The 113,317-nt window shown below is 72.1% G+C and carries 99 protein-coding genes, 3 pseudogenes and 2 riboswitches (2 of these 104 cut by a window edge); of the genes and pseudogenes, 44 read left to right on the top strand and 58 right to left on the bottom strand.

What is annotated here, in order from left to right:
* The 3 genes from ACQPZK_RS10215 to ACQPZK_RS10205 all read right to left on the bottom strand — a co-directional run.
* Positions 1–1,143 carry the 5' portion of a sensor histidine kinase gene (locus tag ACQPZK_RS10215; protein ID WP_433538059.1) on the bottom strand. It extends 300 nt beyond the left edge of the window, so the window shows 1,143 of its 1,443 coding nt (coding positions 1–1,143); it begins with the start codon at positions 1,141–1,143; its stop codon lies beyond the left edge, outside the window.
* 9 nt (positions 1,144–1,152) lie between these two features.
* The gene (locus ACQPZK_RS10210) at positions 1,153–1,809 is read right to left on the bottom strand and encodes a response regulator transcription factor (RefSeq protein ID WP_355050323.1); all 657 of its coding nucleotides are present in this window, start codon (positions 1,807–1,809) and stop codon (positions 1,153–1,155) included.
* 82 nt (positions 1,810–1,891) lie between these two features.
* Positions 1,892–2,203, bottom strand: coding sequence for a hypothetical protein (locus ACQPZK_RS10205; protein ID WP_425892776.1), 312 nt, complete (start codon positions 2,201–2,203; stop codon positions 1,892–1,894).
* 96 nt (positions 2,204–2,299) lie between these two features.
* On the opposite strand from ACQPZK_RS10205, the gene ACQPZK_RS10200 reads away from it, so the two are divergent.
* On the top strand, positions 2,300–2,638 hold the full coding sequence (locus ACQPZK_RS10200; RefSeq protein ID WP_433538058.1) for a DUF952 domain-containing protein: 339 nt from the start codon (positions 2,300–2,302) through the stop codon (positions 2,636–2,638).
* Between the two features lie 75 nt (positions 2,639–2,713).
* Here ACQPZK_RS10200 and ACQPZK_RS10195 read toward each other — a convergent pair whose 3' ends face one another.
* From ACQPZK_RS10195 to ACQPZK_RS10185, 3 genes are all read right to left on the bottom strand, one after another.
* A complete protein-coding gene (locus tag ACQPZK_RS10195) occupies positions 2,714–4,471 on the bottom strand; it encodes a CDP-glycerol glycerophosphotransferase family protein (RefSeq protein WP_433538057.1) in 1,758 nt (585 codons plus the stop codon).
* A 268-nt stretch (positions 4,472–4,739) separates the two neighbouring features.
* Positions 4,740–6,851 (bottom strand): DUF6077 domain-containing protein, encoded by a 2,112-nt coding sequence (locus ACQPZK_RS10190; protein ID WP_433538056.1) that lies wholly within the window; start codon positions 6,849–6,851, stop codon positions 4,740–4,742.
* 134 nt (positions 6,852–6,985) lie between these two features.
* Positions 6,986–7,585: a TetR/AcrR family transcriptional regulator gene (locus ACQPZK_RS10185; protein ID WP_433539163.1), complete on the bottom strand. Its 600-nt coding sequence runs from the start codon at positions 7,583–7,585 to the stop codon at positions 6,986–6,988.
* Between the two features lie 217 nt (positions 7,586–7,802).
* Here ACQPZK_RS10185 and ACQPZK_RS10180 point away from each other — a divergent pair, with 217 nt between their 5' ends.
* The 4 genes from ACQPZK_RS10180 (at position 7,803) to ACQPZK_RS10165 (ending at position 12,877) form a co-directional block, all read left to right on the top strand.
* Positions 7,803–8,696: an ABC transporter permease gene (locus ACQPZK_RS10180; RefSeq protein WP_433538055.1), complete on the top strand. Its 894-nt coding sequence runs from the start codon at positions 7,803–7,805 to the stop codon at positions 8,694–8,696.
* Between the two features lie 4 nt (positions 8,697–8,700).
* A complete protein-coding gene (locus ACQPZK_RS10175) occupies positions 8,701–9,510 on the top strand; it encodes an ABC transporter ATP-binding protein (RefSeq protein WP_422740642.1) in 810 nt (269 codons plus the stop codon).
* Between the two features lie 145 nt (positions 9,511–9,655).
* Positions 9,656–11,164, top strand: a complete 1,509-nt coding sequence (locus ACQPZK_RS10170) for a D-ribitol-5-phosphate cytidylyltransferase (RefSeq protein WP_433538054.1) — start codon at positions 9,656–9,658, stop codon at positions 11,162–11,164.
* Between the two features lie 42 nt (positions 11,165–11,206).
* The gene (locus ACQPZK_RS10165; RefSeq protein ID WP_433538053.1) at positions 11,207–12,877 is read left to right on the top strand and encodes a CDP-glycerol glycerophosphotransferase family protein; all 1,671 of its coding nucleotides are present in this window, start codon (positions 11,207–11,209) and stop codon (positions 12,875–12,877) included.
* A gap of 4 nt (positions 12,878–12,881) precedes the next feature.
* Here the strand turns inward: ACQPZK_RS10165 and ACQPZK_RS10160 are convergent, their stop codons facing one another.
* The 5 genes from ACQPZK_RS10160 to ACQPZK_RS10140 form a co-directional block, all read right to left on the bottom strand.
* Positions 12,882–13,628, bottom strand: a complete 747-nt coding sequence (locus ACQPZK_RS10160; RefSeq protein ID WP_433538052.1) for an alpha/beta fold hydrolase — start codon at positions 13,626–13,628, stop codon at positions 12,882–12,884.
* Positions 13,629–13,762: 134 nt separating this feature from the next.
* Complete coding sequence (locus ACQPZK_RS10155; RefSeq protein WP_433538051.1) at positions 13,763–14,611, bottom strand: C39 family peptidase; 849 nt, start codon at positions 14,609–14,611, stop codon at positions 13,763–13,765.
* Between the two features lie 232 nt (positions 14,612–14,843).
* A riboswitch (cyclic di-AMP (ydaO/yuaA leader) is annotated at positions 14,844–14,984 on the bottom strand.
* Between the two features lie 285 nt (positions 14,985–15,269).
* A complete protein-coding gene (locus tag ACQPZK_RS10150) occupies positions 15,270–16,037 on the bottom strand; it encodes a hypothetical protein (RefSeq protein WP_433538050.1) in 768 nt (255 codons plus the stop codon).
* A gap of 177 nt (positions 16,038–16,214) precedes the next feature.
* Positions 16,215–16,820, bottom strand: a complete 606-nt coding sequence (locus ACQPZK_RS10145; protein ID WP_433538049.1) for a hypothetical protein — start codon at positions 16,818–16,820, stop codon at positions 16,215–16,217.
* A gap of 201 nt (positions 16,821–17,021) precedes the next feature.
* The gene (locus tag ACQPZK_RS10140; protein ID WP_433538048.1) at positions 17,022–18,218 is read right to left on the bottom strand and encodes an acyltransferase family protein; all 1,197 of its coding nucleotides are present in this window, start codon (positions 18,216–18,218) and stop codon (positions 17,022–17,024) included.
* Between the two features lie 247 nt (positions 18,219–18,465).
* Here ACQPZK_RS10140 and ACQPZK_RS10135 point away from each other — a divergent pair, with 247 nt between their 5' ends.
* Positions 18,466–19,629: a glycosyltransferase family 2 protein gene (locus ACQPZK_RS10135; RefSeq protein WP_433538047.1), complete on the top strand. Its 1,164-nt coding sequence runs from the start codon at positions 18,466–18,468 to the stop codon at positions 19,627–19,629.
* 105 nt (positions 19,630–19,734) lie between these two features.
* Positions 19,735–20,787: a pseudaminic acid synthase gene (gene pseI, locus ACQPZK_RS10130; protein WP_433538046.1), complete on the top strand. Its 1,053-nt coding sequence runs from the start codon at positions 19,735–19,737 to the stop codon at positions 20,785–20,787.
* Positions 20,788–21,152: 365 nt separating this feature from the next.
* Here the strand turns inward: pseI and ACQPZK_RS10125 are convergent, their stop codons facing one another.
* Genes ACQPZK_RS10125 through ACQPZK_RS10110 form a run of 4 tightly spaced genes read right to left on the bottom strand, consistent with a single transcriptional unit; the run spans position 21,153 to position 23,910 of the window.
* Positions 21,153–21,659, bottom strand: coding sequence for a hypothetical protein (locus ACQPZK_RS10125; RefSeq protein ID WP_433538045.1), 507 nt, complete (start codon positions 21,657–21,659; stop codon positions 21,153–21,155).
* Positions 21,643–22,398: an SDR family NAD(P)-dependent oxidoreductase gene (locus tag ACQPZK_RS10120; protein WP_433538044.1), complete on the bottom strand. Its 756-nt coding sequence runs from the start codon at positions 22,396–22,398 to the stop codon at positions 21,643–21,645. Before ACQPZK_RS10120 ends, ACQPZK_RS10125 begins: the two co-directional genes overlap by 17 nt.
* Positions 22,391–23,662 carry an AMP-binding protein gene (locus ACQPZK_RS10115; protein WP_433538043.1) on the bottom strand — a complete coding sequence of 424 codons (1,272 nt, stop codon included), beginning with the start codon at positions 23,660–23,662 and terminating at the stop codon, positions 22,391–22,393. Before ACQPZK_RS10115 ends, ACQPZK_RS10120 begins: the two co-directional genes overlap by 8 nt.
* On the bottom strand, positions 23,659–23,910 hold the full coding sequence (locus ACQPZK_RS10110) for a phosphopantetheine-binding protein (protein WP_433538042.1): 252 nt from the start codon (positions 23,908–23,910) through the stop codon (positions 23,659–23,661). Before ACQPZK_RS10110 ends, ACQPZK_RS10115 begins: the two co-directional genes overlap by 4 nt.
* A gap of 136 nt (positions 23,911–24,046) precedes the next feature.
* Between ACQPZK_RS10110 and ACQPZK_RS10105 the strand changes: the two genes are divergently transcribed.
* Positions 24,047–24,520 carry a GNAT family N-acetyltransferase gene (locus ACQPZK_RS10105; protein WP_433538041.1) on the top strand — a complete coding sequence of 158 codons (474 nt, stop codon included), beginning with the start codon at positions 24,047–24,049 and terminating at the stop codon, positions 24,518–24,520.
* Positions 24,521–24,619: 99 nt separating this feature from the next.
* On the opposite strand, the gene ACQPZK_RS10100 is transcribed toward ACQPZK_RS10105, so the two are convergent.
* On the bottom strand, positions 24,620–26,353 hold the full coding sequence (locus ACQPZK_RS10100; RefSeq protein WP_433538040.1) for a hypothetical protein: 1,734 nt from the start codon (positions 26,351–26,353) through the stop codon (positions 24,620–24,622).
* 353 nt (positions 26,354–26,706) lie between these two features.
* On the opposite strand from ACQPZK_RS10100, the gene pseB reads away from it, so the two are divergent.
* The 7 genes from pseB to ACQPZK_RS10065 all read left to right on the top strand — a co-directional run bounded on the left by pseB (position 26,707) and on the right by ACQPZK_RS10065 (position 34,284).
* On the top strand, positions 26,707–27,690 hold the full coding sequence (gene pseB / locus ACQPZK_RS10095) for a UDP-N-acetylglucosamine 4,6-dehydratase (inverting) (RefSeq protein WP_433538039.1): 984 nt from the start codon (positions 26,707–26,709) through the stop codon (positions 27,688–27,690).
* Complete coding sequence (locus tag ACQPZK_RS10090; protein WP_433538038.1) at positions 27,687–28,844, top strand: DegT/DnrJ/EryC1/StrS family aminotransferase; 1,158 nt, start codon at positions 27,687–27,689, stop codon at positions 28,842–28,844. The genes pseB and ACQPZK_RS10090 overlap by 4 nt, the downstream gene beginning before the upstream one ends.
* 10 nt (positions 28,845–28,854) lie before the next feature.
* The gene (locus ACQPZK_RS10085; RefSeq protein ID WP_433538037.1) at positions 28,855–29,703 is read left to right on the top strand and encodes a hypothetical protein; all 849 of its coding nucleotides are present in this window, start codon (positions 28,855–28,857) and stop codon (positions 29,701–29,703) included.
* A complete protein-coding gene (locus ACQPZK_RS10080) occupies positions 29,693–31,531 on the top strand; it encodes a class I SAM-dependent methyltransferase (RefSeq protein WP_433538036.1) in 1,839 nt (612 codons plus the stop codon). Before ACQPZK_RS10085 ends, ACQPZK_RS10080 begins: the two co-directional genes overlap by 11 nt.
* 191 nt (positions 31,532–31,722) lie before the next feature.
* Positions 31,723–32,421 carry a cytidylyltransferase domain-containing protein gene (locus tag ACQPZK_RS10075; RefSeq protein WP_433539162.1) on the top strand — a complete coding sequence of 233 codons (699 nt, stop codon included), beginning with the start codon at positions 31,723–31,725 and terminating at the stop codon, positions 32,419–32,421.
* The gene (locus ACQPZK_RS10070) at positions 32,418–33,476 is read left to right on the top strand and encodes a PseG/SpsG family protein (protein WP_433539161.1); all 1,059 of its coding nucleotides are present in this window, start codon (positions 32,418–32,420) and stop codon (positions 33,474–33,476) included. The genes ACQPZK_RS10075 and ACQPZK_RS10070 overlap by 4 nt, the downstream gene beginning before the upstream one ends.
* A 175-nt stretch (positions 33,477–33,651) precedes the next feature.
* Complete coding sequence (locus tag ACQPZK_RS10065) at positions 33,652–34,284, top strand: alpha-ketoglutarate-dependent dioxygenase AlkB (protein WP_433538035.1); 633 nt, start codon at positions 33,652–33,654, stop codon at positions 34,282–34,284.
* A 162-nt stretch (positions 34,285–34,446) separates the two neighbouring features.
* On the opposite strand, the pseudogene ACQPZK_RS10060 reads toward ACQPZK_RS10065, so the two are convergent.
* The 5 genes and pseudogenes from ACQPZK_RS10060 to ACQPZK_RS10040 all read right to left on the bottom strand — a co-directional run.
* Positions 34,447–36,687 (bottom strand): annotated as a pseudogene (locus ACQPZK_RS10060) (DNA gyrase/topoisomerase IV subunit A); the annotation flags it as partial.
* Positions 36,688–36,702: 15 nt separating this feature from the next.
* Positions 36,703–37,989: pseudogene (locus tag ACQPZK_RS10055) on the bottom strand (LAGLIDADG family homing endonuclease); the annotation flags it as partial.
* Positions 37,981–38,235: pseudogene (locus ACQPZK_RS10050) on the bottom strand (DNA gyrase subunit A); the annotation flags it as partial. The pseudogenes ACQPZK_RS10050 and ACQPZK_RS10055, both read right to left, overlap by 9 nt.
* A 32-nt stretch (positions 38,236–38,267) precedes the next feature.
* Positions 38,268–40,325, bottom strand: a complete 2,058-nt coding sequence (locus ACQPZK_RS10045) for a DNA gyrase/topoisomerase IV subunit B (protein WP_433538034.1) — start codon at positions 40,323–40,325, stop codon at positions 38,268–38,270.
* A 219-nt stretch (positions 40,326–40,544) separates the two neighbouring features.
* Positions 40,545–42,632: a hypothetical protein gene (locus tag ACQPZK_RS10040; RefSeq protein WP_433538033.1), complete on the bottom strand. Its 2,088-nt coding sequence runs from the start codon at positions 42,630–42,632 to the stop codon at positions 40,545–40,547.
* 310 nt (positions 42,633–42,942) lie between these two features.
* On the opposite strand from ACQPZK_RS10040, the gene ACQPZK_RS10035 reads away from it, so the two are divergent.
* Positions 42,943–43,623 (top strand): hypothetical protein, encoded by a 681-nt coding sequence (locus tag ACQPZK_RS10035; protein ID WP_433538032.1) that lies wholly within the window; start codon positions 42,943–42,945, stop codon positions 43,621–43,623.
* Between the two features lie 171 nt (positions 43,624–43,794).
* A complete protein-coding gene (locus ACQPZK_RS10030; RefSeq protein ID WP_433538031.1) occupies positions 43,795–45,051 on the top strand; it encodes a hypothetical protein in 1,257 nt (418 codons plus the stop codon).
* 53 nt (positions 45,052–45,104) lie between these two features.
* Here ACQPZK_RS10030 and ACQPZK_RS10025 read toward each other — a convergent pair whose 3' ends face one another.
* Entirely contained in the window at positions 45,105–45,275 is a 171-nt protein-coding gene (locus ACQPZK_RS10025; RefSeq protein WP_433538030.1) for a hypothetical protein, read from the bottom strand.
* Positions 45,276–45,460: 185 nt separating this feature from the next.
* Here ACQPZK_RS10025 and ACQPZK_RS10020 point away from each other — a divergent pair, with 185 nt between their 5' ends.
* Together ACQPZK_RS10020 and ACQPZK_RS10015 are read left to right on the top strand one after the other, a co-directional pair.
* The gene (locus ACQPZK_RS10020; protein WP_425728098.1) at positions 45,461–46,090 is read left to right on the top strand and encodes a hypothetical protein; all 630 of its coding nucleotides are present in this window, start codon (positions 45,461–45,463) and stop codon (positions 46,088–46,090) included.
* Between the two features lie 187 nt (positions 46,091–46,277).
* Positions 46,278–46,643: a hypothetical protein gene (locus ACQPZK_RS10015; RefSeq protein WP_433538029.1), complete on the top strand. Its 366-nt coding sequence runs from the start codon at positions 46,278–46,280 to the stop codon at positions 46,641–46,643.
* 48 nt (positions 46,644–46,691) lie between these two features.
* Here ACQPZK_RS10015 and ACQPZK_RS10010 read toward each other — a convergent pair whose 3' ends face one another.
* Positions 46,692–47,639 (bottom strand): DUF72 domain-containing protein, encoded by a 948-nt coding sequence (locus ACQPZK_RS10010; protein WP_433538028.1) that lies wholly within the window; start codon positions 47,637–47,639, stop codon positions 46,692–46,694.
* Between the two features lie 133 nt (positions 47,640–47,772).
* On the opposite strand from ACQPZK_RS10010, the gene ACQPZK_RS10005 reads away from it, so the two are divergent.
* Together ACQPZK_RS10005 and ACQPZK_RS10000 are read left to right on the top strand one after the other, a co-directional pair.
* Positions 47,773–48,276 (top strand): DinB family protein, encoded by a 504-nt coding sequence (locus tag ACQPZK_RS10005; protein ID WP_433538027.1) that lies wholly within the window; start codon positions 47,773–47,775, stop codon positions 48,274–48,276.
* Positions 48,277–48,379: 103 nt separating this feature from the next.
* Positions 48,380–48,658: a hypothetical protein gene (locus tag ACQPZK_RS10000; RefSeq protein ID WP_433538026.1), complete on the top strand. Its 279-nt coding sequence runs from the start codon at positions 48,380–48,382 to the stop codon at positions 48,656–48,658.
* Here the strand turns inward: ACQPZK_RS10000 and ACQPZK_RS09995 are convergent.
* The 3 genes from ACQPZK_RS09995 to ACQPZK_RS09985 all read right to left on the bottom strand — a co-directional run bounded on the left by ACQPZK_RS09995 (position 48,627) and on the right by ACQPZK_RS09985 (position 51,708).
* Positions 48,627–50,699 (bottom strand): amylo-alpha-1,6-glucosidase, encoded by a 2,073-nt coding sequence (locus tag ACQPZK_RS09995; RefSeq protein ID WP_433538025.1) that lies wholly within the window; start codon positions 50,697–50,699, stop codon positions 48,627–48,629. The genes ACQPZK_RS10000 and ACQPZK_RS09995 overlap by 32 nt on opposite strands.
* Positions 50,696–51,121, bottom strand: a complete 426-nt coding sequence (locus ACQPZK_RS09990; protein WP_433538024.1) for an SCP2 sterol-binding domain-containing protein — start codon at positions 51,119–51,121, stop codon at positions 50,696–50,698. Before ACQPZK_RS09990 ends, ACQPZK_RS09995 begins: the two co-directional genes overlap by 4 nt.
* A gap of 77 nt (positions 51,122–51,198) precedes the next feature.
* Positions 51,199–51,708, bottom strand: a complete 510-nt coding sequence (locus tag ACQPZK_RS09985; RefSeq protein ID WP_433538023.1) for a mycothiol transferase — start codon at positions 51,706–51,708, stop codon at positions 51,199–51,201.
* A 78-nt stretch (positions 51,709–51,786) separates the two neighbouring features.
* On the opposite strand from ACQPZK_RS09985, the gene ACQPZK_RS09980 reads away from it, so the two are divergent.
* Positions 51,787–52,302 (top strand): 2'-5' RNA ligase family protein, encoded by a 516-nt coding sequence (locus ACQPZK_RS09980; protein WP_433538022.1) that lies wholly within the window; start codon positions 51,787–51,789, stop codon positions 52,300–52,302.
* A gap of 201 nt (positions 52,303–52,503) precedes the next feature.
* Entirely contained in the window at positions 52,504–52,689 is a 186-nt protein-coding gene (locus ACQPZK_RS09975; RefSeq protein WP_433538021.1) for a hypothetical protein, read from the top strand.
* A 7-nt stretch (positions 52,690–52,696) separates the two neighbouring features.
* Here ACQPZK_RS09975 and corA read toward each other — a convergent pair whose 3' ends face one another.
* Positions 52,697–53,827, bottom strand: a complete 1,131-nt coding sequence (corA, locus tag ACQPZK_RS09970; protein WP_433538020.1) for a magnesium/cobalt transporter CorA — start codon at positions 53,825–53,827, stop codon at positions 52,697–52,699.
* Positions 53,828–53,898: 71 nt separating this feature from the next.
* On the opposite strand from corA, the gene ACQPZK_RS09965 reads away from it, so the two are divergent.
* From ACQPZK_RS09965 to ACQPZK_RS09950, 4 genes are all read left to right on the top strand, one after another.
* Positions 53,899–55,968: an amino acid transporter gene (locus ACQPZK_RS09965; protein WP_433538019.1), complete on the top strand. Its 2,070-nt coding sequence runs from the start codon at positions 53,899–53,901 to the stop codon at positions 55,966–55,968.
* An 86-nt stretch (positions 55,969–56,054) separates the two neighbouring features.
* Positions 56,055–56,166, top strand: a riboswitch (SAM riboswitch).
* 343 nt (positions 56,167–56,509) lie between these two features.
* Positions 56,510–57,313, top strand: coding sequence for an ABC transporter substrate-binding protein (locus ACQPZK_RS09960; protein ID WP_433538018.1), 804 nt, complete (start codon positions 56,510–56,512; stop codon positions 57,311–57,313).
* A gap of 39 nt (positions 57,314–57,352) precedes the next feature.
* Complete coding sequence (locus tag ACQPZK_RS09955) at positions 57,353–58,123, top strand: amino acid ABC transporter permease (protein ID WP_433538017.1); 771 nt, start codon at positions 57,353–57,355, stop codon at positions 58,121–58,123.
* A complete protein-coding gene (locus ACQPZK_RS09950) occupies positions 58,120–58,863 on the top strand; it encodes an amino acid ABC transporter ATP-binding protein (RefSeq protein WP_433538016.1) in 744 nt (247 codons plus the stop codon). Before ACQPZK_RS09955 ends, ACQPZK_RS09950 begins: the two co-directional genes overlap by 4 nt.
* A 10-nt stretch (positions 58,864–58,873) precedes the next feature.
* On the opposite strand, the gene ACQPZK_RS09945 is transcribed toward ACQPZK_RS09950, so the two are convergent.
* Entirely contained in the window at positions 58,874–60,169 is a 1,296-nt protein-coding gene (locus tag ACQPZK_RS09945) for a hypothetical protein (protein ID WP_433538015.1), read from the bottom strand.
* A gap of 137 nt (positions 60,170–60,306) precedes the next feature.
* Positions 60,307–61,881, bottom strand: coding sequence for a Na+/H+ antiporter (locus ACQPZK_RS09940; protein ID WP_433538014.1), 1,575 nt, complete (start codon positions 61,879–61,881; stop codon positions 60,307–60,309).
* A gap of 497 nt (positions 61,882–62,378) precedes the next feature.
* Between ACQPZK_RS09940 and ACQPZK_RS09935 the strand changes: the two genes are divergently transcribed.
* Both ACQPZK_RS09935 and ACQPZK_RS09930 read left to right on the top strand, forming a co-directional pair.
* Positions 62,379–62,828: a hypothetical protein gene (locus ACQPZK_RS09935; RefSeq protein WP_433538013.1), complete on the top strand. Its 450-nt coding sequence runs from the start codon at positions 62,379–62,381 to the stop codon at positions 62,826–62,828.
* Entirely contained in the window at positions 62,825–63,211 is a 387-nt protein-coding gene (locus tag ACQPZK_RS09930) for a hypothetical protein (protein WP_433538012.1), read from the top strand. Before ACQPZK_RS09935 ends, ACQPZK_RS09930 begins: the two co-directional genes overlap by 4 nt.
* 12 nt (positions 63,212–63,223) lie before the next feature.
* Here the strand turns inward: ACQPZK_RS09930 and ACQPZK_RS09925 are convergent, their stop codons facing one another.
* From ACQPZK_RS09925 to ACQPZK_RS09915, 3 genes are all read right to left on the bottom strand, one after another.
* The gene (locus tag ACQPZK_RS09925; protein WP_433538011.1) at positions 63,224–65,386 is read right to left on the bottom strand and encodes a hypothetical protein; all 2,163 of its coding nucleotides are present in this window, start codon (positions 65,384–65,386) and stop codon (positions 63,224–63,226) included.
* Between the two features lie 16 nt (positions 65,387–65,402).
* Entirely contained in the window at positions 65,403–66,605 is a 1,203-nt protein-coding gene (locus ACQPZK_RS09920) for a low temperature requirement protein A (protein ID WP_433538010.1), read from the bottom strand.
* Between the two features lie 88 nt (positions 66,606–66,693).
* A complete protein-coding gene (locus ACQPZK_RS09915; RefSeq protein WP_433538009.1) occupies positions 66,694–67,617 on the bottom strand; it encodes an SDR family NAD(P)-dependent oxidoreductase in 924 nt (307 codons plus the stop codon).
* Positions 67,618–67,748: 131 nt separating this feature from the next.
* Between ACQPZK_RS09915 and ACQPZK_RS09910 the strand changes: the two genes are divergently transcribed.
* On the top strand, positions 67,749–68,582 hold the full coding sequence (locus ACQPZK_RS09910) for a helix-turn-helix domain-containing protein (protein ID WP_433538008.1): 834 nt from the start codon (positions 67,749–67,751) through the stop codon (positions 68,580–68,582).
* A gap of 15 nt (positions 68,583–68,597) precedes the next feature.
* Here ACQPZK_RS09910 and ACQPZK_RS09905 read toward each other — a convergent pair whose 3' ends face one another.
* The 3 genes from ACQPZK_RS09905 to ACQPZK_RS09895 form a co-directional block, all read right to left on the bottom strand.
* A complete protein-coding gene (locus ACQPZK_RS09905; protein ID WP_433538007.1) occupies positions 68,598–69,365 on the bottom strand; it encodes a TetR/AcrR family transcriptional regulator in 768 nt (255 codons plus the stop codon).
* Positions 69,366–69,462: 97 nt separating this feature from the next.
* A complete protein-coding gene (locus tag ACQPZK_RS09900; protein WP_433538006.1) occupies positions 69,463–71,097 on the bottom strand; it encodes an MFS transporter in 1,635 nt (544 codons plus the stop codon).
* Entirely contained in the window at positions 71,091–71,786 is a 696-nt protein-coding gene (locus ACQPZK_RS09895) for an SDR family NAD(P)-dependent oxidoreductase (protein WP_433538005.1), read from the bottom strand. Before ACQPZK_RS09895 ends, ACQPZK_RS09900 begins: the two co-directional genes overlap by 7 nt.
* Positions 71,787–71,948: 162 nt before the next feature.
* On the opposite strand from ACQPZK_RS09895, the gene ACQPZK_RS09890 reads away from it, so the two are divergent.
* The 3 genes from ACQPZK_RS09890 (at position 71,949) to ACQPZK_RS09880 (ending at position 75,053) form a co-directional block, all read left to right on the top strand.
* A complete protein-coding gene (locus tag ACQPZK_RS09890) occupies positions 71,949–73,238 on the top strand; it encodes a histidine kinase (RefSeq protein WP_433538004.1) in 1,290 nt (429 codons plus the stop codon).
* A complete protein-coding gene (locus tag ACQPZK_RS09885; protein WP_433538003.1) occupies positions 73,226–73,891 on the top strand; it encodes a response regulator transcription factor in 666 nt (221 codons plus the stop codon). Before ACQPZK_RS09890 ends, ACQPZK_RS09885 begins: the two co-directional genes overlap by 13 nt.
* A 100-nt stretch (positions 73,892–73,991) precedes the next feature.
* Positions 73,992–75,053 (top strand): Gfo/Idh/MocA family protein, encoded by a 1,062-nt coding sequence (locus ACQPZK_RS09880; protein WP_433538002.1) that lies wholly within the window; start codon positions 73,992–73,994, stop codon positions 75,051–75,053.
* A 55-nt stretch (positions 75,054–75,108) separates the two neighbouring features.
* Here the strand turns inward: ACQPZK_RS09880 and ACQPZK_RS09875 are convergent, their stop codons facing one another.
* The 6 genes from ACQPZK_RS09875 to ACQPZK_RS09850 form a co-directional block, all read right to left on the bottom strand.
* Positions 75,109–75,699: a hypothetical protein gene (locus ACQPZK_RS09875; RefSeq protein WP_433538001.1), complete on the bottom strand. Its 591-nt coding sequence runs from the start codon at positions 75,697–75,699 to the stop codon at positions 75,109–75,111.
* A gap of 140 nt (positions 75,700–75,839) precedes the next feature.
* Entirely contained in the window at positions 75,840–76,361 is a 522-nt protein-coding gene (locus ACQPZK_RS09870) for a SigE family RNA polymerase sigma factor (protein WP_433538000.1), read from the bottom strand.
* Between the two features lie 198 nt (positions 76,362–76,559).
* Positions 76,560–77,885 carry a trypsin-like serine protease gene (locus ACQPZK_RS09865; RefSeq protein ID WP_433537999.1) on the bottom strand — a complete coding sequence of 442 codons (1,326 nt, stop codon included), beginning with the start codon at positions 77,883–77,885 and terminating at the stop codon, positions 76,560–76,562.
* A gap of 362 nt (positions 77,886–78,247) precedes the next feature.
* Positions 78,248–78,406 (bottom strand): hypothetical protein, encoded by a 159-nt coding sequence (locus ACQPZK_RS09860; RefSeq protein ID WP_433537998.1) that lies wholly within the window; start codon positions 78,404–78,406, stop codon positions 78,248–78,250.
* Between the two features lie 289 nt (positions 78,407–78,695).
* Entirely contained in the window at positions 78,696–78,917 is a 222-nt protein-coding gene (locus tag ACQPZK_RS09855; RefSeq protein WP_355050387.1) for a hypothetical protein, read from the bottom strand.
* 158 nt (positions 78,918–79,075) lie between these two features.
* Positions 79,076–80,146: a hypothetical protein gene (locus ACQPZK_RS09850; RefSeq protein ID WP_433537997.1), complete on the bottom strand. Its 1,071-nt coding sequence runs from the start codon at positions 80,144–80,146 to the stop codon at positions 79,076–79,078.
* 4 nt (positions 80,147–80,150) lie between these two features.
* Between ACQPZK_RS09850 and ACQPZK_RS09845 the strand changes: the two genes are divergently transcribed.
* On the top strand, positions 80,151–81,137 hold the full coding sequence (locus ACQPZK_RS09845; RefSeq protein WP_433537996.1) for a hypothetical protein: 987 nt from the start codon (positions 80,151–80,153) through the stop codon (positions 81,135–81,137).
* An 11-nt stretch (positions 81,138–81,148) separates the two neighbouring features.
* Here the strand turns inward: ACQPZK_RS09845 and ACQPZK_RS09840 are convergent, their stop codons facing one another.
* Together ACQPZK_RS09840 and ACQPZK_RS09835 are read right to left on the bottom strand one after the other, a co-directional pair.
* A complete protein-coding gene (locus ACQPZK_RS09840) occupies positions 81,149–83,815 on the bottom strand; it encodes a LuxR C-terminal-related transcriptional regulator (RefSeq protein WP_433537995.1) in 2,667 nt (888 codons plus the stop codon).
* An 86-nt stretch (positions 83,816–83,901) separates the two neighbouring features.
* The gene (locus ACQPZK_RS09835; protein ID WP_433537994.1) at positions 83,902–84,987 is read right to left on the bottom strand and encodes an NYN domain-containing protein; all 1,086 of its coding nucleotides are present in this window, start codon (positions 84,985–84,987) and stop codon (positions 83,902–83,904) included.
* Positions 84,988–85,205: 218 nt separating this feature from the next.
* Here ACQPZK_RS09835 and ACQPZK_RS09830 point away from each other — a divergent pair, with 218 nt between their 5' ends.
* Positions 85,206–87,245, top strand: coding sequence for a glycosyl hydrolase family 28-related protein (locus tag ACQPZK_RS09830; RefSeq protein ID WP_433537993.1), 2,040 nt, complete (start codon positions 85,206–85,208; stop codon positions 87,243–87,245).
* Between the two features lie 41 nt (positions 87,246–87,286).
* On the opposite strand, the gene ACQPZK_RS09825 is transcribed toward ACQPZK_RS09830, so the two are convergent.
* From ACQPZK_RS09825 to ACQPZK_RS09810, 4 genes are all read right to left on the bottom strand, one after another.
* Positions 87,287–87,919 (bottom strand): CG0192-related protein, encoded by a 633-nt coding sequence (locus tag ACQPZK_RS09825; protein ID WP_433537992.1) that lies wholly within the window; start codon positions 87,917–87,919, stop codon positions 87,287–87,289.
* 15 nt (positions 87,920–87,934) lie between these two features.
* Positions 87,935–89,026, bottom strand: coding sequence for an SRPBCC domain-containing protein (locus tag ACQPZK_RS09820; protein WP_433537991.1), 1,092 nt, complete (start codon positions 89,024–89,026; stop codon positions 87,935–87,937).
* 48 nt (positions 89,027–89,074) lie between these two features.
* Entirely contained in the window at positions 89,075–90,121 is a 1,047-nt protein-coding gene (locus ACQPZK_RS09815; RefSeq protein WP_433537990.1) for a nitronate monooxygenase, read from the bottom strand.
* Between the two features lie 257 nt (positions 90,122–90,378).
* Positions 90,379–91,494 (bottom strand): hypothetical protein, encoded by a 1,116-nt coding sequence (locus tag ACQPZK_RS09810; RefSeq protein WP_433537989.1) that lies wholly within the window; start codon positions 91,492–91,494, stop codon positions 90,379–90,381.
* 218 nt (positions 91,495–91,712) lie between these two features.
* Here ACQPZK_RS09810 and ACQPZK_RS09805 point away from each other — a divergent pair, with 218 nt between their 5' ends.
* Positions 91,713–91,985 (top strand): hypothetical protein, encoded by a 273-nt coding sequence (locus tag ACQPZK_RS09805; RefSeq protein WP_433537988.1) that lies wholly within the window; start codon positions 91,713–91,715, stop codon positions 91,983–91,985.
* A 9-nt stretch (positions 91,986–91,994) separates the two neighbouring features.
* Here ACQPZK_RS09805 and ACQPZK_RS09800 read toward each other — a convergent pair whose 3' ends face one another.
* Positions 91,995–93,263: an Nramp family divalent metal transporter gene (locus tag ACQPZK_RS09800; protein ID WP_433537987.1), complete on the bottom strand. Its 1,269-nt coding sequence runs from the start codon at positions 93,261–93,263 to the stop codon at positions 91,995–91,997.
* A 181-nt stretch (positions 93,264–93,444) separates the two neighbouring features.
* Between ACQPZK_RS09800 and ACQPZK_RS09795 the strand changes: the two genes are divergently transcribed.
* Genes ACQPZK_RS09795 through ACQPZK_RS09785 form a run of 3 tightly spaced genes read left to right on the top strand, consistent with a single transcriptional unit; the run spans position 93,445 to position 95,749 of the window.
* The gene (locus ACQPZK_RS09795) at positions 93,445–93,852 is read left to right on the top strand and encodes a GntR family transcriptional regulator (protein WP_433537986.1); all 408 of its coding nucleotides are present in this window, start codon (positions 93,445–93,447) and stop codon (positions 93,850–93,852) included.
* Between the two features lie 20 nt (positions 93,853–93,872).
* On the top strand, positions 93,873–94,763 hold the full coding sequence (locus ACQPZK_RS09790; RefSeq protein ID WP_433537985.1) for an ABC transporter ATP-binding protein: 891 nt from the start codon (positions 93,873–93,875) through the stop codon (positions 94,761–94,763).
* On the top strand, positions 94,760–95,749 hold the full coding sequence (locus ACQPZK_RS09785) for an ABC transporter permease (protein WP_433537984.1): 990 nt from the start codon (positions 94,760–94,762) through the stop codon (positions 95,747–95,749). Before ACQPZK_RS09790 ends, ACQPZK_RS09785 begins: the two co-directional genes overlap by 4 nt.
* Before the next feature lie 48 nt (positions 95,750–95,797).
* Here the strand turns inward: ACQPZK_RS09785 and ACQPZK_RS09780 are convergent, their stop codons facing one another.
* The gene (locus ACQPZK_RS09780) at positions 95,798–96,883 is read right to left on the bottom strand and encodes a DNA glycosylase AlkZ-like family protein (protein WP_433537983.1); all 1,086 of its coding nucleotides are present in this window, start codon (positions 96,881–96,883) and stop codon (positions 95,798–95,800) included.
* 159 nt (positions 96,884–97,042) lie between these two features.
* Here ACQPZK_RS09780 and ACQPZK_RS09775 point away from each other — a divergent pair, with 159 nt between their 5' ends.
* Positions 97,043–98,653 (top strand): hypothetical protein, encoded by a 1,611-nt coding sequence (locus ACQPZK_RS09775; RefSeq protein WP_433537982.1) that lies wholly within the window; start codon positions 97,043–97,045, stop codon positions 98,651–98,653.
* A gap of 53 nt (positions 98,654–98,706) precedes the next feature.
* Here the strand turns inward: ACQPZK_RS09775 and ACQPZK_RS09770 are convergent, their stop codons facing one another.
* Both ACQPZK_RS09770 and ACQPZK_RS09765 read right to left on the bottom strand, forming a co-directional pair.
* Positions 98,707–99,534, bottom strand: a complete 828-nt coding sequence (locus tag ACQPZK_RS09770) for an ABC transporter permease (protein WP_433537981.1) — start codon at positions 99,532–99,534, stop codon at positions 98,707–98,709.
* Positions 99,531–100,496 (bottom strand): ATP-binding cassette domain-containing protein, encoded by a 966-nt coding sequence (locus ACQPZK_RS09765; RefSeq protein WP_433537980.1) that lies wholly within the window; start codon positions 100,494–100,496, stop codon positions 99,531–99,533. Before ACQPZK_RS09765 ends, ACQPZK_RS09770 begins: the two co-directional genes overlap by 4 nt.
* Before the next feature lie 90 nt (positions 100,497–100,586).
* Between ACQPZK_RS09765 and ACQPZK_RS09760 the strand changes: the two genes are divergently transcribed.
* Positions 100,587–100,925: a hypothetical protein gene (locus tag ACQPZK_RS09760; protein WP_433537979.1), complete on the top strand. Its 339-nt coding sequence runs from the start codon at positions 100,587–100,589 to the stop codon at positions 100,923–100,925.
* Here ACQPZK_RS09760 and ACQPZK_RS09755 read toward each other — a convergent pair.
* The 6 genes from ACQPZK_RS09755 to ACQPZK_RS09730 all read right to left on the bottom strand — a co-directional run bounded on the left by ACQPZK_RS09755 (position 100,922) and on the right by ACQPZK_RS09730 (position 108,172).
* Entirely contained in the window at positions 100,922–102,184 is a 1,263-nt protein-coding gene (locus ACQPZK_RS09755; protein WP_433537978.1) for an ROK family transcriptional regulator, read from the bottom strand. The genes ACQPZK_RS09760 and ACQPZK_RS09755 overlap by 4 nt on opposite strands.
* 113 nt (positions 102,185–102,297) lie before the next feature.
* On the bottom strand, positions 102,298–103,404 hold the full coding sequence (locus tag ACQPZK_RS09750) for a substrate-binding domain-containing protein (RefSeq protein ID WP_433537977.1): 1,107 nt from the start codon (positions 103,402–103,404) through the stop codon (positions 102,298–102,300).
* A gap of 51 nt (positions 103,405–103,455) precedes the next feature.
* On the bottom strand, positions 103,456–104,754 hold the full coding sequence (gene mmsB, locus ACQPZK_RS09745; RefSeq protein WP_433537976.1) for a multiple monosaccharide ABC transporter permease: 1,299 nt from the start codon (positions 104,752–104,754) through the stop codon (positions 103,456–103,458).
* Complete coding sequence (gene mmsA / locus ACQPZK_RS09740) at positions 104,751–106,298, bottom strand: multiple monosaccharide ABC transporter ATP-binding protein (RefSeq protein ID WP_433537975.1); 1,548 nt, start codon at positions 106,296–106,298, stop codon at positions 104,751–104,753. Before mmsA ends, mmsB begins: the two co-directional genes overlap by 4 nt.
* 51 nt (positions 106,299–106,349) lie before the next feature.
* Positions 106,350–106,631, bottom strand: a complete 282-nt coding sequence (locus tag ACQPZK_RS09735; RefSeq protein ID WP_433537974.1) for a hypothetical protein — start codon at positions 106,629–106,631, stop codon at positions 106,350–106,352.
* A 362-nt stretch (positions 106,632–106,993) separates the two neighbouring features.
* Complete coding sequence (locus tag ACQPZK_RS09730) at positions 106,994–108,172, bottom strand: glutathione-independent formaldehyde dehydrogenase (RefSeq protein ID WP_433537973.1); 1,179 nt, start codon at positions 108,170–108,172, stop codon at positions 106,994–106,996.
* A gap of 157 nt (positions 108,173–108,329) precedes the next feature.
* Here ACQPZK_RS09730 and ACQPZK_RS09725 point away from each other — a divergent pair, with 157 nt between their 5' ends.
* Together ACQPZK_RS09725 and ACQPZK_RS09720 are read left to right on the top strand one after the other, a co-directional pair.
* Positions 108,330–110,009 (top strand): ATP-binding cassette domain-containing protein, encoded by a 1,680-nt coding sequence (locus ACQPZK_RS09725; protein WP_433537972.1) that lies wholly within the window; start codon positions 108,330–108,332, stop codon positions 110,007–110,009.
* The gene (locus tag ACQPZK_RS09720; RefSeq protein WP_433537971.1) at positions 109,999–111,456 is read left to right on the top strand and encodes an aminotransferase class V-fold PLP-dependent enzyme; all 1,458 of its coding nucleotides are present in this window, start codon (positions 109,999–110,001) and stop codon (positions 111,454–111,456) included. Before ACQPZK_RS09725 ends, ACQPZK_RS09720 begins: the two co-directional genes overlap by 11 nt.
* On the opposite strand, the gene ACQPZK_RS09715 is transcribed toward ACQPZK_RS09720, so the two are convergent.
* Positions 111,445–111,867 carry a hypothetical protein gene (locus ACQPZK_RS09715; RefSeq protein ID WP_433537970.1) on the bottom strand — a complete coding sequence of 141 codons (423 nt, stop codon included), beginning with the start codon at positions 111,865–111,867 and terminating at the stop codon, positions 111,445–111,447. The genes ACQPZK_RS09720 and ACQPZK_RS09715 overlap by 12 nt on opposite strands.
* 302 nt (positions 111,868–112,169) lie before the next feature.
* Between ACQPZK_RS09715 and ACQPZK_RS09710 the strand changes: the two genes are divergently transcribed.
* Positions 112,170–113,317: the 5' portion of a family 16 glycosylhydrolase gene (locus tag ACQPZK_RS09710; protein ID WP_433537969.1), read on the top strand. 109 nt of this gene lie beyond the right edge of the window; 1,148 of the gene's 1,257 nt are visible here — the first part of the coding sequence; it begins with the start codon at positions 112,170–112,172; the stop codon falls past the right edge of the window.

Here is a 113,317-nt window from a genome sequence, read left to right as displayed (position 1 = left end):
CCCGTCGTCGCGGCGGGCCACCGTCACCGTCACCGCCCCGCCGGCCCCGCTGAACTTCACCGCGTTGTCGATCAGGGCGTCCAGTGCCTGGTCGACGGCGGTCGGCACGGTCCGCGCGTACGCGGGTGCGTCGCTCGTGGCCAGGCGGAGCGCGACCGACCGGTGCCGGGCCAACGGCGCCCACGCGGCCACCCGGGAGGCCGCGACGGCGGCGGCGTCCACGGTGACCCGCTCGTTCTCCTCGCGTTCGGCCCGGGCCAGGGTGAGCAGCGCGTCGAGCACCAGCGCCAACCGGTCGGTCTCCTCCAACGCCAGCCGGTGCTCGGAGCGCCCGTCCGCGTCGCTGAGGCTGGGGCCCAGCTCCTCCACCCGCAGCCGCAGCGCCGTGAGTGGATTACGCAACTGGTGGCTGGCGTGCGCGACGAACGCGCGCTGCCGGTCCATCACGTCGGAGACCACGTCGGCCATGTGGTTGAAGCTGGTCGCAAGGCGGCGCAGCTCCGGCGGACCGAGTCGGTGCTGCACACGGGCGCGCCGGTCGCCCTCGGCGATCTCGTGGGTGACCGCGTCCAGCTCGGTGACCGGCCGCAGCACCCAGCCGGCCAGGCCGAACGCCGTGAGCACGCAGGCCAGCACCACGAGCAGACCGGCCAGGGTCAGCAGCAGCCACCAGATGGCCACGGCCCGACGGATCTCGCCGGCCGGCGTCGCGATCACCACCGCGCCGAGGACCTCACCGCCGTCGTTGATGGGCACCGCCACCACCACCGGCCCGGCGGACCACGGCCAGATCGACTCGGGCGCGCTGGACTGCTGCCCGGACAGCGCGACGTCCAGGACCGTGGCGGTCCCCGTGGACCGCCAGCTCGCCGAGTCGACCACGATGCCCCGGTCCCGGTCGACGACCGCAGCGCCGATCCCGTACAGCTCGTCGTAGCTGCGCAGCTCCGCGCCGATCGGGCCGGGCTCGCCGCCCCGCAGCGCCGGACCGGCCAGCGAGGCGAACCGGGTGGCGTCGGCGAGCCGGTCGGCGCGTACCCGCTCGGTCTCCCGGCTGGCCAGGGTCACGGCGAGAGGGCTCTCCAGCGCGACGAGGACGAGCACCATCAGCAGCAGGTAACTGATCACCAGTCGGCGGCGCACGGCGTCTCCTCACGCATCGCGCAGCCGGTAGCCGACCCCACGGACGGTCTCCACCAGCCGCGCGTCACCCAGCTTGCCGCGCAACGACCCGACGTGCACCTCGACGGTGTGCGGATCGCCCCAGGTGGTGCCCCAGGCGTCGAGCAGGATGCGGTCGCGGGGCACCGCCACCCCCGGCTGGCGGGCGAGCGACAGCAGCACGTCGAACTCCTTGCGGGTCAGCGTCACCGCACGCCCCGCCACCGTCACAGTGCGGGCGGCCACGTCGATGCGCACCGCACCCGCCTCGATCAGGTGCCGCTCGGGGGCGGCGTTCGCGGCCCGGCGCAGCACCGCCTCGATGCGGGCCTGCAACTCCACCATCGAGAACGGTTTGACCACGTAGTCGTCCGCGCCCAGGCGCAGCCCGAGGACCCGGTCCCGCTCCTCGCCCCGCGCGGTCACCGCGATGATGCCGAGCTGACTACTGCGCCGGCGCAGCTCCCGGCACACCTCGGTGCCGTCGCCGTCGGGCAGGGTCAGATCGAGCAGCACCAGGTCGCAGGGGGCGGCGGAGAGCGCCGCGGCGACGGTGGCGGCGTGCTCGACCTGGTAGCCACGACGGGTCAGAGCGGAAGAGAGCGCGGCTGCCACCCGGCGGTCGTCCTCCACCAGCAGGATCCGCACCGTGCCCCCATCCGTCGCAGCCGTCCTGCGAAATGGTGGCAGAAGCGCGCCGCGAGCGGGAGGGCCACCTCCCGGTCAGGCTCTACAGACCGAACGTGTCGTCGGCGACCGCGTCCCGCACGCCGTCGGCGAAGCCCCGGAAACCGGGGTCGTCGTGCCGGGCGGGCACGCTGGTGACGTTGACGCCGCTGGCCTGGGTGACGGCGTCGACCAGGGGCGGAAAGTCGATCTCGGCGTCGTCGAAGGCGTCGTCGTCCGCCTCGGCCAGGTTGATCACGTGCTGCACGTCGTCGGACGGGGTGTCCGGGTCCTCGGCCCACTCGCCGCCGGCCCGGTAGCACTCGTCGTACAGCCCGCGCTGGGTGTCGGTCCAGTCGTCGTCGTAGCTCGCCATCGTCCATCCCTTTCCGGCCGGTCCACCTGAGCATGCCGGGCGGTGACCGCCATCGGCGGCGGTACGGCCGAAACGCGGGCGACGTAGTCTGCGGAGGTGATCTACAAGCTGTTGCCGACCGTGGAGTGGGACGACGCCCAGGTCGCCGGTGCCGTCGCCGGCTCGGCCCTGGACCGCCAGGACGGTTTCATCCACCTCTCCGCCGCCGACCAGGTGGTGGAGACCGCCCGCCGGCACTTCTCCGGCGTCACCGGCCTCACCCTGCTGGGCGTGGACGAGGACCGGCTGGCCGACGCCCTGCGCTGGGAGCCGTCGCGCGGCGGACAGCTGTTCCCCCACCTGTACGGGCCGCTGCCGCTGAGCGCGGTGGTGACGGCACGGGCCTTGCCGGCGGACACCCCGGTCGCCGACGCGGTCGCCGCCCTTCTCGACTGAGGCCGCCGTACCACTCCCGCCGACACGACCGCGCCCGGTCCGACAGGTGTCGGGCCGGGCGCGGGACGTGTCAGGTCAGCGGCAGAGCCGGGTGATCTCCTCGGCGAACCGGTCCATCGGGTTGGCCTCCGCCGGCCCCAACAGGTAGGTCTTCAGGTCTCGGCGCGCCTCGGTCATCGGGTCGTCGCCGGCCCGGGTCACCGCCACGATCTTCTCCAGCTCACCGCAGTCGGCGGAGAGCAGGTACGCGGCCCGCGCGGTCGGGTACTCCCGGCGGAACTCGTCCTCCGGCAGGCCGGACGGGTTGGCCACCACGTACGGCCGCTGACTCTGCACGAAGTCCGAGACCACACTGGACACGTCGCTGATCAGCAGGTCGGTCTGGTTGAAGCAGTCGAACAGCCCGGGCGTGCGGCCGGTCACCACGAGGTGCCCGGTGCCGTCCAGGGAAGCCGCGTCGGGGTCTCCGCCGGCGGCCCGGATCGCCTCGACGATCCGGTCGTGCACCGCCTTGGCCGCCTTGGACCGCGACCCGGTGAGCGGGTGCGGCTTGTAGATCAGACGCACCCCGGGGTTGTTCGCCAGCAGGCCCTTGACGATCCGCTCACCCATCAGCACCAGCGAGGTGTGGTACGGGTCGTCGTCCAGCCAACCCTCCCAGGTGGGCGCGTAGAGGACGGTGAACGGGCGGTCCACCGACTCGGCCCCGAAGGTGTGCACGCCGGCCAACTGCGGCCGACCGATCTCCACGATGTCCGAGTCGAGCACGCCCACCCCGGCACGGGCGTACCGCTCCCGACCCGCCAGGCCCGCCACCCAGACCTCGTCGTACACCTTGCTGTAGGGGTTGACGCTGGCCTGCTTGTCGCTGTCGCCGTGCCCCACGAAGACGTGCTTCATGCCGGGCTCGCGCAGCATGTGGATGTTCGCGCCGACGTTCGCGGCGTAGAGGGCCGCGCGGACGCTGCCGAGTTCGAGGTTCATGAAGTCCACCCCGGCCGGTACGCAGATCACCGGCAGTCGGGTGTCGGCCAGCTCGGCGAACGCCTCCCGGCTGCGCATCAGCACCACCCCGCGCTGGTTCAGCGCCTCGGTCGGGGCGAGCCACATGTTGGCCTGGTAGACGTCCTTGGCGGGACCGGCGAAGTAGAGCGCCACCTCGGGCCGGTACGAGTCGAGCCAGCGCTGCACGGCCGGCATCAGCGGCCCCTGGCCGGAGCCCCGACCGCGCAGCCACGTCAGGGCGATGATCGCGCCCACCACCCCGGTCGCCGCGACCGTCGCCGCGGCGGCGACGAAGTACGGCGTCGGCTCGTGCCGCACGGCGGCGACCACCGCGGCCGGGACGAGCAGCAGGTTGAGCAGGGGCATCCGGTCCCCCGCGACGGCCGCGGCCCAGGCCGGCGGGCGGGGAGCCGAGCGCAGGGGGCCCAGCTCGATGTTGCGGACCAGGGCGGACTGCGGGTTACGACGGTCGATCATGGTGGAGAGCGCGCCCGCGAAGACCGAGACGACCCACACCGCCGCCGGCAGGATCAGCAGGAGGCTCAACTCGACGCCGTCGAGCTCGACCTGGGCGGCGACCAGCAGCACGGCCGAGAGGTCACGGGTCAACTGCCGGTACGAGAAGTTCAGACCGACCTTCTCCAGCAGCACCTGCGACGGCGGGGACCAGCGGGCGGTGGCGAACTCGCCGACCACCGCCGCCAGTCCGGCGACGGCGAACACGCCGATCCAACCGAAGGCGCCTGCGACGAGCATGACCAGGTAGGCCAGCACCAGCAGCGCGCTGCGGGCGGCCACTCCGATGCGTCCTGTCAACGTGCCGAACAACGAGTTCGCTCCCTACGATTTCCGTGGTGGACGCATGCCCGTGGTGCGTCGGTGACACTCCCCGTAGCGCATGACCTACCGCGCGCCCGGAGCGGCAGGCCACGGATGTGGTGGTCCAGACCCCGTGCGGCGGGCGGTAGTGATGACTGCGACCTTAACGCGAACACCCCCAGCGGTGTCGCTCGGGTATCGCGCGCACATTTCGGTCACCTCGCCGAACGGCCGGCGCCACACCGTTGCGGCGCCGGCCGGTTCAGGGGCGACCTGCTCAGCCGATCCGCCGGAAACACGTCATCGCTCCGGGCTTGCGACGCTTCGCGAACTCCTGGTAGCCGAGCTGCGGCGCCAGGTCACGGGCGTACTGGTTTCCGTTGTAGACGCAGATGGTGCCCACGTCCAGTCGGTCCAGCGCCGGTGCCAGCTCGGCCGGCGTCGCGGTGGTGGCGCCGTCGGCGAAGCCCGCGAGCAGCAGCCGGTCCTTGGCGAACTGGGAGTTCAGGTCGTACTCGACGAGGTAGAAGTCGCGCGGTAGGACGACCCGAACCTGGCTGGTGACGACCAACGAGGTGCGCATGATGGTCTTCGGGGCCAGCAGCAGACCCGACGGCCGGTCCAATCCCTTGATCCAGAAAGCGATCGACTGACGCTGCTGCGGCAGCTTCCAGGTGGGCCGCTCGTGCACGTCGACCCAACTCTTGGCGGACCACATCGGAGTGGCGAAGAGCGCGAACGAGGCGACCAGCAACACCGCGATCCCCCCGGACGCCGCACGACGCAGCACCGGCGTGGGGGCCGGCACGCGAACCGTGCAGAGCAGCCCGATCAGGGTCGGCAGGGCGAGCAGCCACGGCACCCGCCACAGCACGACCGAGATGCCGCTGAGCGCGCTCAACGTCTCCAGTACGCCGGGAACGAACAGCACGCTCAGCGCCAGGGTCGCGCCGGCGGTGAGCAGCGCGGGCGTACGTCGACGGGCCAGCAGCGGGCCGCACCAGAGCGCCAGGCCGGAGATCACCCCGACCACACCGAACAACAGGGTCCGCTTGTAGGTGTACGCCGCGTCGAAGAAGGCGTCGTCCGCGCCGTCGGCGGCCAGCGCGCCGAGCAGGAGGCGGGACACCACGAGGGAGCCGATCGGGTACGTGAGAGCGGCCACCGCCGCCACCAGGGCGGGCTTCCAGCGCCCGACCAGCAGCATGGCGAAGCCGGCGGCGCCGACCAGCATCGGCAGGATGATCGCGGCGGTGGTGGTGAGGCCGATGGCGGTGATGGAGAGCGCCACGATGAGCAGCAGGCTCCGCCGGGTGCGCCGGTCGAACCACTCGGTCAGGTAGAGCCACATCAGCGGGATGACGGCCGAGACGAACATGCCCTTGCCCTCGTAGAGCCGGGGCAGGTGGAACGTGCCCAGCGCGGCGTCCCCGCCGGCGACCAGGTACAGGTAGGCGACGGCGACCGTGAAGGCGAGCACCGGCCGCCGGGGCGCCCAACGCTGGGTCAGCCGCCAGAGGGCGAGCACCGCCACCACCGCCATGATCGGCAGCATCACGTACCAGGTGGCCGAGGCGCCGTGGATCCCGAGCACGTTGCCGAGCGCGCCGTCGAACACCTCGATCGAGGGGATCGGGGGTTGCGAACCCATCGCCGGCAGGACGTTCTCGGAGAACAGGAAGTCGTTGAGCGGAATGAGGTCCCGCTCGGCGATCCAGACCGACTTCCCGACGTAGTAGACGTCGTCCGGGGTGTTCCGGGCGAGGAAGAACGAGGAGATCCCGACCAGCACCGAGATGGCCAACGCGTACGCCGACTGCCCCGCCGTGGGCATCGGCGCGATCGAGGTGGGCGTCGGGCCGTCCAGCCAGACCCGACGCAGCAGCAGGATCCCACCGGTCGCCGCGAGCAGGCCCGCGACCGCCGGGATCCACCACGAGACGGCGGCGCCGGTGCCGACCACTCCGGCGCTGACCGCGGCCACCGCGGCGGCGACGAGCACGCCGATCAGCAGCCGCCGGTCCAGGGCAGGCCGCGTTCCGGTCGGCTCGACCGGCTCGGACGGCGCGCTCTCCTCGCGCAGGGCCGCGGAGCGGCGTCGGGCACGCAGCATCGCCACCACGGCGAGCACGACGCAGGCGACCAGCCAGATCCGGAAGGTCACCGACGGACGCAGATCCGCCAGGAAGGCCGCGTGGTAGAGGACGGTGAAGAGCGCGAACGCGACCACGGCCCCGTCGGTGAGCAGCGTCGGGGCGGCGGCCACCAGCGCGCGTACCCGGGCGGCGGGGCTACGGTCGGGGCCCTGACCCGACCGGGACGCCGGCTCGGGGCGCGGCGTCGGGTCCGGGTCAGTGGGCGCGACGGCGATGCTGTCGACGTTGGCCACGGGCGTCCTTCTCGTCAGGCGGATCTGGGGGCGAAGAGTGGATGTCGGCTCGGTGACGGCCGGTTGTCAAGGGGGCAGCCTAGCGGAGGCGAGCGGCCCGCCAGGTCCCCGTCGTGGGTGGTGTCGCGGCCCGGTCAGCCGGACACCGGCGTCGCCCGCGGCAGGGGTACGACGCCGGTCGCGCCGAGTCCGGCGGCCACGGATTCGACCAGGTTGTCCAGGTAGCTGTCGGTGAGCGGCAGGCGGGCGATGGCGAGCCGCCAGTAGAGCGGGCCGACGATCAGGTCGACGGCCGCGTCCGGGTCGGTGTCGCCGGGCAGCTCGCCGCGCTGCACGGCGCGGGCGACCAGGCGACCGCCGATCTCCTGCTGGCGGGCGCGCAGCACCTGTCGCAGGGTCTCGTCGATGGTCGGGTTGCGGGCCGCCTCGGCCAGCAGGTCGGGGATGATCTGCGACGCCAGGGGGTGGCGCAGCGCGTGCGCCACGGCCTGGAACAGCAGCGCGAGGTCCCCGCGCAGGGTGCCGGTGTCCAGCACCGGCAGCTTGCCCTGTGCGGCGGCGGCGACGATCTCCACCACCAGGTCGAGCTTCGAGCTCCACCGGCGGTAGACCGCCGTCTTGCTGACGCCGGCTCGTCGGGCCACCGCCTCGATGGAGAGCCGGCCGTAGCCGACCGCCGCCAGCTCCTGCATCAGGGCACGCCGGATGGCCGTGGTGATCTCGTCGCGCAGCACCGCCGCGCCGGCCGGCACGCGCCTCTTCTCGGTCGTCACCGAGGACTCTTCTCGCAGGTCACGCCCGCTAGAGTAGCGCAACGACGGTACGGTTGCGTCCCGACGTGTTTCGGACTACTGTCCACGCAGCGACGAGGCGGCGTCCCGCGCACAGTTCCCACTAGGATTCCATCGTCGCGAGCAACCCGTCTGCACGAAAGATCGGAGTGCCATTTCCATGGCCACCACCGCGCTGGTCGACCCTGACACGGGCCTGACCCAGGCGCAGCTGGCCGCTCGGCACGGGCTACGGGTCGCCGGTGAGCGACCCACCCTCGTCGAGTACAGCCGCCGACTCTGGGCCTACCGGCACTTCATCGCCGCGTACGCCAACGCCAAGCTGGTCGCGTCCTACAGCAACGCCAAGCTGGGCCAGCTCTGGCAGGTGCTCACCCCGCTGACCAACGCCGCGGTCTACTACCTGATCTTCGGGGTGGTGCTGGATCAGAAGAGCATCCCGAACTTCATCGCGTACCTGACCACCGGGTTGTTCATCTTCAACTTCACCCAGAGCGCGGTCCTGGCCGGCACCCAGTCGATCAGCAGCAACCTCGGGCTGATCCGGGCACTGCACTTCCCCCGGGCCAGCCTGCCGCTGTCCACCACCGTGACCCAGTTCCAGCAGCTTCTCGCGTCGATGGTGGTGCTGGTCGGCATCGTGCTGGTCACCGGCGAGCCGATCACCTGGGACTGGCTGTTGCTGGTGCCGGCGCTGCTCCTGCAGGCGGTCTTCAACGCCGGCGTGGTGCTGCTCGTCGCCCGGCTGGGTTCCAAGGCCAGCGACCTCAAGCAGGTCATGCCGTTCGTCATGCGCACCTGGATGTACGGCTCCGGCGTCCTCTACAGCGTCAGCCTCTTCGAGCGGCTGCCCGGCTGGGCGACGACGCTGGTCCAGTTCAACCCGCTGCTGGTCTACATCGAGTTGGCCCGGTACGCGCTGCTCGAGCAGGCGCCACTGCTCAACGAGTCGCTGACCCAGCTCTGGCTGGTCGCCGCCGGTTGGGCGCTGGTGGCCGGCATCGGTGGCTACATCTACTTCTGGCGCGGCGAACAGGAGTACGGCCGTGGTTGATTCCCTGCCGGCCGCCGACGAGGCGACCGTCTCCCTGCCCGTGCTGACGCCCGAGCGGATCCCCACCGTCGTGGTGGACGACGCGCACATCATCTACCGGGTCCACCAGGGCGCCACCGGTGGCACCACGCCCGTGGCGGCGCTGCGCCGGCTGGTCAAGCGCACCAACGCGCCGAACGTGCGGGAGGTGCACGCCGTCAAGGGCGTGTCGTTCACCGCGTACCGGGGCGAGGCGATCGGGCTGATCGGCAGCAACGGCTCGGGCAAGTCCACGATCCTGCGGGCCATCGCCGGCCTGCTGCCGGTCAACCGGGGCGCGATCCACACCCAGGGGCAGCCGTCGCTGCTCGGTGTGAACGCGGCGCTGCTCAACGACCTCTCCGGCGAGCGCAACGTCGTGCTGGGGTGCCTCGCGATGGGCATGCACCCCGACGAGGTCGCCAAGCAGGCCGCGGGGATCATCGACTTCTCCGGGATCAACGAGCGGGGTGACTTCGCCAGCCTGCCGATGCGCACGTACTCGTCGGGCATGGCCGCCCGGCTGCGGTTCTCCATCGCCGCCGCCAAGAAGCACGACGTGCTGCTCATCGACGAGGCGCTCGCCACCGGCGACAAGGGCTTCCGCAAGCGCAGCGAGCAGCGCGTCCGCGAGCTGCGCGAGGGCGCCGGCACGGTGTTCCTGGTCAGCCACCAGCTCTCCTCCGTGCGCGACACCTGCGAACGGACGATCTGGCTGGAATCGGGCCTCATTCGGATGGACGGCCCGACCGACGAGGTCATCCGCGCGTACGAGGCGTACGCGAACAGCAAGTAGAGTGCCGGCCAACCCCCGGCATCGACACGGCAACCAGGACCGCGTCGCCCGCGTTGGGGCGGCGCGGTCCGCGCGTTAAGGTTCATTCCGTCGCCGCTCGGGCGGAACTTTCCGTTAACGCAAACCTGAGAGTGAGGATCCGGCAATGACGCAGGACCAGACCACTGGCCCGGACGCCGCAACGGAGACCCCCGCACCGTGGCGGCCCTCGCGGACAGTGGCCGTGGTGCTGGCCGGCGGCACCGGGACCCGGCTGGGCCTCGGCATCCCCAAGCAGCTCCTCAAGATCGCCGGTAAGCCGATCATCGAGCACACCCTGGCGGTCTTCGAGGCCGCTCCGGAGATCGACGAGATCATCGTGCTGATGGCGACCGGCCACGTCGACGACGCCCGGCAGATCGTCGAGAAGGCCGGCCTGCGCAAGGTCACCAAGGTGATCGAGGGCGGCGACACCCGCAACGCGACCACCCGGATCGCGCTCGACGCCGTCGGGCCGGCCGACTGCAACATCCTCTTCCACGACGCCGTCCGCCCGCTGCTCAGCGGCCGGATCGTCCGTGAGTGCGTGAACGCGCTGTGGACCTACGACGCCGTCGACGTCGCCATCCCCTCCGCCGACACGATCATCCAGGTGGACGAGAACGACTGCATCACCGACATCCCGGTGCGCTCCCGGCTGCGCCGGGGACAGACCCCGCAGGCGTTCCGCTCCCCCACGATCCGCGAGGCGTACCGGATCGCCGAGGACGACCCCGACTTCGCCGCCACCGACGACTGCGGCGTGGTGCTGCGGTACCTGCCGGGCACGCCGATCAAGGTGATCGACGGCTCGGACGAGAACATCAAGGTCACCCACCCGGTCGACGTGCACCTGGCGGACAAGCTCTTCCAGCTCGCGGCGGCGCAGGCGCCCCGGCTGACCGACCACCGCAGCTACACCGAGGAGCTGACGGGCCGGACGATCGTCGTGTTCGGCGGCAGCTACGGCATCGGTCACGAGCTGACCGAGCTGGCACGGCGCTACGGCGCGCAGGTCTTCCCGTTCAGCCGCTCCACCACGGGCACCCATGTCGAGCGCGCCGAGGACGTCGAGGCCGCGCTGACGACCGCCTTCGAGGCCACCGGCCGGATCGACCACGTGGTGGTCACCGCCGGGATCCTGGAGCGGGGCGCCCTGGCCGAGATGGACGAGGAGACGATGGACCGGGTGTTGCAGGTCAACTTCGTCGGTCCGGTGACCATCGCCCGACAGGCCCTTCCGTACCTGCAGCAGACCAAGGGTCAGCTGCTGCTCTACACCTCCAGCTCGTACACCCGGGGTCGGGCCCGCTACGCGCTCTACTCGTCCACCAAGGCCGCCCTGGTCAACCTGACCCAGGCGCTCGCCGACGAGTGGGCCGACGTCGGCGTACGGGTCAACTGCATCAACCCGGAGCGGACGGCGACCCCCATGCGGACGCGGGCCTTCGGCGAGGAGCCGGAGAACACCCTGCTGGCCGCGGAGGCGGTGGCCCAGTCCTCGCTCGACGTGTTGATCTCCGACCTGACCGGCCAGGTCATCGACGTACGCCGGGCGCCTGGTGACGGTCCGTCCGTGCCGACGCAGTCCGGCCCGGACCGGTCCGAGACGCCGGCCGCGGCCTCGGCGAACTGACGCCGACGGCACCGCGACAGCGAGGGCGGCGAACGGAGCGACATGCGTGGTGACCTGGTTCGCAAGTTGGCCGCCCGGTGCCTGAGCACCGGGCTCGCCGTGCTGGCCTTCGTCGTGCTGGCCCTGACCGGCGGCACCGGATGGGGCCTCGCGTTGGCCGTCGCCGCGTTGGTGGCGGCGGCCGCCGAGCAGCGGATCCGGCCGGGCGCCGACCTGGTCGCCGAGACCGCCCTGATCGCCGCGGCGGTCCTGGTCGGCTACTCCCGACGCCTCGACGAGGGGTTCGACCCGGCGTTGGCCGCCACGGCGCTGGTCCTGCTGGGGCTGGTGTTGCTCGTGGGGCCGTTGCGCACCGCGGGCAACCTGGAGATCCGGACCGCCAACCTGCCGGTGCGGGCCTGGACGCCACTGATCGCCGACCGACTCGGCGTCGCCCTGCTGGGTCTGCTCGCGGTGGTGGCGGTCGCCGCCGCGCTGACCCTGCCGGCCCTCGTGGCGCTCGCCGCCAGCCTGCTGGTGGCCGCCGGCGCCGGGGTGGTCGCGCTGGACCTGGCCCGGCGACGGTTCCGTCCGGCCGCCGGCGGTGGGCAGGTCGGCCGCGCGCTACGCCGGCACGAACCGGAGTTCCTGCTCTACTTCTCCGCGCCGCCCGGCTCCGAGTACCAGGTCACCATGTGGCTGCCGTACCTCGAACGGATCGGCCGGCCCTTCCTGGTGCTGGTCCGTGAGCCGGAGTTCCTCGCGCCGATCGCCGCGGCCACCGACGCGCCGGTGGTCTACTGCCCCACCCTGCGCGCGATGGACGAGGCGCTGGTGCCGAGCCTACGGGTGGCCTTCTACGTCAACCACGGGGCGAAGAACAGCCACTGCATCCGGTTCACCCAGCTCACCCACGTCCAACTGCACCACGGCGACAGCGACAAGGCGCCCAGCGCCAACCCGGTGTCCGGGATCTTCGACCGGATCTTCGTGGCCGGGCCGGCGGCGATCGACCGGTACGCCCGGGCCGGGGTACAGATCCCGGCGGACAAGTTCGTCGTCGTGGGGCGTCCCCAGGTCGAGTCGATCGAGGTACGCCAGGAGCCGGCGCGGGGCCTGTCGCACCCGACGGTGCTCTACACCCCGACCTGGACCGGGCACCACGCCGACGCCGACTACTGCTCCCTGCCAGTGGCCGAGGAGCTGCTGCGGCAGCTGCTCGGGCGCGGCGCGACGGTCATCCTGCGGGCGCACCCGTACACGACGCAGAACCCCGCGTCGGCACGCCAGTTGGGCCGGCTCACCGAACTGCTGGCCGCCGACCGCGCTCGCACCGGCCGGCAGCACGTGTTCGGCACGGCGGCCCGGGAGCTGAGCCTGACCGAGTGCGTCAACCGCTCGGACGCGCTGGTCTCCGACGTCTCCGGGGTGATCTCCGACTACCTCTACTCGGGCAAGCCGTACGCCGTGACCGACATGGGCGGCGAGGGCGAGCGGTTCACCGAGCACTTCCCGCTGGCCGGCTCGGGCTACGTGCTGCGGCGTGACATGTCCAACGTGGACGTCGTGCTCACGGCCCTGCTGGACACCGATCCGCTGGCCGACGCGCGCTGGGCCACCCGCCGCCGGTACCTGGGCGACTTCCCGGCCGAGTCGTACGCCGAGGGGTTCCTCACCGCCGCCCGCCGCGAGCTGACGTCGGCCCGGGAACTACCCGCGCCCGCCGCCGCCTGATCGATCAGCGGTACGGGTCCAGCAACGCCAGCACGGCCGCCGGATCCTCCAGGTGCGCGTTGTGCCCGAGACCGGGCAGCGTGGCGACCGGTACGCCGTACTCCTTGAGCTGCGCGTCCGTGACCATCGGGTCGTGCTCCCCGCGGGCCAGCACCACCGGCACGTCGGTCGCCGCGAGCAGCGCGGCCAGGTCGGGCGCCCCGACCCCGAACGCGGCGTCGTCCATCGCGAGCCGCCACCGGCCGTCGACCTGACGCAGACCGGCGTCGACCATCGGGTGGTCCGGGAGGACCAGACCGGTGAGGCCGGCGACCCGCAGATACCGGCGGGCGGCCTCGGTGCGGCTGGTGAACCAGCCCACCGGGCGGGCGGCGAGGTCCGCGGCGCGGGTCAGCTCGGCCGGTGACCAGACGGCCTTGATGCCCAACCCCACCACGGCGTCCACCGGCAGGCCGGCGGCGCGGGCCGCCAGCGCCAGGCCGACCACGCCACCGAGCGAGTGCCCGAGCACGACGATGCGGTCGTCGGAGGCCAGGCCCTGGGCGACCCGCTGGGCAAAACCCTCGAAGGAGTACGACGACAGCGGCGCCGACCAGCCGTGACCGGCGAGATCGGGCGCCAGCCACCGGCCGGGCCAGTGTTGCTCCAGTAGTGGCGCCCAGGGCAGCCACACGTCACCCGTCGCCCCCATGCCGTGCAGCAGCAACAGGATCGGCTCACGGCCGGCTTGACCACCCGATTCATCCACCACGGCCGCAGTCTCCCACGGTTCGCGGCCCGGTACGAGAGCCGTTCACCGGCGTCGCGCCCCGACACGGAGACGCCGCGGGCGCCGGCCCCTCGTGGGAGACGGCGCCCGCGGCGTCGTGGGATGTCGCGCCTTGGTCAGGCGGAGTAGCCCCGGGTGGCGATCCAGTTCGCCAGGTCGATCGTGGTGATCCAGTAGGCCGGGTCGGCCGGGTTCGCCGAGTCGGCGATCCGCACGGTACGGCCGTTGTCCTTGTAGCCGACGACGGCGATGTAGTGCCCACCGCCGTAGGAGTGCCAGCCGCCGGCGGTGTCGGTGGCGTCGCCGACGACGTTGGCCACCACGCCCCGGCCGTCGGTAATGGCCTTGACGACGTCGGACTGGAGACGGTCCATCTGAGCGGGGCTGGGCGCGCCCGCGAACATCCGGGTGCGGTACGGGGAGCCCTTCACCTCGGCGTTGAGCACCCGGGTGGTGTCCTCGGCCGAGTTGGTGCCCATCTCGGTGGTGCCCAGCTCGGCGCCGAGCTCCTCCTGCGTACGGTCGATGCCGCTGGCGCTGAGCGCGTTGCGGGTGGCCGCCGGGCCGCAGTTGTAGTAGGTGTTCTGCGCCTCGTAGTCGTAGTCGAGCACCTTCGTCGCGGGCGGCTTGGGCGGCGTCGGCTTCCGGGTGACGTCCGGGTTCCTCGTGGCCTTCGCGGCGGGGGACGCGGCGCTGGTGGCCGGGGCGGCGGTGCTCGGTGCGACGCTCGCCGACGGGGCCGCGGACCGCAGCTCGCCACGGGAGGCGACGGTGTCACTGCGCATCTCGGCGACCGTGGTCGGGGTGCGCGGGCCGGCGGGGGCGTCGTCGGCGCCGGCGACCAGGGCACCGGTGGTGGTGGCGATCGCGAGGGCCGCGGCGGAGGCGGCGACGATCTGGTACGGACGCTCGGTCGCGAGGCGACGGAGCTGGCGCTGCAGGGTGTGCTTCACGAGGTCCTCCACGGTTCACAGGGAGAGCGGCACACCGGGCTCGACCGGCATCCGGGCAGGCGTCAGCGCACGGGCGGAGGCCCGCGGATGATGAACCGCTCAGGGGAGCGCCCGGCGCGGCCGGGCGGGAAGGGGCGGTGACCCGGGGGTCAGCTCACCGTCACGAGGCGGATGAGCGGGGACACCGCGTCGCCGTGGAGGCGGAGGAACAAAGAGGGGGGCGAGGGGTGCTGCACGAGGATGGAACTCCTTCCGTCACCGCCTACCGGGTTAGCTGACGGATTCGGGCGGGAAGATCGCCCTACCGCGGGCCGTGGCTCGCGGATTCACCCCGGACTTACTGTGGGTCCCCGGTTCGTTGATCACGATTGAGCGGGTCGGCGCGGCGTCGCCTCCTGCGATCGGTAACCGCACCGGACGGGACGACAGTACTGGTCGGTATGGCCTCTGCCAAGCCGTGCCGACCTGCGTAAACATCATTCGGCCCAGCAATTTCTGCGCGTCTTGACGATGACGTGACTCGATGGGACAACCGGTTCCGGCGGCACCTGTGGGCGACAACCGGACAGGCCGTCGACAACGCCGCCACAATCGCGGGCACAATGGCCGCCGATGATGCCGATCGCCCGAATTCCCCTGCCGGTGACCCGCCTCACATAACAGATCGGGCTCAACCGGCCCGGGCCGGACGCCAGCGTGCCACGACGGCCGTGGGCGATGGCCGCATCGCCGTGCGCCGTGCGAGCGCCGGAGTCGGCCGCGACCGGACCGCCGCCGCGTACGCCTCCTCGGCGAGGGCGCGCGCCGACTCGGCGGCCATCTCGGCGTCCCGCCAGGTCGACCGCTCCCGCTCGACGGCCGTCCGGTGCTCGGCCAGCCTCGTGTCACGGATCGCCCGGATGAGCAGCGTCTCCTGCTCGACCGGGTGCCGGCGGGGGTCCCAGCCGCGCCGGTGCCCGAACACGTCGGCGAGCTGAGCCATGGTCAACTCTCCCCGCCAGTGCGCCGCCATGGCGGCACGGTGCAGGTAGCGCTCCCGGGCCGCGTACTCGGCGGGAGTGTGCGGGGTACGCGGTGTCGGCAGCGCCCCGGCGGTGGCGACCCGGCGGGCCGCGATGTCCGCCTCGTCGTACGCCGTCCAGGCCCGCTGCGCCTCTTCCTGAGCGACCAGCCAGTCAGCGCGCAGTCTTCGGGCGGTCCGCGCCGCCCGGGCGGCGGCCACGGCCACCTCCTCGGCGTACCGGCGCAGGTCGGCGATCTCGGCGACGGCCACCTCACGGGCGGTGGGTGTCGGCACGTGGTCGGCCTCTGGCGCGTCTCGCTCCGGGCGGGCCACCAGGACGGCGAGGACCGTCAGCGCCAGCAGGAACAGGGCCGACCAGATGGCGGCGGCCTGGGGTACCTCGGTGAGGAACTGGTAGAAGACGACGGTTTCCATGATCGGCACCTCGGCATGAGCACGTAAGCGATTGGATACCGCACGGGCGGGTGCGGCGGTGTGTCGTCAGGTGCGGTGGCGGGCGCTCGGCCCGGCGGCGCCGCCGATGGTGGAGGGCTCGGCGCGCGCCGTACTCCGGCGCTCGCGGGACGGCGTGCCGCCCCGGTGACTGACCCGCTAGGCCGGCGGGGCGCGCGGAGCCCGACTGGTCGAGCCGGCGGCTCGGAGGAACCGCTCCGACCCCGTGCGCGCCGAGGTCACGCCCGCCGGTGGGCGGAGCAGCGCGTCCGGACCACCGTGCAGGGCGGGCTGCGGGTCGACCGACCGCGCGGAGGCGTCAGAGCGAACCTCTGCGGCTCGTTCCTCGCCGACCCGGTCGAAGGCGGCCCGCCCGGTGGCAACCCGACGGTCGGCCTGCCCGGCGGCGGCCCACCCGGCGCTGGCCTGCCGGGCGGCGGCGGCCTGCGCGAGGGCCGCCCACCCGGCGTCGGCCCAGCCGGCGGCGGCCTGCCCGCCGGTTGCGGCCTGCCCGCCGGGGGCCGCCTGCCCGCCGGGGGCGGCCCAGCCGGTGAGGGCGCGGTCGATGAGGGTCGCGGTCGACGGTCCGAGCGGCTCCGCGAGGGTGAGCGACTCGACGGCCAACGGCGAGGCCGGGGCGGTCGACGCCGGCGGCAGCGTCGGGGCCGCGCCGAGGGCGAGAGCGAGCACGGCGAGGCTGGTCAGCACCCGGGTCGCCCAGCGCGCCACCCACCACAGGGGACAGGTGAGCGCGACCGGGAGCACAGCCTCACGCTACCGTCGTGACCGCCCGGGCGCATCGGCGACGGGCGTGTCGGCCCGCGCCGCGCCGACCCGTCCGACCAGCGTGGACGGGGGACGCGAGCCGGCGCGCGTCGGCTGCTCGCCGCTCGGGTTGGTGCCGCACCGCCAGCCGTGATCGTGCTCGATCCTGGTTGTAGTGGCCTCGATCGGCCGACGACACCACTACAACCAGGATCGAGCGTGATCTTGCGCGTTCGGACGGGCGGACACGCCCGCGTCGGCGTCACCGCCCCCGGCCTCCGGGGTGCGCTGGTGGGGAACGAGCGGCGGACGGGCGGGGCGGCGGGGCGCGAGCCGGCGCATCATCGGGGTCTCGACCCAGCGGTGCAGCAACCCGGCGAGCACCAGGTTCACGAGCAGGAATCCCAGCACCACCGCCGGGCCCTTCCAACCACGAAAGCCGGTCCCCCAGTCACCGCTGAGCCGGAGCACGCTCGTCATCACCAGGACGTGCACCAGGTAGAAGGCGAAGGAGACCTCGCCGAGCCAGACCAGCGGACGCGAGCGCCACGGCGAGCGCCGGTCCCGTACGTCGGCGTCGGCGGCGGCGGTGATGACCAACAGGTACGCGACGGCGAGCAGCGTGGTCCACAACTCGGCGCGGATCCACTGCGCGGCGGCCACCCAGGTGCCCACGAAGATCGCGGTGGCGGCGGTGAGTCCCGGCCCGCGCCACCGGCCCCGGAGCATCAACTCGGCCGCCACCGCGCCCAGCCAGAACTCCAGGGACCGCGTCGGCGGGAAGATCTGGGTGAACCACCAGCGGCTCGCCTCCGGCACCAGGTGCTGGGCCGGCCAGAGCGCGAGGATCAGCAGCGGCAGCGCGACGACGAGCGCCCAGAGCACCGCGGGTCGCGCCCGGCGCAGCAGGGGCAGCGCCAGCGGCAGACAGAGGTAGAAGAAGAACTCGCAGGACAGCGACCAGCTCACCGTGTTGACGCTGTAGAACCAGCCGAGCCGTGGGTCCCAGGCCTGCAACAGCAGCAGGTTCTCCACGGCGACGGCCGGCAGGACGGGATCGGCGAACCACCAGGCGACCAGCAGCGCGGCGGCCCACAGCACCACGTGGTTCGGGTAGATCTTCGCGACCCGTCGACGCCAGAAGGTCAGCCGCGAGTCGCCCGGGCGGGCCGACCAGACCAGCACGAAACCGCTGAGGATGAAGAAGAACTGCACGCCGGACAGGCCGAGGGTGAAGAGGGCGTCGACGACGGCCTTGTAGTCCGGCTCGGCGATGATCCGCATCGTCCCGGCGTGGAAGCCGAACACCAGCAGCGCGGCGATCCACCGTAGGCCGGTCAGCGACGGTAGCCGGGCGGGGGCGGTCGGCGCGGTCGGCGCGTCGGTGGTGCTCGTCATGCCGGGGTCCCGACGCTCCGCAGGGTCACCAGCACGTACGCCTCCTCCTCGGCCCGCGGCGTCGGACGGCGCGACGACGACGCCCGCGACGGCCCGGCAGGACCGCACCGAGGCACCCTACCGGGTCACTCCCGGCTGAATCGGGCGGCCGTTGTTAACCTTCCGCTTCGCGGGTGTTCAGGGATTCCACCATCCACGGCCACGTGTGGTTCCGGGGCCGGCCATCCGCGTCGTCAAAGGTGGCGACGTGGTCAATGAGCCGACGCACGCGCCGCTGCTGAGCATCGTCGTGCCCGTCTACGGCGTCGAGGCTTACCTGTACCAGTGCCTCGAGTCGATCCGGGCGGACATCCCGGTGGGCGAGTCGGAGGCGGTCGAACTGATCGCCGTGAACGACGCCTCCCCGGACGGTTGCGGCGCGATGCTGCGGTCCTATGCCGCCGGGCGTGACGGCGTCCGCGTCGTACACCTGGAAGAGAACGTGGGTCTGGGCCTGGCGCGCAACGCGGGCCTCGACGTGTCCACCGGCCGGTACGTCTGGTTCGTCGACAGCGACGACTGGCTGCCACCGGGCACGATCGCGGCGGTGCTGGACCGGCTGCGCGAGCACCAGCCCGACGTCCTGATGCTGGACCACCTGCGGGTGCACGAGGACGGCCGGCGGGAGGTCGACGCGAGCAGCCACCTGCTGCGTCAGATGCCGGGCGTGGCCCGCCTCGCCGACCAGCCGCAACTGCTGCGGGTGCAGCACACGGCGTGGAACAAGGTGGTACGCCGGGCCTTCCTCGACGAGTTGGAGCTGCGCTTCTTCCCCGGCTGGTACGAGGACATCCCGTTCAGCCATCCGCTGCTGATCGGCGCGGAGAAGATCTCGGTGCTGGACCGGATCTGCTACCTGTACCGGCAGGGTCGCCAGGGCGCGATCACCTCCACCCGCAGCGGCCGGCACTTCGACGCGTTCGGCCAGTACGAGCGGCTGATGGACTGGGTCGCCCGCCGGCATCCGGACGAGGGCCTGCGGGCCGAGCTCTTCGAGCTGATGATCAGCCACTACCTGGTGGTGGTCGGCAACGACGGCCGGTTGCATCCGCACCTGCGGCGCGCCTTCTTCCACCGGGTCGCCGAGCACTACCGCCGATACCTGCCACCCGGGGGCTATCCGATGCCGCCCGGGGTGACCGGGCTCAAGCACCGCCTGGTGGGGCGGGGTGACTGGTTGGCGTACTCGGCGCTGCGGCAGGCGCACCGGGTCGCGGGCCGGTGGCGGCGGCCCGGCCCGGCCGGTGCCGCCGACCCGTCGTCGGCGGACGACCCCTCCCGAGCGGCGCCGTCGGCGAGCAGACCGGACGCCGGGCACACCGCCGGCAGGCCGGGACGGTCGGACGCGCTGGCCGGTGGCCGCCTGCCGTGACCGGTTCGGCGGGTGCCGGAGTTCTTTTCAGGTCGTCCACCCGTTCGGGGGACGACGACAGCACCACCGCACGTTCGGTGCGGGCGTAGGGGAACAGAGGTCGTAATGACGGCGACAATCAAGATCGGGCCGCACGTGGTCGGTGCTGGGGAGCGGCCCTTCGTGGTCGCCGAGATGTCCGGTAACCACAACGGCGACCTGGACCGGGCGCTGGCCATCGTGGACGCCGTCGCCGAGAGCGGCGCGCACGCGCTCAAGCTGCAGACGTACCGGCCGGACACGATCACGATCGACGTCGACACCCCGGCCTTCCGCATTTCCGGCGGGCACGAGCTGTGGGGCGGGGAGAACCTGTACCGCCTCTACGAGCGGGCGCACACCCCGTACGAGTGGCACGCCCCGATCTTCGCGCGGGCCCGCGAGCGCGGACTGACGGTCTTCTCGTCACCGTTCGACGCGACCGCCGTGGAACTGCTGGAGTCGCTGGACGCGCCGGCGTACAAGATCGCGTCGTCGGAGCTGGTGGACCTGCCGCTGATCCGGTTGGTGGCCAGCACCGGCAAGCCGATGGTGATCTCGACCGGGATGGCGACGGTGGCCGAGATCGACGCCGCCGTACGGACGGCACGCGACGGCGGCGCGGCGGGCATCGTCCTGCTGGCCTGCACCGCGTCCTACCCGGCACCGCCGGCCGACAGCAACCTGCGCCGCCTACCCGTTCTGGCCGGCGCGTTCGACGTGCCGGTCGGGCTCTCCGACCACACGCCCGGTATCGGCGTGGCGGTCGCCTCGGTGGCGCTGGGCGCCTGCTTCATCGAGAAGCACGTGACGCTGGACCGCGCCGACGGCGGCGTGGACTCGGACTTCTCGCTGAACCCGGCGGAGTTGACGGCGCTCGTCGAGGAGTCGGGCCGCGCCTACGCGGCAATGGGCGGCACCGCGATCGGCCCGACGCCGGCGGAGCGGGAGGGGCTGCGGTTCCGCCGTTCGCTGTTCGTGGTCGAGGACGTCCGGGCCGGCGACCCGGTGACGGCGCGGAACGTCCGGTCGATCCGCCCGGCCGGCGGCCTCGCCCCGGTCGAGATCGACAAGGTGCTGGGCCGCACCTTCACCACCGACGTTCCGCGCGGCACCCCGTTGAGCTGGGACCTGATCTGATCGCTGCGCCGCCGGCCCGGCTCGGCTCCTTGCCGCGTCGCTGAGTCGGCGGCTGGCTGCCCAGCGCCCAGCAGGCCCGCTCCTGCTGCCCAGAAAGACCTGCTGCCGGCGGGCCCGAGGACCGGCGGGCATCGTGGTCGGACCCGGCAGGAAGGGGCGTGTGCACGTGCTGTCGAGCTGCCCCGGAAATGGGGCGGCGGTCGGTGCCGCGCCGCCCCATTGGTGGGGCAGCTCGACAGGCATCGCCATCAACGACCGCACCCCAGCCGTCAGCCGCGGCCGACCGCACGGTGTTGGTGACCGCGCAGGACGTCCCCGCCGGGCCCGTCCGGCAGGTACCGCCGACACCAACCGCACCCGACCGGTCAGTCGGGGCCGACCGCCCCGCCGCCCCGCCCGGGAGCGAAGCCGACGGTGACCACCAGGTCGGCGATCCGAAGCGTGCGCCAGAGGGTGGCGCCGTCGACCGGAGTGCCCAACCCGTGCCGACGCCACCAGGTCGCGATCGGCACGTCGGCCAACTTGCAGCAGCACTCGGCCCGGGTCCACCGGGCCCAGAAGTCACCAACGCCGAAGCGCCGGGCCAGCGCCGGGGGCACCGGGGCGTCGGCGCGCTCCGCGTCGAGCGCCACGCGCCAACCCGGCACCGGCGGGCCGTACCAGCCCACGCAGCGGCCGTCGTCCACGTGACTGCGGGTCGTCGCCGCGGCCACCTCGGCGGGCGTACCGATCCGTAGGTGCCGTTCGGCGGCGGCGAGCAGTCCCGGCACCGGGCGTACCGCGCCGGGCGACGGCGGAGGGGCGTCCGGGCCGGCGTCGACCAGCCCGGACGCCGCCGGCGGCACCGGCCGCAGGTCAGATGGAGGCGGCACCGTCCACCGCGATGACCTGGCCGTTGATGTTGGTGTGCTCGCGCAGCAGCATCCGCACCACCGGTACGACCTCCTCCGGCTCGGTCAGGTGGCCGGTCGGGGTACGGCGCACGATCTGGTCGAGCTGGGTGGGGCCGAGCACGGCCGACATCTCCGAGGCGAAGAAGCCGGGCGCGACCGCGTTGACCAGCATCCGTCCGCCGAGCTCCCGGGCGAGCGACCGGGTGGCGGCGTCCATGCCGCCCTTGGTGGCCGAGTACGCGACCAGGCCCGGAAAGCCGCGCTGCGCGCAGATGGAGGTGATGTTCACGATTCGGCCCCGCAGTCCCTTGGCGAGCATCCGACGGATCACCAGCCGGGTCAGTTGCAGCGGCGCGGTCAGGTTGGTCTCGATGATCCGGGCGATGTCGTCGGTGGCGGTGTGCACGTGCAGGGAGTCCTGCCCGACGGCGGCGTTGTTGACGATGCCGTCGATCGGGCCGAGACGCTGCTCCACCTCGCGGACGAATCCCTGCGCGGCGCGCAGGTCGGTGACGTCGACCGAACCGACGTGCACCCGGTCGGGGTGCTCGGCGGCGAGCTTCTCCAGCTCGGGGGTGACGGTACGGGCGAACGCGGCCACCCGGACGCCCGCGTCGAGCAGGTCGGTGACGATGGCCAGGCCCAGCCCTCGGGAACCGCCGGAGACGAGGACCACGGAGCTGGGGGGAACGAGCTTGGTGTCGGCGGGGTCAGACATCGCTCTTCAGGGTCTCCTTGACGGGAATCTCGGTCAGCACACGGATCCGGCGGGGCACGGCGTGCTCGGGCAGCCGGTCGGCGCACCAGCGCACCAGCGCGGCCTCGTCGGTGGGCGGGCCGTCCGCCTGCCCGACGGGTGCGAGGACCACGTCGGCGACGACCATCCGGCCGAGCACCGGGGCGCGGCGGCCGGTGACGCGGGCCCAGGCCACGCCGGGATGCTGGGTCAGCACGCCCCGGACGACACCGGCGGAGACCTTGCTCCCACCCACGTTGATCTCGTCGGAGTCCAACCGGCCGGTGATCAGCACCCGCCCGTCGACCACCTCCACGCGGTCTCCGCTGCGCACCGGGCCGGACAGTCCGACCCCGTGGTACGGGGAGGTGACGACCAGCTCGTCGTCGCGTACGGAGAGGGTGGGTCGGCCCGGGGTCTCCCGGTCCAGCCACTCGGCGGGGAACCCGGCCCGCCCGTCGTGCACCACGATGGACGCGCCGAGCTCCGAGGACGCGTAGATCCAGGAGATCCGCGCGGCGGGAAAGACCTCGCGGAGCTGGTCCAGGATCGCCTGGTCCACCGGCTCGCCACCGAGGGTGATCTGCCGCAGCGGCACCCGGGCCAGCGCGGCGGCGTCCCGGTAGAGGGTGCGCCGCCAGAAGGTGGGCGTGCCGGACGCGGCGTCGACCCCGTGCGCGGCCGCGACCACCGGCCAGTCGTCCAGCTCGTCCGGCTCGACCACCACCAGGTGCTGACCGGGCTGGGTCAGCGACAGGGTCACGACCTGCCACCAGGCGTACGTGCCGGGGGCGTAGGGGCACAGCCACGTCCGGTTCGGCTGGTCGGCCCGGACGGTGGTCAACGTGTCGAGGGTGTGCCCGACCCGCTTGGGACGGCCCGTCGAGCCGGACGTCAGCAGCCACAGCCGGCCGGGTTCGGCGGCGCGCGGTCGGACGGGCGCGGTGGGGTGCGCGCCGTCGTCGTCGAGGAGCGTCACGGTGAACCCGGCGTCACCCAGCTCCGCGCGCATCGTCGCGTCCACCCGACTCGCGGTGCTGAGCAGCAGCTCGGTGCCGTGCACGGCGTGCTGCCGCGCGGCGGCGAGCGCGTGCCGGGCGGAGCGCGCCAGCACCGCGGCGGGGTCGGGCAGCTCCGGCGTCGGCAGCGTCCGCCAGGTCAGCGCGGCGCCGCCCACGACGAGCCGGTTGTCGACGCCGGCCGGCTCCGGTCGAGCGGTGGCCGGGTGGGGTGTCGCGACGGTCACTGCTGCGCAAGCTCGACGAGGAAGTCGAGGACGTCGCCCACGGTGGCGATGCGGCGCAGGCCGGGAGCGTCGAAGTTGAGCTCTTCCCCTGTCTCGTCCTCCAAACGCAGGGCCAGCTCGGAGAAGTCCAGCGAGCGGAAACCGATGTCCCGCAGTTGCGCCGCGTCGTCGGCGGGCAACTCCTTGTCCTGGTTCTTGAGCACCTGCGCCATGAGGTCGCGGATCTGCGCGCGACTCAATTCGTTCATGCGGCGGAGTCTACAACCCGGCGAATGGATAACTGCTTTCCCGGTGGGCCCGGGTAAGGTGCTCCGGGCCGATTGTGTACAGACAGGAAAGCGGGAGCACGTGCTACGCGAAGCGACGGCGGACGACGTTCATCTGATGTTGTCCTGGCGTAATCAGGAAACCAACCGTCAGGTCAGCAAGACCAGCCACGAAATCACCGCCGAGGAGCACGCCCGGTGGTGGTCGGCGGTGCGCGACGACCCGACGCGGCGGGTCCTGACGTACGTCCACGACGACCGGCCCTGCGGTGTCGTCACCTTCTTCGACCTGCGGCTGGACGGCCCGCGCACCGGGGCGTGGGGCTTCTACCTGGACGCGGAGGGGCTGGCCGGGCGGGGCGAGACGCTGCCGGCCTGGCTGGGGGTGATGCGGGAGGCCGTGGAGTACGCCTTCGACGGACTGCACCTGGCGCGGCTCGACGGCGAGGTGTTGGCGCACAACACCGTCGTACGGCAGATGAACCGGCGGTTCCGATTCGTCGAGGGTACGCCACGACAGGAAGTGTCCGACGGGCGGGAAATCACCGTCATCCCGATTTCCCTGGCGCGCGAGGATCGTCGCCAACGATGATTGCAGCCGCCATTTTGCGCGCTGGCCGATAAGCATTAACCCGGTGGACATCCGCCGTTCACGCAATTGCGGTGTCCACCGGGCGGAACGAATATCGGATCAGATGCGCCGCCAGGCTGCCCAGTGCTGCCGCTCGTTGCCGCCGAGCCGGACGAAGCCGTACCTCGCGCCGTCCCAGTCGTCCGGTTGGCCGGGCGCCCAGCGGGCGAACACCACCTGCGCGGCGGCGGGTGGCTGCTCGCGGAACCACCGCACGTCGGTCCAGGTCACCTGGTGGCTGAGGTTGAACCGCAGGATGTAGTGCACGCCCGTGGAGGCCCAGACGCGCTCGCCCGGGCGTACGCCGACGTCGGCGACCCGGGGGGTCGGCGCGGTGCTCGCCGCCATCGGCCGTACCAGCCGCTGGTCGACCACCTGCATGGTGAGGAGGTTGGCCACGACCAGGACGCCGAGCACCAGCAGCCGTAGCCGGGGCACCCGGACCGCGGCCACCAGCAGCACGCACGCGCCGATGCCGATCAGCGACCCGAGCACCGGACGCATCTCGCGCCAGCCGTTGGTCAACGCCATCAGGTCCGGCGCGCCGAAGCCGCCGTAGCGCAGCGAGTGCCCCCGGCTGGCCACGTACGCCAGGCGGCCGGCGACCAGCGCGCCGCCGGCGACCAGCAGGCCCACCGCGACCGCCGCCCGGCGCAGCAGCACCCGGCGCTCCTCGGTGAGCAGCACCCCGAGCCCGACCAGCAGCCAGAACGGGGCGAGCATCTGCACGTAGCGGCCGTAGATCGCGTCCAACGGCTTGCCGGTGATGCCGGCCAGGATCACGGAAGCGCCGCTGGCGACCCCGACACTCACGACCAGCGCCACACCCATCGTCCAGCGAGTGGCGTCACCGTGGCGGGGACGCCACAGCTCCTTGACGGCGGCGGCCCAGGCGACCCCGGCCATCCCGAACGTGATCACCACGAGGTACCAGAGTTGGGTGGTGACGGCCGCTCCGACGCGGACCACCCCCTGCACGGAGGCGACCGCGGCCACGGTGCCGCCACCGGGCGTGCTGCCCAGGAGGTAGACCTCGTCCCCGAGGAAGCGGATGCCGGCCTCGTTGAGCAGGGCCAGGGCCAGCACCGGCAGCAGCGCCCCGAGCACCGCGACGGGGGTGATCCGGCGACGCGCGAACAGCAGCAGGACCAGGCCGGCGTGCACGGCCACGATCACCAGACCGCGCGAGTGCAGCAGGTGGAACGCCCCCACCGCCAGGCCGACGGTGGCCGCCGCGAGCGGGCCGGGGCGCTCGATCCACCGGTGTACGGCGAGCAGCCAGGCGACGACGAGCGGCGCCATCACAGTGTCGATCATCGCGACGCCGGCGTAGAACGCGGTGGCCGGCAGCGTGGCCGCCACCACGGCGGCGAGCAGCGCCGACGCGCGGGGCAGTCGGAGCACCCGGCGGCCGAGGAGGTACGCCAGCGGCAGCAGCGTCGAGTTGACCATCGCGTTGATTAGCTGGACGAGGCGGTAGCTGTCGGCGAAGTCGTGGTGGCCGAGGAACGCGGGCGAGATCAGCATGGGGTACCCGACCCGGCGCAGCAGGTCGTTCTCGCTGCTGAATCCGCCCGGACCGCCGGCGAGGGCCCGGGCGGTGTTCAGATAGCTGTCCTCGTCGGTGTGGGCGATGGGCAGCGCGATGTGCCGCGACAGCCACATGCGCCAGGCGACGCTCAGTACCCAGCCGAGGAACAGCAGCAGCGGCACCAGCCACCGGCGGGCGGATGTCGCGGGCGGTGTCCCGGCCGGGACCGCCGGCCGTTCGATCACGTCGCTGCCGGTTGCCATCAACGCCTCCTGAACTGCCGGCGGACCGGCCGCTGGGCACGCCGGTCCGACCGGTGACGCTCGGGGATGATCCGCTCGCACCGAGGCGGTGCGGATGTCGGGTGAACGCGGCAACCACGACGCGCGCAAGGCTGCCGGGTCGCTCGCGCGGCCACTGTAGCGGCCGGATCTCCCCTGGTCAGTCCGCTTCCCGGACGGTCGGAAGTGTTCGCCTGCGCGGTGCCCGCCATTCACGACGGCAGGGGAAGCGGTTAACCCGCGAGCGCCGGTGCGTTAACCCTCCGCCGTTAGCGTCTCACCCCGGTCGGCCGGCCGAGGGCCGCCGGTTCATCCACGATCACGGGAGCACCAAATTGAGTGAGTTGAATGGATCGTCCATTCTGATCACCGGGGGAACAGGTTCCTTCGGCAGGACCTTCCTCCGGCACATCCTCACCGAGGCCGACCCCGCCCGGGTGGTGGTCTTCTCCCGCGACGAGCTCAAGCAGTACGAGCTGCGCCAGCAGCTCGGCGACGACCCGCGCCTGCGCTGGTTCATCGGCGACATCCGGGACCGGCACCGCCTCACGCGGGCGATGCACGGCGTGGACCACGTGGTGCACGCCGCCGCCCTGAAGCAGGTGGACACCGCGGAGTACAACCCGTCGGAGTTCATCGCCACCAACATCACCGGCTCCCAGCACGTGGTCGACGCCGCGATCGAGGCCGGCGTCAAGAAGGTCATCGCGCTCTCGACCGACAAGGCGTCCAGCCCGATCAACCTGTACGGCGCCACCAAGCTGGTCGGCGACAAGCTGTTCGTCTCGGCCAACCACTACGCCGCGCACCACCCGACCCGGTTCGCCGTCGTGCGGTACGGAAACGTGGTCGGCAGCCGTGGTTCGGTCGTCCCGCTGTTCCACCAGCTGGCCGCCGAGGGCAAGAGCCTGCCGATCACCGACAAGCGGATGACCCGCTTCTGGATCACCCTCGAGCAGGCCGTGCAGTTCGTCATGGACTCGTTCGACCAGATGCAGGGCGGGGAGCTGTTCGTGCCCCGGATCCCCAGCATGCGCATCCTCGACCTGGTCGAGGCCGTCGCCCCGGACGCCACCACCCACGAGATCGGCATCCGGCCCGGCGAGAAGCTGCACGAGGAGATGATCGCCCCGGACGACAGTCGGCGGACGCTGCGCGCCAAGGACCGCTACATCGTCCAGCCGACCATCGCCGGTTGGGGCTACCAGCCGCCGGTCGACTGCGAGCCCGTGCCGGACGGTTTCGCCTACCAGTCGGACACCAACGACGAGTGGCTCAGCGTCGAGCAGTTGCGCGAGATGCTCGGTCTGACCGCATGACGGGGATGCTCCCGTACGGCCGGCAGTCGATCTCCGAGGACGACATCGCGGCCGTCGCCGACGTGCTGCGCGGCGACTGGCTCACCACCGGGCCGCAGGTCGACGCGTTCGAGGCCGACCTCGCCCGGTGGACCGGCGGGGTGGGGGTCGCCGCGGTCTCCAACGGCACGGCGGCGCTGCACGTGGCGTACGCGGCCGCCGGGATCGGGCCGGGCGACGAGGTGGTGGTGCCGCCGATGACGTTCGTGGCGACCGCCAGCAGCGCGGTCGCGCTCGGCGCGAAGATCGTGTTCGCCGACGTCGAGGACGAGACGTTCTGCCTGGACCCGGCCGCTGCCGCGGCGGCGGTCACCTCGCGTACCACTGTGGTTTCCGCGGTCGACTACGCCGGCCATCCGGCCGACTACGACGCGCTGCGCAAGGCCGTCGAGGGCACCGACGCGCTGCTGCTCGCCGACGCGGCGCACTCGATCGGGGGGACGTACCACGGTCGCCCGGTGGGTTCGCTCGCCGACCTGACCACGTTCTCGTTCTTCCCCACGAAGAACATGACGACCGCCGAGGGAGGCGCCGTCGCCGCGCTCGATGAGCGGATCCTGAGGCGGGCCCGGCGGTTCCGGGGCGTCGGCATGGTTCGCGAGCGCGACGACCTGCGCCACCCGGACGAGGGCGGCTGGCACCAGGAGGTGCACGAGTTCGGGCTGAACTACCGCCTCCCGGACGTGCTCTGCGCCCTGGGCCGCAGCCAACTGCGCCGGCTCGCCGCGTTCACCGCCCGCCGGGCCGCGCTGGTCGCCCGCTACGACGAGGCGCTGGCCGACCTGGACGGCGTACGACTGCCGGTCCGCAAGCCGTGGGCCGACCCGGCCTGGCACCTCTACCCGATCCGCGTGCTCGACGGCCGTCGCCGCGAGGTGTACGACCGGATGCGCGCCGCCGGGATCGGCGTACAGGTCAACTACATCCCGGTGCACTGGCACCCGGCCTTCGCCGACCTGGGTTACCGGCGCGGGTCGTGCCCGGTGGCCGAGTCGTTCTACGCCCAGCAGCTGTCGCTGCCGCTGTACCCGGGACTCAGCGACGCCGACCAGGACCGCGTCATCGACGCGCTGACCGCGATCCTGCGGGGCAGCGCGGTGCGTTCCGCCGCCTGATGGGAAGCTGATGCACCACGCGAACCACTTCTACGGTCACGCCCACGTGCTGGCCCGTTACGCCGGTCTCGGCGACCGGCATCCGCCCCGGATCAACGGGTACGTGCAGCACGGCTGGAACATCGGCGACGGCCTCGCGCCGGGTCACCCGTACGCCGACCGCACCCCGAGCCTGCTCTGGTCGGAGCAGACCCGCCGCCGGGCCTGGTCGGTGGGGCGACGCAACGTCGTCGTGATCGGCGCGCCCTTCATCTACCTGCTGGCCATGCGGCCCGAGGACCCGCCGGAGCAGGAGCGGGAGGGCACCATCTGGTACCCGTTCCACGGCTGGGAGGGCCAGCACGTCAAGGGCGACCACCGGGAGCTGATCGCCCGCATCCGCGACACCGAGCCCGGTCCGGTGACGGTCTGCCTCTACTGGCACGAGTACGGCATGCGCCACGTCCGGCGGCTCTACGAGCGCGCCGGGTTCCGGGTGATCTGCCACGGCTACCGGGGACACTGGTGGAAGGACACCGACCCGGAGTTCCTCGACAAGCAACTGACCGAGCTGCGCCGGCACCGGCGGGTAGCGTCCAACCGGCTGACCAGCGCGATCTTCTACGGCATCGCGGCCGGCTGCGAACCCGCGGTCTACGGCGACCCGATGATCCTGTCCAACGAGGACCCGACCTTCGGCGGCACCGCCCGCATCCGTCGACAGTGGCCGGAGCTCCACGGCGCCAAGGTCGACCTGCCCACCGCCGTGTCGATCGCCCGTGCCGAGCTGGGCGTCGACCACCGCTGCACCCCTGCCGAGCTGCGTGAGCTGCTCGGTTGGGCGAACCTCCCGGAAGAAGAGGACGACAGTGACGACTGAGACCGCACCCGCCGGCCGGATCACCCTGCCCGGCGGTGAGATGCTGGCCTGGTCCGACCTGCCGAAGGAGCGGTTGGCCGACGGCGGGCCGCTCGCCGCGCTGGCCGCCCGCGTCGTGCCACCCGGCGCGCGTGTCCTGCTGGCCGGCCCGCACGACCCGGCGCTGCTCGACCGGCTCGCCCACGCCGAGGTGACCTGCCTGCTACGTAGTCACCCGGACGCCGTGGCGCTCGCCCGACGGACCACCCGCGTGATCGTGGGCGGCCCCGCCGGCCTGGCCGGCGACGAGACGTACGACGTGGTGATCGCCGCCGCCGGCCTGGACCCGATCGAGTCGGTGGAGGGCACCCGGCTCGGCTGGGACGGTGTGCTGGCACGGCTGGTCGCGGCGGTACGCCCCGGCGGCGCGCTGCTGCTGCGCCTGGACAACCCGCTCGGGCTGCACCGGCTGATCGCCACCTCCCCCTGGTACGCCGCCCGCGAGGACTCCGCCTGGGTCATCGGCGGTGTGCTCGACGCGGCCCACCCCGCCAACCGGGACCAGCTCCGCCGGCGGATCACCGACAGCGGGCTCCGCCCGAGCGCCTGCTGGGCCGCGTACCCCGAGGGGGCGACGGCGACGGCCCTGCTCGACGCCGACCAGCTCGACCGCGGCGCGGACCGTGGGCTGTTCGACGCGGTGCTGCACGGCGCCTGCGCCGGCGCGTTCGCCTCCGCGACGGTTCTCCAGGACCCGGCGCGGCTGGCGGTGGACGCCCTGCACGCCGGGCGCGCCGCCGACCTCGCGCCGGCCTGGCTGATGCTGGCCCACCGGCCCGGTGGCCCCACGGACTCCCCCGCCGACGGGGAGCTGCCGGTGGCGCTGGTGCAGACGGGGTCGTCCGGTCAGCCCGGGATAGGTGTGCTGGAGGTACGCGACGGCCCGTCCGGCTGGCGGTGGGGGCACGTCGCCACCGCCGAGACGAACGAGCCGAGCGCGCCGTTCGCCAGCCGTGAGGCCGCGTACCGGGACCCCGACGCGCTGACCGGGCCGGTGCCGTCCGGGCGGCTGCTGCACACCCTGCTGCTCGACGCCGCGCTGCGCCGCGACCTGGCCACACTGCGCGCGCTGCTGCTCGGGTACGCGGGCTGGCTCGCCGACCAGGCCGACGCCGACGGACGGCTCGCCGGGGCCGCCGCGCTGGCCAGCGCCGACAACATGGTGGTCGACGGGGAACACTTCGCGGTGCTCGACCCGAGCTGGCGGGCCGCGGACCGGCTCCCCGGCGACGTGGCGCTGGCCCGCGGACTGTGGCGCTTCGCGGCGGCCCTGCTCACCGGCGGGTACGCCCACCCGTGGTCGTCCACCCTCGACGTCGCCGGCCTCACCGTCGTCCTCGGTGGGCTGGCCGGCCACGACCTGGACCGGGCGACGGTGGCCGAGGCGGTCCAGGTCGAAGCGACGATCACGGCCAGCCTGCACGGCCTGGACGCCGAGCACCGCGCGGCCCTCACGACCGAACTCCAGGCGGTCGAACCGACCGACCCACCGGTCGGGGCGCACAGCTACCAGCAGTTGCGTGAGGCGTGGCTGCGTCAACGCGAGGAAATCAGCCGGCTCGCCGCCCTGACCCGGTGGACCGACGAGCTGCTCACCTCCCGGGAGCGGGCGCTGCGCCGGGCCGAGGCGAAGATCGGCCTGCTCAGCGGGTCCATCAGCTACCGCGTCGGCCGGCTCGCCATCACCCCCGCCCGGCTGGCCAAGCGGGGGGCGCGTGCCGCCAAGCGGCGTGCCAGGGCGGCGCTCGCGCCGAAGCAGCTCGTCACGGAGCAGGAGGAGCAGCAGTGACCGACCACGGCGCCGCTCCCGCGACGGCGAACCGACCCGACCCTGCCGCGCGAGCCGATCCGAATCCGCGACCCGAGCCGAATCCGCGACCCGAGCCGACCCCGCGACCCGAGCCGGTGGCGCGGTCCGTTCCGGCAGCCGGCGTGGGAGAGGCCGCCGGGACACGGATCGTCGGAATCGTGCAGGCCCGGATGGGCTCGTCCCGGCTGCCCGGCAAGGTGCTGCGTCCGCTCGCCGGCCGATCCGTGCTGGGCCGCGTCGTCCGCGCTGCCCGCGACAGCGGCGTCCTCGCCGACCTGGTGGTCGCCACGAGCACCGACACCGTCGACGACGCCGTGGTGGACGAGTGTCGGCGACTCGACGTGCCGTGCCACCGGGGCCCCGTCGACGACGTGCTGGGCAGGTTCATGGGCGCGCTCGCCGCACACCCCGGCGACGCGGTCATGCGGTTCACCGCCGACTGCCCACTGCTCGACCCGGAGATCATCACGCTGGTCGCCTCGGTGTACCGGGCCGTACCGGGGTTGGACTACGCGAGCACGTCGGTCGCGCGCACCCTGCCCCGAGGGCTGGACGTGGAGATCATCCGCGCCCAGGCCCTGCGTACCCTGGACCGGCTCGCCACCGACCACCACCGGGTGCACGTGACCTCGTACGCGTACACCCATCCGGAGCTGTTCCGGGTGCTCGGGGTGACCCTCACCCCGGACCGTTCGGCGCTGCGACTGACCCTCGACACCGAGCAGGACTGGACGCTGGTGAGCGCCGTCGCCGACCACTTCGGCGACGTCAGCGTGCCGCTGGCCAAGCTCGCCGACTGGCTCGACGGGCAACCCCGGCTGCGCGCGCTCAACGCCGACGTACGCCAGAAGCGGCTGGAGGAGTCCTGAGCACGCTACGGGTCGGACTGCGCTGCGACGCCGGGCCGCGGCGCGGCGTCGGGCACCTCGTCCGCTGCCTGGCCCTCGCCGAGGAGTTCCTGGCCCGGGGCGCCCACGTCGCGGTGTTCGGCACGGTCGAGCGCGTCGGCTGGGCGAGCGCCGAACTGGCCGCGCGCGGCATCGAGCTGCACCCCGGCCCCGAGTCGCCGAACGAGCTGGTCGAGGCGGCCCGACGACACGACCTCGACGTGGTGGTCCTCGACTCGTACGAACTGGACCCGGCCGGTGCCGGCGCCCTGCGCGCGGCCGGCATCTTCACCCTCGCCGTGATCGACGGCGACAGCCGGGGCCAGGACGCCGACCTCTACCTCGACCAGAACTTCGGGGCGCAGCTTCCGGCGCTGCCCGGGCGGCTGCTCGCCGGCAGCGGGTACGCCCTGCTGCGCGACTCGGTCGTGACCGCCCGCCCGGCGACGCCCCGGCCCGCCACGACCGTCGGCAGGCCCCGGGTGCTGGCCTTCTTCGGCGGCACCGACGCGGTCGGCGCGGCACCGGTGCTGACCCGGGTGCTGCTCGCCACCGGCCACCCGATGGACCTCACGGTCGTCGTCGGGCGACCCGAGATCGAGGCCGAGCTGGAGGCGGTCAACCCCGGGCGGGGGCAGGTCGTCCGCCCCGTCCCGCCCAGCGGCGCACTGCCCGCCCTGATCACCGAGGCGGACCTCGTGGTCAGCGCGGCCGGCACCTCCACCTGGGAACTGTGCTGCCTCGGCGCGCCCTCGGCCCTGGTCTGCGTGGTCGACAACCAGCGCGAGTCGTACACCCGGGTGGTGCGCCACGGCCTGGCCGCCGGCCTCGGCGAACTGCCGGACCTGACCGCGCCCGGGATGCCCGGGCGGGTCGCCCGGGCGACGGCGGCGCGAACCCTGAACGGGCTGCTCAGCTCACCGCAACGCCGCGCGGCGCTCGCCGCGCGGGCCTGGGCAGCCGTGGACGGCCAGGGCCGCGCCCGCGTCGTGGACGCAGTACTAAAAGCCACAAACCCCGCCCCCTCCACCCCCTGACACCCCGCCCCGCCCCGCCCCGCCCCCGCGATCTTGCACTTTCTGTGGCGACATAAAGGGCGAACCCGCTGATGCCGGCAACCGAAACTGCAAGATCGACGCGTGCTGGGGTGGAGGGGCTTGGACCGCGCGCGGCAGTCGCACGGGTGTACTAATGGGCTGCTAGGGTGGCGTTATGGAGGTCGTCTACCAGCCGTCGATGCTTGACCTGACCGACACTGAGCCGACCCTGGGGCCACTGCCCGGCGCGATCCGGCGGCACCAGTTGAGTCGGGGCGCCTGGGTCGATCACCTCCCCGGCTGGGTGACCGGCTCGGACGCGGTCCTCGACACCCTGCTCACCGAGGTGCCCTGGCGCGCGGAGCGCCGGACCATGTACGACAGCGAGGTCGACGTGCCCCGCCTGCTCTGCTGGTACGACGGCGAGCGGCAACTGCCGCACCCCGTCCTCACGGCCGCGCGCACGGCCCTGACCCGGCACTACGCACCCGAACTGGGCGAACCCTTCGTCACCGCCGGCATGTGCCTCTACCGCTCCGGCCGCGACAGCGTCGCCTGGCACGGCGACACCATCGGCCGCTCCGCGCACAGCGACACCATCGTGGCGATCGTGTCGTTCGGCTCACCCCGACCGCTGCTGCTACGCCCGCGCGGCGGCGGCGACAGCCTGCGCTTCCCCGTGGGCCACGGCGACCTGATCGTCATGGGCGGCTCCTGCCAGCGCACCTGGGAACACGCCATCCCCAAGACCACCCGCCCGGTGGGCCCAAGGGTGAGCGTCCAGTTCCGCCCCATCAACGTCGCCTAACCCGGCCCCCACCCCACCTCCCACCCGCTCCCCGGCCCGCCCCCGGGTTGATCATGAAGTTGTTGCCACGACACGCCGATGACGGCGGCAACAACTTCATGATCAACCGGGGTCGGCGGGGCCGGGGGCCCGGGCGGGGACCGGGGGGCCGGGCGGGGGGGGTTAGTCGCGTTCGATCAGGTGGCCGATGACCGTTGGGCCGAGCATGACCGCGAAGCCGCTGCCGTCGCGGCGGGGGTCCGCCGCCGGCAGTTCGACCGGCTCGCCGGTGGCGGTCGCGCCGACCGGACGCGGCCCGACCCAGGCCACGGCGACGTCCGTCTCACCCTTGAGGAAGCGGTGGGCACGCACGCCGCCGGTCGCCCGGCCCTTCGCGGGGTACGCCTGGAACGGCGTGACCTTGACCGTCGCTCCCGTGGAGGTGACCACCATCGGCTCGCCGTGACCCGGATCGTCGGTGCGTACCGCGCCGAAGAAGACCACCCGCGCCCCGGCCGGCAGGTTGATGCCCGCCATGCCACCGCCCTTGAGGCCCTGCGGGCGTACCACTGAAGCCGCGAAGCGCAGCAACGACGCCTCCGAGGTCACGAACGTCAGCGTGTCGGTGTTGTCGGTCAGCCAGGTCGCCCCGACCACCTCGTCACCGTCCCGCAGGCCGATCACCTCGAACTCGTCGGAGCGCACCGGCCACTCCGGAGCGCAGATCTTGACCACGCCCTGCCGGGTGCCCAGCGCCAGCCCGGGTGAGGCGTCGGCAGCGGCGCCGAGCGGGGCCAGACCGACGACGGTCTCCCCCGCCTCCAGCGGCACCAGCTCGGCCGCGGACATGCCGCCGCGCAGCGACACCGTGCCGGCCTGCTCGGGCAGCACCGGCAACGGCAGTACGTCGATCTTGAAGGCGCGGCCCGCGCTGGTGACCAGCAGCACCCGACCACGGGCCGTGGAGTGCACGATCGCGCGTACCGTGTCGTGCTTGACCCGGCCGTTGCGCCGACGCCCCTCGGCGCTCTCCTCCGACTCGGCTGCGGTCCGGGCGACCAGCCCGGTCGCCGAGAGGATCACCTGGCACGGGTCGTCGGCGACCTCAAGCGGGCCGGCCGGCGCGGACGCCGCCAGCACCTCCTTCAGGTCACCGTCGACGAGCGTCGTACGCCGTTCGGCGGCGAACTGCTTGACCACGGCCGCCAGTTCGTCGGAGACCAGCTTCTTGAGCACTCGCTCGTCGTCGAGGATCGTGGACAGCTCGGCGATCTCGGCGCGCAGCCGCTCCTGCTCGGCCTCCAGCTCGATCCGGTCGAACTTGGTGAGGCGGCGCAGTGGCGTGTCCAGGATGTAGGTGGCCTGGATGTCGGAGAGACCGAACTGGCTCATCAGCCCGTCCTTGGCCGCCTGCGCGTCGTCGCTGCCCCGGATCAGCCGCACCACCCGGTCGATGTCGAGCAGCGCGACCAGCAGACCGTCGACCAGGTGCAACCGCTCCTCGCGCTTACGGCGGCGGTAGGCGCTGCGCCGGGTGACCACCTCGTACCGGTGGGCGAGGAAGACCTCCAACAGGGCCTTCAACCCGAGGGTACGGGGCTGACCGTCGACCAGCACGAGGTTGTTGACGCCAAAGGACTGCTCCAACGGGGTCAACCGGTACAGGTCGGCGAGCAACGCCTGCGGGTTGACCCCCACCTTGCACTCGATCACCAGGCGGGTGCCGCTCTCCCGGTCGGTGAGGTCCTTGACGTCGGCGATGCCGGTCAGCCGCTTGGTCTTGGTGACCTCGTTGGTGATCGCCGCGATCACCTTCTCCGCGCCGATCCCGTACGGCAGTTCGACGACGGTGATCGCCTGACGGCCCCGGCTGCCCTCGATCGGGCCGATCTCCACCTTGCCGCGCATGCGCACCACGCCGCGACCCGTCTCGTACGCGCGGCGCACCTCGTCGAGGCCGAGCAACATGCCACCGGTGGGCAGGTCGGGCCCGGGGACGAACTCCATGAGCTTGTCCAGAGTGGCGTCCGGGTGGTTGATCAGCCAGCGGGCCGCCGAGACGACCTCGGCGAGGTTGTGCGGGATCATGTTGGTGGCCATCCCGACCGCGATCCCGGACGCGCCGTTGACCAGCAGGTTGGGAAAGGCCGCCGGCAGCACGGTCGGCTGCGTCAACGACCCGTCGTAGTTGGGCTCGACGTCGACCGTGTCCTCGCCCAGCTCACCGACGAGCAGCATGGCCTCCCGGGACATCCGCGCCTCGGTGTAGCGCGACGCGGCCGGGCCGTCGTCCGGGGAGCCGAAGTTGCCGTGCCCGTCGATGAGCGGCACGTTCACCGAGAAGTCCTGTGCGAGGCGGACCATCGCGTCGTAGATCGCCCCGTCGCCGTGCGGATGGTACTTACCCATGCAGTTGTGCACGACGTAGCCCTCTGCTACGAACGCGTGGTCGTCGCTGCCGACCTGGATGTCATACGTGACGTCGGGGGAAACCGCCTCAACGGAGGTGACCCGCAGGAACGAATCACCGACCAACGCGTCGAGCCGAGCAGCGAGCGGTGACCCGAGGCGACGGAGTTTGCGGATCCAGCCGTCTCGTACCGCCCGCTCCAACTGGAACGACCGTTCCGCGAGCGGAACGCCATTGCGGTCCTTGCCATATCGCACCTTCGGGCCACCGCTCGCCGAGAGCGAGTCGCGGAATGCCTTTCCGTCCTGGTCCCGGAACCACCCGCCGCCCTGATGCGCTGCCGTGAACTCCGCGATGACCGGACCGTACGGCAACCGGTCGTTGCCCTGCTTGCCGCTGTACTCATAGCCGATCGCGGCGACCCGCTGCAAGCCGTCGTGCTTGTAGCCGATCCGCACCCAAGGCAGCAGCAACCGGGCAAGGTCTGCGGCGTCCCGCCCGCTGACCGAGAGACCGAAAAGTGGGTTACCTGCGGAGGCACGACCACTGGTCCAGTGATGTCCATGCAGCCCAAGGTCGGCGAGCATGGCGTAGATCTGTCGTACCAGCACTTCACTCGTGCTGACGAAGGCGATCTCCCTGAAGCGCTTACGGACGTAACCGTCTCCGTCGAAGAAGCCAGCGAGGAACGGCGCCCACGCCGACCGGCTCTCGACGATGTCGCGGGGTATGTACTTGTCCCGGCTGAGCGGCTGGGTCGCCTCCAGCAGGCCCTCGTGCCGGCTGAAGGTCAGAATGTGCTGGTCGCGATGGAGAGGGTTACGCGCCTCGCGCTTACCTCGCGAGACATTCAATCCACTGGCGATGGCCCAGCCGTGAGCGACATCCAGCGGCTCGACGTCACACATGTGGATTCGGACCCGACCGTCCGCCTCGCGAGACCGATGGACAGGAAAGCCTTCCGCCACCAGCAACCCACGCACATAGTCATAGACGTCGCCGGCGGGAGTCGGCAGCGCGTTGCGACGACTGCCGTAGGCCAGTGTCAGTCGCCCAGAGAGGTCTCGAGCCTCCGCCCATTCGACAGAGAGGTCGTCGGCGACCACGCGGAAGCGCTGGCCCGGCGTGACGAGCATCGTGTGCCCGTTGCTCCAGGTCACGCGCACCAGTTCGGAGGTCGGATTCCGATAAACAGCAGTCACCGGTACGGAGGTTCCATCGCCGTCAAGCACGAGGTCCCCGACTTCGACTTCCTCAATCGCCCGCAGACCGCTGGGCGTCGAGACGAGTGTGCCGGCGACGAAGCAGTCGCCCACGATGCGGGCGGACTTCACATGGCCTCGATCGGGGCGGTAGCCCTGCTCGTACATGGACCAGAGGATGCGCCGGTGCACGGGCTTGAGGCCGTCGCGGGCGTCCGGCAGGGCGCGGGAGTGGATGACCGAGAAGGCGTACTCCAGATAGGAGTCGGAGACCTCGGTGACCAGCGGATTGTCGAAGACCCGCGCGCCAGCCTGGTCGAACGAGGAGAGGTCGACCTTGTTTTCCTTGCGGCGTGCCATGACTCAGCTCTCCACTCGAACGGAACGTCGGCTCATGCGTCGATCGCCTCACGGTCGACGCGGTCGGCGGAGTCGATCAGCCAGTTGCGGCGCGGCTCGACCTTCTCGCCCATCAGCAGTTCGAGGATGCGCTCGGCGGCGTCCACGTCGTCGAGGGTGATCCGGCGGACGGCCCGGGTGGCGGGGTTCATCGTGGTCTCCCACAGCTCGTCGGCGTCCATCTCACCGAGGCCCTTGAAGCGCGGGATGGGGGTGACGATCTGCTTGCCGGCCTTCTCCAGCTTGCGGACCGTCGCCTCCATCTCGGCCTGGGTGTAGGTGTAGACGGTCTGCGGGTTCCGCCCCTTGGTGGTGATCTTGTGCAGGGGCGGCATCGCGGCGTAGAGCCGGCCTGCCTCGATCAACGGTCGCATGTAGCGGGCGAACAGGGTGATCAGCAGCGTACGGATGTGCGCGCCGTCCACGTCGGCGTCGGCCATGATCAGGACGCGGCCGTAGCGCAGCGCGGGAAGGTCGAACGTCCGCCCCGAGCCCGCCCCGAGCACCTGGACGATGGCCGCGCACTCGGCATTGTCCAGAACCTGCTGGAGGTTGGCCTTCTGCACGTTGAGGATCTTGCCCCGGATCGGCAGCAGCGCCTGGTATTCCGAGGAGCGGGCCATTCTGCTCGTGCCGAGGGCGCTGTCACCCTCCACGATGAACAGCTCGCTGCGGTCGATGCCGGTCGCTCGACAGTCGACCAGCTTCGGCGGCATGGACGCGCCCTCCAGGGCGGTCTTGCGCCGGGCGGCGTCCTTCTGCTGCTTCTGGGTGAGTCGTACCCGCGCCGCGTCGACGATCTTCTGGAGGACGACGCGCGCCTCGGCCTTGGTGCGCCGATCCTCCAGCCACGACTTGACGTGCGCGTCCACCAGGCTCTGGATGACCTTGGTGATGCCGGTGGTGGACAGCTCGTCCTTGGTCTGGGAGGTGAACTGCGGCTCCGGGATCCGCACGTGCACCACGGCCGTCATGCCCTCCAGGACGTCGTCCAGGGTGGGCGGCTCCTCCTTGGCCTTGAGCAGACCACGGGTGTTGCGGACGGCGTCGGCGAGGGTGCGCACCAGGGCCCGTTCGAAGCCCTTGCGGTGGGTGCCGCCGTGGGCGTTGCGGATGGTGTTGGTGAAGCACTCGACGGTGCGCTCGTAGCCGGTGCCCCAGCGGAACGCCACCTCGACCTCGGCGCGGCGCTGCACATTGGACTGCATGACACCGTTGGCGTCGGCGGCGTTCTCCCGGTACGTCCCCTCGCCGTTGACAAGCAGGATGCCGGACACCGGCCGGTCGCCGGCCGGCGCGAGAAACTCGACCATGTCGCTGAGCCCGTTGGGGTAGTGGAACCGCTCCTCGACGGGTGCCTCACCGGTCAGGTCCCGCAGCAGGTACGTCACGCCGGGGACCAGGAAGGCGGTGTTGCGCAGCTTCATCCGGACGGCGTCGACGTCGAGCGCCGCGCCGGTCTCGAAGTAGCGGGCGTCGTGCCACCAGCGGATGGAGGTGCCGGTGCGCTGGCCGCGCTTCATCGCCCCGGTCACCTGCAGGCCCGGACCGGCGGTGAAGGGCGCGTCCGGCCCGTCGCCGTCGAAGATCCCGGGTACGCCGTGCCGGAAGGACATCGAGTGGACCTTGCCGCCTCGACGGACGGTGACGTCGAAACGGCGGGACAGCGCGTTGACGGCGGAGGCGCCCACGCCGTGCAGACCACCGGAGGTCTTGTAGCCGGAGCCGCCGAACTTGCCGCCCGCGTGCAGCCGGGTCAGCACCAGCTCGACGCCGGAGATGCCGGACTTGGCGTGCACGTCGGTGGGGATGCCCCGACCGTCGTCGTCGACCTGGACCGAACCGTCGGGGTGCAGGATCACCTCGACGTGGCTGGCGTGACCGGCGACGCCCTCGTCGGTGGAGTTGTCGAGGATCTCGTTGACGAGGTGACCCACGCCACGGCTGTCGGTGGAACCGATGTACATGCCGGGCCGCTTGCGAACGGCGTCCAGCCCCTCAAGGTGGGTGAGGTCATCGGCCCCGTACAGGGTGTCAGGCTCTGCGGTCAACTCGTTCGTACTCCCCGGTCTCGGCGGTGTGGTGCCCGCGTCCCAACTGTCGGTCGGCCGGCGCGCGCCGCAGCGAGCCTAACCGGCAGATGTGACACGACGGCGGCACCCCGCAGTCGAGGCCCGCATCCAGGTCATGGATGCGGGCCTCGCCCATCGTGTGGTGTTGTCCGGTTTCGACGCGTCAGCCGCGCCGTGACCGGTTCGAGGTCGGCCGCCCTACGGCGCCGGCACCTCGATAACAAGCGAGCTGTAGCCAACGTTCCCGACGCTGTCCACGGCGGCCACGTACAGCGTGTTCGTGCCGTAGGCGGGCGTGCTCAGGGTCACCGACACGGTCTTGCCGGTCCAGCCGAGGCTGGTGCCGGCCTCCGCCTCCTCGGTGGGCGGGCTGCTCCAGCCGTAGCGGAAACTGACCACGTCCAGGTCCGGCGAGCGCAGCTTGTAGGTGTAGAGCTGCCCGGGCGGGGCGGGAGTGGTGACCGCGTCGACGCTCACCGTGGGCGGCTGGTTGTCGATCGTGAACTCGCACCACGCCGACCAGGGGCTGGTCACGTAGCCGTCGTCACTGCGGGTCCGGAAGGCGTACGACTTCCCGTTGGCCGTGCCGGTCACCGCGGCCGTGGTGGAGCGGCCGCCGGCCGTCACGGTCGAGCCGGTCGGCGGAGTCATGCGCGGAGTGGAGCTGTCGTAGACGCCCGAGGCGGGAACCTCCAGCAGTTCGTACTCCGTCTGGAGGACCTGACCGCTGTCCGCGTCGGGGAAGACGGCGGACAGGGTCGGCGGGGTGGCGAGGGTGACCCGGTCGCCCGGGACACAGGCCACGCCACCGACCTGGAGAGCGGTGGGCTGGGTGGGCGGCGTGTCGTAGTCGACCAACAGACGTGCCGTGGTCGGGTCGAACTTCTTCCACCGGTTCGCCGTGCTCTCGCCGGTGCCGGACGAGTCGCTGCACGCGCAGAGCCCGTAGGTGATCGTGCTCAGGTGCGCGGCCGCCGCGCTGCTGAGGCCGGCGGCGACGCTACCGGTGAACCGCACCGTCATCGGCGGCTGCGGGGAGTCGACGCAGCCCGACCCTCCGTTGGCGTGCGAGTTGGCGGAGGCACGCAGCGTGGTCAGCGCGGGCGCCCACGCGGTGCGCGGGATGCTCGTGATCACGCCGGACTGGTAGAGATAGGTCGGGGTGTCGAAGCAGGACCAGGTGTGGGTCACCCCCACCTGCACGGACGCCGACCTGATGATCTTGCCGCTGAGGTTGCCGATCGGGAACTCGAAGTAGGAGCGGTAGACGACTCCGTTGTCCGAGTTCAATCCGACCCGCGCAGCCGAGGTGTCGCTGTTGGTGGAGTTGTTGTTCGTGGCGTACGCCCAGCGGGAGGGCAGGGCCGACCAGGCCGGGTCGATGTAGACCGGGAAGGTCGCCTTGGCCGGGTCGAGCAGACCCGCCGACGGGCGCAGCACGAGGTCACCTGCCGCGTCCACGGCGGTCGCCACCGGGGCGGTGCGGGCGGCCACGCCGGGACCGGACGGCGAGGAGGCCGCCGCACGAGGCGCACCGGCCGAACCGGAGGAGTCCCACATCTCGGCGGTGGCGGCGCGGGCCACCTCCGCCCCGCCGGCGAGAGCCCGCAGCGAGCCGTCGGCCTCGCGCCGGACCTGCGCGTCGCCCCCGAGGTCGAAGCGGATCTCCCGCAGCGCCGGGTTCGCCGCGGCCTGCGGGGTCTTCACCACCAGGACGTGGGTGAAGCCGGTGTGGGTGGCGGTCAGCACCAGGTCCACACCCGGCAGGACCTCGGGGTAGGTGGCGGCGTCCCCGGACACCCTCGGCGCGGGCAGCTCACCCGGCCAGCCCAGCGTCATCGGCCTGGCGCCGTTGGTCAGGGTGGCCGCGGGACCGCGCCCGCCGGCCGAGAACAGCACGGTGGCCGGGGAGACCGCCGGTCGCCAGCCGGTCGCCGTGCGACGGAGCGACAGGTCGACCTCGGACCAGGCGCCGTCGGCCTGACGGATCCGCTGCGGAACGGCGGCGGTCTCGGCGACGAAGCCTCCGCCGGGCTTGGCGAAGACCTGGGTCAGCTCGTCACGTGCGGAGACGACCTCGACGCGCTGACCGGTGCGCGTTGCCGTGGCGGTCGCCTGGGCGGCGTCCCGCGCGGTCGTTGCGCTCGACGCGGCGGCACCCGTCGGTGCGGCCGACGCCGGTGCCGCCGACGCCGGCGCGGCGAGGAGCGCGACGCCGAGGGACGCCGCGAACCCGGCGGCTACCAGACGGCGGGTAGATGATCTCGGAATGTGGACAGCATGCATGGAGCGGCCAATGGCCACCGCAACCCCCGTGTATGTGAGACGGCCAGACGGGGGAACTGTAGAGACCGAGATCCAACACTGTCCACGCCCGTCACATCCGGTGAGCACAAAGGAGACGAGGCAGCGCATATCGCGTACCGCTGTCTCCGGCCGGAACGGTCGGTGACGTTCGCCTGCCGGGCGGGCGGGCCGGTCACGCCGTCGGGGACCGACCTGCCTGCCGGTGCGCCCCGTGGTCGCGGGACCACGCAGAGACAACCACGCCCTTACGATTCCCTCTCCGGGTACGACGACGCCGGAGGGGGTCGGGGTGCGGGAGACGACACGAGACGCCCTGCGGCGCTCCCTCGGTACGCGTGCCCGGCGGCGGCTGCTCGTAGGCACCCTGCTGGCGGGGCTGCTCACCGCCGTGGCCCTCGTCGCGGCGGCGGCGCCCGCCGATCGGACGTTCGTCGACCTGTCCGGCACGGTCCAGAGCCTGATGTCGGTGGCGACGCCGCTGTTCGGCATCCTGCTCGTGCACGATCTGCGCCGGGCGTCCGCCGGTGTCGTCCCGACGGTGCCCGGGGTGCTGCTGCCGGCCGTCGTGATCGGGGTGGCCGGCGTGGTGATCTGCGCCGCGACCCTGGCCTTGAGCCCGGCCGACGGGGCGGCCGACCCGTGGCGACACGTCGGCACGGTCGCGGTGGGCAGCGTGCTGGTGCAGGTGGTCGCCGGTCTGGTCGGCACCGGGCTGGGTCTGCTGCTGCGCTCGCGGGTGGTCGCGTTCCTCGCCACGATCGTCCTCCCGCTGGGCCTGTTCGGGCTGTTCGGGGCCGTGGACGCGCTGCGTCCGGCGCAGCCGTGGCTCACACCGTTCGGCAGCGTCCGCAACCTGCTCTCCGGGGAGATGAGCGTGCTGCGGTGGGCGCAGTGGCTGTGCGTACTCCTGATCTGGGGCGTTGGTCTGAACGCGCTGGGCGCGGCCGTGCGCGGCCGGCGTCACCCCTGACGTAGTCGACGGCCCGCACCGCATCCCATCCACAGTGGGCGCACAACGCTGCGCCGACACGGACGTGTCGTTCGTCGAAAGATTCTGTTACGGGCCATTGACGCCCGTTGCACGGGGGTGATCTGATCGCGCTCTCAGAGAATCTTTCATCTTTCGATGGATGGGGGCCCCATGCCCAGGTTCCGCCGCACCGCGCTCGCCGCGGCACTCACGATCGTCACGGCCGCGCTGTCGACCGCCATCGCGCTGCCCGCCCCCGCGACCGCCGCGCTGCCCACCGCCGCCGTGGCGCTCGGCGACAGCTTCATCAGCGGGGAGGGCGCCGGGGCGTACACCCCGGTGGTCGACGCCAACGGGGTCACCCAGGGCTTTCCCGGCTGGACGGCCCCGAACAACAACGCGTTCTTCTGCCACCGGTCGGCGAACGCCTCGCTGAACCAGGCGAACCTGCCCGGCATCCAGAACCGGTTCAACCTGGCCTGCTCCGGCGGTCAGCCCCACGACATCGCCGCCGCCTCCCAGGCACGGACCAACGGCCGCACGGTCGCCGCGCAGCTCGACCAACTGCGTGCCGTCGCGCAGACCCAGGACATCGACCTGGTGCTGATCGGCCTGGGTTCCAACAACAGCTCGTTCACCTTCGGCAGCGTGGCGGAGAAGTGCGCCAACCGGTTCATCGCCGACGCCTGGACCGGCTGGTGGGAGTTCTGGGCGTACCTGAACGGGCCGGTGGAGCAGAAGCCGTGCAGCGACGCCGACCTGGCCACCGCGGCGCAGCTCAGCGCGGCGACCGCGGAGACCACCGCCGCCGTACGCCAGATCCTCACCACCCTCGACCAGGTGGACGCGGATGGACAGCACCGGGTGGTGTTCCAGGACTACACGAACCCGCTGCCGCTGGACCTGAACGCGGCGTTCCACGAGGAGGACGGCCGCGACGACACCCGGGACAAGTTCCGTGACCTCGGCGCCGAGCGGTACGCGGCCGGTTGCCCGATCCACCGGGCCAGCCTCGCCCCGGGGCACCGCTTCTCCCAGGGCCTCGGCGGCATCGTGAAGTCCACCCGGGACACCCTGGCCGCCGAGTTCCCCAACGACGACCTGGTCTACCTGAACGTGCAGCGGGCCTTCGACGGCGCGCGGCTGTGCGAGACGACGTCCAGCCCGACCGGCGCGCTGGCCACCCCGATCCGGCTCCAGGACGGCGCGACCGGCACCTTCGTGACGAGCCTCGCCGGCAAGGACAAGATCGCCATTCAGCGGATCGCCAACACCTGCGTCAGCTACTTCCAGACGTGCCAGGAGTCGTGGCACCCGAACGCCACCGGACACCAGGTGCTCGGCCAGTGCCTCGCCGGCGCGGCCGTCACCGCCGCCCGCGCGGTGTCGTGTGTCCGCGCGAGCAACGGGACGATCTCGGTCTCCTGACCGGTATCGCCACCGGAGGCCCCGCCACCCGGCGGGGCCTCCGTCGTGTCCGTTCAGTCCTCCTGGTCCAGCGGTGTCCGGTCGCCGTCGCGCTCCACCTCGATCGGCGCGTGGTCCTTGCGCGGCGGGACCTCGGCGGTGGTGCGGTGCGGATCGTTGTCCGGGTGCATGAGCACCGCGTCGGTCTTGGGGGTCTTCTCGCGGACCTCGTCCGGCTGCGACATGCCGTTCCCCTCTCCGTCGGCGTCCGTCTGACCTACCCACCGCCGCGCCGACGACTCCTCCCGAAGACGGTTCGGGCCCCGGAAAGCACGGATGTCCCCGCCGCGGGGATCGACCGGCGGACGACGGGGTTAGCCGTCCGGGCGACGGGTAAGCCGCCTCGCCCGACACGGCGGAAGGGGATCACATGTCCGAACGACACACCGCACTGCGCTCGATGCACGATCTGGGTCTGGCGGCCTGGTTCGGTGGCTCCCTCATGGGTGCCTTCGGCGTCAACGGGGCAGCGGCGAAAATCAACGACTCGACCCAGCGACTCCCGGTCGCCTCGGCCGGCTGGTCCAAGTGGACACCGGTCAACGCGGCCGCGATCGGCGCGCACCTCGCCGGCGCGGTCGGCGAACTGGTCACCGAGAGCCCGCGGGTGGCGGCCCAGCGCGGAGTTGGCCGCGCCAGCGCCATCAAGACCGCGCTGACGATCGGCGCGCTCGCCGTCACCGGCTACAGCCGGTTGGTCGGTATGCGCTTGGAGAAGGCGGGCGGACCGCCGGTCAGCGGCCCCACCGAGCCCAACCACCAGACACCGGCCAGCGTCGCCTCCTCGCAGCGGCAGATGAAGCTGCTCCAGTGGGCGATCCCGGCGCTGACCGGCTCGCTGGTCGTGGTCACCGCGTACATGGGTGAGCAGCAGAAGCCCGGCCAGGTGCTGCGGGGCCTGATGAGCCGTGCCGGCGGGATGCGCAGCGCCCCGATGGGCCTGGCCAAGATCGGCATGAGCGTCGGCGGCAAGCGCCAGATGGCGATGGCCGGACGCTGAGCGTCGGGCCGGCCGGGCCCCGTCGGACCGTCGACGGCGGGACGCCGGCCGGCCCTGCGCCGCGCGGCAGGCCGGGGTGGGCACGGGTCACGCCGACACCGGCCCATCCCGCGTCCGCGCCAGGTGGACAGGCCCGGGAGGGGCAACCCGTCCGTCAACAGCGGCGGACCGACCGAGCGAGGTGGCCATGACGGCACACGAGGGACGCGGCGGTGACCGGCTCGAACCGGAGGCGACCAAACCGTGGGGAACCAGCGACGGCTTCGACGCCGACGCCCCCTGGGGCGCGGACGACGACTCGCCGATGGACGAGGGCAGCGAGGAGACGGCGGTGCCCGAGGGGCGGCGCGGTGAACGGCGGGCGGGCGCGCCGGCCGGGCAGAGCAGCCCGGCCGGACGGCACGGCTTCGGCTCGGTCGAACCCACCCGCACCACGATGGCGGGGCCGGGCGCGCCGCCCGATCCAGCGCCGAGCGGGCGGACGTTCCCCGACGACGCGGACGTCGACGAGCGGTCCCAGGACGCGCTGCGCACCCGGGGTCGCCGCTCCTGAACAGCGACTGCCCGCGTGCCCGGACCGCGAGCACGCGGGCGGCGGCGGTCAGCCGGGCGACGCCGTGACGGCCTGACCGTCGGACGCCCGGCGCGGCCCGACGGGCATCGGCGTCTCGCCGAGCATGGTCTCGGCGAGCAGTTGCGCCAACCGGGTCGCATCCCGTTGTGCCTGCCCGGCGCAGCAGTTGTTGAACAGCACGTGCAGGTCGTCGACGTCCCCGGCCAGGCCGGCCAGCCGTTCCGCCCAGGCGCGTAGCTCCCGCTCGGCGTACGCGTAGCGGAACTTCTCCTGCTTGTCGCCGTCGCGCCACGCGTCGCTGTGGCCGTGGAACCGGACGATCGCCGGCTCCGCCGTGCGCGCCAGAATCGGTGGCACCGACGACGGATGACCCTGCGGCATGTCCACGCAGACCAGTGAGAGGTCGTGCGCGCGTAGCAGGTCCAGGGTCGCGGTGGTGGCGGCGTCGTCGAACCAGGACCCGTGCCGCAGCTCCACCGCCACGCGCCACGGCCGGCACCGCTGGGCCAGCTCCAGGATGCGCCGTTCGGCGGCGGCGCCGCGGGCCAGCCAGGGCGGGAACTGCAGGAGCACCGTGCCCAACTTGCCGGCGGCCGCGACCGGGGCCAGCGCCGCCCGGAAGCGGGCCCACAACTCGTCGTACGCCTGCTCGGGCAGGTCACGGCGGCGGACCCGGGCGGGGCCGGCGGTCGGTCGCAGATCGCGCGGCAGCGCGGCGACCGGCGTCGGGTGCCCGGTGAAGAGGCTGAACGCCTTGACGTCGAAGGTGAAGTCGTCGGGCGTCGCGTCGACCCAGCCCTGTGTCGTCTCCGGCGCCGGCACCGCGTAGTAGGAGGTGTCCACTTCGACCAGCGGGAACCGACCGGCGTAGAAGGCCAGCCGGCCGGCCGGCGTGTTGGCCGAGCGGGGATACCAGCCGGAGCGCAGCAGCGACTGGTCGGCCCAGGACGACGTGCCCACCTTGATGACACCCATGTCATTCAGTGGACAGTCCCGCACCCCGATCGGCAACCGCTGACGCCCCGATGCCCCCGTCGTGTCCGACCGGGAAGTGTCGGTGCCCAGTCCTAGGCTGCGGGCGGACGGACTTCGAGGAAAGGGCGACACCATGACCAGCACCGCGCAGCTCACCGGGGAACGGGCCGACCTGCTGCAGACGCTGCGCCGACACCGGGGCTTCCTCCTGCAGACCGTCGAGGGTCTGACCGACGAGCAGGCCGCCACCCGCAGCACCGTGAGCGAGCTCTGCCCGGGCGGGCTGATCAAGCACGTCGCGAGCACCGAGGAGCGGTGGATGCTGTTCGCCGTGGGTGGCGCCGAGGAGATGCAGCGGGCCGAGATCGACTGGGTCGGCCAGTTCCAGATGACGCCGGGCGAGACCCTCGCCGGGCTGGTCGAGCGGTTCCAGGCGGTCGCCGCCCACACCGACGAGCTGATCGCCACCCTCGACCTGGACACGGCCCATCCGCTGCCACAGGCGCCCTGGTTCGAGCCGGGCGCGAGTTGGACGGTGCGTCGGGTGCTGCTGCACCTGATCGCCGAGACGTCCCAGCACGCCGGGCACGCCGACATCCTGCGCGAGGCGATCGACGGGGCGAAGACCATGGGCTGAGTCCCGGTCCGGCGGTCACCGGCCCGCGTTCACGTCGTGTTCCTCGTCCCCCTGCGGTGGCGGATGTGACATCGCCCGACGGGGCGGCGCTGAGGGACAAGAGATGAACGCGGACCGGATGAATGGGGAGACCGCCGAGCGGCTGCTCGGCGGTCTCCCCGTCGACGAGTCCATCGGAACACGTCCGGTCGTGCTGCTGTTGACGGCGGTCCGTGCCGCTGCCCGACCCGGCGAGCTGGCCGGCCTGGGCCACGCCGTGCAGGGCTTCCGCCACGTCCAGGCGCAACGCCACCGCTCTCCCCCGACCCAGCGGGCCGCGCCCGTGGAGAGAGACGCGACGGCTGCCGATCTCAGGACCGGAACGGGACCGTGGGAGGGCTGACGGGCTCGGTGGAGCGCTCGCCGGCGTACGCGTCGGTGCGTCCCCAGCGGCCGGGGACGCCGAGCAGGTCGACGCGTCCGAAACCCGCGGGCAGAGCGGGCCTGACCAGCAGGTCCTCGCCAGTGGGCCGCAGACCCAGCAGGGTGCCGAGCAACATCAGCAGGGCCCCGGAGGACCACGACTGCGGACGCCCGGCCGAGGGCAACTGGACCGGATACTTGGTGAGGCTCCGCTCGTAACCGGCGATCAACTCCGGTACCGCCCCGCCCACCGTCTGGGCCAGGTCGAAGATGCCGTTCGCGATCCGGGCCGCGTGCGCGTCGAAGCGGTAGTGCCGCAGCCCGGCGGCGATCAGGGCGTTGTCGGACGGCCACACCGCACCCAGGTGCGATCCCACCGGGTTGTACGGGCGCTGACCGGCGGCGAACGTCCGTACGCCCCAGCCGTTGAAGAGCCGGGGTCCCAGCAGGTGCTCGGCGACCGCCTCGGCCCGGTCGTCCGAGACGATCCCGCTCCACAGCAGGTGCCCGATGTTGGACGACAGGGCGTCGACCGGTTCGCCGTACGGGTCCAGCGCCAGCGCGTAGTACTCCCGGTGCGGCAGCCAGAAGTCCCGGTTGAACCGCTCCTTGAGCGCTGCGGCCTCCTCATCGAGGCGGTCGGCGTACTCCGGGTCGTCCCAGAACTCGCGGGCCAGCCGCGCGCCGCGCCGCTTCGCGTCGTACGCGTAGCCCTGCAACTCGCAGGTGGCGCGGGGGAACTCGGGCAGCCGCCCGTGCGCGTCGACGATCGCGTCCGCGGAATCCTTCCAGGACTGGTTGACCGCGCCGACGCGCCCGTTGCGCCGCTGGTAGCGCACGTAGCCGTCACCGGTCATGTCGGCGTACTCGTCGATCCAGTCGAGCGCCATCCGGGCGGGTTGGCGCAGCTCGTGGACGAGCTGGGCGTCGCCGGACCAGCGCTCGTACTCGTCGAGCAGCACGACGAACAGCGGGGTGATGTCCGCGGCGGCGTAGTACACGGCGCTCGGTCGCTCGCCGAAGACGCTCGACTCGCCGTACCGGAGCTCGGACGTGATCTTGCCGGGCTCCTCCTCACGTTCGTCGTCCAGGTGCCCGCCCTGCAGCAGGGCCAGCATCCGCAGCGTGGCCGGCGTCAACTCCGGGGTGAACGCCAGCGTCTCCAGGCAGGTGATGATGCTGTCCCGCCCGAGGAAGGCCATCGACCACGGGAGGCCGGCGACCGGTACGCGCTCGACGGTCGACAGTGGCCGGTACCGCAGCGCGGCCAGGTCGGCGAGGCTCCCCCGGTACATCTCCTCCAGGCCGTCGCGTTCGGCCACCAGCCGCGGCGCCCGTTCCAGCCAGTCCTGGAAGTCCTCCCGCATCCCGGTGCGGACGGCCTGCTGGTGCGCCTGAAGGCTCTGCCGCATGTCCTGCCCGCCCTCCCCGACGACGGTCAGGACGACGTGCAGGTCGGTGTCCCACTGCCCGTGCGGGGCGATGCGGATCCGGAAGGTCATCCCGCCCTCGTCCACGTCGACCGCGGCGGTGCTGCTGATCGTCGTCTCGCGGACGAACCGCTGCCGCTCGTAGCGCAGGGTGAGCCGTTGGTGCGCGGAGTCGACGTCGACCCGTACGTCCCGCCGCCGCAGGTGCCCGATCTCGGAGATGTCGGCGAAGTCGCTGCCCATCTCCATCCGCAGGGTGAGTTCCGCCGGCTGCGGCGAGTGGTTGAGCACGGTGATCTTCTCGTGGAAGCACTCGTGGATCGAGCGGTGCCGGATGATCGACACGTCGGCGTCGACGTAGTGGCTCGCGGCGCCGGGCACCAGGAAGAAGCGGGTCTCGAAGTACGTCATGTCGTCGCGGGAGAGCGCGTTGATCCGCTCCCCGTCGACCGTGAGCACCCAGTGCGAGAGGAAGCGGGTGTCGAAGGCGAAGAGCCCGACGGGCGCCTGCGGATCCACCTCGACGTCACCCTGGGCGTCGCTGATGGCGAAGACGTTGCCGGCGAGGACGTGCACGAGTCCCTGCCTCATGGCCGACCGTCCCGCCCGCCGACGGCTCTCCGCCCGGCCGACATGCCCCGCCGGGCCAACGCTGCCCGTCCCAGCTCGCGCGGGTGTCGGGCGTTCCTCGGCCCGGGCAGGACACGCCGCAGCACCAGCAGCAACCGCATGTCGCCCCGCAGGGTCAGCTCGTTGCGCAGCATCGCCGTGCCCGGGGGCAGGTCGCCGTTGAACAACTCGTCGAAGACCGTACGGGCGGCGCGGACGACCAGGTCCGCGTCCTCGGCCGAGCGGGTGACCGTGATGTGCTGGTCCGCCACCGTCAGGTACCAGTGCTCGGTGTGCCCGTCCTCGCGCAGGTCCAGCCGGACGGTCCCGGTGGTGGTCTCGGGCAGGTCGAAGGGCCGGGTCGTGTCCAGACCCTCCAGGTACCTCGTCGCCGTCGTGCCCATCACATCCCCTCCCGCATCCCCGTAGGGTCACCCGCGCCCGGGTGAGCGGGAGTCACCCGGATCGGGTGAACCGCGGGTCAGCGGGCCTCGAGGAGGCCCCGCACGTAGGCGGCCTGGCCGGCGTGCTGCGTGTCGTCGTCGGCGATGCTGACCAGCCGTACGCCGAGGCTGACCGGCGGGTCCCACGACTCGTCGACGATCCGGTCCAGGTCCGCCGGGCGCAGGCCGGCGAGGAACGATCGGGTACGCGTCGAGACCGCGCCGTAGTAGTCGATGAGCGCCTGCGCGCTCTCCGGCCGTACCCCCGCCACCTGCGTGGGCGTGTGACCGTAGCCGGTGTCGTGCGGGTCGGCGACGAGCCCGAAGCGGCCCGCCCAGTCGCCACTGGTCCAGATCTGCTCGGCGTCGAGCAGGTCGGCGACGTGGTGGTCCTGGACGCGCGTCAGGTGCCAGACCAGCCAGCCGACCGAGTTGGCGCCCTCGCCGGGCGCCCAGCGCAGCTGCTCCGGCGTGAGGCCGTCGACCGCCGCGCGGACGAGGTCGGGCAGCCGGTCGTACGTCTCGATCAGCAGGTCACTCACGTCCACGGGTACGCCTCCTGGTGGGTTCTGGATCACCGTACCGCCGGCCGCCGACGGCCAAACCTCGGCCGCTACCGTGATCATGTGGTCGCGGCGCTGGAGCTGTATCTGGACCCGGACGCCACGCGGCGGATCCGGGTGCTGTGGGACGCCCTGGAGGTCGAGGGCGTGCAGAGCATGCGCTCGCTGCTCCAGCAGCGCCACCGCCCGCACGTGTCCCTCGCGGTGGCGCCCCGCTTCGACCCCGAGCAGGTCGCCGAGGCGCTGCGCGGAACAGTCGTGGCGGCCCCGCTGCGCCTCGACTTCCAGCACGCCGGGCAGTTCGTCGGCCGGGTGCTCTGGCTCGGTCCGACGCCGACGGCGGAGCTGCTGGCGCATCACCGGCTGGTGCACGGCCGGCTCGCCGCCGCCGGAATCGGGCTGGTCGAGCACTACCAGCCGGGGCGCTGGGTGCCGCACTGCACGCTGTCCATGCGGGTGCCGAACACGCTGATGGCCGCCGCGGTGCGTCGCTGTCTGGAGGTACTGCCGCTGGCGGCGACCGTGGTCGGCGCGGCGCTCACCGATCACGCGCGCGGCATCGCCCACCCGCTGGGTTGAGCTTTCCCAATTGTCGGGCAAGTTGTCCGGTTTGGCGGGCGTGAGTCGGGAAACCGAAAACAGGGGGTGCGGACGCGGCCTGACGTGGGATGGTTCGACGTGGATGCCGTACCGGTGGCGACCCGCGTTTGCGGGCCGCCCGGCCGGGCGCGGGGCACACCGCGCCGCCCGCGACGGCTTCGACGAGGAGAGGCAGGGCCCATGCAGGCTCAGCGCAGGCCACCGCGGAGCGAGCGGAGCCAGACCAAGCAGGACCGCACCGGCGGCGGCATGACCGGTGCCGCCACCCCGCTGACCATCTGGGCCGCCGCCGTGCTGCTCGGTCGCATCGGCGCCGGCGACGACGACATCGAGGACGAGCGGCACATCCTGCGCGGCATCGAGTGAGCGTCGTTCAGAGCCAGCCGCGGCGCTTGAAGACCAGGTAGAGGGTGCCGCAGACCAGCACCATGAGCAGGAGCGCGAACAGGTAGCCGAAGCGCCAGTTCAGTTCGGGCATGTGCACGAAGTTCATCCCGTACACGGTGCCGATCAGGGTCGGCGCGAACAGGATCGCGGCCCACGACGAGACCTTCTTCAGCTCCTCGTTCTGCGCGTAGCTGGCCGCCGTGAGGCTGCGCATCTCCTCGTTCTGCTGCTGCGAGACCAGGGTGGCGTTGACGGTGAGGATGTTCTGCAGCAGGTGCCGGAACCCGTCCACCCGCTCCACCACCTGGGTGAGGTGGTCGGTGACGTCCCGCAGGTAGCGGCGCAGTTCCTCGTCGGCGCCGTAGCTGCCCGCGCCGGCCGCCAGCGAGTCGAGCATGCCGAGCAGCGGGCGGGCGGCCCGCTGGAACTCGATGACCTCCCGGCTGAGCCCGTAGATGCGCCGGCTGGCGTTCGGGTCACCGCCGAACACCTGGGTCTCGATCTCGTCGATGTCGTTCTCCAACCCGGCGACCACCGGCGCGTACCCGTCGACGACCTGATCGAGGATCGCGTACAGCACCGCCTCGGGGCCCCGGGCGAGCATCGGCGCGTCGGCCTCCATGCGGCGTCGTACGGCGGCCAGGTCGGGCGCCTCGCCGTGCCGGACCGTGACCACGAAACCGGGCCCGATGAACAGGTGCAGCTCGGAGAACTCCACCTCCTCCCGCAGGTCGTCGTAGCGGGCGGCGCGCAGCACCACGAAGAGGGTGTGCCCGTACCGTTCCAGCTTGGGCCGCTGGTGGGCGTTGATCGCGTCCTCCACCGCCAGGTCGTGCAGACGGAACTCGCGCGCCAGTGACGAGATCTGGTCGATGTCGGGCCGGTACAGCCCGATCCAGGCCATCGCGTGGTCCTGCGTCTGAAGGCAGGCGTACGTGTCGGCGAGACCGGCCGGTGAGGCGAACCGGTGCCCCCGGATGTAGACGGCGCTGTCCACCAGACGGCCGGCGGACGGGCTCCCCGGCCGCGTCGGCGGGACGGCCCCGACCCGCGCCTCGTGCTCGTCGAGCTGGCGGCCGAAGCCGTCGCCCCGGCGGAAGCGGCGGCCACCAACCACGAGCCCGCTCCCCTCCCGGCGCTGCCCGACCCGGGGTCGGGACGGGGGGCGCTGCTTCCCCGGTGCGCCAGATGCGAAACCCGGGGCCCGGGGCCGGTGCTTCCGACGGGCGGGTTCCGCACACCGCCGGACGGACGTCGTTCGCGCGGCGGATACTCGCGGTGACCATGGGCGGGACGGGGGTGACGCGGTTGGAGGGCAACACGCGTGCCGGCCGGCGGACCGACCGGTTGCGGCGCTGGCTGCTCGCCGACGGGTCGCAGCAGCCCGTGCCGCAGGGACTGCACGTCCGCCCACGAAAGGATCGGCACCACCCCTGGTGGAGGGTGATGTGCCTGACCGGCGTGGACTACTTCTCGACGCTGGGCTACCAGCCGGGCATCGCGGCGCTGGCCGCCGGGGCGCTCTCCCCGGTGGCGACCCTGGTGCTGGTGCTGGTGACGCTGCTGGGCGCGCTGCCGGTCTACCGGCGGGTGGCGGTGGAGAGCCCGCACGGCGAGGGCTCGATCGCGATGCTCGTACGCCTGCTCAGCTACTGGCCGGGCAAGCTGTTCGTGCTGGTGCTGCTGGGCTTCGCGGCCACCGACTTCATCATCACCATCACCCTGTCCGCGGCCGACGCCACCGCCCACATCGACGAGAACCCGTTCCTGCCCGGCGGCCTCAAGGGTCACGAGGTCATCCTCACGCTGCTGCTGGTGGCGCTGCTCGGTGCGGTGTTCCTCAGGGGGTTCGGCGAGGCCATCGGGATCGCCGTCGTCCTGGTCGCGATCTACCTGACGCTGAACGCGGTGGTGATCGCCGACGCGCTGTGGCGGGTGGTGAGCCACCCGAGCGCCGTCGGGGACTGGACGAACGCCCTGACCACCGGACACGGCGATCCCCTGCTGGTGGTCGGGCTGTCCCTGCTCGTGTTCCCGAAGCTGGCGCTGGGCCTGTCCGGTTTCGAGACCGGGGTGGCGGTGATGCCGCACATCCGCGGGGACCGCCAGGACTCGGAGGACCGGCCGCTGGGCCGCATCCGGGGCGCGCGACGGCTGCTCACCACCGCCGCGGCGACGATGAGCGTCTTCCTCATCACCAGCAGCGTGACCACCACCGTGCTGATACCGCCCGAAGCCTTCCAGCCGGGCGGGGCGGCCAACGGCCGGGCGCTGGCCTACCTTGCCCACCAGCATCTCGGCGAGGTGTTCGGCACCGTCTACGACCTCTCCACCATCGCGATCCTCTGGTTCGCGGGAGCGTCCGCGATGGCCGGGCTGCTCAACCTCGTACCCCGGTATCTGCCCCGCTACGGCATGGCGCCGACGTGGGCCCGCGCGGTCCGGCCGCTGGTCCTGGTGTTCACCGGCGTGGCGTTCCTGATCACGATCGTCTTCTCCGCCAGCGTCGACGCGCAGGGCGGCGCGTACGCCACCGGGGTTCTGGTGTTGATCACCTCGGCGGCGACGGCCGTGACCCTCGCGGCGCGGCGGCGACGGCAACGGGGCCGCACGGTCGCGTTCGGGGCCATCGCGGTGGTGTTCGTCTACACGACCGTGGCGAACGTGGCGGAGCGCCCCGACGGTGTGAAGATCGCCGCCTGTTTCATCGGAGCGATGATCCTGGTGTCGGCGCTGTCGCGGGTGATGCGGGCGTTCGAGCTGCGGGTGGACCACGTCCAGCTCGACGAGCTGGCGACCGCGCTGATCGACGAGCGCTCCGGACGCCGCATCCGCCTGGTCGCGCACGAACCGGAGCGCCGCGACCTCGCGGAGTACCGCGACAAGCTGGCCCAGACGATGGCGGACAACGACTTCCCCGACGACAGTGACGTGATCTTCGTCGAGGTCCGGGTCACCGACCCGTCGGACTTCGAGACCGGGTTGCTGGTGATCGGCAGTGTGGCGCACGGCCGTTTCCCGGTGCTCAGTCTGGCCAGCTCCTCGGTGCCCAACGCGCTGGCCGCGCTGTTACTGGAGATCCGGGACCGCAGCACGCGACGCCCGCACATCTACTTCGAGTGGACCGAGGGCGGCCCGGCCCGCAACGTGCTGCGTTACCTGGCGTTCGGGCAGGGCGAGATCGCCTCGGTGACCCGGGAGATCCTGCGGCGTCAGGAGCCGGACCGGACGCGTCGACCCCACGTGCACGCCGGTTGACCTCCGCGCCGAGCGCCGGTCACCGTCGGTGAGCGTGGTCATATCGGCTGGACGACCGACCGGTCGCTGCTGCTAGCCTCGGCGCAGGTCATGAGCGCCAGCGCGAAGCCCCGGCTCGCTGGCCGGCAACCCTCCTCCGCGGTGGGGTGCCCCGGGTGAAGACCAGGCACCGGCAGGACGTCGGTGCAAGCGTGGCCTGGCACCCAGGTCAGCAACAAGACCCGGGAGACCGCATGCACATCCTCAGCCCCACACCACCGGCCAGTCGGCGTACGCCGGCCCTGACCCGGCGTCGTCACGTGGACCTGATGCGAATGCGCAGCGCGGCGTGTACCGCCGCCTGAAGCGCTAGCTCGCTCTCCCTCCCGCCCCACCCACCACGCGACCTCTCGCGTCGATCATGAAGTTGTTGCCGCCCGACCGGCGTGTCGCGGCAACAACTTCATGATCGACGGGGTCGACGTATCCCCATTTGGAGATGGCTGTGCGATTCTCGTTTGGTTTGAAGGTATTTACTGCTGCTGCTGTTGCTTTGGGTGCTTTGAGTGCTTGCGGCAGCGGTGGTGGCGGCGGGTCGGCGGGCAACGCCGACAACCCGTACGGCCTGGCGCAGGCCGGCGTGCTGCGGGCCGGCACGCTGACCGACGCCCCGCCCAACGTGTATCTCAAGGACGGTAAGTTCACCGGCTTCGACAACGACCTGCTGACCGCCGTGGCCGGCAAGCTCGGCCTGAAGGTCGAGTTCGTCGGCACCGACTTCTCCGCGCTGCTGTCCCAGGTCAACAACCACAAGTTCGACGTCGGCAGCTCCTCGATCACCATCACCGAGGCGCGCAAGAAGACCGTCGACTTCGGCAACGGGTACGACTTCGGCTACTTCGGGCTGGACGTGCCGGCCGGCTCGCCGATCAGCGGGTTCGACCAGCTCACCGGCAAGCGTGTCGTGGTGGTGCAGGGCACCGTCCAGGACGACTACGCCACCGGCAAGCAGCTCGACCCGGTGCGCGTACCGGACTACAACGGCGCGATCAACCAGCTCAAGGCGGGCACGGCCGACGCCTGGATCGCCCCGGCGGAGATCGGCGAGAAGTCCGCCGCCGACAGCAGCGGCAAGATCACGGTGGCCGCCAAGCAGCTCAGCCCGGCGCCGACCGCGTACGCCGTCGCCAAGGGCAGCGACAAGCTGCGCGAGGCGCTGAACAAGGCCCTCGACGAGGTCATCGCCGACGGCACGTGGAGCCGGTTGCAGGCCCAGTACTACCCGGGCCGGCCGATCCCGGCCGACTTCAAGCCGGGCAGCGGCACGGTGGTGGCGCCGTCGGCGTCCGCGTCGGCCGCCTCCTGATCCGGTGACGAGCGAGCAGGGCGGTAGGAGAGGCGAACGATGGATCCGTTGAGCACCCTGTGGGAGACGTTCTTCGACATCGACGCGATGCGCGAGGCGCTGCCCGAGATGCTGACCGTCGGGCTGCCCAACACGCTGATCCTGGCGGTCTCCGCCGCCCTGCTCGGCACGGTGCTGGGTCTGCTGCTGGCCGTGGCCGGCATCTCCCGCAGCCGGTGGCTACGCTGGCCGGCGCGCGTCTACACCGACGTCTTCCGGGGGCTGCCGGCCGCGGCGACGATCCTGCTGATCGGCGTCGGGTTGGCGCCGCTGGGCATGCAGGTGTGGGGGCCGGACCCGTACCCGCTGGGCATCCTCGCGCTGTCGCTGATCGCCGCCGCGTACATCGGGGAGATCTTCCGCTCCGGCATCCAGTCCGTGGAGGCGGCCCAGTTGGAGGGCGCACGGGCGCTCGGCTTCTCCTGGGCCGACGCGATGCGGCTGGTGATCATCCCGCAGGGCATCCGGCGGGTGCTGCCCGCCTGGGTCAACCAGCTCATCGCGCTGATCAAGGACTCCAGCCTGGTGTACTTCCTCGGCCTGGTGGCCAGTCAGCGGGAGCTGTTCCGCATCGGGCAGGACTACGCGGCCACCACCGGAAACGAGTCCGCGCTGTTGCTGGCGGGCCTGTTCTACCTGGCCTTGACCGTCCCGCTGACTCACCTCGTCAACTGGATCGACCGGCGGCTGCGTGAGGGCCGGACCACCGTCGCGCCGGACGAGGAAGACGAGCCCACGCTCACCTCGGCCACCGAAGGAGACCGGCGATGACCACCGCCACGACCACCTCGGTCAGCCTGCGGGCACACGGCATCCACCTCGCCTTCGGCGCGAACCGCGTGCTGCGCGGCGTCGACCTGAACGTGCCGCGCGGCGCGACGGCCTGCGTGATCGGCCCGTCCGGTTCGGGCAAGTCCACCCTGCTGCGGACGCTCAATCGCCTCATCGAGCCCGATCGCGGCGACGTGCTGCTGGACGACCGCAGCGTGCTCCGGGACGACCCGGATGCGCTGCGCCAGCGGGTGGGCATGGTGTTCCAGCAGTTCAACCTCTTCCCGCACATGAGCGTGCTGCGCAACATCACGCTGGCGCTGCGCCGGCTGCGCAAGCTCGGCCAGGACGAGGCGGTCCAGGTCGCCCGCGCGCAGTTGGAGCTGGTGGGGCTCGCCGGCAAGGCCGACGCCCGACCCTCGCAGCTCTCCGGCGGTCAGCAGCAGCGGGTGGCGATCGCCCGGGCCCTGGCGCTGCGGCCCGAGGTGATGCTCTTCGACGAGGCCACCTCGGCGCTCGACCCGGAGCTGGTCAAGGGGGTGCTCGGGGTGATGGCCGACCTGTCCGCCGCCGGGATGACCATGGTGGTGGTTACCCACGAGATGGGCTTCGCCCGGCAGGTCGCGGACACCGTGGCCTTCATGGACCGGGGTGTCGTGCTGGAGGCCGGTCCGCCGGAGCAGATCTTCGAGGGGGCCGACCATCCCCGGCTGCGTCGCTTCCTCGCCCAGGTGCTCTGAGGGGGCGGCGTCAGCCGGCCTGCAGGCGCAGGTGCGTGGCGAACGCCTTCAGGTCGCCGAGCAGCTCCAGGATGGCGTTGCGGTAGGCGACCGACGCCCACAGGTGGAGTTCCTCGTCGTCCAGCCCGCCGAACGCGTGCGACAGCGCCTTGCGGCGACGCCGGTCGAGCACCTTGTGCGGGCGCGCAAGGAGGTCGCCCTCGCGCCGCAACGCCTGGAGGTAGGCGGCCACCGCCTCCTGGTAGTGCCGCCCGGCGACCCGCTCCAACAGGGTGAACTCGAAGACGTTCAACGCCGCCTCGGAATCCCAGTACGCGCTGTCGCGCACCGGCGCGCTCGCCACGTGCCGACCCATGGCGTGCCGGGCCTCGTAGAGCAGCAGCACACCCCGGCCGGTGGTGCTCAACGGCCGGCGCGGCGCCGGCAGCCGCAGCGTCCGCACCGGCGCGGCGGCGGTCAGGTCCACCGCGCCGGCGTACGTCGGCATGCGCTGCGTCGTCGGGGCCGGGTCGGGCAGCAGGCAGGCCAACTCCTGGTAGGGCACCGGACCGCCGGAGGGCAGGGCACGTACCGTCGCCGCGTGCAGCTCGCCCAGCGGCCGGTCGTCCGGGGCACGATCCGGCGCCACGGTGAGCACGAGACCGTTGGCACCGGGCACCGGCACGCCCAGCACGCAGGAGTTACGCAGGAACGCCCAGGTCGCCGCCGCCTCGCGGATGCCGCTCGCCACGGCCTGCGCGTCCGCGCGCCAGTCCTGGGCCATCCGTAGCCGCCGCACCAGGTCGGCGGCCGCCGCGCCGTCGTCCGGGTACAGCTCCCGCACGGCCCTGGGCAGCGACTCGAGGCGCAGCGCCAACGGGTCGCCGGCGCGGGCGGGCGCGGCGTGCCTCGGGCAGTCGGCGTCGGAGCGCGGGTCACCGTCGACCGCGTGGCAGTCGCCCAGCCAGCTCGCCCCGGGTTGTCCTGCTGGACGGGCGAACGCCAGGTGGGGCAACCGGCCGGTACGCAGGACCGTCTCGTACTGCGGCCGGGCACGCCCGGCCCGCAGCACGTCCAGCGGCAGCACGGGCGCGAGCGTCGCCACCGCGGCGAGGACGACGCAGTGCGGACAGGCGTCGAGGACCCGGTAGCGCCGGAGGTGGTCCACCCCGGGCTGTTCCCACTGGACGCCGACGACGGCATCCTGCTGCGCCATGAGGTAGAGGAACTGGGTGGCGACACGCTCCCGGGTGACCGAGGCCACCTCGTCGAGGAACTGCCGCTCGGTGACCACCTGCGGCTCGGCCGCGCTCGCCCCGGTGGTCATGGGCACCCCCTCACCGACCGAGCGCATCGACGAACGCCGAAACAGCCTCCACCGTACCCGCCGATGCGCGGCCCGCACGCCCCGATCGCGGGCCACGGCGGTGTCACCAATACGTCAGGGATCGGCGCCGGACCCGCTCAGTCGTTGGGTCCACGTCCCAGCAGCCGGATCTCCTCGTTGTCCAGCGCCGACTGGAGCTCCAGGAGCACCAGGTCGTCGATCTCCCGGCTGTCGCGCAGCCGGGTCAACTCCCGTCGCTTGTGGGCGAGGACGCCGAGGCGCAGCCGGCGTTCCAGTCGGCGTTCCTCCGCGGTACGTCCGCCGGTCTCGTCGATGTCGGCCAGGTGACGCTGGTACTCGGCCCGCAGCCGGCCTACGGCCTCGTCCTCGGCCCCGACCTCGGCGGCGACCCCGGGCAGGGCGTCCAGGCCGGCCTGGGTGGCGCGCCGGCGGGCGTGCCGGGCCTCGTCGACGCGCTCGGGGTCGCCGGGCAGCCGCGCCCAGCGCACCACCAACGGCAGGGTGGTGCCCTGCACCAGCATGATCAGGACGATCACCAGCGCCGTGACGAAGATGATCAGATCTCGCTCGACGACCGGCCGCCCGGTGACCGTCATCGTCGGGACGGCCAGCGCGGCGGCGAGCGACACCGCGCCCCGGAAACCGGACCAGCCCGCGACCGTGCCGACCCGCCAGCTCGGAACACTGCGTTCCTGCTCGGCCATCCGACGACGTCGCAGTCTCGCCGACTGTGCCGTCAGGAAGATGAAGCCCAACCGGGTCGCGACGACGACGAGCGTGACCGCGAGCACGATCAGTACGGCCCTCTGCGGCGAGGTGCTGACGATCCCGCGCACCGCCCGGGGGATCTGGGTGCCGAGCAGCACGAACAGGCCACCGTTGATCAGGAACGTGGACAGGTCCCAGAACGCGTACGCCAGCACCCGGGAGCGGGCACGGATCACCCGTGGGCCGGCGTACGCGAGCACCAGACCGGCGACCACCACGGCCAGCACACCGCTCGCGTGCACCGTGTCGGCGAGCAGGAACGCGGCGAACGGCGTCAGCACGCTCAGCGCGCCCTCGCGCAGCGGATCGTCGAGTCGCTTGCGGATCAACACCACGACGGCCCCCACCAGCAGGCCGGCGACCACCCCGCCGAGGCTGGCCCCCACGAACTCCTCGCCGATGCCCAGCGCCCCCGGCCTCGCGCTCTCGGTGAGCAGGCCCACGGTCACCGCGAAGACCACCAGGGCCGTGCCGTCGTTGATCAGGCTCTCCGCGTGCAGGGTGGTGAGGAGTTTGCGGGGCAGCCGCTTGGCCAGGCCGGTGACCGCGGCGGCGTCGGTCGGCGCGAGGACCGCGCCCAACACCCAGGCCGCCGCCGGATTGACGCCGAACGCCTGCGCGGTGAACGAGACCGTGACCATGGTCAGCACCACGAGCACCACGGCGAGCAGCCCGATCACCGGCAGATTGGCGCGGATCTCGCGGAGGCTGATGGTCAGGCTCTCCCGGTAGAGGATCGCCGGCAGGAAGATCAGGAGCACCAGGTCCGGTTCCAGGACCACGTCGGACAGCGGCGGCGCGAGCCCGAGCAGCACCCCGAACCCGATGAGCAGCACCGGCGGCGCGACCCGGTACCGGCCGCCGAGCGTGGTGCCGATCAGGACGGTGGCGCCCAGCACCACGATCAGGACGAGCACCTGCACGGCGTACCCCCCTCGATCGCCCGGCCGACGGCGGAGGCCGGTGGTTCCATCTGACCGCACGCCGGTGACCTGTTCCAGGGGAACCGGGCAAGTCGCCGCCCGCACGGGCACGCACCCAGGTCGCGTCGGCAGCGTGGCGTAGATCAGGTCTGGCCCTCGGCACGGCGGACACGAGGAGTTGGATATCCGACACTGAATGTAACGAGCGGCCGAAGGGCGGGCGGGCTACCGCAGGCGGCCCGGCAGCACTCCTGCAAACCGCCTGACCTGCGGAAATGTGACGTTACACCAGGTGGACGCCAACCGGTCAACGGTGATACACAGGCAGATATCGGCGACCAACGACGGCACGTCGGTCCCCTCTCTCGACCAATCGACCGTTCCCTACCGCCCCGGCTGAAGGACTGGTGCCATCCGGCAGCAGTCCGCACGTCACCCTCACCGGGCACCGACCACGGTCGCTGGCGGATGCGGGGGTCTTCGACCAGGGAGTCGCCGTGAGGTATCTGCGTATCCGGTCCCGCCACCAGCCGTACGAGGTCGCTGTCCTGACCACGGCACCCCTCTGCGGCATCATGCTGATGGTGCTCGATGTCCGACCGACCTCCATCCAGACGTCCATGCCGGCGCCCGTCCAGGCCGCCTGGGAGGTCGGTCTGATCGCGGTGGGCGTGTGCGGGCTGCTGGGCATCCTGTGGCCCGGACGGCTCTCCACCGGGCTCGGCATCGAGCTCGCGTCGGTCCTGGTGCTCGGCACGATCACCGGCATGTACGCGGTGGCCCTGTTGGCGCTGTGGAGTCAGCAGTCGCTGGTCGCCGCGTCGTTCGTCGTGGCGGTGGCGGTCGGATCGCTGTGGCGGGCCGCGCAACTCGCCGTCGACCTACGCCGCCTCGTCCGCGCATGTGAATGTCTGAGCTACGAAGAACTACAGGGAAGTGCCCCGTGAACACCTCGCCGGCCCCTGCCGCGCCACACTGGGTGCAGGTTGCACTCAGTGTGTTCGGCATCCTCGGCGGTTCGACCGGTCTCGCCGCGATCGCCACCGTGCTGGTGCAGCGGGGGAAGTTCAAGGCCGACGCCGCCGACACCCTCACCGAGGCCGCCCTCACCCTGGTGCAACCGCTCCAGAGCCGGATCACCGAGCTGGAGGGCGAGGCGCTGCACGCCCGCTCCGAGCTGGGGACACTGCGCGAGCAGGTCAACCAGTTGCAGTTCGTCGTCCGGGTGCTGACCCGCACGTTGGACCGGTGGCGGGCGGCGATCCGCGCGCCGGACGCCACCCTGCGCAAGGTACGCGCAGTGGTGGCGGAGTCCGACCGGCCCGAGTAGCACGCGCTCTGTTCACGTCGCTTCGCAGTCGCGGAGCCGGCCGACGAGGTCGCGTACGGCCGCCCGGAACGCGGGGTCGGCCTCACCCGGGTGGTGCCCGCGCAACGGCGGAGGCCTGCGCTCGCCGGGCGTCGGCAGCAGGCCGTCCGGATCCCGCAGCCGTCGGTCGACGTGACCGCCGGGGTCGACGGGGTCCGGCGCAGGATCGCCGGGTCGGTGCGCAGCGAAGATCCAGCCGCCGACCGGGTCGGTGTCCCGCCACAGGTTGACCCACCGCCAGCCGACCCGCTCCCCCACCTGACGCAACGTCGTGTTGTCGAGGTAGGCGGGAAAGAGCCGGGCGTAGAGGCGGTCCAGTGGGGAGCCGTAGGTCAGCAGCGCGACCCGTCTCCGCGCGGCCGGCGGCAGCCGCAGCACCGCGAGCGCCAGCAGCGCCGAGCCGTGACTGTGCCCGCACAGCAGGACGCCGGCGTGCCGCTCGGCCAGCTGGCCGATCCGGTCGGCCAGCTCCGGTACCGCCCGGTCGGCATAGCTCGGCGGCGCGAACGGGTGGGCGGCCCGGGGCCAGAAGGTACCCAGGTCCCACAGAATTCCGACGTGCCGGCGGAACCACGCCGTGCGGTACGCGAAGAGGCCGCCGGACAACAGCGCGAGAGCCACGGCGGCGACGAGGTAGGTGCCCCCCGCCAGGCCCATTTCGACCGCGCCGGGCGGCAGGCCGAGAACGCCCCCGGCCACCTCGTCCGGTTCGCGCCCGAACTGCCCGAGCAGATTCGTGGCCAGCCCGACCAGGGCGAGCACCGCGTAGGTGACGGCCAGCAGGCCCAGCCACTCGGTGAACCGCGCACGGGCCACGGCCTTCGTGACCTGCCGCGACCGCACGATCGCCTCCGGCGGCGGCGCGGGGAAGTCACGGGCGGTGATCGTCGCCGCCGCGCGGCGGCGACGTCGCCGCGACAGGAGGGTCAGCGCGGCGCCCAACAGTGCCGCCACGACCACGTGCAGGAAAAAGGCCAGCACCGTCCAGCGGTACGGCAGCGGCGGGCCGCCGTCACCGCGGTATCCGCCCAGCAGTACCCCGCTCTGGTAGACCAGGCCGGAGACGAGCGCGCCGGCCAGGCCGACCGCGATGGCAGCGATGACCGCCGCGCCCGCTCCCCCCGGCAGCGCCCGGCGACCGTTGCCGCGACCCCGCCGCCACAACACCAGCCCACTGAGCAGGACCAGCAACACCATCTGACCGAACAGGGTGCCGCCCGCGACCCCGTTGTAGCCGGGGAGCCCGGTCGACCGCGGCCAGGACCGCTCGGCGCTGACGACGACGAGGGTCGCCACGGTGAGTCCGGCCGCCACCACGGCCGTGGCGCGGGCGGTCACGGTCGCCGTCCGCGCGGTCGCGGCCCGGTCGATCAGGCCGGGTACGGCGAGCAGAGAAACACAGGCCACCAGGACCGCCGCGCTGGACGTCAGCAGCAGGTTCGTTTCGACCGTCGCGTCGCCCGCCCGTCGGGCCGTGAGCAGCAGCAGATCGAGTACGCCGAGCGCGGCGGCGACATGGATCGCCCGTAACCGCTCCACCAGCGGCTCCACGGCCCACAGCGGGTTGCCGGCCGGTCGGGGACGGCGGGTCCCGAGCAGTCGCAGGAGCCCCACGGCGGCTATCGGCAGCAACGTCAGCGCGGCCAGCCGCTGGCCGACGGGTCGGTCGTCCAGCCCGAACAGCGTGTCGAAGGGCGCCCGACAGGGTGTCGCGCCGAGACACCGCCAGGCGAGCAGGTCGAGGGCGACCCCGGCGATGGACACCACGTACACCAGGGTGAGGTTGAGCGCGAGGAGCCGGCACAGGACGGTGACCCAGGCGGCACGCCTGCCGGTGGGTCGCATCCACACCGCCGCGTTGCTGAGCATGAACGGCAGCAGCAGGACCATGGAGATCGTCCGGCCCACCGTGCCCGAGGGCAGGTCACCCCAGCGGTACGCCTCGAGCGTCAACCCGTCGGGGCCCTCGCGGTCCGTCCCCTGCGGTCGGTAGAAGCCGCCCCGGTCGTCACCGGCGACCTGGCGCGCTCCCGCGGAGCCCAGGACGACCGAGGGCTCCGCCCCCGAGACGCCGTGCACCCGCAGCTCCACCACGTCGGCGCGTCGCGGTGGGGCATCGTGTCGCGGTGCTGGCATCGGCATCCCCGGCCGGTTACCCGGGTCGCCGGGGATCGGGCGCGCCGTCCCGCATGGCCCTGCCGGCGTAGCGCCGGAGGCCGGGCATCCCGTCGACGAGCACGATCAGCACCAGCACCCCGGCCACGACCGCGCTGTTGGCGACGTGCGGAAGCCGCTGGGTCGCGAACCCGCACACGATGAGGGCCGGCACACCGAACAGGCGTGCCCACGGTCGGCTGCCGTCGACCACCCACGCGAGCAGGATCCGGGCGGTCAGGAACAGCGCCGGGCCGACGATACCCAGAGCCAGTTGCGCCGTCTCCTCGGTACGGGGGTCCTCGATCGTCATCTCCATGGCCACGGAGGTGGCCAGGACGCCGGCGATCATGAGCAGGTGCAGGTAACCGGCCAGTAGCGCCAGCTTGCTGCCGGGCGGACCGGCCGCCATGATGCTCGCGCCCAGCCGTGAGCCGGCCGGCACCAGGTAGAGCCGGGCGAGGGCCACCGCGGTGACGAACGCCAGGGCGAAGGCCAGCGTGCTCTCGACGTGCAGGCCGGCCTCGCTGTAGGCGATGCCGGCGAACAGGATCAGCTCACCCAACGCGATGATGAAGATCTGCTGGTACCGCTCCGACAGATGATCACCGTTGACCTGGAGGTCCGGCCACGAGCTGCGGCCGAGCCACGGGAACGGCCAGCGCAGCCGGGCCAGGGAGTACTCCAGCACCAGGGCGGCGGTCCAGAGCACCTGCCGGGCCGGGGCGATGGCCGCGCCGACCAGCCACATCGCACCGGAGATCGCGAACCAGATCGCCACCCGCAGGCTCCGCAGTTGCAGCGGATGCCCGCGCAGCGCCGGGATCAGCAGGGCGCCCCGACCGACGTGGATCGCCACGTAGGCGCCGGCGAACAACGCGGCGTGCGCGCCGAACGCGGTGGGCACGGCCGCGGCCATCAGCAGCCCGCCGAACATCACCCAGAGCAGGAGTACGACGATCAGCGGCGCCCGGGGGTCGAACCAGTCCGCCGACCACGCGGTCACGAACCACACCCACCAGATCGCCGCCAGCATCACCATGACCTGGAAGCCACCGTTGAGGCTGGGGTCGTCGACCACCGCCCGGGACAGCCGGGTCAACGCGAAGATGAAGGCCAGGTCGAAGAAGAGCTCCAGGAACGAGGTCCGGCGGGGGTTCTCCCGCTTCTGGAGCAGCCGTCCGGGAAGCCCGTTCGCCATCGCCCCCCTTCCCGGACGCCGCCTGCCGTCCCAGTCGTACCATCCGCGGCGACCGGCTCGGGCGGGTTCCGCCGAGGCGGGCCCGAGGTCAGCGGGCGATAAGGTCCGCCGCCACGTTCCACAGGCGCTCGGCGTTGCCCGGGTCGACGGCGTACGCCGCCACGCCGCTGTAGTCGGCGGGCCGCTCGGTCCGGACCGGGGCCTCGGCGCAGTCCTCGAAGTAGCGACCGCCCACGCCTTCGAGCAGCGGGGACGCGGCGAGCAGCACCGAGGTGGCAGCGCCCTGCTGCGGGCTCTTCTGCCGCTCCTTCGGCGTCCGCAGCCCGCCGGTGTGTTTCTGCAGCCCGGTGGCGATCGCGCCCGGGTTCAGGGCGTTGGCGTGGATGCCCTCGCCGGCCCAGCGACGGTCGGCCTCGACGGCGAGCAGCGCCTCGGCGCTCTTGGACTGCCCGTACGCCGACAGCGGGTCGTACGGCCGGAACGCGAAGTGCAGGTCGTCGAAGATCACCGGGGAGAAGAGGTTGCCGCTGGAACTGACCGACACGACCCGGGCGCCGCCGGCGGCGGCGGCGAGAGCGTCGTGCAGGCCGACGGTCAACGCGTAGTGCCCCATGAAGTTGGTGGCGAACTGCATCTCCCAGCCCTCGGCCGTGCGCTCCAACTCGGGCAGAGCCATGATCCCGGCATTGTTGATCAGAATGTGCAGCGGCCCGTCCCAGCCGGCGACGAACCGGCGTACCGAATCCTGGTTGGCCACATCCAGCTCGCGGACCGTGACCCGCTCCGCGCCGACACTGGCCGCGATGTCCCGGGCGGCCTGCTCGCCGGCCGGGACGCGACGCACCGCGAGCACCACCTCGGCGCCGACGGCGGCCAGCGCGCGGGCGGTCTCGATGCCGATGCCGGCGGCGCCCCCGGTGATGACGGCCCGCTTGCCGGTCAGGTCGACTCCGGCCAGCACCTCGTCGGCGGTCGAGGCGAAACCGAATGGCGTGGTGATTCGCTCGGTCATCTCTGTCCCATCTCTCGATCACGCGTACGGAACCCACTGTCACCCGACCGGACGGCGATATCCGGGTTACCGGTTTTCCTGGTAGTGGCAGGACCAGGCTGGACGGCGGCGGCCGCTCCTACGATGGGCTGGTGAGCACGGCCGGCCCGCTGGGCGAGTACCTGCGTGCCCGGCGCGAGCTGGTCGGGCCGGGTGACGTCGGTCTGCCGGCACACGGCCGCCGACGGGTGCCGGGCCTCCGACGCGAGGAGCTGGCCCTGCTCGCCGGCATCAGCGCCGACTACTACCTGCGGTTGGAGCAGGGCCGGGACCGCAATCCGTCGGCCCAGGTGCTCGAAGCGCTGGCGCGGGCGCTGCTGCTGGACACCGAGGCCACCGCGCACCTGCGCCGCCTCGGCGGACACGCCCCGGCCGGCCGCGCGGCACGACGCCCGGAGCGGGTACCGGTGGGCATCCGGCAGTTGGTGGGTTCGTGGGCGGAGACGCCCGCCTTCGTGCACGGGCGGCACCTGGACGTCCTCTTCGCCAACCCGATGGCGACCGCGCTGACACCGATCTACCGGGTCGGGGTGAACCTGCTGCGCGAGGTCTTCCTGGGCCAGCGCGCGTCGGCGCTCTACCCGGCCCCGCAGGCGGTCGCCGCCAGCGCGGTAGCCGGCCTGCGCGCGCAGGTGGGGGCGGAGATGGACGATCCACGGCTCACCGAGCTGGTCGACGAGTTGACGGCCGGCAGCGAGCTGTTCCGGCGGCTGTGGGCGCGCCACGACGTCACCGTCCGCGCCGGAGGCGGGCTGCGGATGCTCCACCATCCGCAGGTGGGCGATCTGGAGCTGCGCTACGAGAAGCTGACCATCAGCGGCACGACCCAGTCGCTGGTCGTCTACCACGCCGAGCCGGGCAGCACGTCCGCCCGTTCCCTCGCCCGGCTCGCCGCCGCCGTCCGCGCGCCGGAGTCGGACGGGTAACACCGGACGTCGCGGCTACCGCCTGGCCGCCCGCTCGGCGACCACCACCGAGATGCCGTCGAGGACGCGTTGCAGGCCGAATTCGAAGGCGTACTCCGGGCCGTAGGCGGCGCCGTGCTGCTGGCCGGCAGCGGTGCCGACGCGCGACGCGGTCGGGTAGCTGTCGGGGTTCAGGAACGTCTCCAGCCAGGGCGCGTGCGACTGCCACCACTGGCCGTCGGTCATCCCGGTCTCCCGTTCCAGGTCGACCACCTCGGAGGCGGCGCGCGCGGAACTCTTCACGTGCCCGAGCACGAGGGTGAGCACCGCGTCCATCTCGACGTCGGTCAGCCCGATGTCGGCGACCGCGCCGAGTTCGTGGTCGTACTTGGCCATCAGGTGCGGCCCGAGCACCGGACGGGTGGTCTCGGCCCGCACCATCCACCGGTGCCGCTGGTAGAGCGCCAGGTTGTCCCGGGCGATCCGTTCCAGCCGGGCCCGCCAGTCACCCTCGACGGCGGAGCGCGGCATCTCGCCGTACGCGGTGTCGATCATGACGTCGACGAGTTCGGCCTTGCCCGGCACGTACGTGTAGACCGACATGGTGCCCACGCCCAGCGCCTCGGCGACCCGACGCATGGTCAACGCGTCGAGGCCCTCGGCGTCGGCGATGTCGATGGCGGCCCGGACGATCCGGTCGACGGTGAGCCCCTGCCCGGCGCCGCGGCTGGTCGGTTCCCGGGTGCGCCAGAGGATTGCCAGGCTGCGTGCCGGGTCCGCGGTCGGCTTGCGCTCAGTCGCCATGGTCCGGCCATCCTAACAACGCGGGCGTACGCGGTACGCCGGCCGGCCGACGCCGGCGAGGCCCACGAGCGGTCCCACGAATTGGGCGTACGGGAGGTCAGAGTCCTTCGCGAGTGTCGGACAGCCGGGGTCCGGCGGCGGCCGGCACGAGGTGTCGTACCTCCGGGACGTGGTCGGTCAGCTCCCGGACCCGCGCCTCGGCCTCGCGGTCCTCGCCGGTCAACCGGCCACCGTGCTGGCGCAGGTGCTCGTCCCACGACGGCACCAGGTACACCTCGACGAACCGGTCCGTCGTCTCGGCCGACCGGAACAGCCCCCAGCGCATCGCGCCGGTGCGCTGCCGGGCGCCGCGTACCACGTCCATGGCCGCGAGGAACGGCTCCATGCGCTCCGGCCGGACGGTGTACTCCACAGTCACCAGCACCGGTCCCACCGCCGGGTCCGGCTCGTGCGCCAGGTGCAGTTGCGGCCAGTAGGTCGCCGGTTCACGGTTCACCGAGCGCAGGTCCGGCAGCGGCCAGATCCGGCTCGTGACGGTCCCGACGAACATCAACGCCGCCGCCGCGAGGTAGGCGAGGACCAGCCCGCCCATGTCGGCCACCAGACCCCACGCCAGGGCGCCGACGGCCTGCCCGCCGGCGAAACACACCTGGTAGACGGCCAGCCCTCGGGCCCGTACCCAACTCGGCAGGAAGAGCTGCATCTCGGCATTGATGTTGGCCAGCACCGTCACCCAGGCCACCCCGGCCGGCAGCAGGGCGAGGAGCACCAGCGGCACCACCCGTACCGTGCCGAGGACCGCCAACGCGCCGGTGAACAGCGCGCCCGCGATCAGCAGGAGCTGATTGGCAGACAGCCGGGCACGGATCACGGCCAGCAGCACACCGCCCGCGATGGCACCCACCCCGAGGGCCGCCAGCAGCAGCCCGTACCCGCCGGAGCTCAGCCCGAGCCGCCGGGCCGCCACGAGTGGCAGCAGCGCCCACAGCGCGCTGGCCGGGATCACGAAGACCAACGCGCGGCGCAGCAGTCGGCGCACGATCGGCGAGTGGCGTACGTAGCGGCTACCGGCCCGCAGCGCGGCGGCGAACCGCTCGGGCACCTCGACGGCGCGGGCGGTGCCCGGCCGCCACCGCCACAGCGCGGCCGCGAAGACGGCGAACGCCACCGCGTTGAGCCCGAAGACCGGGGCGACGCCGATCCGGGCGATCAGGACACCCGCCACCGCCGGCCCCACCGCCCGGGCAACGTTCACGCTGATCGAGCCGAGCGCGGACGCCGACCGCAACTGCTCCTGCGGCACCAGCTCGGGAATCACCGCCGACCAGGCCGGCAGGGTGAGCGCCTGCCCGACCCCGAACGCGAAGGTGAGGGTGAGCAGCAGGGCCGGCGGCATCCGGTCGGTCAGGGTGAGCAGGGTCAACGCCAGCGCCACCGCCACCAGGAACAGCTGCACGGCGATCAACAGGTGCCGGCGGTCGAAGCTGTCGGCCAGCACCCCGGCGGGCAGCGCCAGCAGCAGGATCGGCAGCAGGCTGGCGGTCTGCACCAGCGCGACGAGCGTGGAGGCGTTGGAGTGGTGGATCAGCAGCCACTGCGCGCCGACGGTCTGCATCCAGGTGCCGATGTTGGCGGCGAGCAGGGCCAGCCACAGGTTGCGGTAGACGGCGCCGCGCAGGGGCGCCCACGCGGAGGCTGGACGGTCACCCGCTCCGGCTGCCGCCGTCACCACCGCCCGTCCGCGCGCAACACGCGCTCACCGGAGACGTAGAGGTCGTCGGGTTGCAGCAGCAGCAGCCGGACGACCTCGGTGGCGACCTGCTCGGGCAGGGCGTACACCTCGTCGAGGAACTCCGCGCCGACGCGTTCCTGGAGACGGGTCGGCATCGGCCCGGGATGCAGCTGCATCACCTTGACCCGGTTGTTGTGCTGGGCCTCGGCCAGCGAGTCGACGAGGCTGCTCCCGTAGCTCTTGGTCGCCCGGTAGACCGGGATGCCCGGCCGGGGCGCCGCCAGCGCCATCGCGCCGACGTACACGATGTTGCCGTAGCCCTGCCGGTGCAGGTGTTCCAGCGCCTCCCGCAGCAGGTACGTCGTGCCCAGCACGTTGATGTCCACGGCCCGCCGGATGTGCTCCACGGGCAGGTCCCCGAGGTCACCGCCCGCCCACATCGACGCGCACGCCGCGACCCCGTCGACGGTGCCGTAGCGCCCCACCACCTCGGCGAACGCGTCCCGGACCTGCTCGTAGGAGGAGACGTCGCAGACCGCGCCGTCGCACCCCAGCTCGTTGGTCGTCGCGGCGACCTCGTCCGGCACGTTGCCGAACACCACCACGCGGTGCTCGTCGAGCAGCAGCCGGGCCACCGCGAGGCCCAGTCCGCTGGTACCGCCGACCACCACGAAGGTTCTGGCACCCATGTCGCTCCCGCCGCCGCCATCAGAGCCACACGGATCGCGTGACGGCGCGTTCTTCCCGTTTCCGGACCCCGCACACCCGTTCGGCCGGTAGTGCTGGGCATACCCCGAAGAGGGGATCTGGACGGCTGGGGCGGCCCCTGGCCGGCGATTAGCGTCTGCGGCATGACCTCGGAACACCCCCGTCACCTGGCCGCGACCCTGCGAAGGCGCGACTGGCTGATCTCCGCCTGGCCCTGGCGCGCGCTCGCCTACCTGGTCACCACCGTGCCGGTCGCCGGCGTGCTCACCGTCGGGCTGCTCGTGATCGGCGCGCCCCTGCTGGCCGCCGCCAACGCGCTGCGGCAGCACGGCAGGCCCCCCGAGATACCGCTGATGCTGTTCCTGGCGGTCGGCAGCCTCACCCTGGTGGCCCTCGCGCCGCTCGCGAGCGTCCCGGTCGCCGCCGTCGAACGGTGGAGGATCGGCCTCGTGGACGGGCGCCCGCTGCCCGCGTCGCCGTGGCCGGGCCTGGTCGCCCGCTACCGCAGCGCGGCAAGCTGGCGGGAGGTCGCGTACCTGTTCTGGCTGGGCGGTGCCGTGCCCGTCGCGTACTGGACGTTCCTGGTGCTGGTGCTGTTGGACCTCGGGATGGTCACCAGCCCCTGGCTGGCCGGTGCCGCCGATCCGGTGGTGATCTGGCGTCCGATCGAGAGCACCGGTCAAGCCGTCCCGTACGCGATCGTCGGTGTGCTGCTGATCCCGGTGCTCTGCTACGCGGCGGGACTGCTCGCCGCCGCACAGGCCGCCGTCGCCCGGTGGGCGTTGGCCAGCCCGGTCGACGCGGCGGCGCTGCGCGAGGTCGCCCGCTCCCGGACGCGGCTGGTCGGCGCGTACGAAGCGGAACGGCGGCGCATCGAACGGGACCTGCACGACGGCGCGCAGCCCCGGCTGACCAGCCTCACCCTTCAACTGGGCCTGGCCCGGCTGGACGTACCCGAGGACTCCCCCGCCGCCCGGCCCCTCGCCGTGGCGCACGACCAGGCGCGGGGTCTGATGGCGATGCTGCGGCAGTTGGTGCACGGCATCCGGCCGCAGAGCCTCACCGACCTCGGCCTCGCCGGCGCCGTACGCGAGGTGGCCGACGCGTCGCCCGTACCGGTCGCGGTGCACGCGGACGTCGACGGGGACCTGCCGGAGATCGTCGAGACCACCGCGTACTTCGTGGTGTCCGAGGCGCTGGGCAACGTGGCCCGGCACTCCGGAGCGACCCGCGCCGAGGTACGCCTGACGCGGGCCGGCGGCGACCTCGTCGTCGAGGTGTCCGACGACGGGCACGGCGGCGCCGACCCGGCCCGGGGCACCGGGCTGACCGGCCTCGCCGACCGGGTCGCCGCCGCCGACGGCCGGTTGCTGCTGGCCAGCCCTCCCGGCGGGCCTACCCTGGTCCGCGTGGAGCTGCCATGTCGCCGGTGACCCGGGTGGTGCTCGCCGAGGACGAGGTGCTGCTGCGCGAGGGCCTGGTCGCGCTGCTGACCCGCTTCGAGTTCGAGGTGTGCGCGGCCGTCGGCTCCGCGCCCGAGCTGCTGGAGGCGGCCCGCGCGCACGAGCCCGACCTGGTGCTGACCGACATCCGGATGCCACCCGGCCGGCGTGACGACGGGCTACGCGCCGCCGTCGCGCTCCGCGCCGAGCGGCCCGACCTGCCGGTGGTGGTGCTCAGTCAGTTCGTGCAGACCGGATACGCGGCGGCACTGCTGGACAGCGGCGACGGCCGGCGGGTCGGCTACCTGCTCAAGGACCGGGTGGCCGAGGTGACCGAGTTCGTCGACACGCTGCGCCGGGTCACCGGCGGCGGCACCGCCATCGACCCCGACGTGGTCCGGCAACTGCTGCACCGGCCCCGCGACCCGCTCGCCGCGCTCTCCGCCCGCGAACGGGAGGTGCTGGCGCTGCTGGCCGAGGGCCGCTCCAACGCCTCCATCGCCGCCCGGCTGCACGTCACCGAGGCCGCCGTCGGCAAGCACGTCGGCAACATCCTGCTGAAGCTCGACCTGCCACCCAGCGACGACACCAACCGGCGGGTCCTCGCCGTGCTCACCTATCTACGCGCCGACCCGGTGGGCTGACCAGCGCCGGGCCCGGCCCGGGTCCGGGTCGGGCGCGGCGTAGATTCGACCACCGGCACCGCCGCCGAACCGGGCGCGGGCCAGGAGAAAGGGGTACGGCATGGCGGAGGCGCTGCGGGTCGGTCTGCTGGGGTACGGACTGGCGGGTCGGGTCTTCCACGCTCCGCTGATCGCCGCGACGCCCGGGCTGCGGCTGGACGCCATCGTGACGCGCGATCCCCAGCGGCGCGAGCAGGCCCACCAGCACTTCCCGGACGCCCGCCTGGTCGACGACGCCGACGAGTTGTGGCGTACACCCGACGCTCTGGACCTGGTAGTGGTCGCGACGCCGAACCGGCAGCACGTGCCGATGGCGCGGGCGGCGCTCGCCGCCGGCCTGCCGGTCGTCGTCGACAAGCCCCTGGCGCCCACCGCCGCCGACGCCCGGGCGCTCGTCGAGGAAGCTGAGCGGCGGGGCGTGCCGCTGACGGTGTTCCAGAACCGCCGCTGGGACGGCGACTTCCTGACCGCCCGCGCGCTCGTGGAGAGCGGTGAGCTGGGGCGGGTGCTGCGGTTCGAGTCCCGCTTCGAGCGGTTCCGCCCGACGATCAAGCCGGGTTGGCGGGAGCTCGCCGGGGTGGATGAGGCCGGCGGCGCCCTGTTCGACCTGGGCGCGCACCTCGTCGACCAGGCCGTGCAGCTCTTCGGCACGGTTGAGCGGGTCTACGCCGAGGTCGACCGCCGCCGCGCCGGCGCCGAGGTCGACGACGACGCCTTCGTGGCGTTGACCCACACCAACGGCGTGCGCTCGCACCTCTGGATGGGAGCGATCACCGCGCAGCTCGGCCCCCGGCTGCGGGTGCTCGGCGACCGCGCCGGCTACACGACCTACGGACTGGACGTACAGGAGGCCGCGCTGCACGACGGCGGCCGACCGGACCAGCCGGGCTGGGGCGAGGTCCCGCCGGAGCGGTACGGCCTCCTCGGCGTCGACGGTGACCTGCGCCCGACTCCGACGCTGCCGGGCGCGTATCAGAGCTTCTACGCCCAGGTGGCGGCCTCGCTGCGCGACGGTACGCCGATGCCGGTGGACCCGCGCGACTCGGCCGCCACGGTCGAGCTGATCGAGCTGGCGCACCGGTCGGCGGCCGAGGGCGTGGTGCTGCCGGTCCCGGCCGCCTGAGGCCGCCGACCCTTGGGCCCCAGACAGCGCCCGATGGTTGCGAGGCCGGACGACCTCACCAGGTCAGGCCCCCGCCCTCGACCGCGACAAGAGGCGCTTCCTTGCCGTAGCGGTCGATGAGCAGTTCACGCACCTTCTTCACATCGTTCGTGCCGACCCGTACCACGCCGTTCACCGGATCGGTGCCGACGGAGTTCAGCCTGACCCCCTGTCGACTCCAGTACGCGGAGTCGTCGCTCACCCGAGTCGACCAGTCCTCGAGTTCCTTCGCCGAGTAGGGAGCGTCTCTCACCTCGACGCAATCGTGGGAAAATGCCGCGCGTATCCACGAGTCGAAGGCCGGCGATGACTTGCGATAGACCTGGACCCGAGGCCCGGAGTCCTGGAGCGCCGAGTCCGCGTACACGTCGGCGAAATGCTCCTCGGCGTACGACGCGATCCGCTGCGCCACCTCGGTGGCGGTGCCCGCGTCCTCAGTCCCCGGGTCGGTCGCGGAGCCAGACGGGCCGGTGCGGCAACCATCGGTTGTCAGGGGAGCACCGGACGTCGGCGTCGTCGGACCAACCGTGCCGGCCGGCATGTCGCTCGACACAGAAGGGGCCGTTCCGAGGCTGCGGAGTGCGGGGATGCCGGCGATCAGCGACACGGCGGCCACCGCGGCCGTGGCACCAGCGACCACCCAGGCCCGATGGTGCGCGGCTCGGCGCCGGACCGAAGCGATCCGGTCAGGTGGCGGCGCAAGGTCCGGTGCTACGTCCGTAAGCAGGTGTCGCAGTCTGTCTTCGTTCACGAGTCAACTCCGGTCGGGCTGTACGTACTGAGTCGCGGGTCCCTGCGGAGAGCGGCCATCGCACGAGCCGATTGCACTTTGACCGTGCCCACTGAGCAGTTGAGGATGGCTGCTGTCTCGGCGACGGACAGATCCTCCAGGTACCGCAGCGTCACGATGGCTCGCTGCTGTCGGGTCAGTCTCCCCAATGCGGCCCGCACTGCCTCCCGCCTGGAAATCAGTGTCGTCAGGTCGGCCTCGTACACCTGCTCAGGGAGCCTGGCGCTCGGCAGTTCGCCATGCCACCTCCGACGCCACCACGACACGTACGTGGTGTACAGAATCCGTCGGACGTACGCCTCGGGACTACTCGCGTTCGTGACCTGACTCCAGCGTCGCCATGCCTTGGACAGGCTGCTCTGGAGCAGATCCTCGGCGCGACCGTCGTCGCCGGTGAGCATCCACGCCGACCTCAGAAGACCCGGCGAGTAGGTGCTCACAAACGTTGCGAAGTCATCTTCGCGGTCACGACCTGCCATCTGTCTCTCCCACACCCCTTAGACGCCGTGGCCCCCGCCCCAGGTAAACAGACAGCATCCGTCAGTCCATCGGTGACGCGTACCGACGTGGTGGCGCTCATCCACTCTCCGCCGTTCGGCAAGGTGGGGCCGCCGAGAAGCTCGGCGGCCCCACACTGCCCACACTGCCCGCGCTGGCCTGTCAGCCCAACATGGCGATCAGGTCACCGGGTAGGCGCCGAGATCAGCGCCAATCGTGTTCCAGTCCTGGTAGAAGATGGTGTTCGCATTTCCTGACGGACTCCCACTGAGGATTCCCTTGGCGCGGACACCACTGCCGTTGAGCGAGAACAACGGCGCCCCGCTGTCACCCGGGGCTCCGCCGGCTCGCCCATCGACCTGGACGGTCTTGGACATGCTGTGCATGTTGTAGCAGTCACCGTCCGAGTCGCAGGCGTTGACCGTGTAACTGCCCGACTGGCTCTTCAGGCCACAGATGGTCCCGCTGGTGGAACCCGACTGGCACAGCAACTCATTCGTCACCTGGTTCCCGTAGCTGTTGACCACCTTGGTGGTGCTGGTGGTCGCGCTGCCGTCGAAGATCAACCGGCTGCCGCGGGCGTTGAGGAGCATGATGTCCTTGTCCCAGTTTTCCTGGTAGATCCCGCCGACCCGCTCGCCGACATAGTCGTAGGCGATCTCATTCGTGCCGCAATGGGCGGCAGTGAGGACGTAGGTTTGGCCACCCTTCTGGACACCGAAACCGGAGGTGCAGTGCTTATTACCCGTCGGGGTGTTCCTGAATATGAGGTACGTGCCACCGTTCCAGGCCGACGTGTCATCCCTGCGCTTGCAGGCGCCGCTACACGCGAAGTTTTCGATGGTTGAGTCAGCAGTGCTGACCAGCAGCGGCACACCGACGTCGAGGTCGGACAGCTGACGCTCGGTGGCGAGTTGAGCCCGAGCGCCCTTTGCGGCAGCTTTCGCCTTCACCTTCTCGGCGACGGCTGGCGGCATCTTCACGACATCGAGTCCGCTGCCATCCGAACGGATGACGATTTCCTGTATGTCACCACCGTTCGCGGGGTTGATTGCGGCATCAATCCTGGCGGCGGCCGCCTCCAACTCCACAAGGGAGTGCTTGGCGGGGCGGACCGTGACCGCGCCGACGGGTTGAGCCGCCTCCACCGCCCGCCGCATGCCCGGGGTGAGCCCCCCCTTCCAGTACAGTGCGACGCCGTCGCCCTCGAAACCCATGCTCATGTAACCCGATGACGCCGACTTGTCGACCTCGGACTGCAGGAGCTCGATCGCGGGCTGAAGTGCCTCCTGCTGCCGCATGACACGAAGGGTCTCGGGCGTCAGGAAGGCAGCCCCCGCAACACTGCCTTCCATCCGAGCCTCTTGGTCAGGGCTTGCCGCGGCCACTCCATTTGTCGTACCGGAGATGATGATCGTCGCCACTGCGGCAATGGCAACAACGGCACGAGCTCGTCTGCTTGATCGAGGTGCGGCAGTGACGCCCCATTCATTGATCTTGTTCAATTCACGGCCTCCGTTGTCAAGGACAAGTTGACCCTCCGGCCGGGAAGGATTGATAAAGCGTAGCGTCGATTTTCGGCAGCCGTGATCCCGAAGGTCATTTCATGACATCCCGGTGCATTACCAAATGGACTACGCAAGGTCGGCCGAGGCGCTGAGTAAAGCATTCGACACAGCCGTGATCACGTCTGATGGGTAGCGCTCATACGCCACGATCGTCAAAGACGACTTCGCGGGTCCTGCCGTCGAGGACGAGGCACTGCGCGACTTTGGCGGAAAGGTGATAACCGGTGGTGTGGTCTTGGCCAGAATCGCCGAAACACCACCCGCACGTACGCCGTTGCCGGTGACCCGGGGTTGCAGTGCTAGTCGGGGGACTGCTCGGTGGGATCGTCGTCCGGCACGCGGGCGTCCTCGTCGGTCATCGCGTCTTCCGATGGAGCGGCGAGGTTGGCGAGCAGGCGCTCGGCTTCTCGGAGTTCCTCGTCGAGCCGGGGATTCTCCTCAGCGGGGTCCTGCGACATGGCGACCTCCATCGGGCGCGGACCGCCTCCGTGTACCCGACCTACGGCGGGGAATGCGCCCATGGGACCCGGCGGCCGGGCTTGATCACTTGATGTTCACCAGCTCCAAGAAGTCCTCGCCGAACTGGTGAACATCAAGTGATCAAGGACTACGCAGGCTCGAGGCGCGGGAAACCGGACGGACGCACTTTGGCGGGCGGTACCGGCGACGGCGAGTCGAGCATCGGGTCGGACCGGCGAGCGCGTCAGGCTGGAGCCAGAAGCGTCGCCGGCCCGACCCGGTGCCGGATCAGCGCTGCTTCAGCTCGCGCCAGGACGGGTGCGTACCGCGCCAGGCGTCGGCGAGGATGGTCGCCGAGGCCCGGCTGGGGCACTGCTGCACCCGCTCACGGCCCGACGCCCCACCGATCTGGGCGCGGACCTCCCAACCCTGCCCGTCAGTACGGATGTACACGTCCCGGCGCCCGCGCGGGGTCGTGTCACCGTTCCACCAGTGTTCCTCCACCTTCATTCGCCGACCGTATAGCAATTTTCGCGCCGGGGGTACGGCGCAGGTGAGCACGTACAGGGGCAAGGGTCGCAATCCGGGCGCACTTCCACCTGTGTGGGCGACGGGGAGGAACCGCATCGGCGACTCCTCCCCGTCCTGAGCCGTGGATCAGGCCCTCGTCACATACCGCTCAACACGCCCGCCAGGGTGCTGGCCAACTTGTCCTGCCCAGAAGGGCTGGGGTGCGGCGACCCACCCTCCGCAGTGATCTGGATGTCACCCGGAGTGAACGGCGGCGGGAACGCCACCCGTACGGCCGGGTCGAACGGGACGCCCATCTGGATGGCCCAGTTGAGGTCGCTGATCACGCCCCGCACGGTGCCCACCCAGAGTGGGTCGATCAGCGGCGACAGCATCGACACCGGCTGCGGCGGTATGTAGGACAGCAGGGCCGCCGGCAGGTACGCCTTGAGCTGCATCCAGGCGTACTGCCCGATGTCGATGTTGGCCGGGGTGATGTCGTAGTAGAGCATCCACACCACCTTGTCGGCGCCCGCCGCCAACAGGGAGTTGACGATGAAGGTGGCGTCGGCGGTGACACCCGCGTACTGGCTCGGACCGTCGTAGCGGGGCACCTGCACGTTGATGTAGTAGTCCTCACCCACCGGCAGGTCGATCCAGAAGTTGCAGCCGCCGCCGTTGGTGATGATCCCGCCCTTGCCACCGACGGCCGCCCACTCGAAGCGGATCAGGCCGTACGGGTCCAGGGTCTCCGCCGCGAACTCGTAGGCCCGGCACTGCGCCAGCCGGGACAGCACCGTCGTCCAGTTGGTGTTGTTCACGCCGCCGGTCGTGACGTGGTACGCGTCGTGCTTGTCGCTCTTCGCCTTGGCGATGCGGGCCGTGGCGAGACCGAGCGGACTGGCGACCCGGGCCCACGCGTTGCCGCAGGCGTCGGGGCCGGCCCGGCCGGCGATGATGTCACCGGTGCCGTACCCGGTCCGGGCGTAGTTGTCGTAGTCGACGATGCTGCCGTTCATGTCGAAGTAGCGCCGGGCGTAGCTGTAGACCCCGTTGTTGCCGGGCATCATGCGGTCGTCGAATGAGGTGTTCGGGCAGCCGGGTCCCATGATCCCGAAGCCGAACTGGTGGTGCGACGAGCTGATCGAGTCGCCCGTGACGGTCAGCACGGTGTCGTCCTCGACGGTCTGCACCTCGCGGCAGCGGATGCGGTCCTTGTTGGCGTCCACGAGGGTGGGGTTGCCGTTGACCTGCGGGCAGCCGGTCGGCGGCGGGGGTGGCGGCGACCCCGGGCCGCCGGTGGGCCAGGGCGGCCCGTCGGTCGGGTCGGTCGGGTTGCTGGGCGACGACGAGCCGCTGGGTGAGGCGCTGCTCGACGGTGAGGAACTACCGGACGGCGACGCGCTGCCGGACGGGGAGGAACTGCCCGACGGAGACGCGCTACCCGACGGTGAGGAGCTACCCGAGGGCGATGCGCTGCCGGACGGGGAGGAACTGCCCGACGGGGATGCGCTGCCCGACGGGGACGAGCTACCCGACGGCGACGCGCTCCCCGAGGGCGAGGAGCTACCCGACGGAGACGCACTGCCCGACGGAGAGGAGCTACCCGACGGCGACGCGCTGCCCGAGGGCGACGTGCTCCCCGAGGGGCACGGCGAACCGCTGGGCGACGACGTGGGCGAACCGCTGGGCGAGGCCGGGGAGGTGGGTGCGGTCGCGGTCGCGGCGGGGGCACGCTGGGCGACCGCCTCAGCCGTCACCGGCGGCCGGGTCTGCCGGGTCGGCGAGGCCGACGTCGAGGCCGATGCCGAACCGGTCGGGGTCGGGCAGTCGTCGGCTGCCGCCCGGTTCTGGGTACGGATCTGCGCGAGCCGCGCCTCGACCTCCGCCGGGAGCTTCCCGCCCGGCTTGACGCACGGGTCGAGCAGCCAGGTCGTACCCTCCAACTCGCGGGTGCAGGGCGCCGCGTCGTACGACTCGGCGGCGGGGGCGGCGCTCGCCGGGGTGGGTGCGGCGCCCCCGGCAGTCGGGGCGGCCACGGCGGTGAGCGTGGCCACCGCCAGCGCCATCCCGGCGGCGAAGAAAATGTTCTGGAACGACCTGGTGGGTCGTGGTCCTGGTGGTCCGCTTGGATCCAACTGGCTCATTGCCGTCCTCCAGGGACTGAGTGCACCGGTAGGTTGTTACCGCACGGTAGGGAGGCGCGCGGTAACCCGGTAGATCAGTCGGCCTTACCTACTGTCGAGCGGGGATCGCTCGCGGTGACCCTCTCCCGTACGCCCGGACGCCTCGTGGCCGAGCACGACGGCCAGCTCGCGGCGGTTACGGACGCCGAGTTTCGTGAAGACCCGGGCCAGGTTGTTGTTGACGGTGTTGACCGACAACCCGAGCCGGTCGGCGATGCTGCGGCTGGACAGGGCGACCGCGAGCAGCGCGACGTCCCGTTCGCGGCGGGTCAGCGTCGCCTGCTCGACGCCCGGGGCGGTCGCGGCGAGCAGCGGTGTGCGCACGCCCCGACAGGCCTCGGCCAGCGTCGCGGCCCGCTGCGCCACCGCCAGTCGAGGTCGACCCCGTCGGGCGTATGCCCGGGCGGCGACGCCGACCGCCTCGGCGGCGAGCAGGGTGTGCCCCCGGGCGACGAAGTCGTCCGCGGCTGCCTCCAGGGCCGGCCCGTCGTCGTGGAGCAGACCGTCGGCCGCCCCGGCGAGGGTCGACGTCAACCCGCCGAGCTGGTCGGCGAGGGCGCGCAGCCGTTCCCGGACCGGCTCCGGGGCACCGAGGCGCGCGCACTCGTACAGCGCCACCGCCTCGATGGTGGGCTGCTCGCTGCCGCGGGCGAGGTCGGCCGCGTGCCGGGCGGTACGGATCGCCGCGGTGAGGTCCCCCTCGGCGACCTGCACCCAGGCGCGGTTCAGCTCCACCCAGGCGTGGAAGATCCGGTTGGCGGTGCGCTCGCGGGCGTCCGCGGCGGCCAGCCAGCGCCGCGCGCCGGGCAGGTCGCCGGCGAGGGCCCGCACGCCCGCCAGCTCGGCCCAGTACGTCCGTACCAGGTGGTACTGGTCGTTCTCCTCGACCAGGGCGATGGCCTCGCGCAGGTCGGCCTCGGCGGAGTCGAGCTGCCCCTGCGCCTTGCCGATGATCCCGCGGAACCCGGCCCACACGGCGACCATCCCCCGCGCGTCGCTGGCGACCGCCGCGCGGTAGCCCTCGTCGGCCAGCTCGACGGCCTCGGCGAGCTCGCCGGCGGCGTACCGGGCGTAGCAGAGCCCCAGCCCGACCTGAGCCTCGTTCCACGGCAGGTGCTCGGGCGCGGCGGCGAGCACCGCCCGGCCCCGCCGCGCCAGCTCGGCCGCGAGCCCGAGCCGGCCGAGCATGCCCGCCGCCGAGGCCGCGCCCATGGTCGCCCAGCTTGCCGCGCGTACGCCGGTGTCGGAGCGGGCGAGCACGGCCTGGCCGACCGCCAACGCCGCCTCGCACCGGCCGTCGTAGAACAGCACCCAGGACCGGGTGGCCTCGGCCAGGTCGTGGCCGGGCGAGCCCTCCGGCACCATCCGCAGCGTCTCGTGCGCCTCGTCGATCCGGTCCAGACCCCAGTAGAGCAGCCCGGCACGGGTGATCGCCCAGATGGCGAGCCGCTTGCTGCCCGCGGGCGGGGCCGGCGGGAGCATGTCGAACGCCTCCTGGCTGCGCGCCTGGTACTGCAACACCCGGGCCAGCAGCCACTGCGCCTCCCAGCCCTGCCCGACGTCGTACGCCGTGCGGGCCAGCCGCTCGGCCAGGTCGATGTCGAACCGGTCGATCGCCTGGCGGGCGGCGGCGAGCGCGATACCCGGATGCCGGACGCTGCCGGAGCGCAGTTGCCACACACCGGCGACCAGCGCGTCGTCGCGGCGGCGCAGCGGCATGCTCGCCAGCACGTCGGCGAGTTGCCCGAACACCGTCCGGGAACGGCTGGCGGGCATGCTGGCGCGCAGCGCCTCGCCGTAGAGCGGATGGGCCATCCGCAGGGCCGTACGCGCGCCGGAGCGCTCCGCGACCACCATGCCGCTGCGCTCGGCGGCCTCGATGGCGGCCGGGTCGACGAACCGTTCCAGCAGGGCCAGGGAGAGTGGTTCGCCGCAGGCGACCACCTCCAGCACCTGCCGGGCCGCCGGTTCGAGGGCGCGCAGCCGAGCGCTGACCAGCTCGGCCAGCCGAGGGCTGCCGGACGCGGTGCCGCGCCAGCGCCAGACGCCTCGCACCTCGTGCAGGCCGCCGGTCTCCATCGCGTCGGCGAGCAGTTCCCGCAGCAGCAGCGGGTTGCCGTCGGCGAGCTGCCGCAGCCGGCGGCGGCTGAGCGCGTCGAGCGGACCCGGCGCGGCCTCGTCGAGCAGGTGGTCCACGGCGGTGGACGGCAGCGGACGCACCTCCAGTCGCCGGCCGGAGCCCGTCCACAGTGAGGTGAGGGCGTCGGAGAGTGGTTCGCCCGCGCGGACCGTCGCCACCGCCACCGCCAGACCGTGCACGGCGAGCTGGTGCAGCAGCCCGGCGGACGGTTCGTCGAGCAGGTGCGCGTCGTCGATGCCGATCATGACCGTGCGTCCGGCGCTGCGCCGGGCGAAGTCGCGCTCCACCGTGACGACCAGCCCCATCGGGTCGGCGTGCGGCCGGGTCGGCGCGGGGATGAGGTGCGAGACCGCCCCGAACGGGATCGAGCGGGCCGCGCCGGTCGCCGACACCCAGTGGCACTCCACACCGCTGTCAGCGGCGCGCCCCAACGCCTCGCGCAGCAACCGCGTCTTGCCCACGCCCGCCTCGCCCACCAGCACCAGGCCGGGCACCCGTGCCGCCACGACGTCCTCGATGGTCTTCAGCTCGACGTCGCGGCCGACGAGTGTCCATTCCCCACGTCCCGGCATGACGACCCTCACCTCGCCCTCGGGGCAGCCCTGCCGTCCACCCTATGGGCAGTCCCGACAGTTCCGCTCGACGGCGGTCGATGCGGTCAGGACGAGGTGGTGAGCAGGTAGTCGTCCGCCTCCGGGCTCCACCGCAGGTCGACCGCGCCGCTGGTGGCGGCTGCCTTGCAGAACTGCAGGAAGCTGCGGTAGCCGAGCTTCTTCTCGCTGAAGTCGGGCCGGACCCGGCGGAGCTGGTTCTTCAGGCCGGAGAGGGCCACCGGGTTGCCGGCGCTGCCCAGGTCGCCCACCACGCCCCGGAGCAGGCCGAACGCCACCTCCCGGTCGCCGTGTTCGGGCAGGGACACCTCGGGGTCGCCCTTGGCGGGCCCCTCGGCCAGGTCGACCACGTTCTGCTCGGCGAGGTGGCGCAGCAGCTCGCCGAAGGTACGGAAGCCGTAGTCGGACTCGCTGAAGGTCGGGTCCTTGCGCAGCAGGGTGCGCTTGAGTCGGGAGGCGGTCACCTCGCCGCTCGCGCTGCCCTGCAACCCGGCCACCGTCTGGGCGACCTGCACGGCGAGCGTGTCCACGTCCCGGCCGGGCTCCTCCCCCGCCGGCTGCTCCTCGGGCTCCCGCTGCTGCTCTGGCTCGGTCGGCCGCTGTTCGGGGCCGGTCTGCCGGGCCGGGCGAGCGTGCCGGGCGCGTACGGGCGGGATGTCCACGCCCTCCAGCCGGTCGTAGTACAGGAACTCGTCGCAGGCCGGTGGCAGCAACGCCGACGTGGAGCCCTCCACCCCGACGCCGATGACCCGCTTGTTGAGTTCGCGGAGCTTGTGGACGAGCGGCGTGAAGTCGCTGTCGCCGCTACAGATGACGAAGGTGGAGATGTAGTCGCGTTCGAAGGCCAGCTCGATCGCGTCGACGGCCATCTTGATGTCGGCGGCGTTCTTACGGGACGCGCCCATCCGCTGGGGGATCTCGATCAGCTCCACGTGGGACCGGGTGAGCATCCGGCGATCCTCGTCGAAGTACGACCAGTCGGCGTACGCCCGGCGCACCACGACCCGTCCGCGCTCGGCCAACGCGTCGGCGATCGGCCGGAAGTCGAAGGCCGCGCCGCCACGGTGGTCGCGGGCCCCCAGCGCCAGGTTCTCGTAGTCGAGGAAGAGGGCGATCCGATCTTCGTGCTCCACGCGGGCCAGCGTACGCCCGCACCGGCTCAGGGGGGCGCAGACGAGGCGCGACACCCCCGCCGTCCTTTCGTCCAATTCTTGCGGCTTTGCAGTCGTCTCTTTTCGTTCCCTGATTGATGTCTTGCAGGAGACTGCGGGGTGCTGCATCATGACGCTCAATGTCGGGCGTCGGGGGCGCCGGGCGGACCTCCACCACCACCCACCCAGGAGGGTCACCGATGTCTCGCAGCACCCTGCCGACGCGCGGACGCCCGGGCCGCCGCCCGGTCGCCACCGCCGTCGCGCTCGCGACCGGCCTCGCCGTGCTGGTCGCCGGACCCACCGTGGCCGCCGCCGGCCCGGCCGGGTCGACCGGCACGCAGCCGGTCGTCACCCGGGCGGCGCTCGACCCGGCCCTTGTCGCCGGGCGCGGAGCCGACGTCGACTTCGTCGAACAGGAGGCCGAGAACGCCCGCACCAACGGCGAGATCATCGGCCCGGACCGGTCCGCCTACACCCTGCCCTCCGAGGCGTCCGGCCGTCGCGCCGTCCGACTCACCCCGGGCGAGTACGTCGAGTTCGTCCTGCCCAGCGCCGCGAACGGCATCACCGTGCGGTACAGCATCCCGGACGCGCCCGCCGGCGGTGGGATCACCGCGCCGCTGACGGTCGCCGTCAACGGCAAGCACGTCCGCACCATGACGTTGACCTCGCAGTACTCGTGGCTCTACAACCAGTACCCGTTCACCAACGACCCGCAGGCCGGCCTGCTGCACCCGGACTGGTGGATCACCGAGTGCCAGTGCGTGCCGTCGGCCACCACGCCGTTTCCGAGCATCGACAAGCCGTTCCGGCCCACCCACTTCTACGACGAGCAGCGACTGCTGCTCGGGCGCACCTATCGGGCCGGCGACAAGGTACGGCTCACCGCTCCGGCCGGCACGGCCGCCGCCTGGACGGTCATCGACCTGCTCGACTCCGAACTGGTCGCGCCGCCACGCGTACGGCTGCTCGCGGCGAACGTCCTCGCGTTCGGGGCCGACCCCACCGGTCGACGGGACTCCGCCGACGCGATCGACAGGGCCATCGCCTTCGCCCGGCGCGCGCACCTGAAGGTGTACATCCCGCCGGGCACCTACCAGGTCAACCGGCACATCATCGTCGACGACGTGACGATCGAGGGCGCCGGTAACTGGCACACCATCATCAAGGGCCGCGAGGTCGCCCTGCCGACCCCGGCGCCGGACGGCTCGGTGCACACCGGCGTCGGGTTCTACGGCCGCGACGCCGCCGACGGTGGCAGCCGCAACGTGCACCTGTCCGGCTTCGCCATCGAGGGCGACGTGCGGGAGCGCATCGACACCGACCAGGTCAACGCGATCGGCGGCGCGATGAGCGACTCCACCATCGACGGGCTGCACCTGCGGCACACGAAGGCGGGCCTCTGGTTCGACGGGCCGATGCGCAACGTCCGGGTCACCAACACCATCGTCGTCGACCAGATCGCCGACGCGCTCAACTTCCACACCGGCGTGACCGACTCCCTCGTCGCGCACACCTTCGTCCGCAACACCGGCGACGACGGCCTGGCGATGTGGTCGGAGAAGACGTCCAACGCCCGCAACACCTTCGACCACAACACGGTGCAGTCGCCGACGCTCGCCAACGGCATCGCCATCTACGGCGGCACCGACACGACCGTCTCGAACAACCTCGTCGCCGACCCGGTCCGCGAGGGCAGCGGCCTGCACGCCGGCGCCCGCTTCGGCGCGGAGCCGTTCGCCGGGTACCTGCGGTTCACCGGCAACACCACGGCCCGCGCCGGCACCTACGACCTGAACTGGAACATCGGGCTCGGCGCCATCTGGATGTTCGCGCTGGACCGCAGCATCGACGCGAACGTCGAGGTGACCGGCGACGCGTACCTGGACAGCACCTACAACGCGATCATGCTGGTCAGCGACTGGCCGGTGAAGGACCTCTACTCGATCACCAACGTGCGCTTCCGCGACATCCGCGTCGACGGCACCGGCACGTCGGTGGTCAGCGCCCGTACGGCCGGGTCGGCCTCGTTCGCCAACGTGGACGCCCGCAACGTGGGCGCGGTCGGCGTCAACAACTGCGGGTCGTTCCACTTCACCCCGGCCGGCTCGGAGTTCACGCTCACCGACCTGGGCGGCAACGACGGCGGCTGGCTCGCCCCGTGGCTTCTGCCCAACACGATCACCTGCGACGACCGGCCGCCGGTCTCACCGCCACCGCCTCCGGCACAGTGGTGAACGCGGTGGGCGGCCCGGTCGACCGGGCCGCCCACCGCCGTCTAACGCGTGCGGACGTAGGCCAGCGGCACGGTCGTCGGCTGCCCGTCCCAGGAACCGCGCAGGATGGCGCCGCGGGCGTCGCTCGCCTCGGCGACCGGTCGGCGGACGACGACCAACTCCACCGTGTCGGTGACGATGACGGTGTCGTCCTCGTCGACGACCCGCCGGACGACGCCGACCTCCGGTACGTCCCCGCCGCCACCGTCGACGTCGATCGTCACCGTCGGCGGTCGCACCTCACGTCGACCGTCGACCTCGAAGTACTGCTCGGCCTGACCCACGCCACTGAGGACGGCGTGGGTCAGCGCCGCCGCGTACACCGGGTCGGCGCAGGCGTCGTACACCCAGCGGCGGCCGAGCGCCGAGTGCTCCGTCGTGCCGACCAGCCACTCGTCGGCGTCGTCGAGCGGCGCGGCGCGGTAGGTCAACGGGACCTGGTGGACCGGCCCGTCGGCGGCGGCGACCAGGATCGTCTCCACGCCGACCTCGCCGTCCGGGTCGTCGAAGCGGTACGCCCCCCGGCTCACCACCTCCACGCCGGCCGGCCCCCGGTACCAGGGTCGGTCGGGCAGCCACGTCGTCAGCAGTTCGAGCTTCGTGGGGCGCAGGGTCGCCCGGTGCAGCAGTGCCATACGTCAGGAGCCTAGTCAGAACCCCTCGCACGGGTTGCCGCCCACCGTGCACCCCTCCGGCTCCCGGGCCTTGGGTCGGCTGTCGCGGACGTCGAAACGGATCGTCCGCGACCCGCCGGCCGGCACGGCCGCGCCGGTGAAGGTGAGCACCTGCCCGTCCCGGGACCAGTCCGCCCCTTCGACGTCGTCAACGCTGCTTCCCTCGGCCAGGGTCACCACCAGGACCCACTGCTCGACGGGAGCGGGCCCCGGGTTGTCGACCACCACCTCCCCCGTGTAGCCGAACAGCCGGCTGGAGTCGGTGTCGTAGCGCGCCACCAGCGGGGGCGGGGGCGGAGGCCCGGTGGGAGTGGGCGTGGGCGACGGCTTCGCCGACGGGGTACGCGTCGGGCGGGTACCGCTCGTGGGTGTGGTTGTCCGCGACGGGCGCGCGGACGGCGTGGCCCTGGGTTGCGTGGTCGGTGCCGCCGCCACGGCGCTCGGCTGCGGTGGCGTCGCTGTCGGCGACGAGGTGGGCGCGGCCACCGGGCGCGACCCGTCCGGCAGCGTCAGCCACGCCACCGCCCCCGCCGCCAGCAGCGCGCCGACGAGGCCGACGACGACCGTGCGCCGACGACGCGGGACCGGGCCGGTCGCCGCGATCACCGGGAGTTCGGTGGTCAGCCCGGCCTCGCCGCGGCTCAGGTCGACCTGCTGGAACGCGAGCCAGTCCAGAATGGCCGGCAGGCGCACGGTGAGCGCCTGCCGCAACTGCTGTTCGCGGGCGTCGCGCTGCTCGTCCGGCCAGGCGCCGTGGGTCGGCACCTCCCGCAGGGTCAGCCGGCTGCCCTCTCTGGTGGCGGTGAGGTCGCAGGTCAGCTCGGTGAGCCGGCCGGCCTCGTCGCAGCGCAACGCCAGCAGCTTCGGCACCCGCCGCTCGGTCACCTCGACCTCGACGTCGGCGTCGAAGCCGGGCAGGTCGGCCGTGTGCAGCAGCAGCCGGTCCGGTACACCCTCCACCATGTCCGCCTCGGCGAACCAGCGGCCGAGCAGCTCCCGATCCGTCAGTGCGAGCCAGACCCGGTCGGACGGGTGGGACAGGTCGACGTGCGCGCCGATCTCAATCACGGCGAGACTCTAACGGTTGGCCAGCAGGCTCTCGGCCCGGAGGCCGGCTCAGCCCCAGCGGCCCGCCCGCTCGGCGGCCGCCCTCAGCGCCACCAGGGCGGCAGCGCTCAGCTGGGCGACCAGTTCGGCCGCCGGCACGTCCCGGGCGAGTGGATGCGCCTGCCCCGCCCACAGGTTCGCCACCGAGGCATCGCCGTCGCGCCGGGCGGCGGCGAGCAGCGGACGGGTCAGGTGCAGCACCTGCGGGTAGCCGACCGGCGCCTGCGCGTCGTGCGTCCGCAGAAAGTCGTTGACCACGCCACGGGCCCGCTTGCCGGTGTACGCCCGCGTCAACGCGGTCGGCGCGACGCCGGCCACCGCCGCGCGGTGCAACGGCGAGCTGCCCGCCTCCGGGCAGCGCAGGAACGCCGTACCGACCTGCGCCGCGACCGCCCCGGCGGCCAGCGCCGCCGCCAGAGCGGGACCGTCGGCGATCCCGCCGGCCGCCACCAGCGGTCGGTCACATCCGGCGGCCAGCCGGAGCAGCGGCAGCAGCGCGTAGTCGTCGTCGTCCGGCATGCCGCCGCGGTGCCCGCCGGCCTCGGTGCCCTGCACGATGATGGCGTCGACGCCCAGGTCGGCGGCGGCGCCGGCGGCGTCCGGTCGGGTGACCGTGGCCCACACCTCGGTACCCCGCTCCCGCAACGCCGTCACCGCGGCCCGATCAGGCAGTCCGAACGCGAAGGACACGACCGGCACCGGGTCCGCGAGAAGGGCGGCCAGCTTCTCGGGGTACGCGTCGTCCCCGCCCACCGGATCGCCGAGCATCACCCCGAACTGCTCGGCCTGCGGGGCGAGCCGTCGCGCGTACGCCGAGACGGCGGCCTCGTCGACCCGCCCGTCACCGGGTAGGAAGACGTTGACCCCGAACGGCCGGTCGGTACGGGCGCGCACCGCGGCGATGTCGGCGACCAGCCGTCCGGTGTCGGTCATGCCGGCGGCCAGGAACCCGAGTCCGCCGACAGCGGAGACGGCCGACACGAGGTCCGGCGTGGACGGGCCGCCGGCCATCGGGGCGGCGACGATCGGGTGGCGCAGCGCGGACAGCACGGACATCCACCCATCCTCCCGCACCAGGCCGGTCGTCCCGGCTCGTCTCGCGGCACCCGCCCGACGCCGTCACCGGTCAGCGCCGCCGGTAGCTGACCCTTCAAGATCGCGCTGGATCCTTGTTGTAGTGGTGTCGGGCGGCGGGGATGCCACTACATCCAGGATCGAGCACGATCTTGACGGCGCGAGGGTCGAGCGCCGTCCCCGAGCCCGGACCGTGTCGGTGATACGTCGCGCGCCGACTTCCCGCATCGATCATCGAGTCAGCGTCGGTCGGTGTGCCGCCGCCACAGCAGTCCGGCCACGGCGAGCAGCGCCAGCAGCGTCCCGGCGCCGGCCGCCAGCGACCACACCTGAGCCCCACCGATACCGGCAGCCTGCGCCGCCGGGCTGGCGGCGGCCGACGGCGGAACCGCCGTGGTGGACTCGGCGGGATGACCGGCAGGGGCCGCCGTCGCGGGATACCGCAGGATCGTCGGACGGCTGCCGGCCGGCTGGTCGGCCGACTCCGAGACAGTGAGCAGCGAACGGCCGTCGCGGCTGTAGGTGATCGACTCGCCCTGCGGCTCGTCGGGCAACGGCGTGATCCGTGGGGTGCCTGACGTCAGCGCCGCGACCACGTCGCCGCCGGTCACGTCGTACTCGAACGCGTCGGCGTAGCTGCGCAGCGCCACCCGGCGGCCGTCCGGAGCGCTCGCCGCGCCGGTGACGACGCTCCGGCCGACGAACGAGAACGGATTGCTGGTCGTGGTGGGCGGCAGAACCACCTTGCCGACGGTTGCCAACGGCGTCGTTGCGCCGGCCTTCAGCGCGGTGGTCGGCCGGTAGAGGACGACCGCGCCGCTGCCACCCTTGGTGATGACCAGGGGTCGGCCGTCGGCGTCGACCAGCAGCGCCTCCGCGTCGTGTGGATTGTCCGGATACGTCATCCGGTACAGCACCGGCTCGTCCGCGCTCGGCGCGAGTCGCCACAGCGCGATCGTCTCGCGGTTGCGGTCGTTGTCGCCGATGTCGGCCACCCAGATGGTGCCGTCCCGGCCGATGGCCACGTCCTCGGTGTCGCGGGGCCGGGAGGGGTAACTGACGGTCCGCGCCACCGCGCAATTCTTGTCGAGGAAGAAGATCCGCCGGCGGGCCTCGTCGTCGGCGCCGTCGTTGACCACCACGTACCCGTCGTCGGTGGCGACCATCCCGGACAGCTCGTTCAGCCGCTTGTCGCGGATCTCGCACACCGGCTCGGCCGCCGTCGCCGCCCTCGCCGCACCCGCCGCCGGAGCCGCCGGTACGGCCCCGGCCATCGACGCCGTGCCCGCGAGGAGAGCCGCCACCGCTGTCGTGCGGACGCGCCGCCCCCGGGTCACCCACCCGCGTACCCGCATCGTCCGCCTCCTCGTCGCGGCCGGTGGCCCGGCCGTCCCGCCCATCCTGGCCGATCGGAGCCAGGGACGGCGACCAACCGCGCGGACCCGACGCATCCGCGTCCGTACGCCACGCCGGCCGCCCCGTGCGACGGGTGGTGGCACCACGCGTGAGGACGACTGCGGCGGGTAGGCAACGGCCCGGCGTCATGTCGACATCCGCCGGGCAGGAGGCTTCGATGAGCACATACCGGGATGAACAGGGCGAACCGATTCCTCCCCCCGAGGCGGACGCCGCCGAGCAGCGGCAGGACGCGTTCGACGTGGGACCGCCGGACCGGGTCTCCGGCGACGTGGACCCGGAGGCCTCCGAGGCCGACCTTGCCGAACAGGGCGCGCTGCCACCGGGCACCCTGGAGGAGGTGACCTCCCTGCCGGCCGACGCCAACCCGGCGGACGCCCTGGAGCAGCGTCAGGAGATCCCCGCCCGCGACGAGGGCCGCCGCACCTGATCGCGCCGGTCAGCCGGTGACGACCTGCCACAGCAGGAAGGCGTTGAGCGCGACGACCAGGATGGCTACCCCGGACGCGGCGGCCGTGGTCAGCGGGTGGTTGACGAGGTTGCCCATGAGGTCACGGCGACGGGTGAAGGCGACCACCGGGATCAGCGCGAACGGGATGCCGAAGCTCAGGATGACCTGTGACAGCACGAGGGCGCGAGTGGGGTCGAGGCCGATGGCGAGCACGGCCACGGCGGGCACCAACGTGACCAGCCGGCGCAGCAGCAGTGGCACCCGGCGGCGCAGGAAGCCCTGCATGATCACCTCACCGGCGTAGGTGCCGACGCTCGTGGAGGCGAGCCCGGAGACCAGCAGGGCGACGGCGAACCCGAAGGCGGCGGCCGTGCCGATGCTCTCGCCCAGGCCGGCGTGCACCCCCTCCAGGCTGTCGGCGCCCACCGGGCCGCCGCCCCGGAAGCTGGCCGCCGCGATCAGCAGCATGGCGAGGTTGACGGCGCCGGCCGCCGTGAGGGCGAGCAGCACGTCGGTGCGTTGGCCCCGGAAGAGGGTACGGCGCTCGGCGTCGTCGGTCGCGGGGATGCGGTCGCGGGTCAGCGCGGAGTGCACGTAGATGACGTGCGGCATGACCGTCGCCCCGAGGATGCCGGCGGCCAGCAGGACACTGTCGGTGCCTTGGAGCCGGGGCACCAGACCCGCCATGGCCGAGCCCGGGTCGGAGCCGGCGGCGAGCAGGTTGGCCGCGAAGGCCAGGACGATGACGCCCAGCAGCACGGCGACGGCGATCTCGAAGGCGCGGAACCCGCGCGAGCGCAGGGCGAGCACGACGAACGCGGCAGCGCCGATGATCAGCCCGCCGGGCAGCAGCGGGATTCCGAAGAGAAGGTAGAGGGCGACCGCTCCCCCGATGACCTCGGCCAGGTCGGTGGCCATCGCGACCAGCTCGGCCTGCACCCACATCATCCGGTTGAGCGGGCGGGGCAGGCGCTCGCGGCACAGCTCGGGCAGGCTGCGGCCGGTGGCCAGGCCCAGCTTGGCGGTGAGTGTCTGCACCAGCATGGCCATCAGGTTGGCCACCACCACGACCCAGACCAGCAGGTACCCGTAGCGGGCGCCGGCCGCCGAGTTGGTGGCGAAGTTGCCCGGGTCGACGTACGCCACGGCGGCGACGAACGCCGGGCCGAGCAGGATCAGCCGGCCGCGTACCCGGCCCCGGGCGCGGGCGATCTGCAGCGGCGTCGCCGTCGTCGCCCTGAGTTCGTTGGTGACCATCGAGCACCTCCCCGTCCGGGTACGGATCGCGTGCCAGTTCCCTTCCCGGGCGGCTGACCCGTCGGTGCCAGTCCGTGGCCCGGGGGTGCCACGGTCGCCTCGCGCTTGACAGGTGCCACCCCGTCCGACCAAGCTGTCTATTAGTCCTACTGTCGTAGGACAACAGGAAGGATCATCACGAGTGATCGAGTTCGTGCTGGACAGCCGGTCGAAGGTGAACACCTACATGCAGCTCGTGCAGCAGGTGAAGCAGGCGCTGCGGGTCGGTCTGCTCGCACCCGGCGATCAGCTGCCGAAGGTTCGGGACGTCGCCCAGTCACTGGCGATCAACCCGAACACGGTGCTGAAGGCGTACCGGGAGTTGGAGATCGAGGGTCTGGTCGGCGGCCGACCCGGGGTGGGCACGTTCGTCCAGCGCACCCTGGCCGGCGCGTCCCTGCCCAACCAGGCCGAGCTCCGTGACGACCTCGTGGCGTGGTTGCAGCGCGCGCGGGCCGCCGGCCTCACGGCCGAGGACGTCGTCGCCCTGGTGGAGACCACGCTGCGCGCCACCCTCACCGACGACACCCCACAGAAGGAACCCGCGTGAGCGGTACGAGAGGACAGAGGATGGAGATGGTCTTGGAGGCCGACCGGCTGGGCAAGCGGTACGGCAGAACGTGGGCGCTGCGGGACTGTTCGCTGCACCTTCCGGCCGGCCGGATCGCCGCGCTGGTCGGGCCCAACGGCGCGGGCAAGAGCACGCTGCTGCACCTCGCGGTCGGCCTGCACAAGCCCGACGCGGGTTCGGTACGGGTGTTCGGCAGGGCGCCGTACGGCGACACGGAAGGGCTGGCCGACATCGGGTTCGTCGCCCAGGACACACCGCTGTACCGGGACTTCACCGCCGCCGAGCTGGTCACCGCGGGCGGCAAGCTGAACCGGCGCTGGGACGCGGAACTGGCCCGTACCCGGCTGGCGCAGCTCGGCATTCCACCGGACCGGCCGGTCGGCAAGCTCTCCGGCGGGCAACGCGCCCAGGTGGCACTCGCTCTCGCACTGGCCAAGCAACCCCGGCTGCTGCTGCTCGACGAGCCGGTGGCCAGCCTCGATCCCCTCGCCCGCCGGGAGTTCCTCCAGTCGCTGATGGGCAGCGTCGCGGACTCGGGCACCACCGTTCTGCTCTCCTCGCACCTGCTGGCCGACCTGGAGCGGGTCTGCGACTACCTGATCGTGCTCAACGCGGCCCAGGTGCAGCTCACCGGCGCGGTCGACGACCTGGTAGCGGCGCACCGGCAGCTCGTCGGGCCACGCCACGACGGCGGCGCGATCGGCGGGGTCGCCCATCTGGTCCGGGCCAGCCACACCGATCGGCAGTCCACGTTGCTGGTCCGCACCGACGGACCGATCACCGATCCCGCGTGGACGGTCCGCGACGTCAGCCTGGAGGACGTCGTCCTGGCCTACCTGGCCGACGGCACCACCCGGACCAGTCACAGCGAGTGGGGGGTGGCGGCATGATCTGGCTGACCTGGCGACAACACCGCAAGCAGGCGCTCTACACCCTGCTGGGTTTCGCGGCGCTGGCCGCTCTGCTGGTCCCGATCGGCCTGTCGATGCGGAACACCTTCGCCGAGCTCGGGCTGGCCGACTGCGTGCGGCAGCTCGCCGACGCGAACGTGGCGGCGACGACCCGGGAGACCTGCGACGCGAGCTTCCACCGCTTCGGCAACCGGTACGGCAGCCTCAACCTGGTCGCCGTACTGCTGATCACGCTCCCGGCGCTGGTCGGCCTGTTCTGGGGGGCGCCGCTGGTCGCCCGCGAGGTGGAGCAGGGCACCCACCGGTTCGTGTGGACCCAGGGTGTCGGCCGGACCCGCTGGGCGCTGGTGAAGTTCGGGCTGGTGGGAGCGGGCGTCCTGGCCCTCGCGACGGCGTACGGGCTGGGCATGTCCTGGTGGGTGGACCCGCTCACGAAAGCCGCGTACGAGGGCCGGCTCGGCATGATCGTCTTCGACCTCCAGGGCATCGTTCCGATCGGTTACACGCTCTTCGCCGTGGCGCTCGGCGTCTTCGCCGGCACCGTCTGGAAGCGGATGCTGCCCGCCATGGGCATCACCCTCGCCGGGTTCATCGGCGTCCGGGCAGCGGTGGAGATCCTGGCCCGGCCGCACTACCAGCCGGCCAGGACCCAGACCTTCCCGATCGAGATGGAGGGACCGCCGGAGGTCAGCCGGGGAGACTGGATCCTCACCCAGGGTGTCCGGAACCCCGACGGGACGATGATCGCGGAGGACACCCGCATCCAGTGCCCGCCGGGCGGCAAGGGCCCGGACGGGCGGGCCTGCGGCGCCGAGCTGGGCCTCGATCCGGGCGCGTACAACTGGCAGCTCTACCAGCCGGCGGACCGGTTCTGGCTGTTCCAGACCATCGAGACGGGCATCTTCGTCGCCCTCGCCGTGCTCCTGCTCTATCTCGCGGTGCGCCGGGTCCGCCGCATCGCGTAGGCACCCGTCGGGTGCTCGTCGGGGCGCGGGGGCCCCGGCGAGCACCCGTCAGCGCAGACCCTCGACGGCCAGGGAGAGCCAGGACGCGAGGTCGTGCAGCTCGTCGCGCACCGCGCCGGTCACCGCCGGGGTGAAGGGCACGTCCTCGTGGACGGCGTGCACGGTGAGGGTGCCGCGCCGGCGGTCGGCCGTCGCGTCCACCTTTCCCACCAGCCGATCGTCGTGCAGGATCGGCAACGCGAAGTAGCCCCACCGCCGGCTGGCCTTCGGCTTGTACATCTCCAGCACGTACTCGTACTCGAAGAGGTCGGCGAGACGGACCCGGTCGTGCACCAGCCGGTCGAAGGGCGACAACAGCGCCGTACGCCCCGCGAAGGGCTGGCCGAGCGCCTCCGGGTCCACCCGCCAGACGCCCGGGACGCCCTCGATGACCGCCGGCTCACCGGCGTCGCCGACCTCCGCCGGCTCACCCGGGACGGCAGTCGCCCTCTCCCGCGCGATACCCAGGGCGCGTAGCCGCCGCTCGTCGCGCAGTCGGCGCGCCTGCTCCAGCGGCACGACGGGTACGCCGGCCGGGTAGACCCGCTCGGCCACGTCCCACCGGCGCTGCCGGCCCTGTCGGCCGGCGACCGCGATCTCGCCGCGCAGGACCAGGAACTCCAGCATCTGGGTGACGTTGCGGTTGTTGGTCCAGCCGGACGAGGGCCAGGGCGCCGCGCAGGTGTCCGGGATGTCGCGGGAGAGCAGTGGACCGGTACGGCCCAGCAGGTCGAGCACGTCCCGCCGGAACGATTCGTTGGCCCGCAGCCACTCGCGGTGGCGCTCGTGATCGGGCCACTGGGCCATCGCCGCGAGGAAGAGCCCGAGATCGTCCATCGGTCGCACCATCGCCTTGTGCTCGAAGAGCGTCCGGTCCTCCTCGAGCGCCTGCCGCAGGTGCTCCGGCCGGTACGACGAGCCGAGCCGGCTCCAACAGACCAGGTCGGCGCTTGGCGCGACGGCGGCCGTCGGGTCGATCTGCACCAGGGTCAGCTGTCGCACCACCGTCAGCAGGTCGGTCGGACGCGGAGCGGCCAGGAGTTGGGCACGGACGGCGATCCGCCGTGCCTGGGCCCGATCGAGTTGGTGCACCACGCCGGCGAGCCTAGCGCCGGCCCCCGACAAGGCACCGGACAGCGCAGTCGGATTCCGGCCCGTCGCCAAGGCGACTGAACGCGTCCGTCCGATTACGGCGGGTGCTCCGATGTGGACCGCAGAGCCCGTGTCGGACGGGCCGAGGATGGGAGCGTCCGCGTGAAGTCGAGAATCCTCCATCGGGTCACCGCGTCGGCGGTGGCGTTGGCCTGCGCGGTGCTGGGCGCGGTGGCGTTGCCGGCCGCCCCGGCGGCGGCGAGCCCGATCCGCAACGCGACCGCGTGGTCGGTGCTGCTGTGCAAGTTCAGCGACAAACCGGCCGAGCCACAACCGCCGTCGCACTTCGCCAACTTCCTCACCTCGGCCGGGGTCGGCACCGGCGGGGTGGCGGACTACCTCGCCGACCAGTCCGGCGGGCGGGTGTCGTTGGCCGGCTCGGTGGTGCGGGGCTGGTACACGATGCCGTACACCCTGGCGCAGTTCCAGTCGATCGACAGGTGGACCCGCACCCAGCGCTGCGTGGAAACGGCGGCGGCCGCCGGCTACCCGGTACCCGCCGGCAACCGGATCGCGGTCATGCTCAACGACTGGGTGGACTCGGGCGCGGCGGGCGGGCGGGTGCTGCTCGACCCGGGCGCCTGGAACGTCGGCTTCGCCGCGCACGAGATGCTGCACGGCTACAACCTGGGCCACTCGTTCTCCAACGACACCACGTACCAGAACGCGCCGTGGTCGCAGCCGGGCGAGTACGACGACCCGTGGGACGAGATGAGCGCGATGCACATCTACGCCTTCGGCACCGCGAACTACGGCACCAGCGCCGTCGGGCTCAACGGGCCGCACCGCGACGAGTTGGGCTGGCTGCCGAAGAACCGGATCTTCACCATGGGCGCCGACGGTGTCGGCTCGCGTAGCCTCACGCTGGCTCCGCTGGAGGTTCCCGCCGCGAGCGGCCCGCAGCTCGTCCGGATCCCCTTCGACCCGGCCGACCTGTTCCACTACTACACCGTCGAGTTCCGCCGTAAGACCGGCTGGAGCGCCGCGATCCCGGCCGACACGGTCCTGCTGCACGAGGTCCGCGACGGCACCCCGACCCTGCTGCGCACGGGCCCGGGCGGCGGTCCGGCGCAGTCGCTCAACGCCAACGGCGTGCAGATCGGCGTCAACTGGCTCTCCGGCAACGCTGCGTCGGTGACGGTGACCACCGACGTGGTCAACCGCTGCCTGCAGGGGTACGTCTGGCGGGAGGCCCGCGCCGGTGACCTGGTCTGCGTCACGGGCGCCACCCGCAGCCAGGTCTGGGCGGACAACGCCGCCGCGGCGAGCCGCTGGGTGAACGGCCCGTACGGCCCGCACACCTGCGTCGCCGGCTACGTCTGGCGTGAGGCGTACGCCGGAGACGATGTCTGTGTCACCGGCGCGCAGCGCACCCAGGCCGCGGCCGACAACTCCGCCGCCGCGTCCCGGCGCAACCCGGCCCGGCTGGTGTCCGGCCCGAACACCTGCGTCAGCGGGTACGTCTGGCGGGACGCCGACCAGTCCGACTACGTCTGCGTCACCGGTACGACCCGGGCACAGGTGCTCGCGGACAACGCCGCCGCGTCGACCCGTTGGGTGAGTGGGCCGTACGGGCCGCACACCTGTATCGCCGGCTACGTCTGGCGCGAGGCGTTCATCGGCGACGACGTCTGCGTCACCGGCGCGCAACGCACCCAGGCCGCCGCGGACAACGCCGCCGGACCGGGGCGCGTGCTGCGTCCCGCCGGCTGACCGACCGCGCCCCCGGTGGCGGCGAGCCACCGGGGGCGCAGCGGTCGCCCGGCTCAGCCGGACAGCCGCCGGTAGCGGACCACCGAGAGCGGCAGGAACACGGCCACCAGCGCGATCGGCCAGGCCACGGCCAGCCAGAGGTAATGCTGCGCGGCCCACGAATCGCCACCCCAGCCCGGGTTGCCGAACAGCTCCCGGGCGGCGCCGACGGTCGCCGACAGCGGGTTCCAGGCGGCCACCGCGCCGAGCCAGGCCGGCATGGTGGACGGCGCGACGAACGCGTTGGAGAGGAAGCCGAGCGGGAACTCCAGGGTCTGGACGGCGACGACGGCCGACTGCCCCCGGGTGACCAGGCCGAGGAAGATGCCGACCCAGACCAGGGCGAAGCGCAGCAGCAGGATCAGGCCCACCGCGCCCAGTGCGGCGTCGACGCCGCCGTGTGCCCGCCAGCCGACCGCGAGGCCCGTGACCAGCAGCACCGCGAGGGTGACCAGAGCGAACAGCAGGTCGGTCACCGCGCGGGCGACGAGCGGGGCGAGTGGTGCGACCGGCATCGACCGAAGCCGGTCGGTCACACCCCGCTCCAGGTCGTCGGCGACGGCGATCGTGGTGAGGCTGATGCCGAAGACCATGGTCATCACGAACATGCCGGGCATCAGGAACTCGCGGTAGCTGCCCCCGTCGGGCACCTGCATCGCCCCGCCGAAGAGGTAGGCGAAGATCAGCACGATCAGGATGTTGAAGCCGAGCGAGGCGATCAGCGGCCCGGGATCACGTCGCCACCGGGCCAGACCCCGCCAGACGAGGGTGCCGCTGTCGGCCAGGGCGCTGGGCCGGCCGGGCGTCAGGTCCACCGGCGCGGACGGCGCCAGGGCGTTCACGACGCCACCCGCGCGTCGGACCGGTGGCCGGTGACGTGCAGGAACACGTCGTCCAGGGTGGGTCGACGCAGGGCGACGTCGGCGACCGTGACCTGTGCGGCGTCGAGCGCCCGCAGCACCTCGGCGAGCACACCGGCACGGTGCCCGACGCCGACGCTGACCGCGCACCGGTCCACGTCGACGGTGGGCTCGTCGTCGGTCACCCGACGCATCTGCGCGACGGCCACGGAAAGGTCGGCGGGCTCCCCCACGACCAACTCGATCCGATCGCCGCCGAGCCGCGTCTTCAGCTCGTTCGGGGTGCCCTCGGCGATCACGCGACCCGCCTCGACGACCGAGATCCGGTCGGCGAGCTGGTCGGCCTCGTCCAGGTGCTGCGTGGTGAGCAGGACGGTGGTGCCCGCGCGGACCAACTCCCGGATCGACTCCCACACCTCGTTCCGGCCGCGCGGGTCCAGCCCGGTGGTCGGCTCGTCCAGGAACAGCACGGCCGGGGCCAGGACCATGCCGGCGGCCAGGTCCAACCGGCGACGCATGCCCCCGGAGTACGCCCTGACCGGCCGCTCGCCGACGTCGGCCAGGCCGAACCGCTCCAGCAACTCGGCCGCCCGCTGCCGGGCCCGGCGACGGTCCAGGTGGAACAGCAGGCCGAAGAGCACCAGGTTCTGCCGGCCGCTGAGCGCCTCGTCGAGCGCGGGGTGCTGCCCCACCATTCCGATCCGGTAGCGCACCTGATCGGGCTGGCGGATCACGTCGAACCCGGCGACCCGGGCGCGCCCGCCGTCCGGCCGCAGCAGGGTGGACAGGATCCGAACCGACGTGGTCTTGCCGGCGCCGTTGGGCCCGAGCAGGCCGCACACCGTCCCGTTGCCCACCTCCAGGTCGAAGCCGTCCAGGGCGACGTGCTCCCGATATCGCTTCCGCAACCCCTCCGTGGCTATCGCCGTACCGCTCGTCGTCATGCCGATCCCCTTCCCGTGCTCTCACGTCGCGCCCACCGTACACGGTACGGTAGGCAATACGACAAGAGTTGATCGACTAGCATCGGTGGCATGACGATCTCGATGGACGGCCGACGGTTCGCCGCCGTGGCGGACGTGGTGGCCGGCGAGATCGGCACCGAGACGGTCTTCACCTACCACGAGCGGGCGGGCGAGGTCTGGGCCGAGTACGCCGGTGGATCCATCCGACGCGGCTGTCTCGTCGGCACCCGCGACGGCGACCGGCTGGACTTCCGCTACGTCCAACTCAATGCCGAGGGCCAGACGTCCTCCGGCCACTGCGTCACACAGGTACGGGTCCTGGCCGACGGCCGCCTGGAGCTGCACGAGTCCTGGGCCTGGGAGTCCCGGCCCGGCGACGGCACCAGCGTGGTGCGGGAGATCCCCTAGACCGGGTCGGCCGAACCGGCCGCACCGGCGACGCCGACGTTGAGCGGGTCGGCCAGCAGCTTGTCGAAGGCCAGCTCGGCGGCCCCGATCAGGACGGCGTCACGGCCGAGAGCAGCGGCCCGCAACCGCAGGTGCTCGCGGGAGGACGGCAGCGGCATGGCGTCCAGCCGCCGCCGCACCGTGTCCGCGCCGGCGATGAAGATGTCGCGCAGCGAGCCGCCGAACACCACGGCGTCGGGGTTGACCACGTTGACCAGGTTCGCCACGCCGAACCCGAGCCAGTCGGCGACCCGCTCGACGGCGGTGCGGGCGGTCGCGTCGCCGGCCGCCGCCGCGCGGAGCACCTCGGCCACGGCGGCGCGGTCGTCCGGGTCACGGCCGGCGTGCCGCAGCAGTGCGGCCTCGGAGATCTCGGTTTCCCAGCAACCGCGGGAGCCGCAGCCGCACGGCAGGCCGTTCGGGTTGACCACCATGTGGCCGACCTTGCCGCTGTGGCCGCGGTGGCCGATCATCAGCCGGCCGCCGACCACGATGCCGGCGCTGATGCCGAGGTCGCCGTGCAGGTAGATGAGGTCGTCGATGCCGGGGGCCACGCCCCGGATGTGCTCGGCCAGGCCTGCGATGTCGGCCAGGTCCCCGGCCACGAAGCCGGGGCAGGCGGTCAGCTCGGCCTCGAGCGCGGCGCTCAGGCCCTCCCCGACGCCGACGATCCGCAGGCCGCCGTCCGCGTCGCGGGTGGTGTCGGTGACGGCGACGGCGCCGCCGACCAGCAGCGCGTCGGAGGCGACGCCGCGCTCCATCCCGCGTACGAGGTCGGCCAGCGGACGGACGGCGTCGACGGCCGACATGCCACCGGGACGGGGTGCCTCCCGCAGGTCGAGGATGCGACCCCCGAGGCCGATCCGGGCCGCCCGCAGCCGGTCCGCGTCGATGCTGAGCGCGTGCGCGTAGACCCGATCGGAGCGAGGGCTGACCACGAGGGAGGGACGGCCGGCGCGGCGGGTCGTGGCCGGCGCCTCCTCGCTGACCAGACCACTGGCGGTCAGGTCGGCGGCGAGGGCGCCGATGGTGCTGCGGTTCAGGCCGAGACGGCTGGTCAGCTCGGCCCGTGAGGTCGGCCCGTGCAGGTGCACGTACCGCAGCACGGCGCCGAGGTTCTGCCGTCGGATCTCCTCCTGGCTCGCGCCGGGGACCGGGGGCAGTGGGGTGTCGAGGTTACGGCCGGCGCCGGCTGGCCCGGACCGCACCGGTGTCGCCACGGTCAGACCTCCTTTGCGGATCGGTGCCGGGTGGGCGACGGGGGCACGGACGACGATGGGTCCCGGAAGAGGAGATCCGGGACCCATCGGCGGTGCTGCCTACCGTGTGGTGATTACTTGGTGAGCGGCGCGAGCTTCGGGTCGTTGGCGTACGCCTCGGCCGCGTTGGCCTTGGTGACGGCGACCGGCGGGAGCAGGAACGTGTCGACGACCTTGCTGCCGTTGTTGTACGACTTGGTGTCGTTCACCTGCGGGGTGTTACCGGCCTGGAGAGCCTTGACCATGTTGATGGTCTCCTTCACCAGGTTGCGGGTGTCCTTGTTGATCGTCATGTACTGCTCGCCCTTGACGATCGACTTGACCGACTCGACCTCGGAGTCCTGACCGGTGACCACCGGGGTCGGCTTGCCAGCGCCCTTGACCGAGGTCAGGATCGCGCGGGCCAGGGTGTCGTTCGGGGAGAGGACGCCGTCCAGCTCCTTGTTGCCGTAGGTCGAGGTCAGCAGCTGGTCCATGCGGGCCTGCGCACCCTCGGCCTTCCAGCCCTGGATGGCGGTCTGCTTGACGTCCTTCTGACCCGAGGCGACGACGACGTTGCCCTTGTCGATCTCCGGCTTGAGCACGTCCATCGCGCCGTTGAAGAAGACACCGGCGTTGTTGTCGTCCGGCGAGCCGGAGAACAGCTCGATGTTGTACGGGCCGTTCGGCTTCTTGGCCTTCATGCCGTCCAGCAGGGCCTGGCCCTGGAGCTGGCCGACCTTGAAGTTGTCGAAGGCGACGTAGTAGTCGAGGTCCGGCGTGTTGGTGATGAGCCGGTCGTACGCGATCACCTTGGCGCCGGCGGCGTGCGCGGCGGCGACCTGGGTCGACAGCTGCGCGGCGTCGGTCGCGCCGATGACGATGACCTTGGCGCCCTTGGTCGTCATGGCGGTGATCTGGGCCTGCTGGTCGGCGACCGTGGTCGACGCGCCGGCGTACTGCACGTCAGCCTGGAAACCGGCCTCCTTGAGACCGTTGCTGAACAGGTCACCGGCGAGGACCCAGTTCTCCGAGGTCTTGGCCGGCAGGGCGACACCGATCAGGGAGTTCGCCGCGAAGCCCTTGGCGTCGCCGCCACCGGAGCTGCCGGAGTCGCCGTCGCGGCCGGAGCCGCAGCCGGCCAGGGCCAGCATGGCGGCGGCGCTGATGGCCACCACCGACGAGCCGAAGATTTTACGCATGGTGAGGACTTGCCTTTCTGGATGTGAGACGGGTGGTGAGGTCGGTGGCCGTCAGCCGGACACCGCTGCCTTGGCGGGCTCGCGCTCCGCGTCCGGCGGTGAGGCGGGTGGGGCGGTGTCCTCGCGGCGGAACGGCCGCATCAGGCTCCCGATGATGGAGAAGCGCCCCTGACTCTTGTTGTAGACGTCGATCGCGACGGCCAGCAGCAGGACCAGGCCCTTGATGATCTGGACCTTGTCGGTGCCCACGCCCTGGAGCTGAAGACCGTTGTTGAGTACGGCCATCACCAGACCACCGACGATGGAGCCGCTGATGGTGCCGATGCCGCCGGCGACGGCGGCGCCGCCGATGAAGACCGCGGCGATGGCGTCCAGCTCCCAGCCGTTGCCGTCCTGCGGTCCGGAGGCCGCCGAACGCGCCACGAAGATCATGCCGGCCAGCGCCGCCAGGATGGACATGTTCATCATGACGAGGAAGTTGACCCGCTTGAGCTTCACGCCGGACAGCTCGGCCGCCCGGGAGTTGCCGCCGACCGCGTAGATGTGCCGGCCGCCTGCGGTGTTACGGGTGTAGAAGGAGTACGCGATGACCAGCGCCACGAGGATGATGCCCGAGATCGGGAAGCTGGTGCCGACGCGACCGCTGGCGAAGCGCAGCGCCGCGAAGGCGATCACGCCGACCATGACAGCCATCCGCAGGATCGAGATCCACACCGGCGCCGGATCGGCGTCCATGGCCTTGCGGGTCTTGCGGGCCTGGAGCTCGCGCCACACCACGGCCACCGCGGCGGCCAGGCCGAGCAGCAACGTCGCGTTGTTGTAGCCGGTGTTCGGCCCGAACTCGGGCAGGAAGCCGGAACCGATCTCCCGGAAGCCCTCCGGCACCGGGATGGTGTTGGCGTTGCCGATGAACTGGTTGCCACCGCGGAAGAGCAACATTCCCGCCAGGGTGACGATGAACGCCGGCACCCCGATGTACGCCACCCAGAAGCCCTGCCAGGCGCCGATCACCGCGCCGATGGCGAGGCCGAACACGATGGCGGCGGGCCAGGGCAGGTCCCACTCGGTCATCGACTTGGCGACCAGGATGCCGGTGAACGCCGCCACCGAGCCGACCGAGAGGTCGATGTGCCCGGCGACGATCACCATCAGCATGCCGATGGCCAGAATCAGGATGTACGAGTTCTGCTGGAACAGCGCGATCAGGTTGTCCGACCGCAGCGTCAGCCCATTGGTCCAGATCTGGAAGATCAGGACGATCAGCACCAGGGTGAAGATCATCCCGAACTGACGGGCGTTGGAGGTCGTGCCTCCAAACAGGTTCTTCTGAAGGTCCTTGATACGGCTCATCGGGTGGCCAACTTCTTCGTCGAGGTCATCTGCTTCATGAGGGTCTCCGGGTCCGCGTCAGCCCGGGCGATCTCGCCCGTGATGGCGCCTTCGAACACGGTGTAGATGCGGTCGCAGAGCCCGATCAGCTCAGGCAGCTCCGAGGAGATGACGATGACGCCCTTCCCCTGGTCGGCGAGCCGCTGGATGATGCCGTAGATCTCGTACTTGGCGCCCACGTCGATACCGCGGGTCGGCTCGTCGAGGATCAACAGGTCCGGGTCGGTGAACATCCACTTGGCCAGGACGACCTTCTGCTGGTTGCCACCGGAGAGCTTGGAGACGCCCTCGTCGACCGTCGGGGCCTTGGTCCGCAACTCCTTGCGGTACGTCTCGGCCGCCTGGTACTCCTCGACCTCGTCGAGCACGCCGTGATGCGTGATCTTGGACAGCTTGGCGGCCACCGTCGACGTCTTGATGTCGTCGAGCAGGTTGAGGCCGAGCGCCTTGCGGTCCTCGCTGACGTACGCGAGCCCGTGGTCGATGGCGTCCGCCACCGACTTCAGGACGATCTCCTTGCCGTCCTTGATGATCGTGCCCGACTCGTACACCCCGTAGGAGCGGCCGAAGACGCTCATCGCGAGTTCGGTGCGGCCCGCGCCCATCAGGCCGGCGAAGCCGACGATCTCGCCGCGGCGCACGACGAAGCTCTCGTTCTTGCAGACCTGGCGCTCGGCGGAGATCGGGTGCCGCACGTTCCAGTCGCGGACCTCGAAGAAGACTTCGCCGATCTTCGGGGTGTGGTCCGGGAAGCGGCTGCTCAGCTCGCGACCCACCATGCCCCGCACGATCCGGTCCTCGTCGACACCGTCGGCCTTGACGTCCAGGGTCTCCACGGTCCTGCCGTCACGCAGGATCGTGATCTGGTCGGCGATCGCCTCGATCTCGTTCAGCTTGTGCGAGATCATGATCGAGGTGATGCCGCGGGAGCGGAAGCCGCGCAGCAGGTCGAGCAGGTGCCGGGAGTCCGCCTCGTTCAGGGCGGCGGTCGGCTCGTCCAGGATGAGCAGCTTGACGTCCTTGGCGAACGCCTTGGCGATCTCGACGAGCTGCTGCTTGCCGACGCCGATGTCCTTGACCAGGGTGTCCGGGTCCTCTTCCAGGCCGACCCGGGCCATCAGGTCCAGCGCCATCCGGTTCGCGGCCTTCCAGTCGATCGCGCCCCGCTTGCGCGGCTCGTTGCCGAGAAAGATGTTCTCGGCGATCGACATGCCGGGGATGAGCGCGAGCTCCTGGTGGATGATCACGATTCCGGCGCTCTCGCTGGCCCGGATGTCGGAGAACTTGCTCTCCGACCCCTGGTAGACGATCTGGCCGTCGTAACTGCCGTACGGGTAGACCCCGCTGAGCACCTTCATCAGCGTGGACTTGCCCGCACCGTTCTCCCCGCAGATCGCGTGGATCTCACCGGCGCGAACCACCAGGTTGACGTCGGAGAGGGCCTTGACTCCGGGGAACTCCTTGGTGATGGAGCGCATCTCAAGGAGGATCGGCACGTCGCTCATCGCTCGTACCACCTCGCCAACGTCATCGGTTGCCTCCGGAAGGTTGAACCTTCACTTGGTTTTGTTGTTGACGGCAACGTATTGCGGTGAGCAGGCCATCCGCAAGGCGAGGGCGTGTTGAAAATGTAACAATCCGGCAATATAGACGAAGCAGAGTATTCGCCCGTCACGCCGGCCCCACCAGTCGCTGGTGGCACCATGGACCGCTCCTGGCAACGTTGTCAAATGCGGAGCCGGCGGCAGATCCGCGCCGATCACCACCCGCAGGCCCGCCACCAGGCATGTTGCGCCCGGACCGGCGCGGATATCCGCGTCGCCCGGCCGAGGCGCCATCGAACGATCATGATCGGACCGCCACGCCAGTGCCCTGTCGAGGATCCCTCGGTCGGCCCGGTTCCGCGATGTGACCCACGCCTCCACCGGGCGAAGGGATTGGCGGCCGCCCCTCCCCCGCCCGATCGATCATGAAGTTGTGATGGGCGACAAAGCTCGCGTAATCCCCAAACCCGGCACCACAACTCCACGATCGACGAGGCGCGTGGTGATCACCCGCGATCTTGCACTTACTGTCGCGGCATACCGGGCATTCCGCTCATATGGACAACAGAAAGTGCAAGATCGGCGGGGGCGGGGGCGGGGCGCGGCGGGGGTGGGCGGGTGGGGTGGGGTTCCGTCCGCGAAGAGAGCTGACGACGTCAGCTGGGGCGCAGCACCGCCTTGATCACCCCGTCCTCGCGGCGGTCGAAGCTGCGGTACAACTCCGGCGCGTCGTCGAGAACGCCGTGGTGGGTCACGATCACCCCGGGCCGGGCACGACCGGCGACGACCAGGTCCCTCAGCAGCACCGTGTAGCGACGGTCGTGCGTGCGCCCGAACCGCACGGCGACGCCCTTGGTGAACAGCGTCCCCCAGGGCGCGACGAGATCCTCGCGGGCGTTCGCGCCCGGCCGCGGGTGCAGGTCCTTCTCGGGATAGACGCCGGCCACGGCGATCGAGCCGGCGGGGTTGACCAGCCGGGCGGCGTCGGCGATCACCTGGTCCGGGCGCTCCCGGTCGGGATGCTCACGGTCGCGTGCCTGGAAACCGACCGCGTCGATGACCCGGTCGATCCCGCCCAACTTCTCCTCGCCCAGCGGCAGACCGGTCCGCGCGCGGTCGGCGCGGATCTGCTCCACCGGATCACCGAGGCGGAAGTCGACCGGAACCGCTCCGAGCTCACCGGCCTTGTCGAGCCGGGCGTCCACCCCATCGACGCAGTAGACGACCCGGGCGCCCCGCAGCAGCGCGGAGTACGCGCCGAGCAGGCCGATGGTGCCGGCGCCGAACACCGCCACGGTGTCGCCGGCCTGCACCTCGGCGAGGGTCGCCGCGGCGTGCCACCCGGTCACGAACGCGTCGGCGAGCAGGACGAAGTCGTCCTCGTACGCGTCGCCCGGCTCCCCCGGCAGGGGTACGCAGTTCGCGTCGGCCCACGGCACCCGCAGCAGGTCGGCCTGGGCGCCCGGGTACGGACCCATGCCGGCGTAGCCGTACGCGGCGCCCGGCCCCTCGGCCCGTGCTCGCAGGCAGGCCGCCGAGAGCCCGCGCGCGCACATCACGCAGGTGCCGCAGAACAGGTGCGTGGGGATCACCACGCGGGTGCCGGGGCGCACGGTCTGCACCGCCGAGCCGACCTCCTGCACCACGCCCAGTGGTTCGTGGCCGAACACCAACCCCGGTTCCGCGCCGGTGCGCCCGTCGTACATGTGCAGGTCGGTGCCGCACAGTGCGCTGGACGTGATCCGCACGAGCGCGTCCGTCGACGCCTCGATCCTCGCGTCGGGCACCTCCCGCACCGCGACGTCCCGGACGCCCTCGTAGACGACGGCTCTCATACCGGCTCCCTCTCAGGTGGTGGAGCGTCGGACTTCCCCCGGTCGGCCGATTCATGCCAGGGCGATCAACGGGCCGGGCTGTCCGCCGCGCGACGTAGCATCGGCGAAGCACGATGTCAGGCGCACCACCTCACCGACCGGATCGGGCACCTCCGACATGACGACCGAACAGCCCACGTCCCCACCGCGTACCGGCGTCGGCATCGTGGCCCGTGACCTGGGCGCGACCGTCCGAGGTGGACGGCGCGTCCTGGACGACATCTCCCTGACCGTCGCGCCGGGCGAGCTGGTCGCGATCATCGGGGTCAGCGGCGCGGGCAAGACCACCCTGCTGGAGACGCTGGCCGGGGTCCGCCGACCGGCGGTCGGCACCGTCACGTACGACGACGGCGCCGCCCCGGGCTCGGTCGGCTTCGTGCCGCAGGACGACATCATCCACCGCGAACTACCGCTGGCCCGCACCCTGCGGTACGCGGCCCAGCTGCGCCTGCCGTCGGGAACCGGCCCGGCCGAGGTGTCCCGCCGGGTGGCCGAGGTGCTCGCCGAGCTGCGGCTCACCGAGCGGGCCGACGTGCCGGTGGGTCGCCTCAGCGGCGGCGAGCGCAAGCGCGCCAGCATCGCCGTCGAGCTGTTGACCCGACCCGGCGTGTTCTTTCTCGACGAGCCCACCTCCGGGTTGGACCCGGCGGTCGCCGTGGACCTCCTGCGGGCGCTGCGGACCCTCGCCGACGCCGGCGCCTCGGTCGTGCTCACCACCCACCAGGTCACCGACGTGGACCGTTGCGACCGGGTGATCGTGCTGACCCGCGAGGGCCGGTTGGCGTACGCCGGGACCCCCGCCGCCGCCCGGGAGTTCTTCGGCCTGCGGTCCCTCGCGGAAGTCCACCTGCTGCTCGACGAGGAGTCCGACCAGGGTGTGTGGCCCGAGCGCTTCGCCGCGTCCCGCGCCGCTGAACCGACCGCCACCACGGGCGAGCCGGGCGGCCGGGGTCCGGGACGGCCGGTCGGCCGGCTGCGTCAGTGGTGGGTCCTCGCGGCGCGCAACGCGGAGATCGTCGCCCGTAACCGGCTGACGCTGGCGATCCTGCTCGGTTCACCGCTGATGGTGCTGGGGATGTTCGCGCTGCTGTTCCGCCCCGGCGCGTTCGACCCGGTGAGCCCCAGCCCGACCGTCACCGTGATGATCCTGTTCTGGATCGCGTTCGGCGGGTTCTTTTTCGGCCTGACCTACGGGCTGCTCCAGATCTGCACGGAGCTGCCGATCCTGCGCCGGGAGCGCCTGGCGCGTGTCCGACTACTGCCGTACCTGATGGCGAAGGTCGCGGTGCTGCTGCCGCTGCTCGCTCTGGTGGACCTGGCCCTGCTCGGGGTGCTGCGCGGTATGGACCGGCTGCCGCCGGTCGGCGGCGGTGACTTCGCGGCTCTGTACGCCACCCTGCTGCTCTCCTCGACGGCCGCGCTCACGCTCGGCCTGCTGTGCTCCGCGGCCGTGTCGGACGCGGCCCAGGCGACGCTCATGCTGCCGATGCTGTGCTTCCCGCAGGTGCTGTTCGTCGGGGCGATCCTGCCCGTGCCGGCCATGGCGGACGGCGGCCGGTGGCTCAGCTACGCGATGTCGAACCGGTGGGCGTTCGAGGGGTTGGGGCACACCGCCGGCGTGGAACGGCTGTGGCGCGACGGGGGCTCACCGCTCGGCCCGCCGCTGTTGCAGACGTACGGCGACAGCTTCTCCCGGCCGATCTGGATCGACTGGCTGGTGCTCGCCGGGTTCGTGCTGCTCGCGCTCGCGGCGACCTGGGCGGTGCTGGTACGGCGGGAGGCGCGCCGTGCGTCCTGAGCAGGCCGCACCCCGCACGCCGGCCTCACCCCGCACGCCGGCTGACCTGCCCGGGTACGCCGACACCGCGCGGATCGACGAGTTGCGCGCCACCGAGTACCAGCACCTCGACCGCGATGGCCAGGTCTACCTCGACTATGCCGGGGCCGGGGTGACCGCGCGCGCCCAGGTACGGGCGCACCACGACCGGCTGCTGGCGGGTCTGTACGGCAACCCGCACTCGGAGAGCCCCACCAGCGCGGCGGCCGGCTCGCTGGTGGAGTCGGCCCGGCAGGCGGTGCTCGACTTCTTCTCCGCCGACCCGGCCGAGTACGCGGTGATCTTCACCCCCAACGCCAGTGGCGCCTGCCGGCTGGTCGGCGAGGCGTACCCCTTCGGGCCGACCGCGCCCTTCGCGCTGACCTGGGACAACCACAACTCGGTCAACGGCATCCGCGAGTACGCCCGGGCGCGCGGCGCGGCGGTGCGGTACGTGCCGTTGAGCGGCCCGGAGTTGCGGGTCGCCGAGGCCGACCTGGTTGCGGTGCTCGACGCCGGCAGCGGGGATCGCCGAGGTCTGTTCGCGTACCCGGCGCAGAGCAACTTCTCCGGCGTGCAGCATCCCCTCCATTGGGTCGAGCTGGCCCACCGGCACGGCTACGACGTGCTGCTGGACGCCGCCGCGTTCGCCGCGACGAACCGGTTGGACCTGCGCGCCGTCCGACCCGACTTCGTCTGCCTGAGCTGGTACAAGCTGTTCGGCTATCCGACCGGCGTCGGTGCGCTGCTGGCCCGCCGTGACGCGTTGGCCCGGCTGCGCCGTCCGTGGTTCGCCGGCGGCACCATTCGCGCGGTCAGCGTGCAGGGTGACTGGCACCGCTCGATGGACGACGAGTCGGCGTTCGAGGACGGCACGCTCAACTTCCTGAGCATCCCGGACGTGGAGTTCGGGCTGCGGTGGCTGGACTCGATCGGCGTGGACCTCGTGCACACCCGGGTCGGCCTGCTCACCACGTGGTTGCTGGACCGGCTGACCGTGCTGCGGCACCGCACCGGCGAACCGCTGGTGCGGGTGTACGGGCCGGCCACGGGCGAGGGCCGGGGCGCGACCGTGACGTTCAACGTCCTGCGCCCGGACGGCGCGCCCGTCGACGAGCGGCTCGTCGCCCGGGAGGCCGCGGCGGCGGGCTTCTCCCTGCGGACCGGGTGCTTCTGCAATCCGGGCGCCGGCGAGGGCGCGTTCGGGATCACCCGGCAGACGCTGCGGCGACGTCTGCTCACTCAGATCGGCACGATCGACGAGTACCTCGACGCGCTGGCGCTGCCGACCGGCGGCGCGGTCCGGGTGTCGTTCGGGCTGGCGTCCACGGCGACGGACGCGGAACGCTTCGTCGCCTTCCTGGAGTCGTCCTACCTGGACCGGGACGGTGATGCCGGCGCGCCGCTGCCGCCCCGGCTACGCTGCTGACGTACCCGCGGGCTGACCGACCTGCGCCACCGGCGCCGGACGATGCTTGATCTCCTCCATGAACGCGAAGCGGGCGGTCAGCTCGGCGAGCGTCGTCCCCTCCCGCCAGGCCGAGGCGACCTGGGCGACCTGGACCAGGTCCATGCAGTCGCCGCGCGCCAGCACCTCACCCGCGGACCGGACGTCGATCATGAAGTAGCGGGCCTGCGAGCCCAGCCCGACGCAGACCACGCCCTGGTCGGAGTGCAGCTCGGCGCAGGTGAACCGGGCCCGCCCCTGCTCGGGAGCGGTCACCCGACCGATGTCGAGCCGCTGTTGGGCGGCGGTTTCGATGAGCGCGGGGGCCAGGCCACCCCGCTCGACCAGGTCCGGGTAGAGGCGCACACCCAGCGCCGTCGACGCGTCGCTCATGACTGACTCCCACTTCCTTGTGACAGAGACCAGCAGCACGCAGGTTACGGGGAGGTTTCCTGCGGACCTCGTCATCCTGTCCCCCGTGGACGCTCCACGGCAATAGGAAGTGTCGATTCGACCGCTGTCGAGGGAGTGCGATCGGGCGGTAACGGACCGTCGCGGTATTGGAAACACTCTTGACAGAAAGCCGACGATATCGACATGCTTCGCTAGGAGAGCGCTCTCCAAGCTTCTCCGAAGCGCTGTCTCCGCCGCGCCGTCTCCGACGCGCCCCCATCCACCTCGCTGAGGAGCCTCCCGTGTTCACAGCCCGCTCCACCTCCCGCAGCCGCCCCTTCGTCCTCGCGGCGGTCGCCCTCGTCACCACCCTCGCCTCACTCACCCTCCCGGGCCAGTCCGACCGCGCCGAGGCCGCCATCGGGCCGATCACCTGGCAGGACGAGTTCAACGCGCCGGCCGGCACGCCCGTCGACGCCAACAAATGGCGCTTCGACATCGGCGGCGGGGGGTGGGGCAACAACGAGCGGCAGTACTACACCAACAGCACCAGCAACGCCGTACACGACGGCCAGGGCAACCTCGTCATCACCGCCCGCCGGGAGAACCCCGCCAACTACCAGTGCCACTACGGCCGCTGCGAGTACACCTCCGCGCGGCTGCTGACCGCCGCGACCTTCACCCAGACGTACGGCCGCTTCGAGGCCCGCATCAAGATTCCACGCGGCCAGGGCATCTGGCCGGCGTTCTGGATGCTCGGCACCGGCGGCGGGTGGCCCGACGCCGGCGAGATCGACGTCATGGAGAACATCGGCCGGGAGCCCAACACCGTCTACGGCACCGTGCACGGCCCCGGCTACTCCGGCAGTGGCGGCATCACCGGCAGCCGCACGATCGGCGGTCCGCTCGCCGACGGCTTCCACGACTACCGGGTGGACTGGGAGCCGGGCGCGATCACCTGGTACCTGGACGGGGTGCAGTACCACCGCGTCGACCCGGCCCGCCTCGGCGGCAACCGGTGGGTGTTCGACCACCCGTTCTTCATGATCCTCAACGTGGCGGTCGGTGGAAACTGGCCGGGCTACCCGGACGGATCCACCCAGTTCCCGCAGCAGATGCTCGTCGACTACGTCCGGGTGTCGAGCTACACCTCCGACGGCGGCAACCCGCCGGCCGGCACCACGCGCCTCCGGGGAGCGCAGAGCGGGCGCTGCATCGACATCCCGAGCGCCAACCCCGTCGAGGGCGCCAAGCTGCAGATCTGGGACTGCAACACGACCGCGGCGCAGGCGTGGACCTTCGCCTCCGACGGAACCGTCCGGGCGATGGGCAAGTGCATGGACCCGGCCTGGGCCGGCACGGCCAACGGCACCGAGGTCAACCTGGTCAGCTGCAACGGCAACCCGGCCCAGCGCTTCACCCTCAACGGCGCGGGCGACCTGGTCAACCT

The organism is Micromonospora sp. CA-249363, from assembly GCF_050950185.1.
GTDB lineage: Bacteria > Actinomycetota > Actinomycetes > Mycobacteriales > Micromonosporaceae > Micromonospora.
The sequence above is the reverse complement of the archived record's forward strand: the minus strand, read 5'-3'. Positions and strand labels throughout refer to the sequence as shown.

What these genes read in the sequence shown, in the direction of transcription:
- ACQPZK_RS10205 (WP_425892776.1), bottom strand. Translation starts at nt 2,203, where the DNA reads ATGGCGAGCTACGACGACGACTGGACCGACACCCAGCGCGGGCTGTAC.
- ACQPZK_RS10180 (WP_433538055.1), top strand. Translation starts at nt 7,803, where the DNA reads ATGGCCACCACCGCGCTGGTCGACCCTGACACGGGCCTGACCCAGGCG.
- ACQPZK_RS10170 (WP_433538054.1), top strand. Translation starts at nt 9,656, where the DNA reads ATGACGCAGGACCAGACCACTGGCCCGGACGCCGCAACGGAGACCCCC.
- ACQPZK_RS10165 (WP_433538053.1), top strand. Translation starts at nt 11,207, where the DNA reads ATGCGTGGTGACCTGGTTCGCAAGTTGGCCGCCCGGTGCCTGAGCACC.
- ACQPZK_RS10150 (WP_433538050.1), bottom strand. Translation starts at nt 16,037, where the DNA reads ATGGAAACCGTCGTCTTCTACCAGTTCCTCACCGAGGTACCCCAGGCC.
- ACQPZK_RS10140 (WP_433538048.1), bottom strand. Translation starts at nt 18,218, where the DNA reads ATGACGAGCACCACCGACGCGCCGACCGCGCCGACCGCCCCCGCCCGG.
- pseI (WP_433538046.1), top strand. Translation starts at nt 19,735, where the DNA reads ATGACGGCGACAATCAAGATCGGGCCGCACGTGGTCGGTGCTGGGGAG.
- ACQPZK_RS10120 (WP_433538044.1), bottom strand. Translation starts at nt 22,398, where the DNA reads ATGTCTGACCCCGCCGACACCAAGCTCGTTCCCCCCAGCTCCGTGGTC.
- ACQPZK_RS10110 (WP_433538042.1), bottom strand. Translation starts at nt 23,910, where the DNA reads ATGAACGAATTGAGTCGCGCGCAGATCCGCGACCTCATGGCGCAGGTG.
- ACQPZK_RS10105 (WP_433538041.1), top strand. Translation starts at nt 24,047, where the DNA reads ATGTTGTCCTGGCGTAATCAGGAAACCAACCGTCAGGTCAGCAAGACC.
- ACQPZK_RS10100 (WP_433538040.1), bottom strand. Translation starts at nt 26,353, where the DNA reads ATGGCAACCGGCAGCGACGTGATCGAACGGCCGGCGGTCCCGGCCGGG.
- ACQPZK_RS10090 (WP_433538038.1), top strand. Translation starts at nt 27,687, where the DNA reads ATGACGGGGATGCTCCCGTACGGCCGGCAGTCGATCTCCGAGGACGAC.
- ACQPZK_RS10085 (WP_433538037.1), top strand. Translation starts at nt 28,855, where the DNA reads ATGCACCACGCGAACCACTTCTACGGTCACGCCCACGTGCTGGCCCGT.
- ACQPZK_RS10075 (WP_433539162.1), top strand. Translation starts at nt 31,723, where the DNA reads ATGGGCTCGTCCCGGCTGCCCGGCAAGGTGCTGCGTCCGCTCGCCGGC.
- ACQPZK_RS10065 (WP_433538035.1), top strand. Translation starts at nt 33,652, where the DNA reads ATGGAGGTCGTCTACCAGCCGTCGATGCTTGACCTGACCGACACTGAG.
- ACQPZK_RS10040 (WP_433538033.1), bottom strand. Translation starts at nt 42,632, where the DNA reads ATGCATGCTGTCCACATTCCGAGATCATCTACCCGCCGTCTGGTAGCC.
- ACQPZK_RS10030 (WP_433538031.1), top strand. Translation starts at nt 43,795, where the DNA reads ATGCCCAGGTTCCGCCGCACCGCGCTCGCCGCGGCACTCACGATCGTC.
- ACQPZK_RS10025 (WP_433538030.1), bottom strand. Translation starts at nt 45,275, where the DNA reads ATGTCGCAGCCGGACGAGGTCCGCGAGAAGACCCCCAAGACCGACGCG.
- ACQPZK_RS10020 (WP_425728098.1), top strand. Translation starts at nt 45,461, where the DNA reads ATGTCCGAACGACACACCGCACTGCGCTCGATGCACGATCTGGGTCTG.
- ACQPZK_RS10015 (WP_433538029.1), top strand. Translation starts at nt 46,278, where the DNA reads ATGACGGCACACGAGGGACGCGGCGGTGACCGGCTCGAACCGGAGGCG.
- ACQPZK_RS10010 (WP_433538028.1), bottom strand. Translation starts at nt 47,639, where the DNA reads ATGGGTGTCATCAAGGTGGGCACGTCGTCCTGGGCCGACCAGTCGCTG.
- ACQPZK_RS10005 (WP_433538027.1), top strand. Translation starts at nt 47,773, where the DNA reads ATGACCAGCACCGCGCAGCTCACCGGGGAACGGGCCGACCTGCTGCAG.
- ACQPZK_RS10000 (WP_433538026.1), top strand. Translation starts at nt 48,380, where the DNA reads ATGAACGCGGACCGGATGAATGGGGAGACCGCCGAGCGGCTGCTCGGC.
- ACQPZK_RS09995 (WP_433538025.1), bottom strand. Translation starts at nt 50,699, where the DNA reads ATGAGGCAGGGACTCGTGCACGTCCTCGCCGGCAACGTCTTCGCCATC.
- ACQPZK_RS09990 (WP_433538024.1), bottom strand. Translation starts at nt 51,121, where the DNA reads ATGGGCACGACGGCGACGAGGTACCTGGAGGGTCTGGACACGACCCGG.
- ACQPZK_RS09975 (WP_433538021.1), top strand. Translation starts at nt 52,504, where the DNA reads ATGCAGGCTCAGCGCAGGCCACCGCGGAGCGAGCGGAGCCAGACCAAG.
- ACQPZK_RS09965 (WP_433538019.1), top strand. Translation starts at nt 53,899, where the DNA reads ATGCGAAACCCGGGGCCCGGGGCCGGTGCTTCCGACGGGCGGGTTCCG.
- ACQPZK_RS09955 (WP_433538017.1), top strand. Translation starts at nt 57,353, where the DNA reads ATGGATCCGTTGAGCACCCTGTGGGAGACGTTCTTCGACATCGACGCG.
- ACQPZK_RS09950 (WP_433538016.1), top strand. Translation starts at nt 58,120, where the DNA reads ATGACCACCGCCACGACCACCTCGGTCAGCCTGCGGGCACACGGCATC.
- ACQPZK_RS09945 (WP_433538015.1), bottom strand. Translation starts at nt 60,169, where the DNA reads ATGACCACCGGGGCGAGCGCGGCCGAGCCGCAGGTGGTCACCGAGCGG.
- ACQPZK_RS09925 (WP_433538011.1), bottom strand. Translation starts at nt 65,386, where the DNA reads ATGCCAGCACCGCGACACGATGCCCCACCGCGACGCGCCGACGTGGTG.
- ACQPZK_RS09920 (WP_433538010.1), bottom strand. Translation starts at nt 66,605, where the DNA reads ATGGCGAACGGGCTTCCCGGACGGCTGCTCCAGAAGCGGGAGAACCCC.
- ACQPZK_RS09915 (WP_433538009.1), bottom strand. Translation starts at nt 67,617, where the DNA reads ATGACCGAGCGAATCACCACGCCATTCGGTTTCGCCTCGACCGCCGAC.
- ACQPZK_RS09905 (WP_433538007.1), bottom strand. Translation starts at nt 69,365, where the DNA reads ATGGCGACTGAGCGCAAGCCGACCGCGGACCCGGCACGCAGCCTGGCA.
- ACQPZK_RS09895 (WP_433538005.1), bottom strand. Translation starts at nt 71,786, where the DNA reads ATGGGTGCCAGAACCTTCGTGGTGGTCGGCGGTACCAGCGGACTGGGC.
- ACQPZK_RS09890 (WP_433538004.1), top strand. Translation starts at nt 71,949, where the DNA reads ATGACCTCGGAACACCCCCGTCACCTGGCCGCGACCCTGCGAAGGCGC.
- ACQPZK_RS09885 (WP_433538003.1), top strand. Translation starts at nt 73,226, where the DNA reads ATGTCGCCGGTGACCCGGGTGGTGCTCGCCGAGGACGAGGTGCTGCTG.
- ACQPZK_RS09880 (WP_433538002.1), top strand. Translation starts at nt 73,992, where the DNA reads ATGGCGGAGGCGCTGCGGGTCGGTCTGCTGGGGTACGGACTGGCGGGT.
- ACQPZK_RS09870 (WP_433538000.1), bottom strand. Translation starts at nt 76,361, where the DNA reads ATGGCAGGTCGTGACCGCGAAGATGACTTCGCAACGTTTGTGAGCACC.
- ACQPZK_RS09860 (WP_433537998.1), bottom strand. Translation starts at nt 78,406, where the DNA reads ATGTCGCAGGACCCCGCTGAGGAGAATCCCCGGCTCGACGAGGAACTC.
- ACQPZK_RS09855 (WP_355050387.1), bottom strand. Translation starts at nt 78,917, where the DNA reads ATGAAGGTGGAGGAACACTGGTGGAACGGTGACACGACCCCGCGCGGG.
- ACQPZK_RS09840 (WP_433537995.1), bottom strand. Translation starts at nt 83,815, where the DNA reads ATGCCGGGACGTGGGGAATGGACACTCGTCGGCCGCGACGTCGAGCTG.
- ACQPZK_RS09830 (WP_433537993.1), top strand. Translation starts at nt 85,206, where the DNA reads ATGTCTCGCAGCACCCTGCCGACGCGCGGACGCCCGGGCCGCCGCCCG.
- ACQPZK_RS09825 (WP_433537992.1), bottom strand. Translation starts at nt 87,919, where the DNA reads ATGGCACTGCTGCACCGGGCGACCCTGCGCCCCACGAAGCTCGAACTG.
- ACQPZK_RS09815 (WP_433537990.1), bottom strand. Translation starts at nt 90,121, where the DNA reads ATGTCCGTGCTGTCCGCGCTGCGCCACCCGATCGTCGCCGCCCCGATG.
- ACQPZK_RS09810 (WP_433537989.1), bottom strand. Translation starts at nt 91,494, where the DNA reads ATGCGGGTACGCGGGTGGGTGACCCGGGGGCGGCGCGTCCGCACGACA.
- ACQPZK_RS09805 (WP_433537988.1), top strand. Translation starts at nt 91,713, where the DNA reads ATGAGCACATACCGGGATGAACAGGGCGAACCGATTCCTCCCCCCGAG.
- ACQPZK_RS09800 (WP_433537987.1), bottom strand. Translation starts at nt 93,263, where the DNA reads ATGGTCACCAACGAACTCAGGGCGACGACGGCGACGCCGCTGCAGATC.
- ACQPZK_RS09790 (WP_433537985.1), top strand. Translation starts at nt 93,873, where the DNA reads ATGGAGATGGTCTTGGAGGCCGACCGGCTGGGCAAGCGGTACGGCAGA.
- ACQPZK_RS09785 (WP_433537984.1), top strand. Translation starts at nt 94,760, where the DNA reads ATGATCTGGCTGACCTGGCGACAACACCGCAAGCAGGCGCTCTACACC.
- ACQPZK_RS09765 (WP_433537980.1), bottom strand. Translation starts at nt 100,496, where the DNA reads ATGACGACGAGCGGTACGGCGATAGCCACGGAGGGGTTGCGGAAGCGA.
- ACQPZK_RS09760 (WP_433537979.1), top strand. Translation starts at nt 100,587, where the DNA reads ATGACGATCTCGATGGACGGCCGACGGTTCGCCGCCGTGGCGGACGTG.
- ACQPZK_RS09750 (WP_433537977.1), bottom strand. Translation starts at nt 103,404, where the DNA reads ATGCGTAAAATCTTCGGCTCGTCGGTGGTGGCCATCAGCGCCGCCGCC.
- mmsB (WP_433537976.1), bottom strand. Translation starts at nt 104,754, where the DNA reads ATGAGCCGTATCAAGGACCTTCAGAAGAACCTGTTTGGAGGCACGACC.
- mmsA (WP_433537975.1), bottom strand. Translation starts at nt 106,298, where the DNA reads ATGAGCGACGTGCCGATCCTCCTTGAGATGCGCTCCATCACCAAGGAG.
- ACQPZK_RS09735 (WP_433537974.1), bottom strand. Translation starts at nt 106,631, where the DNA reads ATGGCGCCTCGGCCGGGCGACGCGGATATCCGCGCCGGTCCGGGCGCA.
- ACQPZK_RS09730 (WP_433537973.1), bottom strand. Translation starts at nt 108,172, where the DNA reads ATGAGAGCCGTCGTCTACGAGGGCGTCCGGGACGTCGCGGTGCGGGAG.
- ACQPZK_RS09725 (WP_433537972.1), top strand. Translation starts at nt 108,330, where the DNA reads ATGACGACCGAACAGCCCACGTCCCCACCGCGTACCGGCGTCGGCATC.
- ACQPZK_RS09715 (WP_433537970.1), bottom strand. Translation starts at nt 111,867, where the DNA reads ATGAGCGACGCGTCGACGGCGCTGGGTGTGCGCCTCTACCCGGACCTG.